At 59.2% G+C, this 115343-nt stretch carries 71 protein-coding genes and 3 pseudogenes (2 of these 74 running past the window's edge); 44 read left to right on the forward strand and 30 right to left on the reverse strand.

Annotated features, from left to right (window positions below; genetic code table 11):
* Positions 1 to 1815: the 5' portion of a transcription-repair coupling factor gene (gene mfd / locus AC54XV_RS09755; RefSeq protein ID WP_016567723.1), read on the reverse strand. It extends 1638 nt beyond the left edge of the window; the window shows 1815 of its 3453 coding nt (coding positions 1-1815); it begins with the start codon at positions 1813 to 1815; the stop codon falls past the left edge of the window.
* 190 nt (positions 1816 to 2005) lie between these two features.
* On the opposite strand from mfd, the gene AC54XV_RS09760 reads away from it, so the two are divergent.
* The gene (locus AC54XV_RS09760; RefSeq protein ID WP_024640601.1) at positions 2006 to 3469 is read left to right on the forward strand and encodes a glyceraldehyde-3-phosphate dehydrogenase; all 1464 of its coding nucleotides are present in this window, start codon (positions 2006 to 2008) and stop codon (positions 3467 to 3469) included.
* Positions 3470 to 3616: 147 nt separating this feature from the next.
* Positions 3617 to 4880 (forward strand): annotated as a pseudogene (locus AC54XV_RS09765) (MFS transporter).
* Between the two features lie 64 nt (positions 4881 to 4944).
* On the opposite strand, the gene AC54XV_RS09770 reads toward AC54XV_RS09765, so the two are convergent.
* Entirely contained in the window at positions 4945 to 6237 is a 1293-nt protein-coding gene (locus tag AC54XV_RS09770) for an MFS transporter (protein ID WP_003405709.1), read from the reverse strand.
* Positions 6238 to 6619: 382 nt separating this feature from the next.
* On the opposite strand from AC54XV_RS09770, the gene AC54XV_RS09775 reads away from it, so the two are divergent.
* Positions 6620 to 7642 (forward strand): FAD:protein FMN transferase, encoded by a 1023-nt coding sequence (locus AC54XV_RS09775; RefSeq protein WP_162496682.1) that lies wholly within the window; start codon positions 6620 to 6622, stop codon positions 7640 to 7642.
* Between the two features lie 165 nt (positions 7643 to 7807).
* The gene (gene sthA, locus AC54XV_RS09780) at positions 7808 to 9202 is read left to right on the forward strand and encodes a Si-specific NAD(P)(+) transhydrogenase (RefSeq protein WP_003436620.1); all 1395 of its coding nucleotides are present in this window, start codon (positions 7808 to 7810) and stop codon (positions 9200 to 9202) included.
* Between the two features lie 42 nt (positions 9203 to 9244).
* Here sthA and AC54XV_RS09785 read toward each other — a convergent pair whose 3' ends face one another.
* Both AC54XV_RS09785 and AC54XV_RS09790 read right to left on the reverse strand, forming a co-directional pair.
* Entirely contained in the window at positions 9245 to 9967 is a 723-nt protein-coding gene (locus AC54XV_RS09785; protein ID WP_003405702.1) for a glycerophosphodiester phosphodiesterase, read from the reverse strand.
* Positions 9968 to 10008: 41 nt separating this feature from the next.
* Complete coding sequence (locus tag AC54XV_RS09790) at positions 10009 to 10596, reverse strand: PilZ domain-containing protein (RefSeq protein ID WP_003405698.1); 588 nt, start codon at positions 10594 to 10596, stop codon at positions 10009 to 10011.
* A gap of 102 nt (positions 10597 to 10698) precedes the next feature.
* On the opposite strand from AC54XV_RS09790, the gene AC54XV_RS09795 reads away from it, so the two are divergent.
* The 4 genes from AC54XV_RS09795 (at position 10699) to queF (ending at position 14921) form a co-directional block, all read left to right on the forward strand.
* Positions 10699 to 11949, forward strand: a complete 1251-nt coding sequence (locus AC54XV_RS09795; RefSeq protein ID WP_003405692.1) for a lipoprotein-releasing ABC transporter permease subunit — start codon at positions 10699 to 10701, stop codon at positions 11947 to 11949.
* A 7-nt stretch (positions 11950 to 11956) separates the two neighbouring features.
* A complete protein-coding gene (gene lolD, locus AC54XV_RS09800; RefSeq protein ID WP_172452211.1) occupies positions 11957 to 12640 on the forward strand; it encodes a lipoprotein-releasing ABC transporter ATP-binding protein LolD in 684 nt (227 codons plus the stop codon).
* A gap of 75 nt (positions 12641 to 12715) precedes the next feature.
* Positions 12716 to 13960, forward strand: a complete 1245-nt coding sequence (locus tag AC54XV_RS09805; RefSeq protein WP_024640597.1) for a lipoprotein-releasing ABC transporter permease subunit — start codon at positions 12716 to 12718, stop codon at positions 13958 to 13960.
* Positions 13961 to 14090: 130 nt separating this feature from the next.
* Complete coding sequence (gene queF / locus AC54XV_RS09810; RefSeq protein WP_011267308.1) at positions 14091 to 14921, forward strand: NADPH-dependent 7-cyano-7-deazaguanine reductase QueF; 831 nt, start codon at positions 14091 to 14093, stop codon at positions 14919 to 14921.
* 250 nt (positions 14922 to 15171) lie between these two features.
* Here the strand turns inward: queF and AC54XV_RS09815 are convergent, their stop codons facing one another.
* Entirely contained in the window at positions 15172 to 15441 is a 270-nt protein-coding gene (locus tag AC54XV_RS09815) for a DUF4404 family protein (RefSeq protein WP_003407026.1), read from the reverse strand.
* 103 nt (positions 15442 to 15544) lie between these two features.
* The gene (gene pcrP / locus AC54XV_RS09820) at positions 15545 to 16153 is read right to left on the reverse strand and encodes an HAD superfamily inactivated hydrolase PcrP (RefSeq protein ID WP_003407024.1); all 609 of its coding nucleotides are present in this window, start codon (positions 16151 to 16153) and stop codon (positions 15545 to 15547) included.
* A 198-nt stretch (positions 16154 to 16351) separates the two neighbouring features.
* Here pcrP and AC54XV_RS09825 point away from each other — a divergent pair, with 198 nt between their 5' ends.
* Positions 16352 to 17053: an MlaA family lipoprotein gene (locus tag AC54XV_RS09825; RefSeq protein WP_003407022.1), complete on the forward strand. Its 702-nt coding sequence runs from the start codon at positions 16352 to 16354 to the stop codon at positions 17051 to 17053.
* A gap of 88 nt (positions 17054 to 17141) precedes the next feature.
* Here AC54XV_RS09825 and AC54XV_RS09830 read toward each other — a convergent pair whose 3' ends face one another.
* Positions 17142 to 17441, reverse strand: a complete 300-nt coding sequence (locus AC54XV_RS09830) for a PilZ domain-containing protein (RefSeq protein ID WP_003407020.1) — start codon at positions 17439 to 17441, stop codon at positions 17142 to 17144.
* Between the two features lie 267 nt (positions 17442 to 17708).
* Here AC54XV_RS09830 and rssB point away from each other — a divergent pair, with 267 nt between their 5' ends.
* The gene (rssB, locus tag AC54XV_RS09835; RefSeq protein WP_003407019.1) at positions 17709 to 18893 is read left to right on the forward strand and encodes a two-component system response regulator RssB; all 1185 of its coding nucleotides are present in this window, start codon (positions 17709 to 17711) and stop codon (positions 18891 to 18893) included.
* Positions 18890 to 19375, forward strand: a complete 486-nt coding sequence (rssC, locus tag AC54XV_RS09840) for an anti-sigma factor antagonist RssC (RefSeq protein ID WP_003315067.1) — start codon at positions 18890 to 18892, stop codon at positions 19373 to 19375. Before rssB ends, rssC begins: the two co-directional genes overlap by 4 nt.
* An 85-nt stretch (positions 19376 to 19460) precedes the next feature.
* Here the strand turns inward: rssC and tal are convergent, their stop codons facing one another.
* Together tal and AC54XV_RS09850 are read right to left on the reverse strand one after the other, a co-directional pair.
* Positions 19461 to 20402, reverse strand: coding sequence for a transaldolase (gene tal / locus AC54XV_RS09845; RefSeq protein ID WP_024642154.1), 942 nt, complete (start codon positions 20400 to 20402; stop codon positions 19461 to 19463).
* A 208-nt stretch (positions 20403 to 20610) separates the two neighbouring features.
* Positions 20611 to 22980 (reverse strand): TonB-dependent siderophore receptor, encoded by a 2370-nt coding sequence (locus AC54XV_RS09850; RefSeq protein ID WP_060409653.1) that lies wholly within the window; start codon positions 22978 to 22980, stop codon positions 20611 to 20613.
* A gap of 239 nt (positions 22981 to 23219) precedes the next feature.
* Here AC54XV_RS09850 and AC54XV_RS09855 point away from each other — a divergent pair, with 239 nt between their 5' ends.
* From AC54XV_RS09855 to AC54XV_RS09870, 4 genes are all read left to right on the forward strand, one after another.
* Positions 23220 to 24482 carry a M20/M25/M40 family metallo-hydrolase gene (locus AC54XV_RS09855; protein WP_054092461.1) on the forward strand — a complete coding sequence of 421 codons (1263 nt, stop codon included), beginning with the start codon at positions 23220 to 23222 and terminating at the stop codon, positions 24480 to 24482.
* 137 nt (positions 24483 to 24619) lie between these two features.
* Positions 24620 to 25063: a S24 family peptidase gene (locus tag AC54XV_RS09860; RefSeq protein WP_496718479.1), complete on the forward strand. Its 444-nt coding sequence runs from the start codon at positions 24620 to 24622 to the stop codon at positions 25061 to 25063.
* A gap of 78 nt (positions 25064 to 25141) precedes the next feature.
* Positions 25142 to 25381 (forward strand): hypothetical protein, encoded by a 240-nt coding sequence (locus AC54XV_RS09865; RefSeq protein ID WP_011267313.1) that lies wholly within the window; start codon positions 25142 to 25144, stop codon positions 25379 to 25381.
* Positions 25382 to 25514: 133 nt separating this feature from the next.
* On the forward strand, positions 25515 to 26642 hold the full coding sequence (locus AC54XV_RS09870; protein ID WP_496718932.1) for an ATP-binding protein: 1128 nt from the start codon (positions 25515 to 25517) through the stop codon (positions 26640 to 26642).
* Between the two features lie 93 nt (positions 26643 to 26735).
* Here AC54XV_RS09870 and AC54XV_RS09875 read toward each other — a convergent pair whose 3' ends face one another.
* Together AC54XV_RS09875 and AC54XV_RS09880 are read right to left on the reverse strand one after the other, a co-directional pair.
* Positions 26736 to 27029, reverse strand: a complete 294-nt coding sequence (locus tag AC54XV_RS09875; protein ID WP_173929320.1) for a hypothetical protein — start codon at positions 27027 to 27029, stop codon at positions 26736 to 26738.
* Between the two features lie 79 nt (positions 27030 to 27108).
* On the reverse strand, positions 27109 to 27924 hold the full coding sequence (locus AC54XV_RS09880; RefSeq protein ID WP_496718481.1) for an isocitrate lyase/PEP mutase family protein: 816 nt from the start codon (positions 27922 to 27924) through the stop codon (positions 27109 to 27111).
* Between the two features lie 143 nt (positions 27925 to 28067).
* Between AC54XV_RS09880 and AC54XV_RS09885 the strand changes: the two genes are divergently transcribed.
* From AC54XV_RS09885 to AC54XV_RS09935, 11 genes are all read left to right on the forward strand, one after another.
* Positions 28068 to 29177, forward strand: coding sequence for an alpha/beta fold hydrolase (locus AC54XV_RS09885; protein WP_011267317.1), 1110 nt, complete (start codon positions 28068 to 28070; stop codon positions 29175 to 29177).
* A 15-nt stretch (positions 29178 to 29192) separates the two neighbouring features.
* On the forward strand, positions 29193 to 30122 hold the full coding sequence (locus AC54XV_RS09890; RefSeq protein ID WP_496718483.1) for a ThiF family adenylyltransferase: 930 nt from the start codon (positions 29193 to 29195) through the stop codon (positions 30120 to 30122).
* A gap of 43 nt (positions 30123 to 30165) precedes the next feature.
* Positions 30166 to 31389, forward strand: a complete 1224-nt coding sequence (locus AC54XV_RS09895) for an MFS transporter (protein ID WP_496718485.1) — start codon at positions 30166 to 30168, stop codon at positions 31387 to 31389.
* Entirely contained in the window at positions 31364 to 32023 is a 660-nt protein-coding gene (locus tag AC54XV_RS09900) for an N-acyl amino acid synthase FeeM domain-containing protein (RefSeq protein ID WP_496718487.1), read from the forward strand. The genes AC54XV_RS09895 and AC54XV_RS09900 overlap by 26 nt, the downstream gene beginning before the upstream one ends.
* Before the next feature lie 29 nt (positions 32024 to 32052).
* On the forward strand, positions 32053 to 33333 hold the full coding sequence (ectB, locus tag AC54XV_RS09905) for a diaminobutyrate--2-oxoglutarate transaminase (protein WP_496718489.1): 1281 nt from the start codon (positions 32053 to 32055) through the stop codon (positions 33331 to 33333).
* On the forward strand, positions 33333 to 34043 hold the full coding sequence (locus AC54XV_RS09910) for an iron-containing redox enzyme family protein (RefSeq protein ID WP_496718491.1): 711 nt from the start codon (positions 33333 to 33335) through the stop codon (positions 34041 to 34043). Before ectB ends, AC54XV_RS09910 begins: the two co-directional genes overlap by 1 nt.
* 7 nt (positions 34044 to 34050) lie before the next feature.
* Positions 34051 to 34497 (forward strand): cupin domain-containing protein, encoded by a 447-nt coding sequence (locus AC54XV_RS09915; RefSeq protein WP_024640593.1) that lies wholly within the window; start codon positions 34051 to 34053, stop codon positions 34495 to 34497.
* 283 nt (positions 34498 to 34780) lie between these two features.
* On the forward strand, positions 34781 to 35704 hold the full coding sequence (locus AC54XV_RS09920) for a LysR family transcriptional regulator (RefSeq protein ID WP_225650718.1): 924 nt from the start codon (positions 34781 to 34783) through the stop codon (positions 35702 to 35704).
* A 664-nt stretch (positions 35705 to 36368) separates the two neighbouring features.
* Positions 36369 to 37688, forward strand: a complete 1320-nt coding sequence (locus AC54XV_RS09925; protein ID WP_158227020.1) for an AAA family ATPase — start codon at positions 36369 to 36371, stop codon at positions 37686 to 37688.
* The gene (locus AC54XV_RS09930) at positions 37685 to 38551 is read left to right on the forward strand and encodes a DUF4435 domain-containing protein (RefSeq protein ID WP_096127142.1); all 867 of its coding nucleotides are present in this window, start codon (positions 37685 to 37687) and stop codon (positions 38549 to 38551) included. The genes AC54XV_RS09925 and AC54XV_RS09930 overlap by 4 nt, the downstream gene beginning before the upstream one ends.
* A gap of 98 nt (positions 38552 to 38649) precedes the next feature.
* Positions 38650 to 39456 carry a hypothetical protein gene (locus tag AC54XV_RS09935; protein ID WP_096127141.1) on the forward strand — a complete coding sequence of 269 codons (807 nt, stop codon included), beginning with the start codon at positions 38650 to 38652 and terminating at the stop codon, positions 39454 to 39456.
* 95 nt (positions 39457 to 39551) lie between these two features.
* On the opposite strand, the pseudogene AC54XV_RS09940 reads toward AC54XV_RS09935, so the two are convergent.
* Positions 39552 to 39695, reverse strand: a pseudogene (locus tag AC54XV_RS09940) (pyocin activator PrtN family protein); the annotation flags it as partial.
* Positions 39696 to 39779: 84 nt separating this feature from the next.
* Between AC54XV_RS09940 and tnpB the strand changes: the two are divergent.
* From tnpB to AC54XV_RS09955, 3 genes are all read left to right on the forward strand, one after another.
* Entirely contained in the window at positions 39780 to 40139 is a 360-nt protein-coding gene (tnpB, locus tag AC54XV_RS09945; RefSeq protein ID WP_234561187.1) for an IS66 family insertion sequence element accessory protein TnpB, read from the forward strand.
* A gap of 18 nt (positions 40140 to 40157) precedes the next feature.
* Positions 40158 to 41669 carry an IS66 family transposase gene (gene tnpC / locus AC54XV_RS09950; RefSeq protein WP_496718934.1) on the forward strand — a complete coding sequence of 504 codons (1512 nt, stop codon included), beginning with the start codon at positions 40158 to 40160 and terminating at the stop codon, positions 41667 to 41669.
* A gap of 217 nt (positions 41670 to 41886) precedes the next feature.
* A complete protein-coding gene (locus AC54XV_RS09955) occupies positions 41887 to 43698 on the forward strand; it encodes an NACHT domain-containing protein (protein ID WP_110392404.1) in 1812 nt (603 codons plus the stop codon).
* Between the two features lie 114 nt (positions 43699 to 43812).
* Here AC54XV_RS09955 and AC54XV_RS09960 read toward each other — a convergent pair.
* Together AC54XV_RS09960 and folC are read right to left on the reverse strand one after the other, a co-directional pair.
* Positions 43813 to 44211: pseudogene (locus AC54XV_RS09960) on the reverse strand (DNA adenine methylase); the annotation flags it as partial.
* 140 nt (positions 44212 to 44351) lie between these two features.
* Positions 44352 to 45611: a bifunctional tetrahydrofolate synthase/dihydrofolate synthase gene (folC, locus tag AC54XV_RS09965; RefSeq protein ID WP_096127138.1), complete on the reverse strand. Its 1260-nt coding sequence runs from the start codon at positions 45609 to 45611 to the stop codon at positions 44352 to 44354.
* 390 nt (positions 45612 to 46001) lie between these two features.
* Between folC and AC54XV_RS09970 the strand changes: the two genes are divergently transcribed.
* Entirely contained in the window at positions 46002 to 46535 is a 534-nt protein-coding gene (locus tag AC54XV_RS09970) for a DUF2165 family protein (protein ID WP_496718496.1), read from the forward strand.
* Between the two features lie 596 nt (positions 46536 to 47131).
* Here the strand turns inward: AC54XV_RS09970 and AC54XV_RS09975 are convergent.
* Entirely contained in the window at positions 47132 to 48259 is a 1128-nt protein-coding gene (locus tag AC54XV_RS09975; RefSeq protein ID WP_096127154.1) for a site-specific integrase, read from the reverse strand.
* A gap of 102 nt (positions 48260 to 48361) precedes the next feature.
* Between AC54XV_RS09975 and dusA the strand changes: the two genes are divergently transcribed.
* Positions 48362 to 49381, forward strand: a complete 1020-nt coding sequence (gene dusA, locus AC54XV_RS09980; RefSeq protein WP_110392405.1) for a tRNA dihydrouridine(20/20a) synthase DusA — start codon at positions 48362 to 48364, stop codon at positions 49379 to 49381.
* 113 nt (positions 49382 to 49494) lie between these two features.
* Positions 49495 to 49926 carry a universal stress protein gene (locus AC54XV_RS09985; protein ID WP_011267332.1) on the forward strand — a complete coding sequence of 144 codons (432 nt, stop codon included), beginning with the start codon at positions 49495 to 49497 and terminating at the stop codon, positions 49924 to 49926.
* On the opposite strand, the gene AC54XV_RS09990 is transcribed toward AC54XV_RS09985, so the two are convergent.
* Genes AC54XV_RS09990 through AC54XV_RS10005 form a run of 4 tightly spaced genes read right to left on the reverse strand, consistent with a single transcriptional unit; the run spans position 49927 to position 54573 of the window.
* On the reverse strand, positions 49927 to 50391 hold the full coding sequence (locus tag AC54XV_RS09990; RefSeq protein WP_003406975.1) for a response regulator: 465 nt from the start codon (positions 50389 to 50391) through the stop codon (positions 49927 to 49929).
* Positions 50388 to 52727: an ATP-binding protein gene (locus AC54XV_RS09995; protein WP_496718499.1), complete on the reverse strand. Its 2340-nt coding sequence runs from the start codon at positions 52725 to 52727 to the stop codon at positions 50388 to 50390. Before AC54XV_RS09995 ends, AC54XV_RS09990 begins: the two co-directional genes overlap by 4 nt.
* Entirely contained in the window at positions 52724 to 53392 is a 669-nt protein-coding gene (locus AC54XV_RS10000) for a response regulator (RefSeq protein ID WP_011267334.1), read from the reverse strand. The genes AC54XV_RS09995 and AC54XV_RS10000 overlap by 4 nt, the downstream gene beginning before the upstream one ends.
* The gene (locus AC54XV_RS10005) at positions 53389 to 54573 is read right to left on the reverse strand and encodes a sensor histidine kinase (protein ID WP_024642134.1); all 1185 of its coding nucleotides are present in this window, start codon (positions 54571 to 54573) and stop codon (positions 53389 to 53391) included. Before AC54XV_RS10005 ends, AC54XV_RS10000 begins: the two co-directional genes overlap by 4 nt.
* A gap of 192 nt (positions 54574 to 54765) precedes the next feature.
* Here AC54XV_RS10005 and AC54XV_RS10010 point away from each other — a divergent pair, with 192 nt between their 5' ends.
* Complete coding sequence (locus AC54XV_RS10010) at positions 54766 to 55290, forward strand: SgcJ/EcaC family oxidoreductase (RefSeq protein ID WP_024642133.1); 525 nt, start codon at positions 54766 to 54768, stop codon at positions 55288 to 55290.
* A gap of 78 nt (positions 55291 to 55368) precedes the next feature.
* Here the strand turns inward: AC54XV_RS10010 and AC54XV_RS10015 are convergent, their stop codons facing one another.
* Positions 55369 to 55905 (reverse strand): RNA polymerase factor sigma-70, encoded by a 537-nt coding sequence (locus tag AC54XV_RS10015; RefSeq protein WP_003319375.1) that lies wholly within the window; start codon positions 55903 to 55905, stop codon positions 55369 to 55371.
* A gap of 316 nt (positions 55906 to 56221) precedes the next feature.
* Here AC54XV_RS10015 and AC54XV_RS10020 point away from each other — a divergent pair, with 316 nt between their 5' ends.
* The 5 genes from AC54XV_RS10020 (at position 56222) to AC54XV_RS10040 (ending at position 73542) form a co-directional block, all read left to right on the forward strand.
* Complete coding sequence (locus AC54XV_RS10020) at positions 56222 to 56980, forward strand: thioesterase II family protein (RefSeq protein WP_060409644.1); 759 nt, start codon at positions 56222 to 56224, stop codon at positions 56978 to 56980.
* A 95-nt stretch (positions 56981 to 57075) separates the two neighbouring features.
* Positions 57076 to 70086 (forward strand): non-ribosomal peptide synthetase, encoded by a 13011-nt coding sequence (locus tag AC54XV_RS10025; protein ID WP_496718500.1) that lies wholly within the window; start codon positions 57076 to 57078, stop codon positions 70084 to 70086.
* Between the two features lie 164 nt (positions 70087 to 70250).
* Positions 70251 to 71663, forward strand: a complete 1413-nt coding sequence (locus AC54XV_RS10030) for an aspartate aminotransferase family protein (protein WP_060409642.1) — start codon at positions 70251 to 70253, stop codon at positions 71661 to 71663.
* 81 nt (positions 71664 to 71744) lie between these two features.
* Positions 71745 to 71963, forward strand: a complete 219-nt coding sequence (locus AC54XV_RS10035; protein ID WP_003304661.1) for an MbtH family protein — start codon at positions 71745 to 71747, stop codon at positions 71961 to 71963.
* A gap of 203 nt (positions 71964 to 72166) precedes the next feature.
* A protein-coding gene (locus AC54XV_RS10040) for an IS3-like element ISPsy9 family transposase (RefSeq protein WP_099081513.1) occupies positions 72167 to 73542 on the forward strand; the annotation gives its coding sequence in 2 pieces (ribosomal slippage) (positions 72167 to 72638 and positions 72638 to 73542; 1377 coding nt in all).
* A gap of 507 nt (positions 73543 to 74049) precedes the next feature.
* On the opposite strand, the gene AC54XV_RS10045 is transcribed toward AC54XV_RS10040, so the two are convergent.
* The 8 genes from AC54XV_RS10045 to AC54XV_RS10080 are packed head-to-tail and all read right to left on the reverse strand — an operon-like array spanning position 74050 to position 80253.
* On the reverse strand, positions 74050 to 74967 hold the full coding sequence (locus tag AC54XV_RS10045; RefSeq protein WP_060409641.1) for a metal ABC transporter substrate-binding protein: 918 nt from the start codon (positions 74965 to 74967) through the stop codon (positions 74050 to 74052).
* Complete coding sequence (locus tag AC54XV_RS10050) at positions 74968 to 75867, reverse strand: metal ABC transporter permease (protein WP_003406943.1); 900 nt, start codon at positions 75865 to 75867, stop codon at positions 74968 to 74970.
* Positions 75867 to 76631 (reverse strand): metal ABC transporter ATP-binding protein, encoded by a 765-nt coding sequence (locus AC54XV_RS10055; protein ID WP_024650816.1) that lies wholly within the window; start codon positions 76629 to 76631, stop codon positions 75867 to 75869. Before AC54XV_RS10055 ends, AC54XV_RS10050 begins: the two co-directional genes overlap by 1 nt.
* Positions 76628 to 77560, reverse strand: a complete 933-nt coding sequence (locus AC54XV_RS10060; RefSeq protein ID WP_054092878.1) for a metal ABC transporter substrate-binding protein — start codon at positions 77558 to 77560, stop codon at positions 76628 to 76630. The genes AC54XV_RS10055 and AC54XV_RS10060 overlap by 4 nt, the downstream gene beginning before the upstream one ends.
* 35 nt (positions 77561 to 77595) lie before the next feature.
* Positions 77596 to 78162, reverse strand: coding sequence for a DUF6162 family protein (locus tag AC54XV_RS10065; RefSeq protein WP_054092877.1), 567 nt, complete (start codon positions 78160 to 78162; stop codon positions 77596 to 77598).
* Positions 78159 to 78491 carry a hypothetical protein gene (locus AC54XV_RS10070; RefSeq protein ID WP_003406932.1) on the reverse strand — a complete coding sequence of 111 codons (333 nt, stop codon included), beginning with the start codon at positions 78489 to 78491 and terminating at the stop codon, positions 78159 to 78161. Before AC54XV_RS10070 ends, AC54XV_RS10065 begins: the two co-directional genes overlap by 4 nt.
* Positions 78488 to 79033 (reverse strand): PA2404 family protein, encoded by a 546-nt coding sequence (locus tag AC54XV_RS10075; protein WP_003406929.1) that lies wholly within the window; start codon positions 79031 to 79033, stop codon positions 78488 to 78490. The genes AC54XV_RS10070 and AC54XV_RS10075 overlap by 4 nt, the downstream gene beginning before the upstream one ends.
* On the reverse strand, positions 79030 to 80253 hold the full coding sequence (locus tag AC54XV_RS10080) for a PepSY-associated TM helix domain-containing protein (RefSeq protein ID WP_060409640.1): 1224 nt from the start codon (positions 80251 to 80253) through the stop codon (positions 79030 to 79032). The genes AC54XV_RS10075 and AC54XV_RS10080 overlap by 4 nt, the downstream gene beginning before the upstream one ends.
* Positions 80254 to 80549: 296 nt before the next feature.
* Here AC54XV_RS10080 and AC54XV_RS10085 point away from each other — a divergent pair, with 296 nt between their 5' ends.
* The 6 genes from AC54XV_RS10085 (at position 80550) to AC54XV_RS10110 (ending at position 110347) form a co-directional block, all read left to right on the forward strand.
* Positions 80550 to 81527: a TauD/TfdA family dioxygenase gene (locus AC54XV_RS10085; RefSeq protein ID WP_011267343.1), complete on the forward strand. Its 978-nt coding sequence runs from the start codon at positions 80550 to 80552 to the stop codon at positions 81525 to 81527.
* 518 nt (positions 81528 to 82045) lie between these two features.
* Complete coding sequence (locus tag AC54XV_RS10090) at positions 82046 to 85456, forward strand: non-ribosomal peptide synthetase (protein ID WP_104653002.1); 3411 nt, start codon at positions 82046 to 82048, stop codon at positions 85454 to 85456.
* Positions 85453 to 93453 (forward strand): non-ribosomal peptide synthetase, encoded by an 8001-nt coding sequence (locus tag AC54XV_RS10095; protein ID WP_060409638.1) that lies wholly within the window; start codon positions 85453 to 85455, stop codon positions 93451 to 93453. Before AC54XV_RS10090 ends, AC54XV_RS10095 begins: the two co-directional genes overlap by 4 nt.
* A 14-nt stretch (positions 93454 to 93467) precedes the next feature.
* Positions 93468 to 99932, forward strand: coding sequence for a non-ribosomal peptide synthetase (locus AC54XV_RS10100; RefSeq protein ID WP_104653004.1), 6465 nt, complete (start codon positions 93468 to 93470; stop codon positions 99930 to 99932).
* Position 99933: 1 nt separating this feature from the next.
* Positions 99934 to 108564: an amino acid adenylation domain-containing protein gene (locus AC54XV_RS10105; protein ID WP_496718507.1), complete on the forward strand. Its 8631-nt coding sequence runs from the start codon at positions 99934 to 99936 to the stop codon at positions 108562 to 108564.
* A gap of 407 nt (positions 108565 to 108971) precedes the next feature.
* Positions 108972 to 110347 (forward strand): IS3-like element ISPsy9 family transposase gene (locus AC54XV_RS10110; RefSeq protein WP_236469710.1). Its coding sequence is split into 2 segments (ribosomal slippage): positions 108972 to 109443 and positions 109443 to 110347, totalling 1377 coding nucleotides; the frame shifts between segments, so codons are not numbered across the junction.
* Positions 110348 to 110457: 110 nt separating this feature from the next.
* Here AC54XV_RS10110 and AC54XV_RS10115 read toward each other — a convergent pair.
* Together AC54XV_RS10115 and AC54XV_RS10120 are read right to left on the reverse strand one after the other, a co-directional pair.
* Positions 110458 to 112869 (reverse strand): TonB-dependent siderophore receptor, encoded by a 2412-nt coding sequence (locus AC54XV_RS10115; protein WP_496718509.1) that lies wholly within the window; start codon positions 112867 to 112869, stop codon positions 110458 to 110460.
* A 250-nt stretch (positions 112870 to 113119) separates the two neighbouring features.
* A protein-coding gene (locus AC54XV_RS10120) for a TonB-dependent siderophore receptor (RefSeq protein ID WP_496718511.1) crosses the window boundary here: on the reverse strand, positions 113120 to 115343 show its 3' portion. 17 nt of this gene lie beyond the right edge of the window; only the last 2224 of its 2241 coding nucleotides appear in the window; the start codon falls outside the window, past its right edge; the stop codon is at positions 113120 to 113122.

Genomic DNA, 115343 nt, shown 5'->3' on the forward strand with positions numbered 1-115343 from the left:
TGTCTCTTCGAACGGGAAGCCTGCGCTGAAGGTCGCGTAATCGGCTTTCGGGTCGGCAAACGCATAGCCTTCGCGGGCCGCGCGACGCGCGTAGATATCCAGCAGTTCGGCCGCCACGTCACGGACTTGCTCGGCAGCCTTGCGTTTGGCTTTCTGCCAGGTTTCCGAACCCAGGCGGTGCAGCGGCGCGGTTTCGTCGTCGCTGCCGGTGTAACGCGCAATCAGGTGCAGGTTGGCGACGGGTACGTACAGCTTGGCGTCTTCGGCGTAGGCCAGCATCAGGAATTCGGCGACCTGGTTTTCGACTTCCAGGGTCGCGAGCCCGAGATAACGACCCACGCCGTGATCGATGTGCACCACCGGCGCGCCTTCGCGCAGCTCGGTGAGGTTCTTGATGACCGCATCGTTGTTGCCGCCGTCGGTGCGCTTTTCGCGGCGACGGCGTTGCATGACGCGCTGGCCGAACAGCGGGCTTTCTGCGATCAGCGCCAGGGCAGGTTGTTCCAGCAGCAGGCCTTCGTCAAGCGGTGCGATGGTGATTGCCAGCCGGTCCTTGCCGTCGACGAAATCCAGCCAGCTGTCGACGGTTTTGGGTCGCAGCTTGAGGCGTTCGAGCAGTTCCAGCAGCACTTCCCGGCGTCCGGCGGACTCGGCGGTGAACAGCACGCGACCGGGGAAGTCATCCAGAAAATTCGACAGGGCCGCCAGTGGTTGAGTGGCCTTGGCTTCGATGGACAGGTCCGGCAGGGACTGCGCCGGGAAGCGCTCGCGTCCGGCACCGGCGTCGACATCCTGCTGGCTGGCAACCACGCGCGGCCAGTTTTTCAGGCGCGCGAAACAGTCTTCTACCGGCAGAAACAATTCTGCGGGCGGCAGCAGCGGCCGGGCAGGGTCGACGCGGCGTTCTTCATAGCGGTTGCGCACGTCGTTCCAGAAGTTCTCGGCAGCCTGTTCGATGCCCGGCAGGGAAAACACCTGGGTGTCCTGCGGCAGGTAATCGAACAGCGTCGAGGTTTCTTCGAAGAACAACGGAATGTAGTACTCGATGCCGGCAGGCGTGATGCCGCTGCTCAAGTCCTGGAAAATCGGGCTGCGCCGGAAGTCCACATCGAAGCGCTCGCGAAAGCGCGCCTTGAAGCGTGTGACTTCTTCTTTCTGCAACGGGAATTCACGGGCAGGCAACAGGCGCACCGACTCGACCTTGTCGATGGAGCGCTGGGTGTCCGGATCGAAGGTGCGCAGCGTTTCGATTTCATCGTCGAACAGGTCGATCCGAAACGGCAGCTTGCTGCCCATCGGGAACAGATCGATCAGTGCCCCGCGCACGGTGAACTCGCCGTGTTCGTAGACCGTATCCACATACCGGTAGCCGCTGGCTTCCAGGCGCGTACGCATGGCTTCCACATCGAGCTTCTGGCCGACATCCAGCACCAGGCTGCTGCCGAGCAGAAATTTGGTCGGCGCCAGTCTGTGTAGGGCGGTGGTAATGGGGACTACCAAAACGCCATGCTCCAGTTCCGGCAGGCGATAGAGGCTGGCAATACGCTGGGAAATGATGTCCTGGTGCGGCGAAAACAGGTCGTAGGGCAGGGTTTCCCAGTCCGGGAAGTGCAGAACCGGCAGCGTAGGTGCAAAAAACTTCAGCTCTTGCTCGAGCCGCTCGGCGCTTTGGCTGTCGGCGGTCAGCAGCAGGGTGAAGCGCTTGGCCGCGCTGGCGGCTTCGGCAATGGCCAGGCTCAGTGTGGCACCGGGAAGATTGCCCCAGTGTTGTTTGCCTGCAGCGGCAGAAAGATGCGGTAGACGCAGAACTGGCACGGGAAGGTCGGGCTCCAGGCGTTGCAACAGGGGCGGCGATTGTAACGGGGGAAGGTGGTGGCTGTCAGTTTTCCGGAGTATTACCGAGTATTTACGGGCGAAAATTATGTAGTGCGCGTCGATATGACAGCCGTGCATTGCTCATAAACAAAGGCGCAGTCATAATGTAGCCCCTTTTTTCAGCCCCTACATGTGGAAGGTTCCCGTGACTCAGAAGCCCGACCAGTGTCTTGGTGAATGGATTGATCGTGAAGCTCTCGCCGAAGCGATGATCCCGCTCATCGGTCAGCTCTACCGCAATAATAATGTGGTGAGCTCGATCTATGGCCGTAGCCTGATCAACCGTTCAGTCATCGCGATTCTCAAAGCTCACCGCTTTGCGCGTCATCGTCAGTCCGATGCGGTTGAGTTGTCCGTACACGAGACGTTCCCGCTGATCAAGGCGATGAGCGAGCTCAAGCTGGGTGCCGCTTCGGTGGACCTGGGCAAGCTGGCGGTGAAGTTCAAGACCGAAGGCAATGGCCGCACGCCAGAGCAGTTCGTCCGTGAAGAACTGGCCAGTGTAGTGGGTCAGCAGGGCGCCAGCCCACGCAAGGGTACCGACGTCGTGCTGTACGGTTTCGGTCGTATCGGTCGCCTGCTGGCGCGGATCCTGATCGAGAAGACCGGTGGTGGCGACGGCCTGCGTCTGCGCGCCATCGTAGTCCGCAAGGGCGCGGAAAACGATCTGGTCAAGCGCGCCAGCCTGCTGCGCCGTGACTCGGTTCACGGTCCGTTCGATGGCACCATCACCATCGACGAAGCCAACAGCACGCTCACCGCCAACGGCAACCTGATTCAGGTGATCTACGCCAAGAACCCGTCCGAGGTGGATTACACCCAGTACGGTATCAAGGACGCTCTACTGGTGGACAACACCGGTGTATGGCGCGATGCCGAAGGTCTGGGTCAGCATCTGGCCTGCCCGGGCATCGACCGCGTGGTCCTGACCGCGCCGGGCAAAGGCAAGCTGAAGAACATCGTGCACGGTATCAACCACGGTGAAATCACTGCGGACGACAAGATCGTCTCGGCGGCATCCTGCACCACCAACGCCATCGTGCCGGTGCTCAAGGCGGTCAACGACAAGTTCGGCATCACCAACGGTCACGTCGAAACGGTTCACTCGTACACCAACGACCAGAACCTGATCGACAACTTCCACAAGGGCGACCGTCGTGGTCGCAGCGCTGCGTTGAACATGGTCATCACCGAAACCGGTGCGGCCACCGCTGCTGCCAAGGCATTGCCCGAGCTGGCCGGCAAGCTGACCGGTAACGCGATCCGCGTTCCGACGCCGAACGTGTCCATGGCCATTCTCAACCTCAACCTCGAGAAGCAGACCACTCGCGAAGAAATGAACGAGTACCTGCGCTACATGGCGCTGCACTCGGACCTGCACAAGCAGATCGACTTCGTGAACTCGCAGGAGGTGGTCTCCACTGACTTCGTCGGCTCGCGTCACGCCGGTGTCGTGGATGCCGAAGCGACCATCGTCAACGACAACCGCGTTGTGCTGTACGTCTGGTACGACAACGAATTCGGTTACAGCCATCAGGTGGTTCGCGTGATGGAAGACATGGCAGACGTCAATCCGCCAGCTTTCCCGCAGTAAACGTTGAACGCTTGAGCTGCCCGGTCTGACCGGGACAGCAGATAAACGGGCCGAACCCTGCGCAGGCAGGCTTCGGCCCGTTTTGTTTTGTGGCTGACCATGAGAATCTGTCACGCGCAGATTTTCTGGACGATGGAGTCACCAAGGATGAGCAGTTCGGCCCTGGACGGTTCGCAACACCCCCTCAAAAGCAGCTTCTTCCTGCTGTTTCTGACGATCTTCATCCCCTTTGGGCTGGGGCATTTCGTTTCCTACCTGTTTCGCACCGTCAACGCAGTGATTTACGTCGACCTGCAAGCCGACCTGAGTTTGCCCGCGAGCAGCCTGGGGTTGTTGACTGGCGTGTATTTTCTGACCTTCGCGGCGGCGCAGATTCCGCTTGGCGTGATGCTGGACCGCTATGGGCCACGCAGCGTGCAGGCGCCGATGCTGCTGTTCGCGGTCGCCGGTTCGGTCATCTTCAGTATTTCCAGCACCGAGACAGGGTTGTTGATCGGGCGAGGGCTGATTGGCCTGGGGGTAGCGGGCTCGCTGATGAGTGCGATCAAGGCGTGCGCCATCTGGTTGCCGGTCGAGCGTTTGCCACTGAGTACTGCCTGCCTGCTGTCGATCGGCGGGCTGGGCGCGATGGCGTCGACCACGCCATTGCATGCGGTGCTGAGCTGGTTGACCTGGCGAGAAGCGTTTCTGGTTCTGGCGCTGCTGACCTTTTGTGTGGTGGTGGTCATACACCTCAGCGTCCCCAAGACCTACGAGAGCAAAAAACACTCGCTACGCCGACATGTTTGCCGCGGTCGGCAAGCTGTACGCGTCGTGGACGTTCTGGCGTCTGGCGTTGTATTCGGTGTTCGCGCATGCCATCTACATGTCGGTGCTGTCATTGTGGATGGGGCCGTGGTTGCGCGATATGGCCGGCCTGAGTGATTCCGCTATGGCCAATGTGCTGTTGTTCGGGGCCATCGCGATGGTGGCAGGGTCTCTGACGTTCGGCGCGATCACCGATTACCTGCGCAGGTTCGGCGTACAGCCGATCATGATCTGTGGCACCGGTATGCTGATCTTTATCGGCTTTCAGGTGCTGATGGCCAGCGGCTTGCCGGTATCGCCTTACCTGATTGCCATGGGCTTCAGCTTCTTTGGCACCTCGACGACCATGAACTACGCCATCGTGGCGCAATCGGTGTCGCCGGAGCTGGCGGGCAGGGTCAGTTCCTCGTTCAATCTGGTGGTGTTCGTGCTGGCGTTTTTCCTGCAGTGGCTGATGGGAGCAGTACTTAATCTGTGGCCAGCGCCCCAGGGTGCCGGTCACCCGCTTGAGGCTTATCAGTGGTCGTTGGGCCTCATGATTACGCTGCAATTGCCTGGCGTGCTGCTCTGGCTCAGCTTTCGGCCCTGGAAACGCAAGGTCTGAAAACGCAAAACCCCGGCCGAGAGACTCTCGAGCCGGGGTTTTCTTGTTGCAATGCCGCGATCAATCAGCTGGCGGAAGCCGCGACAGGCGCTTCAAGCTTCTGCCCACCCTTGCGGAACAGTATCAGCGTCGCAACCAGACCCAGCACCGCTGCGCCGGTCAGCCAGATACCTGGCGCTGCCTTGTTGTCCAGTACGTGAATCAGGTAAGTACAGGCCGCCGGGGTAAAACCACCGAAGGTTGCAGTCGCCAGGCTGTAGGCCAGCGAGAAGCCGGTGGTGCGGACGTCGACCGGCATGATCTCGGTCAGCGCCACAACCATTGCCCCGTTGTAGGAGCCATACAGGAACGACAGCCACAACTCGACCATCAGCAGGTTGCCGAAGCTCGGGTGCGCAACCAGCCACGACAGGGCAGGGTAGGCAGTGGCGATTGCCAGTACAGTCGCCGCAATCAGCAGCGGCTTGCGGCCGATGCGGTCCGAGAACGAGCCCATGATCGGCAGCCAGATGAAGTTGGACACACCAACGCAGACCGTCACCAGCAGGCTTTCAAGGTCTGTCAGGTTCAACTCGTTCTTGCCGAACGTCGGGGTGTAAGCGGTGATCAGGTAGAACGTCACGGTGGTCATGACCACCAGCGCCATGCCGCCCAGCACCAGACCGAAGTTCTGGCCGATAGAGCGCACCACTTCACTCAGCGTCGGGCGATGCGTGCGGGCTTCGAACTCTGGGGACTCTTCCAGCGAGCGACGGATGATGAAGATGGCCGGCACGATCAGGCAGCCGATCAGGAACGGCACGCGCCAGCCCCATTCACCCATCTGCTCCGGGCTCAGCCAGTGGTTGAGACCCACGCCCAGCAAGCCGGCGAAGACCACGGCGGCCTGTTGGCTGGCGGACTGCCAGCTGACGAAGAAGCCTTTGCGACCCGGCGTCGAGATTTCAGCCAGGTACACCGAAACACCACCCAGTTCCACACCTGCCGAGAAACCTTGCAGCAAACGACCGAGCAGCACCAGCAAAGGGGCGATGACGCCCAATGTGGAGTAGCCCGGCACGCAGGCAATCAACAGAGTGCCCATTGCCATCATCGCGAGGGTGATAATCAGCCCTTTGCGACGCCCGTGACGGTCGATGTAGGCACCGAGAAAGATTGCGCCCAGCGGACGCATCAGGAAGCCTGCGCCGAAGGTCGCCAGCGACAGCATCAACGAAGCGAAAGCGCTGTCGGAAGGGAAGAAGGTTTTCGCGATGGCCGTGGCATAGAAGCCGTAGACCATGAAATCGAACATCTCGAGGAAGTTACCGCTGACAACGCGAAAGATCGCTTTGCCCTTACTTGTTGTGGAGGCCATTTAGTTACTCGCTCAGGCTCGTCGGCTTGGAGTCCGTTGTCGTTTTTATCCCGTTCGCATCGCCATTTCGTGTGTGCAACTGGCGATGCGCACTTGTAACAGTATGTGTAACAGGGCTCAAAGACAACCGTTTCGGCGATTTGCTATCAGTTAACTGACGCTTGACAGGTCAAGACAATTGAGAACGTGCGGCGTGTCGTTTTGATGAAACTTGATGAATAGACCGGGCGCGCAGGGAGCATTAATGGCCCTCGACCACTCAATATGAGGGTCGGCCTTGTATCGGGACGGTTCACTGGGTGTCAGAGCAGGTTATGGACGCTTTTCTGGCTTGTTCGCCAATGGCAGCAAGTCACTCTGAAGGTTTTTTATAGTGCGGGGCATGGGTTTGCGTAGGTTTGGCAAGGTTGCAGGGTGCCTCGTGTTGCTGGTGTGCAGTGGTTGTGGTCAGGAACGCAAGCTGGAAAGCTTTGGCGGGCCGACCATGGGCAGTCATTATTCCGTGGTGTATGCGCGCGCTTCCGGGCAGCCGGAGCCTGGGGCTGTGCGTCCCGAGGTCGAAGCGATTCTGGACGAGGTCGATCAGCAGATGTCGCTCTGGCGCGCGGATTCGGATATCGAGCGCTTCAATGCGTTGCCTGCCAATAGCTGCCAGGTGATGCCGGAACCGGTCTTGAAACTGATCGGCGTGGGCGAACAGTTGGCGCAGGAGAGCGACGGAGCCTTCGATCTGACGGTCAAGCCGTTGATGGACCTGTGGGGGTTGGGGCCTCATACGCTGTTCGAGCAGATGCCGCTGGTGCGGCAACTGGCCCGGACTCAGGCGCTGGTCGGTTATCGCAACCTGCGCATCGTCGGCGACCGGTTGTGCAAGAGTGCCGCCGTGCAAGTGGACCTCAACAGCATCGCCGCCGGCTATGCGGTCGATCGGATCAGCGAACGGATGGACGCGCTCGGCTTGCACGATTATCTGGTGCAGGCCACGGGTGAACTGAAAGTCAGCGGGCTCAAGCCCGACGGCTCGCCCTGGCGGGTGACCCTGGACGCGCCGCTCGATGATGGCACTGTCACGCAAAAAGTGTTTCCGCTGAAAGGCTACGCCGTGTCTACGTCGGGCGACTATCGTCGCTACGTCGACCATGCCGGGTGGCGCATTTCCGATACGCTCGATGCCTTGAGCGGTAAGCCGATCAGCCACAGTCTGGCGTCGGTGACGGTCATTCATCCCTCGGCGCTGATGGCTGACGGTCTGTCTTCCCTGCTGTTGATTCTCGGCCCGCAGCGCGGTTGGGATTATGCGCAAGAACATAAAATCCCTGCTTTTTTTGTGATTCGTGCCGATAAGCGCTTTATCATCCGCAGCAACGCGTCGTTTGATCATCTGGTTGTGCAGCAGCCGCGGTAATTCAGCGGGCCGGATCATCCGGTCAGTTGCGCCATGTGCAGACAAAAATTGGCCTTCGACGCGACCAAGGGTTAATGTTCGCCGCCTCGGTGCAGCGCTAGACTGCGCCGCGTGATTTAGCCAGAGATGCCAGAGTGGCGCCTCGGTCTGTTTAAAGGAGTACGCATGGCTGTCTACAACTACGACGTAGTGGTACTGGGTTCCGGCCCTGCCGGAGAAGGCGCGGCAATGAACGCCGCCAAGGCGGGGCGCAAGGTCGCCATGGTCGACAGCCGTCGGCAAGTGGGCGGTAACTGCACCCATTTGGGCACCATTCCGTCCAAGGCCCTGCGTCACTCGGTCAAGCAGATCATTCAGTTCAACACCAACCCGATGTTTCGTGCCATCGGCGAGCCGCGCTGGTTTTCGTTTCCGGATGTGTTGAAAAACGCTGAAATGGTCATCTCCAAGCAAGTGGCCTCGCGCACCAGTTACTACGCCCGCAACCGCGTCGACGTGTTCTTCGGCACCGGCAGTTTTGCCGACGAGACCAGCATCAACGTGGTCTGCACCAACGGTGTGGTGGAAAAGCTGGTGGCCAACCAGATCATCATCGCCACCGGTTCGCGCCCCTATCGGCCGGCCGACATCGATTTCAGTCACAAGCGCATCTACGACAGCGACACCATCCTCAGCCTGGGCCATACCCCGCGCAAGCTGATCATTTATGGCGCCGGTGTGATCGGCTGCGAATACGCCTCGATCTTCAGCGGCCTTGGCGTGCTGGTCGAACTGGTGGATAACCGTGACCAGTTGCTGAGCTTCCTGGATTCGGAAATCTCCCAGGCGCTGAGCTATCACTTCAGCAACAACAACGTGATGGTTCGCCACAACGAAGAATACGAGAAGGTCGAAGGCCTGGATAACGGCGTTATCCTGCACCTCAAGTCCGGCAAGAAGATCAAGGCCGATGCCTTGCTGTGGTGCAACGGCCGTACCGGCAACACCGACAAGCTGGGTCTTGAGAATATTGGTTTGAAGGCCAATGGTCGTGGTCAGATCGAAGTGGACGAGACCTACCGCACCAGCGTTTCCAACGTCTACGGCGCAGGCGATGTGATTGGCTGGCCAAGCCTGGCCAGTGCTGCTTACGACCAGGGTCGTTCGGCCGCGGGCAGCATGGTCGACAATGGCAGCTGGCGTTATGTCAACGATGTGCCGACCGGGATCTACACCATTCCCGAGATCAGCTCGATCGGCAAGAACGAACACGAACTGACGCAGGCCAAGGTGCCTTACGAAGTGGGCAAGGCGTTCTTCAAGGGCATGGCGCGTGCGCAGATTTCCGGTGAGCGGGTCGGGATGCTGAAGATCCTGTTCCACCGCGAGACGCTCGAGGTGCTGGGCGTGCATTGCTTCGGCGACCAGGCGTCCGAGATCGTGCACATCGGTCAGGCAATCATGAGCCAGCCGGGTGAAGCGAACACCATGAAGTACTTCGTCAACACCACGTTCAACTACCCGACCATGGCCGAAGCCTATCGGGTAGCCGCATACGACGGCCTCAACCGGCTTTTTTAAGCGACTCCGGCCGGTGGCCTGAGCCGGCCGGGGAGACCGATTTCAGTGATTCCCGAGCGTGGCGGTGGCCAAACCGGGAAAGTCTGTAATCAGGCTGTCGACGCCGAAATCAGCGAGCCTGCGCATCAGTGCAGGCTCGTTGACTGTCCATACCGACACATGCAGGCCCTGACGCTGTGCTTTCTGCAGGCGCTCCGGGGTACACAGTGTCCAGTTCAATGCCAGAATTTCACAGCCGTAGCTCTGGGCGACCTTCAACGGGTCGAGCCAGGCGTACTCGGCTACCAGCCCGCGCGAGATGTCCGGCGTCAGGTCCAGAGCGGCGCGCAGCACTTCGCGTGAGCTGGAGGTGATCGTCACCTTGTCCAGCAAGCCATGGCGCTGAGCCATTTCACGAATCGCCAGCACGGTATTGGCGGCGCGAGTGCGTGAGGCGCTTTTGACTTCCAGCTGCCAGTGCTCGAAAGCGCATTGTTCGAAGAGTTCTTCCAGGCGTGGAATCGGGCACGGCGAGACCCAGCCGGGGCCACCCTTGCGCGCGTCATAGGTCACCAGGTCGGCGGCCAGGTGTTCATTGACCTTGCCGCGCCGGTCGGTGGTGCGCTTGAGGGTCGGGTCATGAATGACCATCAACTCTCCATCCTTTGAAAGATGCAGGTCCAGTTCACAGCGGCGCACGCCGTGCTTGAGGCATTCCTGAAAGCTGGTCAGGGTATTTTCCGGTGCTTCGCCCTTGGCGCCGCGGTGGCCGTAGATAAGGGTCACGTTTACTCCTGGCTACTGATAGTGATAAAGGGGCCGGGCGTTCAATTTCCGGAGGGCTGGCCTTGTTCCAGCGCCTGACGCCGCTGCTGAGCCTGACGCTGCAACACATGGCGGGCGAGTAACTGGCGCTGCGCATCCGGGAGATTGACGAACTCGGTACTGATATAGAAATTGCCGTCGGCCAGTGTGTCGCATTGCGAAACCCTGGCGCGCAGCATCAGACCCGCGGCCTGGGGCATGAGCACCATCTTGATCGACAGTTGTTCGCCGACGGCAAAAGCCTGTTGCGAATTGAACTGAATCCCGCCTTCAGACAGCTTGACCGGCTGAGGCGCGCCCAGCTTGCCCAGTGCGGTGTGGGCAACCACTTCGCCCAGCAGGTCGATGCGCTTGCTCAGCGACTTGAGAAAACTGTTCAGCACCCGGTCGCGCTCGTCGAGCTGGCGCATCAGATGCTGCGACTCGAACTCGCTGACATGCAGCTCGCTGAGCAGGTCGAACAGCGTCGAGGTGTCCTGCATGGCATCCTGGCTTGCCTGGTCGGCGGCAGACAGGGGGTTAATTTCCAGTGCGACGCTGTCGTCGATACGGTAGTATTCGCGGCGTCCTGCTTCATCTAATGTCGACATGGCGAACCCAAGCTAGCGGCGGTGGTCAGAGAGTTTCGAGTGTAAAGCTGCACGTCAAGGCCCGCCACACGGACGTCCTCATTCCTGCGAACAAATTCCTACATGTTCAGACCTCTTTTTGTATTTATCGGCACGCGCTACACCCGTGCGAAGCGACGCAATCATTTTGTTTCCTTCATCTCCCTGACCTCCATGATCGGCCTCGCCCTGGGCGTTGTGGTCATGATAGTCGTGTTATCGGTGATGAACGGTTTCGATCACGAAATGCGTACCCGCGTGCTCGGCATGGTGCCGCACGCGACCATCGAATCGGCTGACCCGATCACCGACTGGCGCGGTCTGGCCGCGAAGGTTCAGGAAAACCCGCAGGTGCTGGCCGTTGCGCCGTTCACCCAGATGCAGGGCTTGCTGACCCACGACGGCAAGGTCCAGAAAGTGCTGCTCAACGGTATCGACCCGCTTGAAGAGCGCAAGGTCTCGATCATTGACCACTTCATCAAGCAGGGCCAGCTCGACAGTCTGTCGCCCGGCAGCTTCGGCATCATGATCGGCGACAAGGCCGCGGCCAAGCTGGGCGTCGGCATCGGTGACAAGCTGACCTTCGTTGCGCCTGAAGTGACGGTGACGCCAGCCGGGATGTTCCCGCGCATGAAGCGCTTCGAGGTGACCGGCATCTTTCACGTCGGCGCCGGCGAAATCGACGGCTTCCTGGGGCTGACCAACCTTGATGACCTGGGGCGTCTGCACCGCTGGAAGCCCAATCAGGTGCAGGGCCTGCGTCTCAAGTTCGACGACCTGTTCGCGGCGCCGCGCACCTCGTGGGAAATCGCGCAGAAGCTGGGCGAAAACAATTTCTACTCGCGTGACTGGACGCGCACCCACGGCAACCTGTATCAGGCGATCCGCATGGAAAAAGCCATGATCGGTCTGTTGCTGCTGCTGATCGTGGCGGTGGCGGCCTTCAACATCATTTCCACGCTGGTGATGGTGGTCAATGACAAGAAGGGCGACATCGCGATTCTGCGTACCCTGGGCGCTACGCCGCGACAGATCATGGCGATATTCATGGTCCAGGGCACAGTGATCGGCGTGGTCGGCACGCTGATCGGCGCGGCACTGGGTATTCTGGCGGCGCTCAATGTCAGCGCAGCCATTTCCGCACTCGAAGGGCTGATCGGTCACAAGTTTCTCAACGCCGACGTCTACTTCATTGATTACCTGCCTTCGCAACTGATGGCCCAGGACGTGTTCCAGGTCTGTGGTGCAGCGTTGGTCCTGAGTTTCCTCGCCACCCTGTATCCCGCCTGGCGTGCTGCGCGCACCCAGCCGGCGGAGGCGTTACGTTATGAGTGAGTCGGGCATGTCTGATAAAGCAGTATTGAGTTGCCGCAACCTGGGTAAATCCTACGAGGAAGGCCCGGAGTCGGTGGTGGTGTTGTCCGGCCTGCAGCTGGAATTGCACCCCGGCGAGCGTGTCGCGATCGTCGGCAGTTCGGGGTCGGGCAAAAGTACCTTGCTCAACCTGTTGGGCGGTCTGGACACGCCGTCCGAAGGCAGTGTCTGGCTGGCGGGCGAAGAGTTGTCGGCGCTGGGCGAAAAAGCTCGCGGCCTGCTGCGTAACCGGGCGCTGGGCTTCGTCTACCAGTTCCACCACCTGCTGCCCGAATTCACCGCGCTTGAAAACGTCTGCATGCCGTTGTTGATCGGCCGTACGCCGATCCCCGAAGCCCGCAAGCGCTCCACTGCATTGCTGGAGCGTGTCGGCCTCGGTCATCGTCTGGCGCACAAGCCTTCGGAGCTGTCCGGTGGTGAGCGTCAACGTGTGGCGATTGCCCGTGCCCTGATCAATCAGCCGGGTCTGGTGATGCTTGACGAGCCAACCGGCAACCTCGATCACCACACCGCGCAGGGCATTCAGGACCTGATGCGTGAATTGAGCACGTCATCGCGCACGGCGTTTCTGATCGTGACCCACGACATGAGCCTGGCCCGGCAAATGGACCGTGTCCTGCGTCTGGAAGACGGCCGCCTCGTCGAGGCCTGATCGACCCGGCCCGGCGCAATTCATCGCGTCGGGTTCCAGTTTTTATACGGTGTATTTTTCCACGGTGCTTCGCGAATGTTCAGACCGTTACCCATCTTCATCGGCATGCGCTATACCCGCGCCAAACGCCGCAAAAGCTTCATCTCGTTCATTTCGATGACCTCGATGATCGGTCTGGCACTCGGTGTCCTGGCGATGATCGTGGTGCTGTCGGTCATGAACGGTTTCCAGCGGGAAATGAGCTCGCGGATTCTCGGCATGGTGCCGCACGCGGTGATTGCCGGTACCACTCCGGTCGATGACTGGAAACCGCTGGCCGACGCTGCGCTGAAAAACCCTGAAGTGACCGCTGCCGTGCCGTTCACCGACATGGAAGGCATGCTCTCCTACAAGGGCTCGATGCAGCCGATCCAGATCAGCGGCGTAGACCCAGCGCTGGAACATGAAGTGTCGATCGTCACGCAGCACATCACCCGCGGAAACCTCGAAGACCTCAAGCCGGGCGAGTTCGGCGTAGTGCTCGGCGATATCACCGCGCGCCGCTTTCGCCTGAGCATCGGCGACAAGCTGACCCTGATCGTCCCGGAAGTCAGCAGCGCTCCTGGCGGCATCACGCCGCGCATGCAACGCCTGACCGTCGTGGGTATCTTCAAGGTCGGTGCCGAACTGGATGGTTCGATGGGCCTGATCAACATCGCCGATGCGGCGCAGATGCAACGCTGGCAGCCCAATCAGGTTCAGGGCGTGCGACTGGCGCTCAAGGATCTGTACAAGGCGCCCCAGGTGTCCACCGCCATTGCCGCCGGTCTGGGTGAAGGCTATCGCGCCGATGACTGGACCCACACCCAGGGCAGCCTGTTCAGTGCCATGAAGATGGAAAAGACCATGATCGGTCTGTTGCTGCTGATGATCGTCGCTGTGGCTGCGTTCAACATCATTGCCACGCTGATCATGGTGGTCAACGACAAGGGCGCAGACATCGCCATCCTGCGCACCATCGGCGCCACGCCGCGGCAGATCATGGCGATCTTCGTGGTACAGGGCACCGTCATCGGCATCGTCGGTACCTTGATCGGCGGCATCCTGGGGATTATTGCGGCGCTGAACGTCAGCAGCCTGGTGGGCTGGGTCGAGCGGGTCAGCGGTCAGCACATCTTCAGTTCCGATGTGTACTTCATCAGCAACCTGCCTTCCGAACTGCAGGCCGGTGACGTGCTGCTGATCTGCAGTGCCGGGTTTATCCTGAGCTTTCTGGCGACCATCTACCCTGCGTGGCGCGCCGCGCAGATCCAGCCAGCGCACGCACTGCGTTACGAGTGACGGGGCCTGAGTCACCTTCGTCGAGGCCGCAGGGCGGCCTGCGAGGGTGGCGGGGCAGAGCGGATTTTCGCTGAAAGCCCCAGGCAAACGCTATAAACTCGCCGCGTTCATTCATGATCCAGGTATCGCCATGCATCCCGCAGCCGAACACTCGCCGCTGGGCAAGTCCAGTGAGTACATCGCCACCTACACGCCGTCTCTGTTGTTCCCGATCCCGCGTGCCGCCAAATGGGCCGAGCTTGGGCTCACCGCGCAGACGCTGCCTTATCAGGGTGTCGATTTCTGGAACTGCTACGAGCTGTCATGGCTGCTGCCTTCCGGCAAGCCGGTGGTGGCCATTGGCGAGTTCAGTATCCCGGCCGAATCGCCGAACATCATCGAATCGAAGTCATTCAAGCTGTACCTCAATTCGTTGAATCAGACGGCTTTCGCGACCGTCGAACAGCTGCAGACCACCCTCGAACAGGATCTCTCGGCTGCTGCGGGCAAGCCGGTTGGCGTGCGTATTCGCAGCCTGGCGGAAATCGAAGAGGAGGGTGTTGCTGCGTTGCCGGGCGTGTGTATCGACGACCTGGACATCTCGGTCAGCAGCTATGACCGGCCGCAGCCAGAGTTGCTGTGTTGTGATGACTCGCGGGTGGTGGCAGAGAGCGTGCACAGTCATCTGCTCAAATCCAACTGTCCGGTCACCAGCCAGCCTGACTGGGGCAGCGTAGTGGTCGAATATCGCGGCGCAGCGCTGGATCACGCCAGCCTGCTGGCGTATATCGTCAGCTTCCGCCAGCACTCGGATTTTCATGAACAGTGCGTGGAAAGAATCTTCCTCGACCTGCAGCGCCTGCTCAAGCCGGAGAAGCTCACCGTGTATGCGCGCTACGTGCGCCGCGGTGGTCTGGACATCAACCCGTACCGCAGCACTGAAACGCTCGACGTAGACAACCGCAGGCTGGCGCGGCAGTAGTGTCTGAGGCCCGCGGAGCGGACGCAGAGCGTCCGGAGCGACATTCCCACGCGGAGCGTGAGGAACGATAGGTGTGTGGTCATCAGCGCAGGTGCAGCGCGTCGGCGCCCACTGGCTGACGTTTCCAGGTTCAGGATTATCGTGCCGACGCTCCGCGTCGGCATGCATTGGGTGACGCTCTGCGTCACAACTCCGCCTCGCACCGCGCATCAGCGGCCGGGCGCAGAGCGTTCAGAACGGCATTCCCCAATCAGACCCCGATATTGCCCAGCGTCTGCACGATGTTGCGCAAGGTCCCGGCAATGGTCGGATGCTCCAGCTCGAAACGCTCGACGGCCAGATTCACACCATCAGCCAGGCTGCTGTCCTGCTCGTGGGTGGCCTGTTCCAGCTGAATTTTAGTTTCAATTTGTTGCATGAGTTCGCGCAGATTTTCCCGCTCGGACTCTGACATCGGCGGGTTGTGCTCCAGTTGCTCGCGCAGGGTATTGAGTTGTTCTTGCAGTTCGCGGGCAGGCATGAGGTGCTCCTTGATTGATAAGTCTGTCTCATGGACTTCGCCGAAGAGCTAAAGGTCCATGTTCACTCAAGACTAATCCAGTCTGCATCTGGCTGCATGTGTATCAGGGTTTTTCGCCTTTGCTGCGACGCAGTGCGATGTCGGCCAGGCAGGATTCCAGTTCGCCCAGATGGTCGATCACCGAATGCACCCCCAGCGAATAGAGTTTGAGTGTGGCCTGTGCGCGTCGCCGTTCGCGTTCGGCATCGCTGAGTGCCTGCCATTGTGAAGGCGAGAGCCCGCACAGTGGGCCGCAGGATGCCAGGCCAATGGTCCACAGCCCGGCGTTCAGCCCGGACTGCAACAGGCGCGGGTCGCCGCTGATCAGTACGCAGCCATCCAGATGGCTGACTTTCAGGGCCATCAATGCCATCCAGCAGGCATCCGGGGCGGGCCAGCCTGCGGTCGGGCGGGGTGCGGGAATCATCCAGTCACTCACCGGTGCAGCCAGTGCAGCGCTCACGTTTTCAGGCAGTTCATCGAGCCAGGCGCAAGGCATGCTCTGGTCACGCAGGGTCTGCAGAATAGCCTTTGCACCCGGTGTGAGCTGCGTGTGCTCATGGCCGGGTGCGCGCGAGTTTGCGGCCTGCGCACCGAAGTCCACCAGGCAGCCGCTAAGGCCGAACAGCAGGGCAGGGAAGGTTGGCAGGGGCGTGAGGACCGGGGCGAGCATGAGGATCTCTCTGAAATATTGAGAAACGCTACCGATCTTTTGTGACACTTCGATGAAGGTGCGATGACGGAGTTTATCCGGAACCCTTTGCTGACAGACCTGCCTTATTCTCGACAGAAGGCTTTATACTCCCTGTCCTAGCGTGTGGGGCGTAGCACCCGCGTCATTATTTCGATATCTCGATCAGGAGTGTCAGCTATGCCCGTGACCGGTGCAGGCTTTATCAAACGTTTGCTGCAATTGTCCCTGTGTGCCGGCATCGCGCTGGTGCCGGTGGCCGTGCAGGCCGCTGAAGATGATCCGTGGGAAGGCATCAACCGTCCCATTTTCAAATTCAACGATATCCTTGACGCTTACACGCTCAAGCCGTTGGCCAAGGGATATCAGTACATCGCACCGCAATTCGTCGAAGACGGTATCCATAACTTCTTCAGCAACATCGGCGATGTCGGCAATCTGGCGAACAACGTGCTGCAAGCCAAGCCTGAAGCGGCTGGCGTCGACACTGCGCGTCTGATCGTCAACACCACCTTCGGCCTGCTGGGCTTCATCGACGTGGGCACCCGCATGGGCCTGCAACGCAATGATGAGGACTTCGGTCAGACGCTGGGCTACTGGGGCGTGCCGAGCGGCCCGTTCGTGGTCATTCCGTTGCTGGGGCCAAGCACTGTACGTGATGCAATCGCCAAGTACCCGGACACCTACACCTCGCCCTACCGATACATCGATCACGTTCCGACCCGTAACACTGCACTGGGCGTCAACCTGATCGATACGCGTGCCAGCCTGTTGTCTGCCGAGCGCATGGTCAGCGGCGATCGCTACACCTTCATTCGCAATGCCTACCTGCAGAACCGCGAGTTCAAGGTCAAGGACGGCAAGGTTGAAGACGATTTTTAATCGCTACCTTGCATCGGCTTGAATCGATAAAGGCGACCCTGAGTCGCCTTTATTATTTTGTAAAAGTGTGAACCTGTTCCGCCCGTTTTCACTTCATCGAGATGATTGAAAGCCCCAGTTTCTGTCCACCACCTTCTTCATCATTCACCCAGACCACCTCGGTTTCGGCTTCAAGCCCCTTGAGCGCAGGATGGTCGGAGTCAATGCTCACGCTGAGTTTGTCTCCCACCTGGAACGAGCGTGGCGCCTGAACCTGCATGCCCGAGCTGGAAAGGTCAATGCACACGGCGGGAATCACTTGGCCGGCATGGATCAGGTTGACGTCTGCATCGACGCGCATGCGGATGTAATCCCGTTTTTCCTCGTAGTCGCGATCATTTCGACTCATGTACAGTCCTTCGTTTTAGTTGCTGATTTGTGAGTTCTTATAACTCTGGGTGATTTGCGATGTAAAGAGCGCAAAGTGAGGGTAGGAGCATGCTTGAAACACCCGTCGGATGGGAGTACCGTCTGCGCCTTGAAGGGCACCTCTGAAACACGACAGACTTATCAAGTTGTTGCGTGTTATTGCGGAGAGGCTAGAAGCGAATCCAGTAAGCGGGTTCCGGTAATCCCGGGCCGCCTACGCCAACCTGATCTGGCGCCGTTTGCCCCCATGCCAAAAACCAGTGCCAAGCTGCTGATTATCGATGACGACGACGTAGTGCGCGCAAGTCTTGCCGCCTACCTTGAAGACAGTGGCTTCAGCGTTCTGCAAGCGAGTAATGGCTTGCAGGGAATTCAGATATTCGAGCAGGAGAACCCCGATCTGGTGGTCTGCGACTTACGCATGCCACAGATGGGAGGGCTTGAGCTGATCCGTCAGGTGACGGCCATTGCTCCGCAGACGCCTGTCATCGTCGTATCCGGCGCGGGCGTGATGAGCGATGCAGTCGAAGCTTTGCGTCTCGGCGCTGCCGACTACCTGATCAAGCCCCTCGAAGATCTTGCCGTACTCGAGCATTCGGTGCGTCGTGCGCTGGATCGGGCTCGCCTGCTCACTGAAAACCAGGTCTATCGCGAAAAGCTGGAAAAGGCCAATCGCGAACTCGAAGCCAGTCTTCATCTGTTGCAGGAAGACCAGGACGCGGGTCGGCAAGTGCAGATGAACATGCTGCCGATCACGCCGTGGTCGATTGACGCGTTCAAGTTCGCGCACCAGATCATTCCATCGTTGTACCTGTCCGGCGACTTTGTCGATTATTTCAGGGTCGACGAACGGCGCGTCGCCTTCTATCTGGCTGATGTTTCAGGGCATGGTGCGTCATCGGCGTTCATCACCGTGCTGCTGAAGTTCATGACCACTCGGCTGCTGTTCGAGTCCAAGCGTGGCGGCACGCTTCCGGAATTCAAGCCGTCTGATGTGCTGGGGCATATCAACCGTGGCCTCATCAGTTGCAAGCTGGGCAAGCACGTTACGATGGTCGGCGGTGTCATCGACGAAGAGTCAGGTAAACTGACGTACGCAGTGGGCGGACATCTGCCATTGCCTGTGTTGTATTCCGAAGGGCAGGCGCATTATCTGGAAGGTCGTGGACTGCCTGTCGGGTTGTTCAACGAGGCCACCTATCAGGATCACGAAATCGATCTGCCCGAGTCCTTCAGTCTGACCATGTTGTCTGATGGCATACTGGACTTGTTACCCGGTGATACACTCAAAGAGAAAGAAGCCGTCCTTCCCGAATTGGTCAAGGCGGCTGGCGGCAGCCTGGATGGCTTGCAGCGGGTTTTTGAATTGGCAACGCTAGGGGAGATGCCGGATGATATCGCCTTGTTAGTGTTAAGCAGGAATCTTGAATGAGTACCGGTAGAATCCAGTTCGCCGAGCAGGAAGGCACCTTCGTTCTCAAGTTCGTGGGTGAAGTGCGGTTGACGCTGTGTTCGGCCCTGGATGCGACTATCGAGCGCATCTTCACTGCGCTGAATTTCTCTGCGGTGGTCATTGATCTGACCGAGACGCGCAGCATTGACAGCACCACGCTTGGCTTGCTGGCCAAACTGTCGATTCTGTCGCGCCAGAAGGTAGGCCTGTTGCCGACCCTTGTGACCACTCACGAGGACATTACGCGCCTGCTGCAGTCGATGGGCTTCGATCAGGTCTTCAACATCGTTGACCGGCCTCTGCCGCGGCCTGAGTGCCTGACTGATCTGCCTTCACAGGACCAGTGCGAAGAAGTGGTGAAAGCCAAGGTGCTTGAAGCGCACAAGATCCTCATGGGCCTCAACGATTCCAATCGTGAAGCTTTCCATGATCTGGTCAATGCACTGGAAGGTCAGCGCTAGGCATCAGTTGCGTCTGTCTCTCTTATCTCAGAACGGCAGGCAGCAAAAAGGGCGACACCTGCGAAGGTGTCGCCCTTTTTCATGTTCAGGCTTTTTTGGCGGAGAGCAGTGCTTCCAGCTTTTCCTGATCGCGAGCGAACTGGCGAATACCTTCAGCCAGCTTTTCAGTGGCCATGGCATCTTCGTTGGAAGCCCAGCGGAACTGGCTTTCGGTCAAGTTCTTGACCGTACCCAAACGTTTCTCACCTGCATTATCCGGGGTAAGCTTACGCTCCAGGGTGCCGGTATCTTCCGCCAGCTTCTTGAGCAGATCGGTGCTGATGGTCAGGCGATCACAACCAGCCAGCTGTTCGATCTGGTTCAGGTTGCGGAAGCTGGCACCCATGACCACGGTCTTGAAGTCGTTGGCCTTGTAGTAGTTGTAGATGCGCGTTACCGACTGCACGCCCGGGTCTTCTGCGCCGGTGTAATCGGTGCCTGTCGACTTCTTGTACCAGTCGTAGATACGGCCCACGAACGGCGAAATCAGGAACACCCCGGCCTCGGCGCAGGCGACTGCCTGGGCGAAGGAGAACAGCAAGGTCAGGTTGGTCTGGATGCCATCCTTCTCGAGTTTCTCAGCTGCGCGGATACCTTCCCAGGTGGCGGCCAGTTTGATCAGCACCCGATCACGCTTGATGCCTGCGGCGTCGTACAGACCGATCAAACGCTCACTGCGCTCGATTAGCGCGTTGGTGTCGAACGAGAGGCGTGCGTCCACTTCAGTGGATACGCGGCCCGGAACCACCTTGAGAATCTCCTGACCGATGGCGACTGCAAAGCGGTCGCAGGCCAGGCCGATGTCGCCCTTGCTACCGTCGAACGCTTCGCCCAGCATCTTGGCGTTGTTTGCGTCGGAAGCGGCCTTGAGCAGCAGGGAAGGGTTGGTGGTGGCGTCCTCGGGTTCGAGGCTCTTGATTGCGCCGAAGTCGCCGGTGTCAGCAACAACGGTGGTGAATTTCTTGAGTTGATCCAGCTTGGAAGTCATGAGCGTGCTCTGTCCTGTGCGGTTGGATGACATTACCCGAGCGCTGTCGACCACTCAAGGCCGCAGCGTTTACTGCTGCCGATGATAGGCCTTGAGGGACGGCATTGTCGTGAATACCTTTGTCTAGACTGTTTTTGAGCCTCGCACAGACCGCTTGTTCCCTCGATATGAATTTAACCTCTGCCCAGCGGCCTGTGCGCTGCAAGATTCACAGCGACCACTTCAGCGAGACCATCAGGTTGCGCGGGTCGCCGTAAACGCCGCTGCCGGTCGCCAGGGGAATACCTTGCCAGTATTTTTCGTCGAACAGGTTATTGAGGTTGACCCGTGCGTCCCAATGCTCGTCGAACCGGTAGCCTGCCATCAGCCCCACCACCGCATAGGCATCCTGCACGGAGTGACCGTTGCCGACCCGGTTGTAGGTCTCGCTTTGCGCCAGGACATCTGCACCCACGCGCCATTTGTTCAGGTTGCCGGGCAGGTGATAGGACGTTGCTGCCTTGAACAGGTGTTTCGGCTGATTGGGCGCAAACAGGTCGCCCTTGTCATTGGTGCGGTCCTTGACGTACTGGCTCAACACCAGTGTGTAGGAGGCTGAAGCCTGCCAGTCAGGTGTCAGTTGGCCGGTGATTTCTGCGTCGATCCCCCGGCTGCGAACTTCCCCGGCGGCTTCGTAACAGACGCGATTCTGCTGCTGGCAGGTGGCTGGCGGATTGACGATGGCATACGCGCGGTTTTCCTGCGTCATGTCAAAGACGGCCAGCGAGGCATTCAGGCCGCCGTCGAAGTATTCGCCTTTCAGACCGATTTCGTAACTTTCGCCGGTCATCGGGTCAAGCACGCCGCCTCCAACGTCCAGCTGATTCTGCGGCTTGAAGATCTCGGTATAGCTGGCGTAGGCCGAGTAGGTGTCGTTCAGGTCATAGACGACACCGGCGTAGGGCGTGACTTCCCGAATAACCTTGTAGTCGCCATTACTGGCCGAACGGTTCTGGTAGTCATACCAGCTCACCCGGCTGCCGACGATGACGTGCAACGGATCAATCGGGTTGAAACGCGCGGCGGCGTAGACACCTTCCTCGGTGGCGGTGTTCTGGCTGACATAGGCCGTGCGCGTGTCAGGATCCGGCTTTGCAATCACGTTGGGATTGAAGTGGTAGATATCGATTGGCGTGGCGCCGTAGAAGCCGCCTTTCTGATCGAACTTCTCTTCGCGACGACTGACTCCGAGCATCAGCTCATGCTGCCGGCCGAACAGCTGGAACGGGCCGGACAGTGAGCCGTCGAGACTGGTCTGCACATCCGTGGTGTCGTACTGGCCGGCGGCCTGGCCGTAGCCGGTGCCGTTGGCGGTCAAATAGTTGGAGTACATGTCTGACTCCGCCCAGATTCTGGTCGCTGCCAGCTTGCTGCTCCAGCCGTTGTCGAAATGATGGGTCAGGTCAGTGAAAAGGCTGACGTTGTGCCTGTCCCAGTAGGCCCAGTCGTTGCTCAGGAACGTCGAGCGCGGCAGGTCAAGATTCTCGCCGTTCGGACCTGATGGCAGGCTGCCCCAGTCGGAGGTCGCGTCATCGCGCTGCCGCGAGGCGCCGAGGGTCCAGGTGGTCGATTCGCTGAGATCGGCTTCCAGCACGCCATAGAATGTCTGGCGCTCTTTATCGCGCTCATCGACAAAACTGTTGCCCGTTTCATAGGCCGTCACCACCCGGCCGCGCAACGTACCGGAATCGTTGAGCCGGTTCGACGCGTCCACTTCGGTACGGTAACGGTCCCAACTTCCTGCGCTGGCGGTCACGCTGACTTGCGGGGTCGCGGTGGGGCGCTTGCGGATCAGATTCAGCGTCGCCGATGGACTGCCCGCGCCGGTCATCAGCCCAGTCGCCCCGCGCACCACCTCGACGCGGTCGTACAGCGCCAGATCGGCACCGGAAATGGTGTCCAGTGTAAAGGTGCTGACGATTGTCGGCAGACCGTCATACATCAGGTTATCGATGGAAAAGCCGCGCGCCAGAAACTGCTGACGGTCCGAGCCGAACTTGCGCAGCGTCACGCCGGGTGCATATTTGACGACATCATTGAGGTCGTTCATGCCTTGATCTTCAATGCGCTGGCGGGTGATCACGCTCACCGACTGCGGCGTCTCGCGAATCGAGAGAGGCAGCCTGGTCGCGCTGCTCATCGACCCGGTCGTATACGAACCGCTGCCTTGCGTAGTGGCCATTCCAGCGATTCCCGCTTGAGCGCTGATATCCACGTTGCCCAGCGTCATCGGGCCATCGCTGACTGGCTGGAACACCTTCGCGGCATTGCCCTGCACCTGCGCATCGAGGCCGCTGCCCAGCAGCAGTCGGCTCAATGCCTGAGCCGGTTCCAGGCTGCCTCTGACAGCCGGGGCCTGCCTGCTTGCAACCAGGGAATCATCAACCGATATCTGCAGGCCGCTTGCCTGACTCAGTTGCGTCAGTGATTTGGAGAGCGGCTGTGCGGGCAGATCGAGTTGAACGGGGGATGCCTCGGCGGCGGCTGACAGACCGAGTACTACAAGACCGGTCAGCGAAGGGAGATACGAACGAAGCATCAGGGTCATTCCTGCAAGGGCTGAGGACGTGGCGGTACATCTGGCAGATGGCGTGCCTGTCGACAGGAGGTGACAGGCAGTGGCGGGGCGAGACTAACAACTTTTTCACACTTTACTAAACGCTAATCACTATCAGTTACATTCTCATACATATTTGCTGCACAAGCCTCGCCTGTGGCGTCGAGCGGCGCATTGGGGTAAAGATGCTGTTCAACTCGCGATCATCTGAAGGAACCAGCATGCATTCACGACGCTTCCCCATCACTGCCGCAATCGGACTTTACCTGGTGTCCATGGGCGTGTTTTCCATGGTTGCCGACGCCGCCGAGCTGTCACCCGATCAGTTGCTGAAAAAAGCCCAGGCCGAACAACCGGCCTACCTCGACACTGTCCGCCAGCTCGTTGATGTCGATACAGGCACCGGCCAGGCTCCCGGGCTGAAGACCGTCAGCGCAATGCTGGTCGAACGTCTCAAGGCGCTGGGTGCAGAAGTCTCCACCACGCCGGCAGAGCCTTCGGCGGGGGACAATATCGTCGGTACTTTCAAAGGCACCGGCACACGGTCTTTTCTGTTGATGGTTCACTACGACACGGTGTTCGGGCCGGGCACCGCCGCCAAGCGTCCGTTCAGACTCGACAGCGAGCGCGCCTATGGCCCAGGGGTGGCAGACGCCAAGGGCGGCGTGGCGATGATTCTGCATGCGCTGCAGCTGTTGCAGAATGAGCGGTTCAAGGCGTTCGGCACGCTCACTGTGCTCTTCAACCCGGACGAGGAGACCGGCTCCAGCGGCTCGAAAAAAGTCATCGCCGAACTCGCCCGCCAGCATGACTACGTGTTTTCGTTCGAGCCGCCTGACAAGGATGCCGTCACCGTCGCCACCAACGGCATCAATGGCCTGATTCTCGAGGTCAAAGGCAAGTCGTCACACGCAGGCTCTGCTCCCGAGGCCGGACGCAATGCGGCCATCGAGCTGGCGCACCAACTGCTGCAGCTCAAGGACCTCGGCGACCCGGGCAAAGGCACCACTGTCAACTGGACGCTGATCAAGGGCGGGGAGAAGCGCAACATCATTCCATCCAGCGCGTCGGCCGAGGCGGACATGCGCTATTCCGACCTCAGCGAGAGCGATCGCGTATTGGCTGACGGACAAAAGATCGTGAAGAAGACGCTGGTCGATGGCACCGAAGTGACCTTGCGAATGGAAAAAGGCCGGCCGCCGCTGGCCAGAAATCCTGGCTCCGACCAGTTGGCGAAAACCGCGCAGACGCTTTACCAGAAAACCGGTCGCACTCTGGAGCCGATTGCCATGCGTTTCGGTACCGACGCTGGCTATGCCTACGTGCCGGGCAGTGCAAAGCCTGCGGTGCTCGAAACCATGGGCGTGGTCGGTGCCGGCCTGCATGCCGACGATGAATACATCGAATTATCGAGCATCGCACCCAGGCTTTACTTGACCGTGGCGTTGATTACGCAGTTGTCGAAGGGTGATGCAACGCCCTGATGGCCTGTGAGGTGAGCGCTGAAAGGCGTGGTCTTCGGTCCGCGCCATCTGTCGAGGTATCTGGCATTGCGATTGACCTGACCGCCGATAAACGATTAACTGTATATGTATACAGTTAATCAGAAAAGGCTCGCCTCATGAGTGTTACCTTCCTTGGCCCGTTGTCGGCAGGGGGCATCAAACTCCCGTTCATATCGCTGTCGTCCGTTGGCTCCAGATCGCCAGTGGTCGAGAAGCATGTTTCCATCGCCGAGCTTTGTGAGGTCCGTGAGCCGCACGCCTACCTGGCCAGGATCGAAGATCAAGGTATGCAGGGGGGCCGCATGTGCAGCGGGGATATGCTGGTGGTCGACCGCAGCCAGTACGCCGAGCACGGTGACATCGTCGTTGCCTCGCTCAATGCACGGCAGATCTGCCGACGTTTGCACATGCGCGGCGATGTAGTGATTCTGGAATCGCAAAACCCGGATTACCCACCACTGCATGTCACCGACAACGATGACCTGATCATCCTGGGCGTGGTGACCTACAGCCTGAAAAACCTGCTGGAGGGCCGCGCTGCATCATCAGCTCATCGATGAACAGACGCATGTTCTTGCATTGCACGCCGCTGCATGATCTGCTGCCCACTCTTTGGCTTTTAGCGGAATACCGAGCGCATGCAAGAACGACTTGACCAGTTACGGCTCCCCAAGCCTCTACAGGGAGCAATCAGTGATCTGGTAAGGGCGCTCGACGCAACCAGCACTCGCGCCGACGTGGAAGCCGAAGCGGCGTTGCAGATCGAATACATTCACGGTCTGGAGACCAGCAGAAAGCTGCGCCCAGCCGATGCCGAAGCGCTTTACATCATTTTCGACGATGCAGTTCAGGCTCGTTTACAGGCACTTGCCGATTAAATTCGGTATTCCGTTATACCCTTGCCTGTGTGAACTTCACTCCATATTGTATCTGTCCGGCTGATCGGGACGGATACTTGGCTCACCCTACGAATCTGCAGTCTGCCGGGTTCATGTTCAGGTTTGAATGGCTATGCGGTTATCAGGCTTCATCCTCGACAACATCGAGCCTATCGTGCGCGAATGGACCGATTTCGCACGTACCCTGTCCACGCTCGGCGAGCCTCTGGATACCGCAGAGCTAAGGGACCATGCCGAGCGAATGCTGCGGGCCATCGCCACTGATCTGCAAACGGATCAGTCGTCGCAGCAGCAGGTCGACAAGTCGCAAGGGCACGGCGCGTCAGATGAACAGACCGCAGCGAAAAGCCACGCGATCACTCGGTTGATGTCGGGCTTCACCATCGATCAGGTGGTCTCGGAGTTTCGGGCATTACGGGCGAGCGTGATCAAACAGTGGATGTCGCGAGAGGCGCTGGACACTCAACAGCAGATCGAAGACATGATCCGTTTCAACGAGGCGATAGATCAGGCCCTGGCCGAGTCTATCTCCAGCTATACCAGCGCGATCCAGGCGTCACGCAACATCTTTCTGGGCATTCTCGGGCACGACTTGCGCACCCCGCTAAGCGCCATACTGCTGGGTGCCGACGTGTTGTTGCGCACCCATGATCTGGGCGCGCGGCCAACCAAGGTCGCATCGAGGATCTATTCCAGCGTGAAAAGGGCCAACCAGATCGTTGGCGACCTGCTCGACTTCACGCGCTCACAGATCGGTCCCGGCATCCCGCTGAAAAAGACCGAAGTAGACATGCAACCCATCTGCGCGCGGATCGTTGAAGAGTCGAGTACGGTCCACCCTGAGGCAGACATTCGTCTGACTTCAGACGAACCGGTCATTGGCCGCTTCGATGGCGATCGCCTGGAGCAGGTCTTCTCCAACCTCATCGGCAACGCCATACAGCACGGCAATAGCAGCGATCCCGTCGAAGTGACGCTGGCCGTCTCGAAGAACGAGCTCCACTTTACCGTCCACAACACCGGCAGCCCGATTCCCGAAGACGTGCTTCCGTTCATCTTCAACCCGATGGACCGTTACTCACCCGAAAAGATGACCGACAACGGACCTTATTCAAGCCTGGGGCTGGGCCTGTTCATCGTCGACAGGATAGTCGATGCGCACGGTGGGCGTATCGAGGTGACATCGAAAGCGGATCTGGGGACTACGTTTGCGGTGATTATCCCGTTGAGTGCGGGGTGAGGTCGCGTGGCGGCGATAGAGTTGCGAGGCAACTGAAGAGCATCCGGATCAGAGCTGCCTGTCCCTGATAACGCGCCCGTCATGGCCTGAAAGTCAGCGCAGGATAATCACACCCTGACGTGCCACACGGATGAGATGCCTGTAGGTGTCCGATCTGCTGCCGTCGGGGGGAAGACGAATGATCAACAGGTCATACGCATCATCGTCCCATAGACCCATGTCTGCACACCCGTCAAAAAGCCGCATGGCCGGGCTCAGTACTGTCTCCAGGCCTGTCGTTGAAACGGGTAAGTTTTCAACGCTTGCCATCTCAGTTGCCAACTGCTCTGCTTTACCAAACCTCAGCGTCCGCCAGGCCAGACGAAAGGAGCTACGGTTGATCGTCACGCCGTTCTCGAGACCAATAACGGGATTTCGGTTTCTATCGGATATCACATGTATGCTCCATGCAAACACTCGATCCTGGCTAACGCATCACTTCATCGAGCTGATTCAGACTCAGTCCCGATTGTAGAAAATCCAGTCCCTCTGGTTCTTCCAATCCAAGTAAAACAGTGGAGATCTGCCGGTAGGCGTTACGAAACAGCGAGCTGCCCAGGCTGACCCGGCGAACGCCTACTGCCCTGAGTCTGTCAATCGTCATACCGAAAACAGGCAGGACGTTGAGAGGTTTGCTGATCGCTCTCTGAATCGCCTCAAGGTCCTCGATCGACTTCACGCCGGGTGCGAACAGACAATCGGCTCCAGCTTCTTCAAACGCGACCAGCCGTTTAATAACCTCGTTCAACGAATACGCGTGCGCTCCAAGCAGATAGTCGGTCCTGGCGGTGACGATGAAATCGGCATCGAGCGCGTGGGCGGCCTCACTGGCAGCGCGCACCCGATCGCACGCTTCTTCGATGGAGAAATACAGCGGGGTGTCCGGGTCATGATAGTCGGATATATCCTCAATGGACGCACCGGCGCAGCCGACGGTCAGGGCTCTTCTGAAGTGCTCCTCGACCTTGCCCAGTGTTTTCGCCAGACCGTTCTCCAGGTCTGCCGTCACGGGTATGTCCACTGCCCGAACGATGCGCTCAATCGCCGCAAAGCGATCTTCATTGTCCATCGAGGGAGATGAATCGCGGTAGCCCTGTGCATAGGCAATCCCCGCGCTGGTGGTGCCGAGGCTGGCGTAGCCCAACTGCTGAATGAGGCGCGCGCTTCCCTCACACCAAGCATTGGGCATGACGAATAACTCATCGCGTTCATGTAACTTTCTGAATGCCTGGCTGGTGTTCATAGCGCCTCCCTGAATGGCCAAGCATAGTCCTCTTCGCAGCACGCATGATTAAAAAAAAGTGAAGGGGCTTAAAAAAGTTTGAACAGACAACAAGCAGCCCCTGTGGAATGCTTTTATCCACTTTATCGCAAGGACGTCGACTGATGAAAAGGATTGCTTCTGCTGCGTTGTTTATTGCGTCCTGTACCACCGCTTTAATGGTGAGCGCGGCGCCACTGCCTGCCAGTTCAGCCGCAAATATAGACGGTGTGGAAATTCATACCGTCACGCTAAAAACTGACGCGATGAAAATGGCCCTCTGGCGTGATTCGCCGAAAGGGACCCACACTCAAACAATGAAAGAGTCACAAGTTGTTCTGTTTATTCATGGCGCAACCATTTCAGGTAATCTCTCGGCCGGGTACGCCATTGACGGTTATTCCTGGGCCCAAGACGTCGCCAATTCAGGACGCGAGGCCTGGGTGGTGGACCTGCCGGGGTATGGTCGTTCTGATGATTATTCGGAAATGCGCGAGGCCAGTCCACACGCCAACGGTGAATCGGTGGGCAATGCCAAAAGCCTGGTGCCCGTGATTGATGCCGCCGTCGACTATGTATTGAAGTTTACCGGTGCTAAAAAGCTGACGATTATCGCCACGTCCAGGGGCGCGATACCGGTGGGGTATTACCTGAGCGCGCACGGCGAAAAAGTAGACAAGGTCGTGTTCAACTCGCCCATCGTCCGGCGTGATACCACAAGCCCGGAGATTGTCCGAGGCTTGTTCGGCAGTGCCGAAAGACCCGACAAGAGCTTTTATGAGATTCCGGTCGACAAGCGATTGTCCATGATAGAAGAAGACCGTCCGGCGGGCACCGAGACGCAGCTTGAACAAGGGTTTATAAAAAACTGGCCCGGTGATGCAGCGCTGGAAAGAGCGCATCAAAAGAACATGATTAAAGTACCCGGCGGCTTTGCCCAGGATATCTACGATGCCTGGCATGGCGTGTATTGGGACCCTGCCACAATCACGGTGCCTGTGTTAATCACACGCGGTGATTATGATCATGTGCTGACCACCGCGGCGGATATCGACTGGCTGTACACACACCTGAGCAATGCTTCCAGTAAACGGTACGTGCTGATCGATAAAGGCACCCACGCCATGTTATTTGAAAAAAAGCGTTTCGAACTCTATCGCGAAGTACGGGTTTTTCTGGAAGGCTCATATAACCGATTGTCACTGGCCTGTAGTTTTTGCGGTGGCCGCAACTAAAGCAAGGAGCAGATCATGTTGAAGAAAGCACGCATTGTTAAATTTCCAGGCGTTTTCGACGAGCAGGTATACAACGAGCGGGTTTCACGCAGCGGTTGTTTTCTCGGCAACTCGAAACTGGAGCAGATGGCCAATCAGGGTAAGCTTTCCAATGCTGTTGTCGGCGTCGCAGGCGCAGGGGGTATTGGCGGTGCCGTGGCCCTCGGGCTGGCACGGTTGGGTGTAAGGCATATCAAAATTGCCGATCCCGATTCTTTCGAAATCAGCAATATCAACCGACAGTTTGGTGCTTCAGTGGAAACCGTCGGTCGTAACAAGGCGTTGGTGGTTGCCGAGCTGGTTCACCGTTTGGCGGGGGACGTGAGCGTTGATGTGTTTCCGGAGGGTATACAGAAGCACACCGCTGAAGCGTTTGTGGAGGACTGTGATCTGGTGTTGGATCAAATGGACTTCTACAGCATTGGCGAGCGCTATGCACTGCACAGGGCGTACCGTAACTCAGCCAGGTGCAAAGGCTTGCTGGCATCCTCGGTGGTCGGTTGGGGCGCCAACATCTACAAGTTCGACAAGGCAGGCCTGACGCTGGAGGATTTTTACGATATTCCGGAAGAGGCGCAGATGACACCTGAACTGGTCGAAAGGCTGGTCATGCTCCAGGCCTCTTATCAGCCTCGTTTTCCGAGCATTCCCGATATTTTCAGCTGGATGAAAGACACAGGAAACGTGCCTATTCTTTCCGTGGCACCGACGGCCTCGCATTACCTGATTCTCTGTCGCTCAGCGCTGATGCTTTGCGACCTGGAGGGCGCACCGTACAGCACCGAACTTCCCCCCATGCCCAAGTATTACTGGTTCGACGGCTCTACGTTCGACAACGGTATTTATGAGTTCGACGGCACGTGGGCAAACCCCGAGGAGCATCGCAAGCACTTCAATGTCAATTGAACCAGCTGGCCCCGATCGGGGCCAGCCCTTTGAGGAAGGCGCCGTGAACGAAGTGCTCGATACTCAGGAACGGCACAATATTTCCAGGTTCCTCCTGGCCTCCAGTCTGTGGTTCATTTGTGTGGGAATACAAAGCGTATTTCTGCCCTGGGTACTGATCAGCGTCGTTCATGCATCGGCCTTTCAATTTGGCATCGCCCAGATGTGCCTGATGTTGCCGGTGCTGCTGCTGGTGATCTATGGCGGTTATGTTGCCGATCGCAAGCCGGTGCGCAAGTTATTGGTCTGCGTGTACCTGGGTGGCGCGCTGACGGCATTGGTCTTCGCCGTCTGGAGCTACCAGTCCGCAATAACCTACGCCAACGTGCTGGTGTATGCGTTGGCCTTTGGCGTGCTGTCGGCCTTTTGTGCGCCTGCCAGAGAACTTTACTTGAATGTACTGGGCAAGAAACAGTTGCAAAAGATCGTCACTATAAACATCGGGATTGAGTTCGGGATTCAGACGGTGGGTTTCGCCATTGGAGGTTTTGCACCGCAGGTGGGCGTCGGTCTGATGTTCTTGTTGTTGTCGCTTCTGTTCGGGATGTCGTCCCTGGCCGCCTCTTATATTTCGGTGACCACGCCCAGCAAGCCTCATTCCGGCCTGATCGCTGAAACCAGTACCGCGCTGCGGTTTTCCATTCAGCACCCGGTCATCTTCCCGGTACTGTTATTGAACGGCCTGATCGGTGTGTTCTTTCTGGGCTCGTTTTTCGTCATGCTGCCCCTACATATTTCCCGGTTGCCGGGGTACGACGCCTCGTTGTTGGCGCTGTTCAATATCGTGTTTATGGTCGGGTTGATCGCTTCCGTCATTGTCTTGACCGTCAAGGGCGGGATAGAAAATAAATTACGGGCACTGATCAGTTCCTGCCTGCTCGCGTCGTTACTGCTGGCGGTTATCCCGTCCGTGCTCACAGAGTGGATTCTGTTTTTAGGGGTATTGAGTTGGGGGGTTCTGGGCGGTATTGCCCTCAGCATGGGGCAGACGCTGATTCAGGAAAATGCCCCTTCAGGCAATAAAGCTCAGGTGTTAGCGTTACTGATGTTGTTTTTCATGGGGGGCAGTCCGATAGGTTCTTTCCTGCTGGGAACACTTCTCGAGTTCGTTGAAGCGCCCGTCGTAGGTGTCATCAGTGCAGTCGCAATGATTGTTTCAATAATGGCAGTTTCCTATACCTACACGCTATGGAATGCACAACATGAACGGATCGACACTGTCCTTTGACGAAGTCACGTCGAAGGATTTCAAAGGTAACGTGTTACTTGCAAACTCCGATATCGAACTCGCCCTGGTCAAGGCTGTTTGGCAGGAAGTGTACAGCGAGGAGTTAGGTTGGCTGGACGGGGATGACACCGATCCTCGCAATGATCGCTACCATGCCAACTCGGTCTACCTGCTCGCCACTGACGACGAGGGAGCCGCCGTGGGGGTCATGCGCATGATTATCGACGGGGACCAAGGTCTGCCCATCGACAACTTTGCCGATATTTCCGGGATACGGGCAACCGCGCAAGGCGCGCTGATCGAATGTGCGCGACTCATGGTTCCGGCCAGGCACCGCGATCAGATATTTTCGGCTTACCCCTACGGTATTTTTGCTGCCTTGGTAAAAGCGGCTTTGCAGTATTGCCTGAAAGAAAAAAACTACGACGTCCTTGCCAATTGTTTTATCGATACACCGCACACACCGATAAAAGCACTGGCCCACATGGGGTTCCGTGACTTGAACATTCGCTTTCGAGACGAGTTGCATGAAACGTCAGAGTGTACGGTTCTGCATTTGGACATCAAGGACATGCTGTCGATATTTTACGGGCCCGAGAAAAGCCTGGGCCATTACATCATGGCGCGAGCGTAGTTTAATTTTTCTGGGCAAGGGAAGCAGGCATGAACCCGCCAATGGCTATCTACGAGCGTGAATCGAATGTGCGTTCTTATTGTCGCGACTGTGACGTTGTGTTTGCGACGGCGCAAGGGGCAGTGATCGAAGACGTCGAGGGGCGGCAGTTCATCGATTTTTTTGCGGGGGCCGGATCACTGAACTATGGCCACAATAACCCGCGTTTGAAAAAAGAGCTGTTGGACTATATTCAGCAGGACGGCATCACGACCACCCTGGACTTTCACAGCGCTGCGAAGTCTCGGTTTATCGAACAGTTCGAGCGGATTATCCTCACGCCGCGGGGAATGAACTACAAACTGCAGTTCACCGGGCCCACGGGGACCAATGCAATCGAGGCCGCCTTGAAGCTGGCCCGCAAGATCACCGGACGCACTTGCATCGCTGCGTTTACCCATGCATTTCACGGCGTCACGCTGGGCTCGCTGGCGCTGACCGCCAACGCCGATAAAAGAGCCGTCTCTGGCGTAGAGCTGTCAAACGTCGTTCGGCTACCTTATGACGGATTTCTGGGGCGTGACATTGACAGCGCGCATATTATTGAAACGATGTTCTCCTCAGCAGGCGCAGGTTTCGAGCCGCCGGCGGCCATTATTCTGGAAGTTGTGCAGGGCGAGGGCGGTTTGAATTGCGCGCGGCCGCAATGGTTACAGAGAATTCAACAGCTTTGCCGGGCCTCAGGTGCGCTACTGATCATTGACGATATTCAAGCCGGTTGCGGTCGTACGGGCATGTTTTTCAGCTTCGAATCTGCCGATATATCCCCCGACATCATTTGCCTTTCAAAGTCCATCAGCGGTTATGGTCTGCCGATGTCACTGGTGCTGATAAAACCGGAGCACGATCAGTGGGCGCCCGGTGAACACAATGGCACCTTCCGTGGAAACAACACTGCATTCGTGACGGCTGCGGCGGCACTGAGCTATTGGCAAGACAACGCGTTCGAGCGCTCGATAGCGCAACGTTCCGCCGTCCTGCGCCTTGCACTGGAAAAAATAATCGCTCATTCACCCCCCGAGGCTGTCCGCATTGTCGGGAGAGGGCTGTTCATGGGATTGAGATTTGGCAACTCACGGCGCGCGAGCAGACTGTCTGCAGAATGCCTGTCACAAGGTCTGCTTGTGGAAACCTGTGGCCCCTTGAATGAAGTGCTCAAGCTGATGCCTCCGCTGACCATCGATCTGCCTGTACTAGAGCGCGGACTGGACATCTTGAAACGTGCCTACCTTTCTACCTTACACAACGAGTCATCGCGAGGGATTGCCTGATGCATTTAATGGTTGGAGATACCCGTACATTGTCTGCCTGTGCGTTGGGCGATGAGTTCATCCTGCAAGAGCTTGCACAATTAAGAGACGAACTGATCCAGCAGGTTTTCGATCATCCTTTTCTGGTTCAGTGCCGTGCGGCAAGCATGCCGATAGACCGGCTGAAGAACTTTCTCGTGCAACAAGGAAAATACAGCCGTTATTTCACGCGGTACATCTGCCAGTTAATGAGTCATCTTGAGGGTGATGAAGATATTCTGGCAGTGTTCGAAAATCTTTTCGAAGAACTGGGTTTTGGTGAAGTCGCCGAACCCACTCATTCGGCTATCTACCGTGAGATGTTGTGCTCCTTCGACCTGAACCTGGAGGCGCACGCCACGCTTCCTTCCACGCAGCACCTCATCGATACAATGATGAACTTTTGCAAACAGCCCAATGGTATTTATGGACTCTCGGCGTTGTGCCTGGGGGCCGAGGCCATTGTTCCTCATCTGTACAGTGACATTGTCACTGGCTTCTCTGGTCAGGGCGTTGCTGCAGAGAGGCTCAGGTTTTTCACGTTGCATATCGAATGTGACGATGGTCACGCGGACACCCTGTTGGCGATTCTGTCGCGTCTGGTGATGGAAAAACCGACTCGTTTTGAAATAGTCCGGCACGCCGCCGTCATGATGATCAAGGCGCGACTTGAGTTTCTCGATAAACTTTGAGGTGAGCATGAATAACCACACTTTTTCTTCCGGTGATTTCGTGCATGTTCCCGCCAGTCTGGCCGCTGGCGAGGACGTGGGCACGCTGTTACATGAAGGGGTCAGAACAACCACGCTGGACGCGTTCAGCAAAACAAGAAAGCACGAAGTTCATGTTGTCGACCTGCCGTCCAGGTCGATAAGCATGACGTTCGGTGCGCTACAGCCGCTGCAAGGGTCGGGCCTGCATCGGCATAACTATGAAACCATCATCTATATCATTTCAGGCACCGGTTTTTCGATGGTAGGAGAGACGCTCGTTGCCTGGACAGCTGGAGACGCCGTTTATATTCCCGTCTGGCGTTGGCACAAACACGTCAATACATCAGAGGACGCAGAGGTCACGTACATCGCCTGTGAAAATACGCCTCTGCTGCAGGCGCTTGGCGTCGCGTTGCGGGAGGAAGCTTCCTGAAAGAAGCTCGGTATCCGTACCGCGGAGGGGAGTCTGGACGTACCGAAGTTTTCATCTGTAAATGAACGGTCAGAAAGATGATCGGGGTGCAGAAAATCGATTCAGCCCGCCGTTTTTTAACCCTATGTCCTCTGATGCTCAGGAATACTTTGCGAATACCCGCCAAATGGCCTAACTATAGAGGGAAGGAAAGCCGGGGTGCAGTGGAAAAACCCCGGAGCGGGAAAACACCCGGTTAGCAAAGTCGACCATCCGCTTTGCACCGGGTAAACAGGGAAAACGGATGTCTCGAATCTTTGATGTTGATACGCACCTTTGGCGCACGTTCAAATCGGTGAGCGAAACTCGAAGTATCACGCGGTCTGCGGTTGCGCTGTGCAGAACTCCACCAGCCATCAGCATGCAGATAAAAAAGCTGGAAGCACTTCTGGAACTGAAGTTGTTCGTCAGAGGCGACGACGGTTTTCGGCTGACGGTCATTGGCGAAGAAGTATTGGCGGCCGCTGAAAAGATTCTCGCCATGCATGACAATTTGTTCCGCTTGAAGAACAAGAACCCTGATAGCGAATTGCGTCTGGGCATGCCGGATGATTACGCACTCTTTTTCCTTCACGGGATTGTAAAAGCCCTGGCTCGATCAAACCCCGATCTCAAGATAAAGCTGGTCTGCAAGACGTCGTCGTTCTTGATAGACGACGTCGACCAGGGTCTACTGGACATGGCCGTTGTCGCAGTGCCGGAATCTCGGGTCATGGAGCATTCTGAATACATCAGGCGTGAAGAACTGCACTGGATCGGCGATGCCAGGCTGGTCAGGGCAGGGCATCCGATACCGTTGGTGCATTTTCCCGATGGTTGTATATGCCGAGAGGTGTCTGTCCAATCCTTGCAGTTTGCCGGGATGGCGTCCGAGATACGATTCACCTCAGAGTCCAATTTTGCCGTTTTCAATGCCATCAGTGCCGGTGTAGGTATCGGCGTGGGCGAGTTATCACTCATTCCGGGCGATACGCCTATTATCACAAGCTCGCTGCTTCCCGCATTGCCCGCGATACGGATGTCTGTACTCTCTAACGACGATCGCATTTCCAGAGCTGTCCTTTCCAGAATAAGCACCAGCGTTGTGAGGAGCATCAATGCTGTATGCGAGCAGAATATCCTCGGAAAAAAACGCCCGGAAAATGCCTTTGCCGTTGGCGCTTTTTGACACGTTCAGCTCCCGTGCCTGAAATCCGGCTGCGAATCAGCACGTCATCAGGGCTATCGCTTTCCTGATAAACTATCGGCCTTTCCCGATTGATCGCGTCTCTGCGTGCGGGCCACTGTGTGGTCCCACGTATCGCTCGATTCAATTGAGCCATTTTCTCGCTGACCGCCTCTCAATGATGCATGTTGTTGAGGCCAGCCAAGGGATGGCGATAACTCGCCGCGTAAAAGACCAATCCACATGAACATCGAAAACAACGAAGCCTCAGCAAACATTGGCGATCCGCTTGCAACAGTGTCCCGCCGCTTCTCCGTCGCCCCGATGATGGATTGGATAGACTGAGCACGGGAGCCCCGTTTCTACGGAGTTGGGAAAGCGCAAGAGAATGAAATGTAGCAAATTTTTAGCAGCGGCTCCGCTTGTAGATCGCTCAATCCCTAATGGGCCATCTCATAGGATGGCACGCTTGCGTTTGATTTGAGCTTTCGAGCTTGCGCCGGAGGTTGAATCGTCATGCATAGACTGTGCCGTATAACTGTGACTGCTAAGTCGCAAAAGCACCCAGCTTAGAGCGCCTGGAAATTAATGATTTAAAGGGCTGGCGCCTATGTGTGATGCTAATATACCATCACACATAGTATTGTATTTTAGGGAGGGATCTCGAGTGCACATCGTCAAGTCATTCACAATTGAAAAGCTCTGGGGCTCTGCCCCTGCAATCCAAATAGATCTAGATGATCAATTTAACTTTCTCATCGGCCAAAACGGCTCCGGGAAAACTACAGTAATTAACCTTCTCGCTGCTGTGCTTACCGCTGACTTCGAACGTTTAGATCGCATTGATTTTCAGCGAGTTGTCGTAGTGTTCAAAGAGTTGTCAGGCCGTAAAAAAAACCCTTCTATTGAAGTGACTAAAACTAGAAAAGAAGGCCTTCCGTACTTTGATATAAACTATATTTTTCGTGACTCTGTACGGGGTAAGCCTCAGCTATTTGATTTGGATGCTTTAGAGCAAGAGCGTTTCTATCGAGGCTCGCCTTCAAGATTGTACCGCGATCGTATGCTAAAAGAAAAGTTTGCTGATCTTAAAGAAAGTCTGCAGTCTCTTGTGCAAATATCATGGTTGTCCGTGCATCGGAATATAGAGGACGTTAGAGGTGCTGAGGAACGTAAATTTGTTCCGGCTATCGATCAGAAACTCAAAGATTTGAATAACAGCCTAGTGCGCTACTTCTCAAGCTTGGCTAAGGAGTACGACAATCAGACCATCGAATTTCAAAGGAAAATATTTTTGTCGGTGTTGACTCCAGAAAAAGAAGAGTCGATCTTTAGTTTTGCTAAAGATGTAGATTTGGAGGATGAAAAAAATACTCTCGCTGAAATATTTCAAGTTCTAGGCGTTGATCCTAAACATTATAATCATAAGTTTAAAAATCATTTCGATAAACTTAATAGTGCGATTGAAAATACTCGAGCTAATGACAAAACTGTTCGGGCTGAAGACTATACTACGTTGTACGGTGCATGGAAGGTTCATGCTCTAGTGGCAGAGTACGAAAAGTTGCAGTTGGAAAGAATGAGGATATTTAAGCTTAGGGATTCGTTCCTGAGAATTCTTAACAACCTGTTTGAAGGCAAGAAAACAATATCTATTTCTGAAAAAAATGAGATAACTTTTTTGCAGGAGTACCGATATTCTGTATCTGAGGAGTTTAAAAGAAGAGTTATTCTTCCTGAGGAGCTCTCTTCTGGTGAAAAACAGTTGCTCATTATACTTGGTGAAGCGCTTCTTCAGCAGTCGGCTCCTTATGTATATATAGCAGATGAGCCTGAGCTTTCTTTACATGTTTCTTGGCAAGAGCAGCTAACCGGTGCTATATCTCAGCTCAACCGTAATGCTCAAATTATTTTTGCTACGCATTCTCCAGATATCGTTGGAGTGCACTCAGAGAGCATCATTGACATGGAACGTCTTTTATCATGAGCTTTACAAGGACTCGAAGCGGATTGAAGAACTTCAGACGTTTCTTCAATGCTGACTTGACCGTCTACGTAGAAGGGCGGGTTGAAACAAATGTTGCGCTTGAGGATCTGAGCAGGCCTGATAGCAAGTTTTATTCTTCTTTATGCTCATTGTACCTTGATGGTATGACGATCAAAATCAAACTCACCGGAAGTAAAAAGAATGCCTTGGATTATCATTCCAAGATTATCGAGCAAGAGATACCAAATTCCCTAGTGATAGTTGATAGGGACTATGATGGTCTTTTATACCACAGGTTTGCAGTTCCACGTTTGATCCTGACGCGAGGGTATAGTTGGGAGAACGATTTTTGGACTTATAACCTAATAGTGGAGACTTTAGAAACTGCAACTGCTACTACAAACGTAGCTGGTGTAGCACAGATCATGCGAAGACTAAGTAGAGGTCTTGCAAGAATCAGTTGTGTCAATGCTGCAGCACACTGCAATGGGAAGTCTTTTTTTGACTCTAAAGGGAACTCGAAAGGCATACGCATTGATCCCTATTCCAAATTTCCGGTATCAAGGTCTGAGTTTTCAAGATTAGTGGAAAAGTTTATGGCCCATGAGTTTTGTGAGTCGATGGCGAATGTTTATAAGTCTGCCAAAATGCTGCCTGCAATGAATGTCACTCAAGGCCATCTGTGGGAGTACGCGGCTCTTTTGGTGATTTCAAAGCTATATAACTCTATAACATCTACTGCACTAAAAAATAATCAGATTTTAATGAATATTGCATTAACCGCTTTTGCGCGTAATCCGCGTGATTTTCTGGATGAAGCTACGATTAGCTACTATCGTGATGAGTTTCGTCGCGCCGTCTAGTAGTTTGAAGTAATCTGATAAGGGTTGTTGTTGCGGATTCTGCGCTTTCGACTAATCTACGTACTCCTTATCCCATCCATATCTTAAGGTATTTACTAATGGTCATAAGTAATTTGAAAAAATATTCTACAGATTTGGATGAGCTTTTAGCTAAGTCTGGGATGGTGAATATATCTTTAAACTATGAGGCTTTTGGGCATGCAAAATTCCACAAAGCCTATGCAGATAAATTTTCTGCGGAAAAAGCAGATGATTTGATCAAAGAGATCAAACCATTTCGCGAGGTTTATCAGCACTGGTACTCTGAGGCGTTGCCATTAGTTAGACAATTATTACCTGATCGATTCAGTGATTTTGTTAGGCTATACGAAAAGCCTAAGTCGCGTAAGCAAATCGATTTTGAAAGTTATCGTTTGGAGGATGCTTGTCAAGGTCTTCGCACATCTCAAGGTGGGACCGTCAAGGCGGATGCGTCATCGGCGATCCCTCTTCTAGCTCAGCAGATAGCAATCGTTGAAGCAATAAAACGTAGGTTTGTCAGCTCTTTATTTGACATTAAACAGCTGGTGCAGGCAGATTTATTCGATTCTGAGCTGGCCGGTGCTAAGGAGCTTCTGAAGAATAAATTCTCCCGTGCGGCTGGGGCGATAGCAGGAGTAGTACTTGAAGGGCATTTAAAAGTAGTTTGCGATAACCACCAGTTGCCCAAGAAATCAGGAACTATATCTGTACTTAATGACGCGCTCAAAGCTGCAGGTGTCATTGAGTTGGTGCAGTATCGGCATATACAGTTTTTGGGAGATGTCAGAAACAAATGTAGTCATAAAAATCTAGATGAGCCAAGTTTTGGTGATGTTGAAGATCTAATCCAAGGTGTTGACAAAGTCATCAAGACAATTTTTTAATGATTGTGTATTGCCGTTTCCACTGTTTACTGGAAAGCTGAAGAATTGCTCTTTAGAGGGTTGAGTGCCTGCCATAAAATCGGCGGGCACTCATTTTAAGCCGCTCTTCCCATCAACTGGTCTTGTTCTCTAGTTGCTTTATCGCGTTGACGATCAATGTAATCCGCTAGTTCTTTAAGATGCACGCCAAGTGCGGCTTTTTGGCTATTCGCTCCAAGACGCACAACGGGAATATCGATTGTAAGCGCTCCATGAACCCCACATTCCAAGTGCTTACATGATGCTCGATGCTGTGCTCCCGATTTCTCAGGAGCCCGTTCGCCATGATGCGACCCGATGCAAAAGTCGAAAAAGTCTATCTCTACCCCAAGCCCGTCGACTTCCGAAAATCCATCGACGGCCTCGCTGCCCTGGTCGAGTTGGACATCAAGGTCGCCGTCTTCGACCCCGTGCTTTTTGTTTTCCTCAACAAGCCGCGCAACCGCGTGAAGATCCTGTACTGGGAGCGCAACGGCTTCTGCCTTTGGCTCAAGCGCCTGGAGTCTGAGCGTTTCAAAACATCGCCCGATGTGACCGACGAAGCGATTGTCCTGACTGTCCAGGAACTCAACTGGTTGCTCGACGGTTTTGACCTCTGGCGTAACCGTCCCCATCAAGTTTTGACGCCGCGATTCGTGGCTTGATTCGGTATAATCCAGGGCATAAATTCCGTGCCCGAAAACCTTCCCGACGATCTTCAACTTCTCAAGCAAATGCTTGCGAAGGTGCAGTCGCGGGTCGGTTTTCTTGAAGAGGAAAACGCGCTGCTGCGTCAGCGCTTGTTCGGACGCAAGTCCGAGCAGACGGCTGATCCTGCCACGCCTCAGCTAGCCCTTTTCAATGAAGCAGAAAGCATCGCCGACGTTGCCGACGAATACACGGAAGAAGAGGTCGTCGCACCCGCCAAGCGCCGTGGCAAACGCAAGCCGCTACCTGCTGATCTGCCGCGTATCGAGGTCATCCACGAACTGCCAGAGCACGAACTGACCTGTGTCTGCGGTTGCCGCAAGCATGTTATCAGCGAAGAAACCAGCGAGCAGCTTGAAATCGTGCCGATGCAGATCCGCGTGATCAAACACATCCGCAAAGTCTACGGTTGCCGCGACTGTGAGACCGCACCGGTCACTGCGGACAAACCCGCTCAGCTGACTGAAAAAAGCATGGCCAGTCCGAGCGTTCTGGCGATGCTGCTGACCACCAAATATGTAGACGGTTTGCCGCTTCACCGCTTTGAAAAAGTACTGAGCCGCCACGGTATCGATATCCCTCACCAGACCTTGGCACGCTGGGTTATCCAGTGCGGCGAGCACTTCCAGCCGCTGCTGAATTTAATGCGCGACAGCCTGCTATCCAGTCGCGTCATCCACTGCGATGAAACGCGGGTGCAGGTGCTAAAAGAACCTGACCGCCAGCCAAGTAGCCAGTCGTGGATGTGGGTGCAAACCGGCGGCCCGCCGGACAGACCAGTAATCCTTTTTGACTACTCCACCAGCCGAGTGCAGGAAGTGCCTACACGCCTGCTCGATGGCTATCGTGGCTACGTCATGACCGATGATTATGCCGGTTACAATGCACTGGGCGCCCAAGCTGGAGTTGAGCGTTTAGGGTGCTGGGCCCATGCGCGTCGCAAGTTCGTTGAAGCACAGAAAGTGCAGCCCAAAGGTAAAACGGGGCGCGCGGATATCGCGCTGAATCTGATCAACAAGCTTTACGGCATCGAACGCGACCTAAAGGCTTGCGGCGACGCTGAACGTAAGATCGGTCGTCACGAACAAAGCCTGCCAATACTGGCTCAGTTGAAAAGTTGGATCGAAAAGACGCTGCCACAGGTCACGGCTCAGAACGCCTTGGGCAAAGCCATCAGTTACCTCGCCAGTAACTGGAGCAAGCCGGAGCGATACGTCGAGGAAGGCTACCTGCCAATAGACAACAATGCCGCTGAACGCGCGATCCGCCCCTTCGTGATCGGGAGAAAAAACTGGCTGTTTAGCGACACGCCCAAGGGCGCGAAGGCCAGTGCACAACTTTACAGCCTGGTCGAAACTGCCAAAGCCAACGGCCAAGAGCCCTATGCGTGGCTGCGCCACGCACTGGAAGGCCTGCCAACGGCGACATCGGTTGAAGATTACGAAGCCTTGCTGCCGTGGAACTGCTTCCCCGTATCGCCTAGCTGAGCGCGCCAGCCATATTAAGACCGGTGGGGTTTATGGAGCGCTTACGATAAATTTGAGTGGTACAAGGTTGAAAGAGCAGTGGGCAATAGTCGGAATCAAGGTCCCGACCTCCTACTGCCTATGGGATCCAAGCTAGACTGATCAGTAAAAACGTCTAGAATCATTAAACACTAAAGATAAAAATCGATCTTTACATATCAATCAAAAGGAGCCAAAAATGGCAAGCGCAGCATTTACCGCACTGCCGCTAAGCAAGCTATTGACACCAGTTATAAGTGATCTTTATAAAGAAGCCAAAGGAAAGGTTAAAGAAGAGCTATCCAAATGGAACACCAGCAAAAACATAAAAGATATAGCGACAACACTAATAAAAATTGACAACGTTAAAACCATATGGGCACCAGAAGCAGACACACCTCTTGAAAAATTCTACTACCCTTCAAAAATAACCTTACCCAACAAAACGCTAACCATCAACAGTTACGAGGATTTACCAAGCGGAAACATAGTTATTGAAGGAATAGTCGGCCAAGGCAAATCAATATTTATGCGACATCTAGCCGCATCTTTTATAAAACCGAACCTGCCAACCATAATCCCTATATTTATAGAATTAAGACATATCACCTCAAAAAGAACACTCACCGAACTAATAAATATATTTTTAAACTCAATCAATGTAAAGTACTCTCCTGAAACACTTTACTATTTAACTTCATCGGGAAAAGTCTCACTAATTTTGGATGGGTTCGATGAAATACCCAGTGAATGTATCTCTGACACTATCCTAGAGCTACAAACCCTGCAAACATGCCACCCCAACATGAAGATAATAGTATCGAGCAGACCCAAAAGCCACATCCAGAACGCAATAGGCTTTAAAGTAATTCCACTGGCACCGCTCACTTCCGCAGACTACCACCCTTTTATTTCCAAGTTAATTTCACACGAAATTAGACGTCAAGAAATCCTGACAGCCATTCGGGAGTGTCCGACCAATATAAAAGGACTTATAACAACTCCACTTATGCTAACACTAGTACTCATAGTATATGAAACAGAACAAGTAATACCTTCTACGCTTTCGGATTTTTTCGACCGGCTTTTTGGAATCGTATTTGCTAGACATGACAGGTTGAAAGCTGGATTTAATCGCCAACATCATAGTGGCCTGCCGGAGTCAAAGCTAAAGAAATTGTTTGACACATTCTGCTTTATGGTTATTCAAAGCGGGCAAGGTAGAACGATAAGTCAGTCGGCGTTCAATCGAGCCTTTGAAGACGCTGTGGAATACGACCCGCAATACAAATGCGAAAGTGAAGACTTCAAAAAAGATATAATTAATGTCGCTTGCCTTATGATAGAAGAAGGCTTCAACAAGATAACATTCCTACACAAAAGCATTCTAGATTATCACGCAGCAGCATTCATTAGAGACCAGCCCGACAACTTAGCCCAAAAATTCTATGAGGCAGCTTATACACATGCAAATCGATGGGAGCATGTGATAGATTTCTTGAAATCCATAGACTCGTATCGCCACGCAAAAGATTACGTTCTGGGAAACTTTCCAGAAGATCTTCGTGAACTACAATACATAATTGAAAGCGATGAAGAAAAACCGTTACTAGCATATCTAGATAAAATAGCACCTAACGCAGTAATGCGAATCTTAACCGATAGCAGGACAGAGTTCACGAGCACAGGAACAATATTGTCAGGAGCAACTGCAGCTAGCGCAGAGCATCTCCCAAGTGCTTTCTTCAGGCTGATAAGAAGTGCATCGCCCGATGAGATAAAAAGAATAGTTATCCTTAGCGGCTCAGATGACACAGATGAACCACCTCTACTAACAACAAAAGCAGTCATAAGCGTTTTAGGAAGTGACGCAATAAAACAGTACCTTAAAGAGAGAGAGTTTTCGTTGAAAACCGAGTACGAACGTTCACAAGCTCATGTAGAGCAAGATAAAGTAAGGAGCGACCGATTTATCGGAATACTATCCAGGAACCGCAACGCCCTAGACTAACGAATATCAAGACGAAAAACGGCCTGTAGCTTAACTATGCTATAGCACACGCAACAGGCCAAAATCACAAAAAACAAGAGCGCTCAAGTTGCGGCACGTCTAGAATCACAGCACTTAAAACATTCTATTAAGATCTTGCGGCTCCCAGTTCATTACGACCATCTCACTAGAGACAGTACCTTTGCCTTGCTTTTTGTTAGAAATACTGTAGCAAACATTTAGCACCTCGAAGTAAAAACCATTGAAAACTTGCCGAATGTCTGGATGGTCATTAATACTGACCATTACCTTTCCTTTGCACCGCCGCATGAAGTCGGCCATCCGTTCATAATTCTCAAACGGAAAATCCACCCCGTACCCAGCCGTCTGCCAATAAGGCGGGTCCATGTAGTGGAAGGTGTGGGGCCGGTCGTAGCGCTCGGCACAATCCAGCCACGGCAGGTTCTCCAAATACGTACCGGACAAACGCTGCCAGGCCGCAGAAAGATTTTTTGATTTTCGGCCGCAGTTTAGTCAAATAATAGAACGCATGTTTAACTGGCTGAATGAGAATCGTCGCATCGTCATGCTTCGACAAGCTCGCAACATATTACGACGATGGTCTCATTGGCCTGCGTTATGCGGTACTTGTGACACTACTTTTTGTATAGAGCCTAGCTTTCCAAATGAAGGGTCAGCTCTTTCAATATAGGTGCAACAGACATAAATGAACCGCAAATAACAATAACATCCTCCTCCTCTGCATCTTCGCGAGCAGCATTCCATCCAGCCGTGATATTTGAGTATACGCCAGCGACATCAAGATATTTTGAAATGTCGTTAGCTGAGGAGCTTCTTGGGCCGGCAGAAGTACCACAGCAAAACCATTTGCTGGCTACCGATTTTAATTCGCGAATAATACCGGCGATGTCTTTGTCAATAAGCACGCCAATCACAATAAGAAATCTTCCTTTGACTTTAAGGCCTTTTAGACGTTGGGCCAAGTACGCAGCTGCATGAGGATTATGCGCTGCATCAAGAATTACAACGGGCTTACCTTGAATAATCTGAAACCTTCCTGGCAGATTATCCGTCGCTAGCATTTTTTTCACAGCATCCGGATCAAAATGTAATCCGGATGCGCGCAGCGCTGACAGTGCTGTAGCCATATTTGAAATAGGCATTAGCGGCAATGGGAGCTCGTTTATTACGCCCTGTTCGTCTTGGTAAGACCATGTGTTTTCAAATGCCTGCCAATCCCAGTCCACACCTAGCTTTAGTGGGATCGAGCCGATCTGGGTAGCCCATTTTTTTAAGGTTTCAGGTGGGTAAAGCTCTCCAATGATGGCAGGTTTGTCGGATCGGAATATACCCGCCTTAATCAATCCGATACTTTCCTTATCTTTTCCAAGCCACATCTCGTGATCGAGCGCCACATTTGTTACAACGGAAATGTCAGCATCGACGATGTTAGTAGCGTCATCCCGTCCTCCCATGCCAACTTCGATTATCGCTACGTCGACTTTTTCGCATTTCATTATATGAAGCGCGGCAAGCGTATTGAATTCAAAAGGCGTTAAAGTTGTCTCCAGTCTGGCTTTATTTATCGTATGGAAGGCACTGGCGAAGCTACTTTCAGGAACGCTATTTCCTTGTATTCTGACCGTTTCCTTGTAGTCATGCAGATGAGGTGAGCTGAATGTGCCAACTGTGTAGCCGGAGTAAATAAGGATTTTTTCAATGGCATGACACGTCGTGCCTTTGCCGTTGGTCCCACCTATCAAAAACGTGAATTTGGCCGGCTTTTTAATATGCATTTTATCGGCTACTGATTCAACTCTACTGAGGCTCATATCAATAACTTGTGAGTGTAGACTGTCTATATAAGAAAGCCAGTCAGCCAAACTAGACGATTCAGTGCAGATTTGGGTCATGATAGGTCCTGTGATGTCAAGATCGCATGAGTACATGGTGCATGTGGCGAAGAGATAACAAAGCTTCGCACCGCTGGCAAATATCGGGATTTTTAAATTATAGTATTTAAAGTGACATCCAATAGTGCGGGCAGGAAGTGCACTGGTGGCATAATGGTACCTAGCCGTTGTCTAGGTTTTTCCTAGCCTTGGGGCGCATTAGGTGCTAGACAACAACGACCTGTCTGGTGAATACTAAATCACACATGAACGCTCGGCGTGACTGGAGCTGGGGGAGGGCGCAGAAAATGAATATCATAAGGTATAGTGCCTACACTCTAGAGGCTAGCATCGCTGCGATCTTGGCTAAAGGTCGCTTGATTGAATTTTATTTATACTCTGGATGATGCAATGACTGCTTTACGATTCTCGCAGGCTACTCTCGTGGTGTTTATATTTTTTTACTTGCTATTGGTTGGCTATAATAACATGGTTGACTATGGGTCGAATTTTGCTTTCGTACAGCATGTCTTGTTGATGGACATCATTTTCCCCAGCAACCCACTTGCCTCTCGATCAATAACGAATTCAACTCTCCATCATGTAGTCTACTGGATTATTATATCTGGAGAGATAGCATCGGGCGTATTGTGTTTTTTGGGTGGGTTGAGACTTTTTCGAAATATTCGCAGCGAAAACTCAATTTTTACAAAGAAGAAAAACTTGGCTATAGCTGGTTTAATTATAGGTATTGTTCTTTGGTTTTTTGGGTTCATGACAATTGCTGGAGAATGGTTTCTAATGTGGCAGTCTCAAAAATGGAATGGGCAGCAGGCTGCGTTTAGGCTTATTGTTTGCATGGGTGTTGTTTTGATTTACCTGATACAAAATGAACCCGGCTCCGTCAATTCATGTGGTTCAGAACCAAAAGAACCACGTTCGTGAGAAATCGACACGCGCCGACTCCTCATCTGGCGTATTCAACCAACAGAGATCCTTTAAGTAGCGAGCTGTGAACTTCGGATTTGATTTAGAACCGACATCAGTTTATGTCATGGATGAAGCCCGTAAAACCTAGCTTCGCATTAAGGTGAGTGCATGAGTGACTGATCTGCTATGTCTATAGGCTAGTCTATCAGACACTGGCTGCATACAACAAAATCTACTATGAGTCACCATCGCCCATCCCAACCAATTTGTTGCTCATTCAGAAGGCTACTCCTGTTCACTGTTATGCGGCGTTCACTCGTTCTCTGGTTCATAAACTATCCTTATCAAACGGTGGCGGCGTCAATGCGCCAGATATCAGGGTAGTCGAGAGACGTGCGCGCTATGCGAAAATGGGAGCAAAACGTACCGAGAGAGATGTTTTTGTTGTGGCATCCACCCTTGATAGCAGGCCCTATACCGCATTCGTCTGAGTTCCATGCTTTTCTCGGTTATGCAAAAAATATGCTAGGCGAAAAAAGACTATTAGATTCGGGGGCTTTCTTAGAGTCTGTGTCGCTCCGGATAAGCACAGTGTGAAGTTAATTGTTGCATCATCGTTGGGTCGTGCGTGCGCCAAGGTCAACCTTCGCGTCCAAAATTCGCTTGAGCCATCCCCAGCCCTGATATGGGTCACCACGCCCTCGCAGGTGTGTGTAACGTCGCAAAGAATTCCAGTCACGGTGCCCCGACACGCTCGATACCCTGGGGATGTCCCTGTCCATCTCGAAAAGTCTGCTTATGCCGTCGTGTCGCATGTCATGAAAGCGCAGATCTTTCAGCTCTAGATACTTACAAGCTCGTGTGAATGCGGCAGAGATCGAATCTGAGTTATAGGGAAAAATCTCTGCGCATCCTTTAGGCATGCTCTGCAGGATCGCCCAAGCTTCGTCAGGAAGGTGGCACCAGACGTCATTCCCGATCTTCTGTCCGGGATTTTTCATGTCTCTCACCAAGACTGCCTGGCGTTTTTCATCCAGATCGTCCCAGCGAATGCGGGTGATTTCTTCCTGCCTACGCGTGGAAAATATTGCGAACCCCAGCACTTTGGGCATATTGGTCGAAGTCGGCTTACGTATTTGCATCTCAAAAAAGTGGGCAAAAAGGGCATCGAGCTCATCGTTAGTGGGTCTCCGAGTTCGCTCCTTGCTTTTGCTGACCATGCCTAACTTACGCAGGACGATCCGCGCATCCGACGTTGCGTGAGGGGCGACGTCATATCCCCATGCTGGCTTTGCTACGGACAGCACCGCTCCGAGATGCGACAGATCATTGCCTACGGTTTGCGCCTGGACTCCGCCGCCTTCCTTGCCCATTCGCCATTGCGCGTACTCAACCAGTTTCTGACTGGTCAATGCTGAATCTGCCACCTCTCCCAGCCAGCTTTCACTGATTGCATTGAGGGTTGCCCGCTTTGTCTTGCCCAGAGGGCGAACCTTCTCGTACTCATCAAGGTATCGATCAATCATCTGTTTGACGCTGACAGTCTTGCGGTTCATGCGCTCAATCGCACCTGGTACGGCCAGCTCGGCCTCACGTCGTTTCATCCACGCGTGAGCCACCCACTTGCGGTCGAAGGTTCGGGTTTCCTGATAAACTGGCTGGCCGTTTCGATTGATCCGTATCTGCGCGTAGTCAGCAGTCATGTCGTCTTCGCGCTTGAAGGGTCTGATCGTTCCTATTTTGAGTGGGTACATTTTTGATTTGGGTTGGTACACATTACCAACGCGCTACAAAATCCAAGCAAAGATGCCCATAAACCGCTGTATAAAAGATCAGTATCGATGAGCATCGAAGAAGTAAAACAACCCGTAAACGCTGGTGAATCGGCCCCAGTACTATCCCGCCGCTTCTCCGTCGCCCCGATGATGGACTGGACCGACCACCACTGCCGCTACTTCATGCGCAAGCTCTCAAAGCATGCCTTGCTCTATACCGAGATGGTCACCACCGGTGCCTTGTTGCATGGCGACCGCGAGCGGTTCCTGCGCCATGATGAAACCGAGCATCCGCTGGCATTGCAGTTGGGTGGCAGTACGGCGGCGGATCTGGCTGCGTGTTCGCATCTGGCGCAAGAGGCGGGGTATGACGAGGTCAATCTGAACGTCGGTTGCCCGAGTGACCGGGTGCAGAACAACATGATCGGCGCGTGCCTGATGGCGCATCCTGAGCTGGTGGCGGATTGCGTGAAGGCGATGCGCGATGCGGCCGGTATTCCGGTCACGGTCAAGCACCGCATCGGTATCAACGGCCGTGACAGCTACGCTGAGTTGTGTGATTTCGTCGGCAAGGTTCAGGAGGCGGGTTGCCAGAGTTTCACGGTTCATGCGCGTATCGCGATTCTCGAAGGGCTGTCTCCCAAGGAAAATCGCGATATTCCGCCACTGCGTTATGACGTGGTCGCGCAGTTGAAGTCTGACTTTCCCGGCCTGGAGATTGTGCTCAATGGCGGCATCAAGACGCTGGAGCAGTGCAGTGAGCATTTGCAGACGTTCGATGGGGTGATGCTGGGGCGTGAGGCTTATCACAACCCGTATCTGTTAGCGCATGTCGATCAGCAGTTGTTCGGCAGCACTGCGCCGGTCATCAGTCGTTACGATGCGTTGGAGTCGATGCGGCCGTACATTGCGGCGCACATTGCCAGCGGCGGCAACATGCACCACGTCACCCGGCATATGCTCGGTCTTGGCCTGGGTTTCCCCGGCGCGCGACGCTTCCGGCAGTTGCTGTCGGTTGACATACACAAGGCCGAAAACCCCATGCTGTTGCTGGATCAGGCCGCGGCGTTTCTTCAGGGGCATTGATCGCATGTGCGGTGCGTTGATCTGAGCTGAATCAAAGGAACCGCTTATTCCAGTAGCGGCGGTATCGGGCTGCGGTTATGTTGAGCGCACAACCCAACAAGGAAAAAACGCCCATGCACAAAGTCCTGGTTCCTTTCGACGGCTCCAAGCACGCCATGCGTGCCCTGGGCTATGTCATCGAGCTGTCTGGCGAGCTCAACAAGCCGCTTGAAGTGCATGTGCTCAACGTGCAGGCCAGCCCCATCGACTACAGCCTTTATCTGGCGCCCGACATGATTGATGGCGTCAAGGCCGGCCTGACCAATGAAGGCAAGCGGGTGCTGGCTGATGCGGTTGCGTTGTTGACTGCTGCTGGTGTGCCGTTTCTGGCCCACGTCGATCTGGGTAATGTGGCCGAACAGGTCGAGGCCGCAGTTCAGCGACTCGACTGCGACGCCGTGGTCATGGGCACCCGCGGGCTGGGCAACATTGGTGGCCTGCTGCTGGGCTCGGTGGCCACGGGGGTGATCCACGAAGCATCGGTGCCGGTGACGCTGATCAAATAATCACTGCTGCGCCAGCGTGCGCGGCTGGCGCAGCAGTTCGATATTTTCCGCAGGCACCAGCTCGCGCAGCGATTTATACAGTGCGCGGGTTTCCAGCAGGTTCCAGATGCGCAGCATGGTTTCCAGGGCATCCAGCGGCTTGCTGATGAAATCCCGTGCGCCCAGTGCCAGCGCGCGCAGGCGGGTATCGCGCGTCGCGTCGGCGGTCAGCACCATGATCGGCAGGTAGTCATTGGCTGGTATGCGCCGGTTGAGCTGCTCCAGCACCGCGAAGCCATCGAATTCGGGCATGTGCAGATCGAGCACAACAAGGTCGGGCTCGAAGCTGTTGAACAGGTCCAGCGTGCGCAACGGCTCGGTGCTGCTCAGGACATTGGTCAGCCCCTCGCGGGCAAGCAGTTGCTCCATCAGATCAAGGTTGGGCCGCTGGTCGTCGATGATCAGAATGCGAAAGTCGCCGGTCATGTGGGCTCCGGTAAATACTGGTCCAGGAGGGCAAGAAACACCGGCACCTGGATGGGTTTGATCACAATGGCCGTAGCGCCGGCCTGTTTCAGTTCGCGATGGGCTTGATCACTGGTATCGGCAGTGATCATCAGCACCGGCGTCTGGGCGGTAGCCGGCAGTTGGCGCAGACGTTGCAACACTTCAAGCCCCTTGATGTCCGGCAGGCTGAGGTCGAGCAGAATCAGCTGTGGCGCATGCTGGCGTGCCAGGTCGAGCCCCAGTTGGCCCTGCATGCTCGACAGCAACTGGATACCCGGTCTGCGTTGCAGCAGCGTTTCAATCAAGGCCATGCTCGACAGGTTGTCTTCGATGCACAGCAGCTTGCCATGATAGACCGGGCGGGCAGGTGAGCGTGCATCAGGCGTTATCTCGAGGCGAGTGTCAGCTTGACGCGGCAGAGTGGCGGCAGGCGGCTGCACCCGCACAAGCGGCAGCGCCAGTATGAACCGGCAGCCTTCGTCCGGCGTGTTCTGTACGGAAAGCGTGCCGTGCATCATCTCCAGCATGCTTTTGCTCAGCGCCAGTCCCAGCCCGGTTCCTTCGACGCTCGGGTTGGCATCCAGGCGTTCGAACGGCTTGAACAGCTGCCCGATACGCTCCGGCGCAATCCCGTAACCGGTGTCCACTACGCTGACCGTCACCTGCTCGGCGGTCTGCTCGATTTCAATCCGCACCTGGCCAGCGGGCCGGTTGTATTTGATCGCGTTGGACAGCAGGTTCAGCAACACCTGAATCAAGCGCTGACGATCCGCCACTACGCCGATCTCGTCAGGCAGGTTCGGCAAGGGCTTCAACTCTATATTGGCGTCGGCGGCCATTGGCGAGACCAGCACCAGGGCTTCTTCAAGCACGTTCGACAGGGATACCGGCTCGAGGATCAGGGACACATGCCCGGCTTCGATTCTGGCGATGTCGAGCACTTCATTGATCAGCTTCAGCAGATGCTGGCCCGCCCGCAGAATATGACCGATTTGCGGGCGCTGGCTGGCGGGGGAGTCCATGTCCAGCAACTGGGCAAAGCCCAGAATCGAGTTCAGCGGCGTGCGCAGCTCATGGCTCATGCGCGACAGGAATTCACTTTTGGCCCGGCTGGCGCGTTCGGCTTCCTCGCGCGCAGTACCCAGGGCAATTTCGGCAACGCGACGATCACTGATGTCACGGGTGATCTTGGAGAAACCGCGCAGTTCGTCATTGCTGTCGTACTGTGCGGTGATCACCACACTGGCCCAGAAACGGCTGCCATCCTTGCGTTGGCGCCAGCCTTCTTCGGTATAACGGCCGTTGACGGTGGCTTCATGCAGCGCCATGTCGGGGTGTTGCGGACACTCCTGTTGCAGATAGAACACCGAAAAGTGCTGGCCGATGATCTCCTGCTCCGTGTACCCCTTGATACGTTCGGCCCCTGCGTTCCAGGTGGTGATGTAGCCGTTGCGGTCCAGCGCGAAGATGCCGTAGTCCTTGACGCCTTCGATGATCAGCCGCAAACGCTCTTCGTTGTCGCGCAGTGCGCGTTCGCGTTCGGCCAGCAACTGCCCGGCTTCGACCAGCCGGGTGCCGAGCTGGCCGATTTCGTCCTTTTCAGGCGGCTGGGGCAGCAGCGGATGCCCGAGCGCCAGACGCTGGGCGTTGCGTTGCACCTGATGCACCCTGGCGACGATGCCTTTGGACAGCATCAGCACGGCAAGAATGGCCCCGAAGATTCCGCAGGCCGCTGCCAGCAGGGTGGACAGCAGCAGGCGCTCGCGGGTGGCTGCGGCAGCCTCGGTGCGTTCGGCAAGCAGCGCGTCTTCACGCTCGCGCATGATGCCGATGCGTTCGCGCAACTGGTCGAGTACGTACTTGTTTTCGATCAGGATACGGGCGACGGTTTCCCGGTCCTCCCGATTCATCGAGCGCAGTTTTTCCAGGCCTTCGACCTTGGTGTTGATCAGCGGCTCGATGGCTTTCAGGTGTTCGCGCATCTGCCCGTCACGCACATTGGTGTTGAGCCGGGTCAGCGCCGCCTCGATCAGCGGTTGCGCGTTGAGATAGCCGGGCAGGAAGTCTTCCTGGTGGGTCAGCAGGTAGCCACGCACGCTGGCCGCACCTTCTGCGATCTGGGTGTGAAGGGTCTGGATATCGCCTTGCACAAGCAGCACACGCCGTACGTCTTCCTCTGCCCGAGCGGTCTGGCGCTCGGCGATATAAATCAGCACCAGCGAGAACATCAGAATCGCCAGTGGCAGCGAAATGGCCACCAGTGCCTTGCCGCGTAGCGGAAGGTCTTCCCAGCGACTGCTGGCGTGTGCCGTCATTGCCAGTCGCTCGTCGATTGGCTCACCAGCCCCAGTGCCACACCGCGTACCGCCGCCTGAGTGCGGTCCGAGGCGCCGAGCTTGCCGATGACCTTTTCCACGTGGGCCTTGGCCGTGCCGGTGGTGATGCCGAGTTTTTCGCCGATTTCCCGGTTGCTGAAGCCGCCCGCCACCAGCCCGAGTACCTGGCGTTCGCGCGGGGTGAGGGTTTCCGGCAGGGCTGCACCACTGGTGTTGCGTTCGGTCATGCGCCGCAGCAGGCGCGCGCTGACGGCGCTGTTCAGTGCTTCTTCACCACGCGCCACGCGTTGCAGGCCGTCGATCACTTCGTCGCGGCTGGCATCCTTGAGCAGGTAGCCCACCGCACCGGCGCTCATGGCGGCCTCCAGGTGATCGGTGCTGTCGTCCATGGTGAAAATCACCACTTTCAGCCCCGGCATGCGCTGCTGGAGAATTCGTGCAGCGCCCAGCCCGTTGAGCACCGGCATGCGAATGTCGAGGATGGCGATGTCCGGTTGCAGTTCCTGGCACAGATCGATGGCTTGCTGGCCGTCGGCTGCCTGACCGACCACTTCGAACTCCGGATGCCCCGCCAATAGCGAGACGAACCCGGTACGCGTCACTTCATGATCATCCGCCAAAACCAGTCGCACAGTGTCAGTCATGTTATTGCCTTGTCTGCGGTAAAAGGAACGATGGCGCGCAGTCGGGTGCCGTGCCCGGGCCGACTGACGCAGGTCAGACGGCCGCCGAGCAGGCTGGCGCGCTCTTGCATGGCCACCAGGCCCAGTTTCTGGACGCCTTTGCCATTAAACGGTTTCTGGGTGATGAAACCACTGCCGTTGTCTTCCAGCAGCAGTGAAATGTGCTCTTCACTCAGTTCCAGGGCCAATTCTACGCGGCCTGCACTGGCGTGTTTGAGCACATTGTTGATGCCTTCCTGGGCAATACGGAACAGGGCGATTTCCAGATGGCTGGGCAGGCGGGTCAGGGAGCGCGAGCGCCAGTGCACCGCGACTCCGGCTTCGCGCAACCGGTCGGCGTCCTTGTCGACTGCCTGCAGCAGGCCGAAATCGTCGAGCACGCTAGGACGCAGGCCACTGATCAGCTGTCGACCTTCACCCACGCAGTGCTGCGCCAGCTTGAGAATGGCCTGCAGATCGGCGTCCAGCGGCTCGGGCAGGTCCGGACAGCGACCGGCAAAGCCCTGCAATCGCTGGTGCAGACCGGCCAGTGTCTGAGCCAGACCATCATGCAGGTCGTAGGCCATGCGCTTGCGTTCGTCTTCCTGAGCAGTGAACAACTGGCGAACCAGTTCGGACATGGTCTGCTCTCTGACCACCAGCGCGTCAAGCAGCCGATTGTTTTCCAGGTGTGCCGCCAGCAACGTTGCCAGCAATTGCAGCGACTCGATGTCCTCGTTGTCCGGCGCATTGATGCCCACGCTGTTGGCCAGCAGCAGGGTGCCAAAAGAGCCTTCATCGGCGCCACGCAACGGTAACAGCAGCATGCACGGCAGATCGGCAGCGGGCCGCTCCAGCCATTGCGGGCCGATGGCCAGCGGGTCGGCAGCGGTTTCAAGCGTGGCGAGGCGTTCTGCACTGCCATGGCTGGCGGTGGTCTGCACACCGTTGTCGGCGCTCCATTCCAGCAGCAGGCCATGGTCCATCGCCACGAATGCGCACGCGCGTTGCAGCACCCGCTGGCGCATGGCTTGAGGTGGCAGATGGGTCAGCTCCTGACCGGTATCGACCAGCAGACGAAGACGTGCGGCGCGGCTTTGCGACTGGCGATACTGGTTGCGGATGGCCAGTGCGCTTGCCGGGTCATGGGGAGGACTTTGCATGGGGTGCTCCAGCGAGGGTTGATGCCCGCGCGGGCATAACAGAAGTAAGGCTATTAGAACTGTATCAGGAGGTGAAGCCCATCTGCCGATCGGCATACACAGATAACCCCGGTTGGCCGATGGCGAGCCGTGGCGGGAAGGGCAAAGTGGCACTCACTGAATCCCTGAACAGATCCCCGTAGGAGAGTAGCGATGAAAACGAAATTGACCGCCCTGGCCCTGTTGCTGGCTGTAAGTGCACCGATGGTTCACGCTGCTGCCGAGCCGCCCGGCTATACCTACCGCATGGTGGCCGAGACGCCAAGCAATGTGAACGACAAGGAGATCGCCGGTCTGTTTGATCGCTGGAACAAAGCCCTGCAAACCGGAAACTCCACTACCGTCGCATCGTTGTACGCGCCGGACGCTGTCCTGCAGCCTACGGTCTCCAACAAAGTGCGTGCCACTCCGGCAGAGATCAAGGACTACTTCGACAAGTTCCTGGCGCTCAAGCCGATTGGCGAGATCAACTACCGGGAGATTCGTCGCCTGGGGCCTGATGCCGCAGCGGACAACGGTGTCTACACCTTCACGTTGACGGCGCCGGACGGCAAGAAGACCAAGGTGCAGGCACGTTATTCGTTCCTCTACCACCGCGTCGGCAACGAGTGGAAGATTCTCAACCACCACTCCTCGGCGATGCCGGAAGTGCAGCCCGAGTATCAGGTCAGCCGCTGATCTGTCGCCTGCCAGGCTGAAAACAAAAATCCGGAGCCAGTGCTCCGGATTTTTTTTGCCTGTCTGAACCGCCCGCAATCAAGCTTCGGCCTGGGCGCCATTGACCTTGCGGCAATGAATCAGCGCATCGCGGATCATGAAGTTGACCAGCGTCGGCGACACACCCAGTTCCTTGGCGATGTCCTTTTGCGGCACACCGTGCAGGCGGTACATCTCGAACGCATAACGGGTGCGGGGCGGCAGCTCGGTCAGGGCGTCGGCAATTTTCTCCAGGCTGGAGAAATTGATATGCGAGATTTCCGGCGATGCACCCTGAATCACCACATTCAGCCCCTCGGCCTCCGGGCCGGTGTATTTCTGTTCCAGCGCCTGTTTGCGGTAATGATCGATGGCCAGGTTGCGCACGATCTGAAACAGGTAACTGAGCTGTGCCTTGAAGGTCAACGTGGCCTGCGGTGCCGAGCGCAGTCTGAAAAAGGCATCCTGCACGACGTCTTCGGCGCGCGAGCGGCAACCCACGATGCGGGCCGCGATCTTGACCAGCAGCAAGTAGTTATCGACGAATGCCTGGAGTAAGGGTGAGTCGCACTTACTTGTGATTACGTGTTCCGTCATGGAATTCACCTTGCTGCTTTAACAATGGAGGGGAGGGCCGCATGAAAGGAGCAGCGCCATCACATGGGGCGACAAATTAGCCTTAATGATAATTATTGTCAAATGCGAAAGCCAATCAGCGCACTTTAAAAGAGCGCTTTTGTCCTGCATGTCTTCACCGCGTGCATCCGCCTAATTATTTGCAGACGCCATCCGTTCTCATTGGTGACAGGCCCGACCAAGGTTGCGGCCAGGGAATACCTCAGGAGAACCCCATGCGTTCCGATCACGCGCATCGCCGCTGTTACATCCGCGCCCACAGCCGGACGCTTTCGATATGAGCACGCCGGTGAGCCTGACGCTGTTCTGTCTGCCTTATTCCGGGGCCAGCGCGATGTTCTACAGCCCCTGGCGGCGCAAATTGCCGGAGTGGCTGAACGTGCGCCCGCTGGAGCTTCCCGGTCGTGGCATGCGCATGGACGAGCCCTTGCAGACCGACATCGTGCAACTGGCCAAACATCTGGCCGACGAGATCTGTGCCGATCTGGACACGCCCTATGCGCTATTTGGCCACAGTCTGGGCGGGCTGCTGGCCTTTGAGCTGGCGCACGCCTTGCGCGAGCGCGGTCTGCCTGCACCGCTGGCGCTGTTCGCGTCGTCGACTGCCGGTCCGGTGCGCCGCGATGTCAGTGAATACGCCGTCGCCAAGACCGATGCGCAACTGCTCGAGCGACTGCGCAAACTCAAGGGCACCAGCGAAAACGTCATCGCCAACCAGGAACTCATGCAACTGATGCTGCCGATCCTGCGTGCCGATTTTCTGCTCTGCGGCAGCTTTGTGTACGGCAAGCGCGAGCCGCTCAGCGTGCCGATCCATGTATTTGGCGGCAAGCAGGACAGCATCAGCGTCGAGCAGCTGCTCGACTGGCAGGAAGAGACCTGCACCGGTTTCTCCCTGGACATGTTCGAGGGCCATCACTTTTATCTGGTCGACGAGCAAACGCAGCTGCTCCGTCTGCTGCGACGCTATTGCGAACAGCACCTGACCCGCTGGCGCAACAGCGCATCACGGCAAATGAACCGGGCCGCCGGTTGACCCTGTTTGCCCCACGCGCGGCCTCCTTGCAGGGCGCGCGTCTTTTTTGAAATTCAGATTTTATCTGGCACGCCGAATCTAGCAGGAACCCCATCATGGATGCGTTTGAACTCCCCGACACTCTGGCTCAGGCTCTTCAGCGTCGCGCCTTGCATACGCCGGATCGGCTGGCGCTGCGTTTTCTCACCGATGAGAACGACCAGGGCCTGGTGTTGACCTACCGTGACCTGGACCTGCGCGCGCGGACCATCGCTGCTGCGCTGCAACGTCAGGCCGTGCCGGGTGATCGGGCGATTCTGCTGTTTCATAGCGGGCCGGACTATGTCGCGGCGTTCTTCGGCTGCCTGTATGCAGGGGTCATTGCCGTGCCGGCTTATCCGCCGGAATCCAACCGTCGCCATCATCAGGAGCGACTGCTGTCGATCATCGCCGATGCCGAGCCGCGTCTGCTGCTGACCGGCGCCGATTTGCAGCCTGCCTTGCTGCAGATGGACGAGCTGGCCGCTGCCGATGCACCGCCATTGCTCTGTGTCGACACGTTGCCTGCTGCCCCGGCACAAGACTGGCAGGGCCCGCAGCTGCAGGCCGACGACATCGCGTTCCTGCAATACACCTCGGGCTCGACCGCACTGCCCAAGGGCGTGCAGGTCACGCATGGCAATCTGGTCGCCAACGAGTCATTGATCCGCCAAGGCTTCGGCATCGACGCCAACCCGGACGACGTGATTGTCAGCTGGCTGCCGCTGTACCACGACATGGGCCTGATCGGCGGCTTGTTGCAGCCGATTTTCAGCGGCGTCCCGTGCATCCTGATGGCCCCAGCGTACTTCCTCGCCCGGCCATTGCGCTGGCTGGAAGCCATCAGTGAATACGGCGGCACCATCAGCGGCGGGCCTGACTTTGCCTACCAGCTGTGCAGCGCACGGGTTAGCGATTCGGCGCTGGAGCGTCTGGACCTGAGTCGCTGGCGCGTGGCGTATTCGGGCTCCGAGCCGATTCGCGAAGACAGCCTGAGAGCATTTGCCGATAAATTCGCCAGTTGCGGCTTCACGCCTGACAGCTTCATGGCGTCCTATGGCCTGGCCGAAGCGACGCTGTATGTGGCTGGTGGCAAGCGCGGCAAGGGTATTCCATCGCTGCGCCTGAATGCGCAGGCGCTGGCGCGCAATGTCGTAGAACCGGGCGACGGTCAGCCAGTCATGAGCTGCGGCACGGGCCAGCCAGGGCATGGCGTGCTGATCGCCGACCCGGTCAGCCTGCAGGTGCTTGGCGAAAATCAGGTTGGCGAAGTCTGGGCCAGCGGGCCGAGCATTGCCCACGGTTACTGGCGCAACCCCGAAGCCACCGCCAGGGCGTTCGTGCAGCATGCCGGGCAGACCTGGCTGCGCACCGGCGACCTGGGGTTTCAGCGTCACGGCGAGCTGTACATCACCGGCCGCTTGAAGGACATGCTGATTGTCCGTGGCCACAACCTGTATCCGCAGGACATCGAAAAGCTCATCGAGAGTGAAGTGGATGTCGTGCGCAAAGGCCGGGTGGCGGCGTTTGCCGTCACTCAGGACGGTAGCGAAGGTATCGGCATTGCTGCTGAAATCAGTCGCAGCGTGCAGAAAATCCTCACGCCCGAAGCGTTGATTAAAATCATCCGGCAGACCGTGGCTGAGGCGTTTCAGGAGGCGCCGAGTGTCGTGGTGCTGCTCAATCCGGGCGCGCTGCCCAAGACCTCCAGCGGTAAGTTGCAGCGCTCAGCCTGCCGCACGCGTCTGGTCGATGGCAGCCTGGACAGCTACGCGGTGTTTCCCGCGAGCGATTCCACTCTTGCAGGCTGTGCCCCAAGCAGCGGCTCGGACCTGCAAGCGCAGATCGCCACGGTCTGGTGCGAGCAGTTGCAGTGCGAGCAGGTCAGTGCCGACGACCATTTCTTCCTGCTGGGCGGCAACTCGATCATCGCGACCCAGGTCGTGGCCCGCCTGCGCGAAACGCTGGGGATCGACCTGAACCTGCGGCTGCTCTTTGAGGCGCCGACGCTGGCGGCCTTTGCGGCACAGGTCGGAACGCTGCAGACCGCCGCATCGCAAGGCGACAGCCAGACGCAGAGCGCCAGCGCCCGACTGCCCGGCAACGAGCATCTGCCACAGTCCATGGCCCAGAACCGCCTGTGGTTCCTCTGGCAGCTCGACCCGCATAGCAGCGCCTACAACGTTCCCGGCGGGCTCCACCTGCGTGGCGAACTGGACAGCACTGCGTTGCGCTCCAGCTTCCAGCGCCTGATCGAGCGCCATGAATCGTTGCGCACGCGCTTCTACGAGCAGGACGGCGTGGCCTTGCAACGTATCGATGCGCCGAGTGAATTCCACCTCGATACCCTTGATATCAGCGACCTGCCCGGCGCCGAGCGTCAGGCACGTGCCGTGGCGATTCGCGAACAGCAGGCGCGCCTGCCGTTCGATCTGCAACACGGCCCGTTGCTGCGCGTGACCCTGCTGCGACTGGACGAAGAAGAGCATCAACTGCTGGTCACGCTGCACCACATCATTGCCGATGGCTGGTCGCTGAATGTGCTGATCGACGAGTTCTCGCGCCTCTATGCCTCGGCTGTTCAGGGCCAGACTCTGGAACTGGCACCGTTGCCGCTGCGTTACGCCGATTACGGCCAATGGCAGCGCGAATGGCTGACGAACGGCGAGGCCGAGCGCCAGTTGACTTACTGGCAGCAGCAACTGGGTGGCGAGCAGCCGGTCCTGACGCTGAACACCGACCATCCGCGTTCGGCCCGCCAGCAGCACAGTGCCTCACGCTACAGCCTGCGCCTGAGTGCAGAGCTGAGCGCCGCCGTACGCAACACCGCGCAAGCCTGGCAATCGACGTCGTTCATGTTCCTGCTGGCGGGGTTCCAGACCTTGTTGCATCGTTACAGCGGGCAAGCCGACATTCGCGTCGGTGTGCCCGGCGCCAATCGGCCACGCCATGAAACCCAGGGCCTGATCGGCTTCTTCATCAATACGCTGGTGCTGCGCGCACAGTTGGACCCGCGTCTGCCATTCTCGACGCTGCTGGCCCAGACCCGGCAGGCGGCGCTTGAAGCCCAGGCCCATCAGGACGTGCCGTTCGAGCAACTGGTCGAAGCGTTTCCGCAGGCGCGCGAGCACGGTCTGTTCCAGGTCATGTTCAACCACCAGCAACGCGACCTTGGCGCCTTGCGTCGTCTGCCGGGGTTGCTGGCCGAAGAACTGCCGTGGCACAGCCGCGAGGCCAAGTTCGATCTGCAACTGCACAGCGAGGAGGACCGCAATGGGCGCCTGACGCTGTGCTTCGATTACGCCGACGAACTGTTCGAGCACCACACCATCGTGGCCATGGCTCAGCACTATGTACGCCTGCTGACGCAGGTCAGTCAGCAGGCCCAGCTCGCGCTGGGTGACGTGCAACTGCTCAGCGCCGAGGAGCAGGAGCAACAGGCGCAATGGAGCGCCGCGCCTTGCGCACCGGCCACGTTGTGGTTGCCGGAACTGCTGAATCACCAGGCGCGGCAGACCCCGGAACGTATCGCGCTGGTGTGGGAGGGCGGCAGCCTCGACTTCGCCAGCCTGCACACGCAGGCCAACCGCCTGGCGCATTACCTGCGCGACAAGGGCGTTGGTCCGGACATCAAGGTGGCGATCGCCGCCGAGCGCTCGCCGCAGCTGTTGATCGGGCTGCTGGCGATCCTCAAGGCGGGCGGGGCTTACGTGCCGCTGGACCCGGACTATCCAATGGATCGACTCGCCTACATGCTGCAGGACAGCGGGGTCGAACTGCTGTTGACCCAGAGCCATCTGCTGGGCGACCTGCCGAGCGCCGAAGGCGTGTGCACGGTCGCCATGGACACGCTGCACCTGGACAACTGGCCGGTCAGTGCGCCGCGCCTGAACCTGCACGGCGACAACCTGGCGTACGTGATTTACACCTCCGGCTCGACCGGTCAGCCCAAAGGCGTCGGCAATACCCACGCGGCCCTGGCCGAGCGCCTGCAATGGATGCAGGACACCTACGCACTGGATGAAAGCGACGTGCTGATGCAGAAGGCTCCGATCAGCTTCGACGTCTCGGTGTGGGAGTGCTTCTGGCCGCTGATCACTGGCTGCCGCCTGCTGCTGGCAGGCCTTGGCGAACACCGCGATCCACAGCGCATCGCGCAGCTGATCAACGCGTATTCGGTGACCACGCTGCACTTCGTGCCGCCGCTGCTGCAACTGTTCATCGATGAGCCGCTGGCGCAGCAGTGCAATAGCCTGCGTCGCCTGTTCTCTGGCGGCGAAGCGTTGCCCGGCGAGCTGCGCAACCGGGTGCTCGAGCAACTGCCCGGTGTACAACTGCACAACCGTTATGGTCCGACCGAAACCGCGATCAACGTTACCCACTGGCAGTGCCGGATCAGCGATGGCCTGCGCTCGCCGATCGGCCGCCCGCTGGGCAACGTGCTGTGCCGGGTGCTGGACAGCGAACTGAATCCGCTGCCACGCGGGGTGGCCGGGGAGCTGTGCATCGGCGGTATTGGTCTGGCGCGTGGCTATCTGCGGCGTCCCGGGTTGACTGCCGAGCGCTTTGTCGCCGATCCGCTGGGGCAAGCGGGTGAGCGCCTGTATCGCACCGGGGACCTGGTGCGCTGGGCCGCAGATGGCGCGCTGGAATACCTCGGTCGTCTGGATCAGCAGGTCAAACTGCGCGGTTTCCGCGTCGAACCACAAGAGATCGAAGCACGCCTGCTGGCCCAGCCAGGCGTAGGCCAGGCAGCCGTGCTGCTGCGTGAAACCGTTGCCGGGCCGCAACTGATCGGTTACTACACCGCCGAAGCCGGGCAGAACGTCGAGGCTGAGCGGATCAAGTCGGCGCTGGCTCTTGAGCTGCCGGATTATATGGTCCCGGCGCAGCTGGTGCGCCTCGACAGCATGCCCCTGAGCCCGAGCGGCAAGCTGGATCGTCGCGCCTTGCCCGAGCCGCAATGGCAGACCCGCGAGCACGTCGAGCCGCAGACGGATCTGCAAAAACAGATCGCCGCTGTCTGGCGACAGGTGCTGGGTGTGCCGCGTGTCGGCTTGCGCGATGATTTCTTCGAACTGGGCGGGCACTCGTTGCTGGCCACGCAGATCATTTCCCGCGTGCGCCAGGCCTGCGACATCGATTTGCCGTTGCGGGCGCTGTTCGAAGCCAGCGAACTGGGCGCGTTTGCCGCACAGGTTGAGGCCATTCAGCAGTCCGGCGCACGCAGCAGCCTGCAACCGATTGCCCGTGTCGACCGCAGCCAGCCAGTGCCGTTGTCCTATTCCCAGCAGCGCATGTGGTTCCTCTGGCAGATGGAACCGGACAGCCCGGCCTACAACGTCGGCGGCATGGCGCGCCTGAAAGGCGTGTTGAACATCGAGTGCTTCGAGGCAGCGCTGCAAGCCTTGATCCTGCGCCACGAAACCCTGCGCACCACGTTCCCGAGCATCAACGGCGTAGCGTGCCAGAAGGTCAGCGAGCAGTCCGACCTGCGCGTGCAGTGGCAGGATTATTCTGCGTTGCCCGTCGAGGCTCGTCAGCAACGCACTCAGGCGCTGGCCGACAGCGAGGCGCACCAGCCCTTCGATCTGGAAACCGGGCCGTTGTTGCGCGCCTGTCTGGTCAAGGCGAGCGACCTTGAGCATTACTTCGTCCTGACCCTGCACCACATCGTCACTGAAGGCTGGGCGATGGACATTTTCGCCCGCGAACTGGGGCAGCTTTACGAAGCCTTCCTTGAAGGACGACCATCGCCGCTGGAGCCGCTGGCGGTGCACTACCTGGATTACAGCGTCTGGCAGCGGCAGTGGATGGAAGCCGGCGAGCGCCAGCGCCAGCTCGATTACTGGACCGCGCAGCTGGGCAACGAGCATCCATTGCTGGAGCTGCCTGCGGACCGGCCGCGTCCGCCGGTGCAAAGCCATAAAGGCGAGCTGTACCGCTTCGACCTGAACGCCGACCTGGCCGCCAAAGTGCGCACCTTCAATGCCCGCAACGGCCTGACCCTGTTCATGACCATGACCGCCACCCTGGCGGTATTGCTGTACCGCTACAGCGGCCAGAACGACCTGCGCATTGGCGCACCGGTGGCCAACCGCATTCGTCCGGAAAGCGAAGGGCTGATCGGCGCGTTCCTCAATACCCAGGTGCTGCGCGTGCAGCTTGACGGGCAGATGAGCGTCGCCCAACTGTTCGAACAGGTTCGCCACACGGTGATCGAAGGCCAGTCGCATCAGGACCTGCCGTTCGATCATCTGGTCGAAGCCCTGCAACCGCCACGCAGCGCAGCCTACAACCCGCTGTTTCAGGTGATGTGCAACGTGCAGCGCTGGGAATTCCAGCAAAGCCGCGAACTGGCGGGCATGACCGTCGAGTACCTGGTCAACGATGCGCGAGCCACCAAGTTCGACCTCAATCTGGAAGTCACCGAACTGGACCACCGTCTGGGTTGCTGCCTGACCTACAGCACCGATCTGTTCGACGAACCGCGCATCGCACAGATGGCCGAACACTGGCTGAACCTGTTGCAGGCGCTGCTCGCTGATCCACAACAACGCCTGAGTGAATTGCCGCTGTTGCAGGAGACAGAGCGCCAGCAACTGCTCGACAGCCTCGGCGTCGAAGCAGGTGAGCAGCGGCTCGACCAATGCATTCACAGCCTGTTCGCCGAACAGGCACACCGGCGTGCAGACGCGCCGGCGCTGACGTTCGCCGGGCAAACCCTCAGCTATGCCGAGCTGGACGCCAAGGCCAACCAACTGGCCTGGATGCTCCGCGAGCGCGGCGTCGGCCCGCAGATTCGCGTCGGTCTGGCGTTGCCGCGTTCGCTGGACATGGTCGTCGGCCTGCTGGCGATCCTCAAGGCCGGTGGTGCGTATGTGCCACTGGACCCGGAATATCCGCTGGAACGCCTGCACTACATGATCGAAGACAGCGGCGTTGGCCTGCTGTTGAGCGACCGTGCGCTGTTTGCCGCACTGGGCGAGTTGCCTGCCGGTGTTGCCCGTTGGTGCCTGGAAGACGATCAGCCGTCGCTGGCGTCTTTCTCGTCCGATGAGCTGCCGTTCATCAGCTTGCCGCAGCATCAGGCGTACCTGATCTACACCTCCGGTTCGACCGGCAAACCCAAGGGCGTGGTGGTGTCCCATGGTGAAATCGCCATGCATTGCCAGGCGGTGATCCGGCGCTTCGACATGCGCCCTGACGATTGCGAGCTGCATTTCTATTCGATCAATTTCGATGCCGCCACCGAGCGCCTGCTGGTGCCCTTGCTCAGCGGCGCCCGTGTGGTGCTGCGTGCTCAGGGGCAGTGGGACGCCGAAGAAATCTGCACGCTGATTCGCCAGCAGCAGGTCAATATTCTCGGTTTCACGCCCAGCTACGGCAGCCAGTTGGCGCAGTGGCTGGCGACCCAGGGCCAGACCCTGCCGGTGCGCATGTGCATCACCGGCGGCGAAGCGCTGACCGGCGAACACCTGCAACGCATCCGTGCGGTGTTCCAGCCCGAGCTGTTATTCAATGCCTATGGCCCGACCGAAACTGTGGTCATGCCGCTGGCCAGCCTGGCCCCGCAACAATTGGAGGAGGGCGAAGCCAGCGTGCCGATCGGGCGCGTGGTCGGCGCACGGGTGGCGTACATTCTTGACGCCGATCTGGCGCTGGTGCCCCAGGGCGCGAGCGGCGAGCTGTACATTGGCGGAGCGGGTCTGGCGCAGGGCTATCACCAGCGCCCCGGCATGACTGCCGAACGCTTCGTGGCCGATCCATTTGCCAGCAATGGCGGGCGTCTGTACCGCACCGGCGATCTGGTGCGCCAGCGCGCCGACGGCTTGGTGGAATACCTGGGGCGTATCGACCATCAGGTGAAGATTCGCGGCTTCCGCATCGAACTGGGTGAAATCGAAACCCGCTTGCTGGAGCACGCAACCGTTCGCGAAGCCATCGTGCTGGCGCTGGACACGCCATCAGGCAAGCAACTGGCGGGCTATCTGGTCAGCGATGTAGCCGGGCAGGGCGACGAGCAGCAGGCGCAATGGCGTGAATCGCTCAAGTCGCACCTCAAGGCGCAACTGCCGGACTACATGGTGCCGACCCACCTGATCCTGCTCGACAGCATGCCGCTGACCGCCAACGGCAAACTCGACCGCCGTGCCTTGCCTGCACCGGACCCGGAACTCAATCGTCAACACTACGTAGCGCCCGCCAGTGAGCTGGAGCAGCAGCTGGCGGCAATCTGGTGTGCGGTGCTGAACGTGGAAAAAGTCGGCCTCAACGATAACTTCTTCGAACTGGGCGGCGACTCGATCCTGTCGATTCAGGTGGTCAGCCGGGCGCGTCAGTTGGGTATCCATTTCAGCCCGCGTGATCTGTTCCAGCACCAGACCGTGCAGACCCTGGCCGCCGTGGCGACCACCCGCGAGCTGATTCAGGCCGAGCAGGGGCTGCTCGACGGTAATTCTGGTTTGACGCCGATTCAGCACTGGTTTTTCGACACGCCGATCCCCGAGCGTCAGCACTGGAATCAGTCGTTGCTGCTGGAGCCGCTCAGCGCGCTGGACCCGAACCTGCTGGCGCAGGCGTTGCGTACGCTACTCGAACAACACGACGCCCTGCGCCTGAGTTTCACCGAGCATGAGGGTGCGTGGCAGGCAGAACACCGCGCAGTGACAGCCGACACCCTGTTGATTCAGGCGCAGGTCAGCGACATGGCTGAATGCGCAGCCCTGTACGCCGACACCCAGCGCAGCCTCGACCTGCACAACGGTCCGCTGCTGCGCGCCTTGCTGGTCGACGGTCCGCAGGGCCAGCAACGGTTGCTGATGGTCATTCATCACCTGGTGGTCGACGGCGTGTCGTGGCGTGTGCTGCTCGACGATCTGCAAAACGCTTATCGTCAACTGCGCGACGCGACGCCGGTGCGCTTTGCGGCGAAGACCAGCGCTTTCCGCGACTGGGCCGCGCGTCTGCAGGCCTACGCCGGCAATGAGTCGTTACGTGAAGAACTGCATGTGTGGCAGCGCCAGCTGGGCGGTTCTGCGACGAGTCTGCCGTGCCATAACCCGCAGGGTGGTCGGCAGAATCGTCATGCGCAGACGGTCAGCGTGCGCCTCGATGCCGAACGTACCCGGCAACTGCTGCAACAGGCGCCGAGTGCCTACCGAACCCAGGTCAACGACCTGCTGCTGACCGCGCTGGCCCAGGTGGTCTGCCGCTGGAGCGGGCAGCCGTCGACACTGATTCAGCTTGAAGGTCACGGCCGTGAAAATCTGTTCGACGACATCGACCTGACCCGCACGGTGGGCTGGTTCACCAGCGCCTATCCGCTGCGACTGACGCCAGCGCCGGCTGCCGATTCGGCACCGGGCGACTCGATCAAGGCGATCAAGGAGCAACTGCGGCAGGTGCCGCACAAGGGGCTGGGCTATGGCGTGCTGCGTTACCTGGCCGATAGCGCCAGCCAGGCCGCCATGCAGGCACTGCCGGTGGCGCCGATCACCTTCAACTACCTTGGCCAGTTCGATCAGAGCTTCGCTGACGATGCGCTGTTCCGTCCGCTGCAAGAGTCGCCAGGCGCGGCCCACGATCCGCAGGCGCCGCTGCCCAACGAACTGAGCATCGACAGTCAGGTGTATGGCGGCGAGTTGTTGCTGCGCTGGACCTTCAGTGCCGAGCGCTACGAACCCGCTGCCATCGAAGCGCTGGCGCAGGATTACCTGAGTCAGTTGCAGGCGCTGATTGCCCATTGCCTGGCCGATGGCAGCGGCGGCCTGACGCCGTCGGAGTTCCCGCTGGCTGCCCTGGATCAGGCGCAGCTCGACGCGCTGCCGGTTCCGCCAAGCCAGATCGAAGACGTCTACCCACTGACCCCGATGCAGGAGGGCATGCTGCTGCACACCCTGCTGGAGCCGGGCACCGGGCTGTATTACATGCAGGACCGCTACCGCATCGACAGCGCGCTGGACCCGCAGCGTTTCGCCCAGGCCTGGCAAGCGGTGATCGCCCGTCACGAAGCGCTGCGTGCCTCGTTCTGCTGGAACATCGGCGAGACCATGCTGCAGGTCATTCATAAACCGGGCAGCACGCCGATTGATTATCTGGACTGGCGTGACGTGCCGGCGGAGCAGCAGGAGCCGCACTTGCAGGCCCTGCTCAAGTCCGAGCGCGAGGCCGGTTTCGCGCTGCTCGATCAACCGCCGTTCCACCTGCGCCTGATCCGCGTCGACGAGGCGCGCTACTGGTTCATGATGAGCAACCACCACATCCTGATCGATGCCTGGTGCCGCTCGCTGCTGATGAACGACTTCTTCGACATTTACACCGCGCTGGGCGAAGGCCGCGATGCGCAACTGGCCCCCGCACCGCGCTATCGGGACTACATCGGCTGGCTGCAACGCCGAGGCCTGACGCAGGCACGTGACTGGTGGCGAGATAACCTGCGCGGCTTCGAGCGGTCCACACCGATCCCCAGCGACCGGCCGTTCCTGCGTGAACATGCGGGCGACAGCGGTGGCATGGTGGTGGGCGACTGCTACACCCGTCTCGATGAACGCGACGGCGCACAGCTGCGCGAACTGGCGCAGCAGCATCAACTGACCGTCAACACCTTCGCCCAGGCGGCGTGGGCGCTGACCCTGCGGCGCATGAGCGGTGATCGCGACGTGGTGTTCGGCGTTACCGTCGCCGGGCGGCCGGTGGAACTGCCGCAGATGCAGCGCACGGTCGGCTTGTTCATCAACACCATCGCCCTGCGTGTCGGCATGCCGGCTGACGACCAGCGTTGCAGCGTTCGCCAGTGGCTCGGCCAGTTGCTGGACAGCAACATGCAACTGCGCGAGTACGAATACCTGCCGCTGGTGACCATTCAGGAAAACAGCGAGCTGCCCAAGGGTCAGCCACTGTTCGACAGCCTGTTCGTGTTCGAGAACGCGCCGGTCGAGGTCTCTGTGCTGGACCGTGCGCAAAGCCTGAATGCCACCTCAGATTCCGGTCGCACCCACACCAACTACCCGCTGACTGCAGTCTGCTATCCCGGCGACGACCTGGGCCTGCACCTGTCCTACGACCAGCGCTATTTCGACGAATCCACCGTGCAGGGCATGCTCGGTGAGTTCAAGCGCCTGCTGCTGGCGCTGGTCGAAGGCTTTCATGGCGACATGGCCGAGCTGGCGCTGGTCAGTGAGCAGGAGCGGGCTTTCCTGATCGACGGCTGCAATCAGAGCGACCATGCTTACCCGCTGGATAAAAGCTATGTAGAACTGTTTGAAGCGCAGGTCGCGGCGCATCCGGAGCGTATTGCGGTCAGTTGCCTGGATCGTCAGCTCAGCTATGCCGCGCTGAATATCGCCAGCAACCGTCTGGGCCATGCCCTGATCGAGGCCGGTGTCGGTTTCGATCAGCCGGTTGCCGTGCTCGCCGAGCGTGGCGTTGAACTGCCGGGCATGATCATCGGCAGCTTCAAGGCCGGTGCCGGCTACCTGCCGCTGGACCCGGCGCTGCCGAACTCCCGCCTGAGCGACATCATCGGCCAGAGCGCCACGCCGCTGCTGGTGTGCAGCGCTGAGTGTCTGGAACAGGGCAGGGCGCTGCTTGATGCGCTGCCCGAAGCGAGTCGACCGCAGTTGCGGGTCTGGGAAGACCTGCAGCAGAGCGATTCCGCGCAGCACAACCCTGGTCGCTACAGCGCGCCGGACAACCTCGCTTATGTGATCTTCACCTCAGGCTCCACCGGGCTGCCGAAGGGTGTGATGGTCGAGCAGCGCGGCATGCTCAATAACCAGTTGAGCAAAGTGCCTTACCTGAGCCTGAGCGACCGCGATGTGATCGCCCAGACCGCCTCGCAGAGTTTCGACATTTCGGTCTGGCAGTTCCTTGCCGCGCCGCTGTTTGGCGCTCGGGTGGATATCGTGCCGAACGACATCGCCCGTGATCCGCAGGCGCTGTTGGCGCATGTTCAGGCGCAGCGCATCAGCGTGCTGGAAAGCGTGCCGTCGCTGATCACCGGCCTGCTCGCCGAACCGCAGGCAGCGCTCAACAGCCTGCGCTGGATGCTGCCGACCGGTGAAGCCATGCCGCCGGAACTGGCCAGCCAGTGGCTGCAACGTTACCCGCAGATCGGCCTGGTGAATGCCTATGGTCCGGCCGAGTGCTCCGACGATGTGGCGTTTTTCCGGGTCGATGCGCAGTCCACTCGCAGCGCTTATCTGCCGATCGGATCGCCGACCGACAACAATCGCCTGTACCTGCTCGACGATGCGCTGGACCTCGTGCCGCTGGGTGCCGTCGGTGAGCTGTGCGTGGCAGGGGCCGGCGTCGGTCGCGGTTATGTCGCTGATCCGCGGCGCACCGTGCCGGTGTTCGTGCCGCATCCGTTCGGTGCGCCGGGCGAGCGTCTGTACCGCACCGGTGACCTGGCGCGGCGACGCAAGGACGGCGTGCTGGAGTACGTCGGCCGGGTCGATCATCAGGTAAAGATTCGTGGCTATCGCATCGAGCTGGGCGAAATCGAAACCCGTCTGCTGGAGCATCCGGCCATCCGCGAGTCGGTGGTGCTGGACGTCGCTGGCCCATTGGGCAAGGTGCTGGCGGCCTACCTGGTGCCGCGCTCCACGACGCAGGATCACGAGGCCTTGCGTGACGAGGTGAGAAACCACCTCAAGGCCAGCCTGCCGGACTACATGGTGCCGACGCATCTGGTGCTGCTGGAAGCCATGCCGCTGACCCCGAACGGCAAGCTGGACCGCAAGGCCCTGCCGGCGCCGGACGTCAGCCTGGTGCAGCAGGATTATCAGGCACCACAGACGGAAATGGAGCAGCAGCTGGCGACGATCTGGGCCGATGTGCTCAAGGTCGAGCGCGTGGGTATTACCGACAACTTCTTCGAGCTGGGCGGGCACTCGCTGCTCGCGACCCAGGTGGTGACCCGTGCGCAGAAGCGCTTGCAACGTAACGTGCCGTTGCGGGCAATGTTCGAGTTCAACACCGTTCAGGCGTTGGCGCAGCACCTGGAAAGCCTTGGTGGAGCACAGGTCGACGAGCAGAAATTCGATCGTCTGGCGGACTTGATGGCGGAGCTGGAAGGGCTCTGATCAGCCTCTCGTCGGGACGCCGGGGCTGCGGATAAAAAACTCGTTACCGGGTGTAAATCCGCAGCTCGCTGGCGCGTTTTCCAAGGAACGAACACACACCTGAAGCGGCATGCGCCAACGCTTATGTTTCAGGTCATTCAAGCCGCGTATTGAGGGTTGCACAGATGTCAGTCGCTACCAGGTTTATCGATGATCAGCCGACACGGGTTGCCCCGGCTGCGGCTGAGATGCTCTACCAGTTCGACGAATCGCCACTGCTGGCCCGACAGAGTCGCCAGGAGTCCAACGCACGCAGCTACCCGCGGCGCATACCGCTGGCGCTCAAACGCGCCAAGGGGATTCACGTCGAGGACGTCGAAGGGCGGCGCTTCATCGATTGCCTGGCAGGCGCGGGCACCCTGGCGTTGGGGCATAACCATGCGGTGATTATCGAAGCGATCCAGCAAGTGATCGCCGACGAGTTGCCGCTGCACACGCTGGACCTCACCACGCCGGTCAAGGACCAGTTCGTTCAGGACCTGTTCGGCCTGCTGCCGCCAGCGCTGGCCGATGACGCGAAGATTCAGTTTTGCGGCCCGACCGGCACCGATGCAGTGGAAGCCGCGTTGAAGCTGGTACGCACCGCTACCGGGCGCAGCACGGTCCTGTCATTTCAGGGCGGTTATCACGGCATGAGCCAGGGCGCATTGAGCCTGATGGGCAGCCTGGGGCCGAAAAAGCCGCTGGGTGCGTTGCTCGGCACCGGCGTGCAGTTTCTGCCGTACCCCTATGATTACCGCTGCCCGTTCGGGCTTGGCGGCGAACAGGGCGTGCGCGCCAACCTGCATTATCTGGAAAACCTGCTCAATGACCCGGAAGCCGGCGTGCAATTGCCCGCAGCGGTCATTCTTGAAGTGGTGCAGGGCGAGGGTGGAGTGATCCCCGCTGATCTGGACTGGCTGCGCGGCGTGCGACGCATCACCGAAAAGGCCGGCGTGGCGCTGATCGTCGATGAAATCCAGAGCGGTTTCGCACGCACCGGCAAGATGTTTGCCTTCGAGCATGCCGGGATCATCCCGGACGTGGTGGTCATGTCCAAAGCCATTGGCGGCAGCTTGCCACTGGCGGTGGTGGTCTATCGTTCCTGGCTGGACACCTGGCTGCCGGGCGCACACGCCGGGACGTTTCGCGGCAATCAGATGGCCATGGCTACCGGTTCTGCCGTAATGCGCTATCTTCAGGAACACTCTATTTGCGAACACGCGACAGCCATGGGCGCGCGTCTGTCCGGGCATTTGCGTGCCTTGCAACGTGACTTCCCGCAGTTGGGCGATATTCGCGGGCGCGGGCTGATGCTCGGTGTCGAGCTGGTCGACCCGTCCGGTGCGCGCGATGCACAGGGTCATCCGCCGGTATTTGCGCGTCTGGCCCCGCTGATCCAGCGTGAATGCCTCAAGCGCGGGCTGATTCTGGAACTGGGCGGTCGACATGCCAGCGTGGTACGTTTTCTGCCACCGCTGATCATCACTGCCGAACAGATCGACGAAGTGGCAGAGATCTTCGGCCGTGCGCTGAACGCCGCTGTCGCCCAGGTTTAATTTTTCGACGTAGTGATACGTTCAATCCCTATAGCTGCCATGAATTGGCGCGGCAGCCCTGAACACACATGGAGAGCAGCAATGACTTCAGTATTCGATCGGGAAGACATCGTCTTTCAAGTTGTAGTCAACCACGAAGAACAGTATTCCATCTGGCCCGACTACAAGGCGATCCCCAACGGCTGGCGCACGGTGGGCAAAAGCGGCTTCAAGAAAGAATGCCTGGCCTACATCGAAGAAGTCTGGACCGACATGCGCCCCCTGAGCCTGCGCCAGAAAATGGAAGCGCAGACGGCCTGATTGACGGTCTGCACGGATACTTCGATTATCGTGCGACGCTCCGCGTCGGTCTGCACGGACAATCCGATTATCGTGCGACGCTCTGCGTCGTCATGCCGTTCCGGACGCTCCGCGTCCTCTTTGCGACGCAGAGCGTCGAGAACTGCATTCCCACGCTGGAGTGGTGTGACCCCCGAAGGTTGGATGCAACCTTTGGAGGCGTCATGGGTAAATATACAGAGCAGGCAAAACTCGCAGCCGTGAAAGAGTATTGTGCCGGCAAGGCAGGTTTGAGGGATGTTGCGCGTCGCCACGATGTGGACTTTTCCTGCCTTCGTCAGTGGGTCGCGGCTTATCAGATCCACGGCCCAGCCGCTCTTAAAGAGAAAAGGCGGCAGCGTTACAGTGACGAATTCAAGCTAGCTGTTTTGAAGCGCATGCATGATGAGCGATTATCACTGCGCCAGACAGCGGCCTTGTTCGATATCCGTCAGTTCGGCATCATCAATCTATGGCAGCGCCTTTTTGACGAAGGTGCTCTTAACGCATCCTCAAAGCCCCCTAAGAAAGTTGGACGCCCAAGAAAGATGACGACGCCCCTTCCCCCTGTGAACTCCGCTCCGATCAACGATGAATCGCGCTCGCGTGACGAGTTGCTTGCCGAGGTGAAGCAACTGCGGATGGAGGTCGATTATCTAAAAAAGCTCGATGCCTTGGTTCAGAAGAAGCAACGAATAGCGCAGCAGAAAAAGCGCAAATCGTGATGGAACTGAGGCCTTTACATTCTCTGGACGGCCTGCTGAAGTTTGCCGGTCTGGCACGCAGCACTTTTTACTATCAACAAAAGGTACTGCTGGCAGATGACAAATACGCCGGGCTGAAAGACCTGATTCAGGCAACTTTCTACGAGCACAAGGGCCGGTATGGCTATCGTCGCATCACGGCAGCGTTGCGCAGGGCGGGCCATCTTGTGAACCACAAGACGGTGCAGAAACTAATGGGGCAGCTAGGCCTGAAGAGCCTGATACGCGTGAAGAAATACCGTTCCTACAAAGGCGAAACAGGCAAGGCCGCGCCTAACCTGCTAAAGCGTGATTTCAAAGCGCAATACCCTAACCAGAAATGGGCCACCGACGTGACCGAATTCAAAGTAGGAGGCCAGAAACTTTATCTGTCGCCGATCATGGATCTGTACAGCGGCGAAATCATTTCCTATGCGATTGCCAGGCGCCCGCTGTACTCCATGGTCGACGAAATGCTTGAAGGAGCATTTAAGCGGCTTGGACCGCATGAAAAGCCGATTTTGCATTCCGACCAGGGCTGGCAATATCGGATGCCTATTTACCAGCGACTGCTCAATGAGAATTCGATCGCAGCCAGCATGTCGCGCAAGGGTAACTGCTACGACAACGCGGCTATTGAGAGCTTTTTTAGCACGCTGAAATCCGAATTTTTCTACCTGAACAAATTTAACGATCTGGATGAGCTTCAAGCGGGTATCGAAGAGTACATTGAGTATTACAATCACTCACGCATAAAACTGAAGCTTAACGGCCTGAGTCCTGTGGAATACAGAATGCAGGCCGCCAAGGCAGCGTAGGTGGATAATTGTCCAACCTTCGGGGGTCACACCAGAGCGTGAGGAACGATAATCTCAACTTCGTGCCGAAGCCCTGCGTCGGTCTGCACGGACAATCCGATTATCGTGCGACGCTCCGCGTCGTCATGCCGTTCCGGACGCTCCGCGTCCTCTTGCGACGCAGAGCATCGCGAACTGCATTTCCACGCTGGAGCGTGAGGAACGATAATCTCAACTCCGTGCTGAAGCGCTGCGTCGGGCAACTCAACTATCGTGCGACGCAGAGCGTCGTCATGCCGTTCTGGACGCTCCGCGTCCTCTTTGCGACGCAGAGCGTCGAGAACTGCATTCCCACGCTGGAGCGTGCGGAACGATAATCTCAACTTCGTGCCGAAGCCCTGCGTCGGGCAACTCAACTATCGTGCGACGCTCTGCGTCGTCATGCCGTTCCGGACGCTCCGCGTCCTCTTTGCGACGCAGAGCATCGCGAACTGCAATTTCCACGCTGGAGCGTAGGGAACGATAATCTCACTCCTTGCCAGCCAGCACCCCGATAATCCCCTGAATATCACCCTGTAACTCCGCCAGCGGGTCAGCGCCGTCAATCCCCAGCACCAACAGCTTGCTGCCAGCCGCCTCGATGGCGGCCTTGACCGGCGCGGGTGGCTGGCGGTGATCGAGCACCAAGGCCACGTCGTTATCCTTCAGGGTCGCGCTCAGTTTGCTCAAGGCTTCTGGCGTCCATTGCTCGTCCGTCAGCGCCTGAGTGTCGATCAGTTCCAGATTCAGCCCGCTGATCAAATAGCCGAAGCGATCCGACAAACTCACCACGCTCAAATTATCGGCACCGGCCAGCGCGGCTTCGCTGCTGGCGCTGAGCTTGAGTAGCTGCTGTTTGAACGCCGCCAGATTGGCCTCGATTTTCGGTTTGGCGGCCGGTGCCAGGCGCACCAGGTCCGCTGCCAGCACATCCGCCATACGCCCCATGTTATTGCTCGCCAGCCACGGCTGACTGTTCAATCCGTCAGTGCCCTGACCCGGCTGTACGGCGATGCCCGGCAGACTGCCGTCCACCGGACGTGCGGCATCGATCTCGACGATACGAATATTGCTGCGCCGTGCATTGGGGTAGAGCGGGTCATCGGCCCAGATCGAGCGTAAGCCGATCACCGCATCGGCGTTGTTCGCCAGCCCGCGCAAGGCATCGGCACCACGCCCGGTGAAATACGCGGTCTGACGCGAGCCCGGCAGGTTGGCCGCGGCAGCGCGCTCCAGCACCACACCGCTGTCTTTGAGCAGTATTTCGCCCAGGCCATAAGTGATCGGCAGGCTGGCCAGCACTCGCACCGGTTGCGGTTTATCGGTTTTGCTGTCGGCCGCCTGCAGGCTGTTGCTGAACAGGCCGGTGATGAGCAGCGCCAGACTCAAGGTACGTAACGTGGGCATTTATCCAATATTCCCTTTCAGGCTCGGCAGCGTGCCGCGAGCGATGGCGGCCAGGGCGAAAGCAATGCCCGCCACCAGAATGATTGCCGCGCCGGACGGCACCGGCAGGTCGAAGACGATGGGCAGCAGGATGCCGCACAGGGTGCTGATGGTCGCAATGGCCACTGAAATCCAGAAAAAGCCCTTGAGCGACTGACTCAACAAGCGTGCCGCCGCCGCTGGAATCACCAGCAACGCACCGACCAGGATCGCGCCGATGACTTTCACCGCCGCGACCGTGATCAGCGTCACCAGAATCACGAACAGGTAATCCAGCGTCTTTACCGCCACGCCGCGCACCGCAGCCAGCTGCGGATTGAAGCTGGCCAGCATGATGCGGTTGTACAGCGGCAGGCTCAGGCCCATGACCAGCGAACCGACGATCAGCAGCACCAGCAGGTCGTTACCGTTGACGGTCAGCACCGAGCCGAACAGCACGTTTTCCAGAATGTGCACGTTGATCTTGCCGGCCAGCACCAGCAGCAGGCTCGCGCCCAGTGCCAGAGATACCGACAGGAACACGCCGATCAGCGTGTCAGGTGCCAGCCCGGTGCGGTTGCGCAGGTAATTGAGGACGATGCCGAACAGCAGGCAATAGCCGAACAGGGCACCATAGGGGCCGGTGTAGGGTTCGCCGAGCAGAATGCCGATCGCCACCCCGGTCAGTGCCGCATGGCCCACGGCTTCGGAGAAAAACGCAAAGCGCTTGACCACCACCAGCGTGCCCAGACCGCCCAGCACCGGGCCGATCAACAGCCCGGCGAGCAGGGCGTTGACCACGAAACCGTAGGCCAGCGCCTCGGGCAGGTAACCGGACGAGGCGAGGCCCTGAATGAACAGGCGAAAGGTTTCGTAATCCATTACACGATCCTCCCGGCGCTGCTATCCATCGTGCGCGGGTGCGCGGAAAACAGGGTCAGCAGCCGTTCCGGGGTCAGCGCGGTGGCGGCCGGCTCATCGAACAGGATGCGTCGGTTGAGCCCCGTGACCTGATCGGCCAGACGCCTGACGGCATCCAGATCATGCTCGATCCACAGGACCGTGACCCCGCTTCGGCGCCAGTCACCCAACAACCGCTCAAACACCTGAATACCCGCCTCATCCAGCGCCGACATCGGCTCATCCAGCACCAGCAATTGCGGCGCAGGAATCAGCCCCTGCGCCAGCAGCACGCGCTGCCGCTCGCCACCGGACAGCGCGCCCATGCGCCGTTTGCGCTTGTCCTGCATGCCGACCCGCTCCAGCGCTTCTCCAATCGCTGCCGCGTAGTGCTTCGACACACCCAGAAACGCCGGGCGTCGCTGACACATGGCCGCCATGAAATCGTCCACGGTCATCGGCAGGCCACGGTCGAACTCCAGCGCCTGCGGAACATAGCCGATCAGCCCCGGAGCGGCAGGCCACAGCAGGCTCAACTGGCCTTGATGCGGTGTCTGCCCGAGCAGGGTCTTGATCAGCGAGCTTTTGCCACCGCCGTTCGGTCCGACCAGTGCGTGTACGCTGCCGGCGCGCACATTGAAGTGAACCTGATCGAGAATCGTGGTGCGCCCGAGGGTCAGGCTGACCTGACTGAATTCGATGCCCGGCCCCTGGCTAATGATGTCGAGGTGCTGTGCAGCCGTCATGCGCCCGACTCCTGAATGGCCCGTACCACCGTGTCGAGGTTGCCGGCCATTTCCTTTTCGTACTTGTCGGCGGTGTACTCGCCATAGGAAATGTGCGACAGCGGGTACAGCCGAACTCCGGATTCACGCTGAATGGTCTCGACGTAGGTGGACGGGAAGTCCATCTCCGAGAAGATCACTTTCACATCCAGCTCACGCAGTTGGTCGATGGTTTTTTTCAACTGACTCGGGCTGGGCTCGATGCCATGCGCCGGTTCAACCACGGCGGTGACTTCCAGGCCGAATTCGCGCAGCAGGTAGTCGTAGGCGGCATGCACCGTGGCCACGCGCAGGTCGGCATTGGGTGCCTTGGTCAGTTTGGCGAGCGCGTCGGCGCGCATCTGGCGCAGGCGCTTGCCGTAGGCGCGGGCGTTGGCGGTGTAGGTTTTGGCATTGTCCGGGTCCAGCTTGCCCAGCTCGCGGGCGATATTGTTGACCTGCGCAATGGACGCACTGATCGACAGGAAGGTGTGCGGGTTGACCACTTTGCCGGCACCTCGCGCCGCCACCCCGGTGGCCGCCAGCAACGGCACATCGGCGTTGGCCTCGATGGTCTTGATGTTCGGCGTTTCACTGGTGGCGATCATGCGGTCGGCAAAGTCGTCATGGCCGACGCCGTTGAGCACGATCACATCCAGCGAACCGATGCGCTTGATGTCCTCGGCGCGCGGCTCATAGGCATGCGGGTTGAAGCCCGCCGGGATCAGCGGCACGACGTCGGCCTTGTCGCCGACGATATTGCTCACGTAGCTGTAGTAAGGGTGCAGGGTAATGCCGATGCGCAGGCGTTTGGCCGGTTCGGCGGCGAAGCTGGACGGCGCCAGCAGGGCGACCATCAGCCCCGTCAGCAGGACGCGCAGCAAGGGACGGCGTTTGAGTGAAATAGGCATGGGCAAGCGGTCTTCTTTCAAAGGAATGCGGAGTTTCAGTGCGGGTGCTGACGGGTCACGCCAGCATCGAATTGCGCGACGACCTGTTTCCAGCCTGAATCGATCAGGGCCTGGTCACCGAGGTCGCTGACCGCCGCCGGCGAGGCGTTGCGGTTGATCCAGATGTCCGGCTGCTCGCCGGAATCGACACGCATCAGAAACGAACCGGCCACGCTCGGCGTCCGGCTCAGCCCCAGATAGGACTGCTCGATCATCTGCCAGGCGTGATCGCCACGGCTTGCCGAACTGGCATCCCTGGCGAACGGCGCAAAGCCTTCATCGGCCAGTTGCTCTGGGGTGATCGGTGTCTGCTGCTCGGTGGCCAGCAGGCGGATTTCATCGAGGGTCACGCGCAGGTCGGCGTAAATGCCTTGTTCCGCAGCGCTCAGGTCGCGTCGTGCGTCCAGTTGATGGCTGGAGACGCTGTGCGTTTCCTGAGTATCACGGTGCAGGCTGATCACGCCGGCAGCGCTGCCAAGGATCAGCAGGCACAGCAACAGGACGTACAGGGTTTCATGCCCGGCGCCTGCCGGACGGACGATATGTCGGGTCGGTGCGCTCATGGGGCCTGGATATCCGCCTGATCGATTTCCACCACGTGACCGGGGCCGGCGTCGAACAGCACGTAGAACTCGGAGGCGGGGCGTTTGAAGGTCACGGTCGAGTCTTCGCCGAGCTTGCCGGGCACCAGAATGGTTTCGTCGTAGCCGATCACGTCCAGGGTCACACCCGGTGCACCACTGCCGTCGGAAAAACCGCCGGTGCAGCGGATCTGCTCGGTGTCGATCTGTTTGCATTCGCACATCGGGTTATGCGCCAGGGCGTTGCTGCTCAGGCCAAGCAGGCACAGGGCACTGGCCGTCAGCCAGCGCAGGGAAGGGCGGGCACTCATGGTTGGGCTCCTTGTTTTTTCAGCCACGCCACGGTGCTGGGCGAAGCCTGTTGCAGGGGGATGGAGGTCTGATGCACGGCGCCGTCCCAGCCTTCCATGGTGATCCACAGCTCGGCGTCGGGATCGGTGTTTTGCGCAATCTGCATGAAGGCGCTCATGCGGTAGCCACCACCGAAGAAAATCACCCCGGCGGTGCGCAGGCTGCGCGGTTTGCCGATGCGCAGGTAAGTGGCCTTGACCCGGTCGATGCAGGCGTTGCACAGCGCGGCGTTGAAACTTTTCATGTAGCCCGAAGGACCGGAAAGGCGCGGCGCTTCGTTGCGGTCTTCTGCCAGGCGCAGGCTCCACGGGCCGACCTGAATCTCGCCGATCTCGCGCTGGCCAAGGCCCTGATCACCGCGATCCAGCGCGTTATCGGAAAAGTACTTGGGCATGAAACCCAGCGGGATCAGCACCAGCAGCACGTTGATATGGAAGCGCCATTTGTGCCAGAAACGACTCAATGACGATGCAGGTTGTGCAACAGTGGCGGCCTTGCTCACAGGCTGTTCTCCGGGGTGCGGGTCGCCAGCGGCGAGGGCGTGGTGTTTCGTGGGGGTGCGGCGGCCGTTGCCGGACGGGCTCGGGTTTCACGCTTGAGGGCGTTGAGCGTCGCCAGTGCAGTACGCTTGCTCCAGATCAACAGGCCGCTGAGCACCATCATGCTCAGCAGCAGGCCGAAGAACGCCCAGATCAGCTTGATCCAGATGCCGCCGAAATCACCGGTGTGCAGCGGGCGCATGGACTCGGTGACGAACTCCAGTTTGTTGCGGTCCGACAGCAAGTGCGAGGCGGCAATCTCGCCGCTGTACGGGTTGATTTCGGCAGTCTGGAACATCAATGGATACCAGCTGCGCCCACCCACCTGCAGGTTGCTGTAGGCATTGAACGGCGGCGTGATGAAACTGGCTTCCAGGCCCGGAATCCGCTCCCTGGCGATTTCCACGGCGCGCTCCAGGCTGATGGTCGGCGCTGGCCTGCCGTCGGCAGTCAGTGGTACGGCGCTGTGCGGGATGATCGACGCGACCTGGGATTTGCTGGAAATACTGATCTGGTTGTCGCCCAGAATCGCCTGGATCAGAAACCACGTGCCGGTAATGGAAATCACCGCAATGAACCAGATCGACCAGACGCCGCTGAGGCGATGCAGGTCGCCCCAGAAAATCCGCGGGCCTTGGCTGAAACGCACGGGCTTGAAAAAGCCGCGCCAGAATTTCTTGTAGACCACCAGCCCGGTCACCAGTGAGGCCAGCAACGGCAGGCCGAGAATCGACACCAGATACCAGCCCCACGAATAACCGTTGGTAAACGGCACCAGCCACCAGCCGTGCAGCGCGCGGGTGAAGCGGCGGAAGTCGAACGACGGGGTAATGCCCTGAATCACCCCGGTGTAAGGGTTGACGTAAGCCGGCACCGAACGCCCGTCGGGGTAGGTGATGAACACGCTCAAGGCGAAGTAGTCGCCGTCCGGCTGCATGATGGTGCCGACGATCAGGTCCGGTTGGTTGCGTTCGATGGTGGCGCGAATCTGTTCGAAGTTCAGGCGCCGGGCATCATCGGAAGGGCGGTTGTCACGCATCTCCGGGTTGGCCAGCCACATGATTTCCTTGCTGACCACGGCCAGCGTGCCGGTTACACAGACGATCAGCACGAAGAACCAGATCGGCAGGGCCAGCCAGCTGTGGACGAGAAACCAGATTTTTGAACGGGACTTCTTCGACATGGATAAACAATCTCGATTCACGATGTGGAGCGGCCGCAGGGCGGTCCCCTCTGTCTGTACGCGCGGGCGATATAAAAGCGTCACATTAAGTCAAAGACGAATGAGAACTGAATTCCTATAGGAATTTTTTGCGTTTAAATGCAAAAAATTGTTTCAGGACGGCCGAACACCTCCGCATGCCGCATGAATAGGGCGGTACGGTTAATTTTTCAGCGACGCAGTACGTTCAATCTGGACATTGGTGTTGCGCCAGGCCGCAGGGGCTCGGGCGCTTTTGCCATCAAGGGAGAGACATCATGAGTCATGCGTTGAGTTTGGATATCCGGCCATTGCTGGCAGGGGCGGGCAGCTTGCCGATGCTGGTGCAGGCACCCGAGCCCGGTCTGGACTTGATGGAAGCGCTGGGCGAACTCAAGCCGCTGGTCGCCGGGCACCTGTACAGCGCCGGCGGGATTCTGTTTCGCGGTTTCGAAGTGGGCGGTGCAGAAGCGTTTCGCGAGTTCGCCGCCGGTTTCGGCGATCCGCTGCTCAACTACGAATTCGGTTCTACGCCGCGCAGCAACGTCACCAAAGGTGTGTACACCTCGACCGAGTACCCGGCACACCAGAGCATCCCGCTGCACAACGAGCAAGCGTACACGCTGGAATGGCCGATGAAGATCTGGTTTTACAGCATGATCGCGGCGCAGACGGGTGGCGAAACACCAATCGCCGACAGCCGCGAAATCTACCGACGCATCCCGGCGCGCATTCGCGAACGCTTTGTCGAAAAGAAACTGATGTACGTGCGTAACTACGGCAACGGGCTCGATGTGGAATGGAGTCAGGTGTTCAACACCGAAGATGAGTCCGTGGTCGAAGCCTACTGCCGGGCGCACAACATCGAATGCGAATGGAAAGACGACGGCGAACTGCGCACCCGGCAGATTTGCCAGGCAGTATCGCGCCACCCGGTGACCCACGACAGCGTCTGGTTCAACCAGGCGCACCTGTTCCACATCTCCAACCTGCAACCGGAAGTGCGCGAAACCCTGCTCGACGTAGTGGACGAAGAAGACCTGCCGCGCAACGTCTACTACGGCGACGGCTCGCCCCTCGAAGAAACCCTGCTGGACGAAATCCGCGGCGTGCTCGACGAGTGCACCGTCAGCTTCCCATGGCTGGAAAACGACGTCCTGATGCTCGACAACATGCTCACCGCCCACTCCCGCGCACCGTTCACCGGCAAACGCAAAGTGGTGGTCGCCATGGCACAGGGGCATTCGGATCAGTGACAGGGCGAAGGAACCCGACGAAGTCGGGCCGGAAACAGGAGCGAGGGGGGTTGCCTACTTTGGCCCCATCAAAGTAGGTCGCCGAGGGGCGAACAGGTGACCTGAGTCGAACCCCAATCCACCTGACATCACAGAACAGCCGTGTGACGCAGAGCGTCACGAACTGCATTCCCACGCGGAGCATGGGAACGATAGTCAACCGTCCAACTTTTTGGGGTCAGCTCACGGAGCTTAGGGATGAGAGCCACAGAGGGCGCACTGGCCTCTTCGCGAGCAAGCTCGCTTCCACTAGCAGGTGGTCCACTTTGAGCGAGTGGAACTATAAGTGTCCTGCTCTGATTATCGTGCCTGCGCTCCGCGTAGGCATGCAGTTCTGGACGCTCTGCGTCCTCTCTTGAGTGCGCAGTGCAATGCAGAGCCTCACCCCCCGAGAAACCTTTCTAAATATTTCCTCGCCAATTCGTTCTTGTTGATACGACCCCGCCCGACGGTCAGCCCCACTCAGCAAGGATCGACCCATGAACCCCGAACACGCCCAGAAACTCGCCCGCCGTTTTGTCGAGTTACCCCTTGAAAAACGCCGCCTGTTCCTCGACGGCATGCGCAAGGAGAACATGGATTTCTCGCTGTTCCCGATCCCTTCCTGTGCCGGCCTGGCCGAGCGTGATGGCCTGTCCTATGCCCAGCAACGCATGTGGTTTCTCTGGCAACTGGACCCGCACAGCGCGGCCTACAACCTGCCGATGTCGGTGTGCCTGAACGGTCCGCTGGAGCTGCCGCTGCTGGAACGGGCCTTCAGTGCGCTGGTCGAGCGACATGAAAGCCTGCGCACCACTTTCGGCCAGGAGGGCGACCGGGCGTTTCAGCGTGTTGCGCCGCCAGCGCCAGTGAGCATCCGCCTGACCGATCTGAGCGCCTTGCCGCCCGAACAGCGCTGGACCAGTGCGCGGCAGGCCATGGCCGAACAGGGCGCACAAACCTTCGATCTGCAGCGTGGGCCGCTGTTCACCGTGCAGGTGCTGCGTCTGGCCGAACAGGAGCACCTGCTGCTGCTCAACCTGCACCACATGATCACCGATGGCTGGTCGATGAACGTGCTGATCGACGAATGGCTGCGCGGCTACGACGCGCTGCTGGCCGGCAAACCGCTGCCTTTTCAGCCGCTGCTCGTGCAGTACCGCGATTATGCGGTCTGGCAACGCAGCTGGCTGGAAGCCGGTGAGCAGGAGCGTCAGCTGGACTACTGGCGCAGCCACCTGGGCGAAGAGCATCCGCTGTTGGAGCTACCCACCGACCGTCCGTATCCGGCCTTGCCCAGCCACGACGGCGCGCGCCTGGAGCTGGCACTGGAGCCCGAGCTGCTGCGCCACCTGAAAAGCCTCGCGCAACGCCAGGGCGTCACCCTGTTCGTGGTGCTGCTGGCGGCCTTCAAAAGCCTGCTGCATCGCTACAGCGGGCAGACCGATATTCGTGTCGGCGGCCTGATCGCCAACCGCACCCGCAGCGAAACCGAAGGGCTGATCGGCTGCTTCATCAATACTCAGGTACTGCGCAGTGAAGTGACGGCGCAGACCCGCTTCGTCGATCTGTTGAACATCGTGCGCGACGCCTCGACCGGTGCCCAGGCGCATCAGGAGTTGCCATTCGATGCGATCATCGACGCCCTGCAGCCGGAGCGCAGCCAGAGCCATAACCCTTTATTTCAGGTGATGTTCAATCACCAGCCGGTGGTGGCCGACCTGCTCGACAAACAGTTGAGCGGCGGCCTGCGCGTGGCCAATCTGCCTGCCGGGCAACAGGCATTGGCGCAACGCTCGCACGCTGCCGCCAGCGACCTGATGCTGGCCACCAGCGGTGAAGGCGAGCAACTGCACGCCGCCTTCACTTACGCCACTGACATTTTTGACGAGTCGACCATCGCTCGTCTGGCCGGGCACTGGCGCAACCTGTTGGCGTCGGTGTGTGCCGACCCGCTGCAGACCATCGCCGAGCTGTCGATGCTCTCGGCCGACGAGCGCACGCAACTGCTGAATGTCGACAATGCCACCAAAGCCGACACCACAACTCCTGCGCATCGCCAGTTCGAGGCACAAGTACAGCGCACGCCGCAGGCCCCGGCACTGATCCTCGCCCGTGAAGGTCAATCGCCGAGCCTGAGCTACACCGAACTGAACCAGCGCAGTAACCGTCTGGCCTGGCAGCTGCGCGAGCAGGGTGTCGGTGCGGACGTGCTGGTCGGCGTGGCGCTGGGGCGTTCGCTGGACATGCCCGTGGCGCTGCTCGCCGTGCTCAAGGCGGGCGGCGCCTATGTGCCACTGGACCTGAACGCGCCGAGCGAACGCTTGCGTCATGTAGTCGAGGACAGTGGCGTGAAACTGCTGCTGACCCACAGCGATCAGCTGACCAGGCTGCCCGAACGGGCTGACATGCAATGCCTGTGCATCGATCGGATGCACAGCGAAACCGCCAGCGTGCAAAACCTCGACGGCCCGATCGATCCGGCCAGTCTGGCCTACGTGATCTACACCTCGGGTTCGACCGGGCGGCCCAAAGGCGTGGCGATCAGTCATGCGGCGCTGGCCGAATTCGTCACCCTGGGTGCTGACTACAGTGACCTGCACGAAGGCGACCGGGTCCTGCAATTCGCCACCCACAGCTTCGACGGCTTCGTCGAGCAGTTCTACCCACCGTTGTGTCGCGGTGCGGCCGTTGTGCTGCGTGACGAACGCCTGTGGGACAGCGCCACCTTCCATCAGGCCATCGTCGAGCACGGCGTGACCCTCGCCGACTTGCCCGCGGCCTATTGGCTGACGCTGGTTCAGGACTTCGCCGCCAGCCCGCCCGTGCATTACGGCGCGCTACGCCAGGTGCATGTTGGCGGCGAAGCCATGGCCGTCGAGGGGCTGCGCCTGTGGCACAAGGCCGGGCTCGGGCATGTACGCCTGCTCAATACCTATGGCCCGACCGAAGCCACCGTGGTGTCGAGCATCCATGATTGCAGCACGCTGACCCCACAGCAGGTGTCCTGGCGCGGCGTGCCGATTGGCCATGCGCTGGCAGGACGACGCCTGTACGTTCTCGACGATCAAATGAACCTGCTGCCGCAAGGTGCGGTGGGCGAGTTGTACATCGGTGGTCCTGGCCTGGCGCGGGGTTATCACGCCCAGCCGGGTCTGAGTGCCGAACGTTTCGTCGCCGATCCGTTTGGCAGCGGTGAGCGCCTGTATCGCAGCGGCGACCGCGCCCGACTGCGTGCCGATGGCGCTGTCGAGTACATCGGCCGGGTCGATCATCAAGTGAAAATTCGCGGTTTCCGCCTTGAACTGGGCGAGATCGAATCGCGCCTGCAGCAATGCACGGGCGTGCGCGAGGCCGTGGTGCTGGCCGTCGAACTGGCGGGCAGCACGCAGCTGGTCGCCTACGCGGTGCCGGACGTTGCCGCCTCCACAGAGGCCGAACAGTTGGCCCTGCGCCAGAGCATCCGCAGCCAGTTGCAAGCCAGCCTGCCGGATTACATGGTGCCGACGCACATGCTGCTGTTGCCAGAGCTGCCCCTGACGCCCAGCGGCAAGCTGGACCGCAAGGCATTGCCGACCCCCGACGCAAGCCAGTTGCAGGCGCGTTATCGGGCGCCGCGCAGCGAGGTGGAAATCTGCCTGGCGGCCATCTGGCAGGACGTCCTGCACGCACCCCAGGTGGGCCTGGACGATCACTTCTTCGAACTGGGCGGGCATTCGCTGCTCGCCGCGCAAGTCATCGCCCGGATCAAGACGCAACTGGGCATCAGCCTGCCGCTGCGCACCCTGTTTGAAAAACCGCTGCTCAGTGAGCTCGCCGTCGAAGTGGCAGCGCTGACCGACAACAGCACGGACAACGACTGGAGCGACATGGACCAGTTCATGGATTCACTGGAGGAATTCGGCGCATGACCGGGACCACTGCTGCACGCATCGCGAAACGTTTTGTCGGCCTGTCGCTGGAGCAACGCCAGCAGTTCCTCGCCCGGTTGCGCCAGGAAGGCAAGGATTTCAACCTGTTGCCGGTGCCGGTCAGTCGGCATGATGTCAGCGCCATTCCGCTGTCCTTCGCTCAGCAACGCCTGCTGTTCCTCTGGCAGCTCGATCCGTCGAGCGACGCGTACAAGATGACCACCGGCCTGCGTCTGCGCGGCACGTTGAACGAGTCGGCGTTGCGCCGCGCATTCGATCATCTGATCGAACGCCACGAGGTGCTGCGCACGGTGTTTCACACCGATGGCGATCAGGCGCAGCAGGTGCTGCTGCACGACCAGACGGTCGCATTGGAAAGCATTGATTTGGCCGGTCTGGCCGATGTCGAACTGCGCGATGCCGAGCTGGCGCTGCAAGTGGCCACAGTCACCGGCCAGCCGTTTGATCTGCGCACCGGGCCGCTGCTGCGCGCGCACCTGTTCCGCCTGGCGGGCGATGAGCATGTGCTGATCGTGAGCATGCACCACATCGTCTCCGACGGCTGGTCGATGGACGTGATGATTCAGGAGTTCGTGCACTGCTATCAGGCGTACTGCGAAGGTCGCGAGCCCGCACTGCCGGAACTGCCGCTGCAATACGCCGACTATGCGATCTGGCAGCGCAGCTGGCTGGAGGCAGGCGAGGGCGCACGTCAGCTGGACTACTGGCGTAACCAGTTGGGCGAAGAGCAACCGTTGCTGGACGCCGCACCGGATTTCCCGCGTCCGGCCACGCAGAGCTATCAGGGCGAGCACCTGCGCTTCGATTTCGGTGTTGACCTGTCGCGGCGGCTCAACGCCTTTGCGCGCACGCAGGGCATGACCCTGTTCATGCTGGTGCTGGCTGGCTTTTCGTTGTTTCTGTCGCGCAAGGCAGGGCAGCGTGATATCCGCATCGGCGTGCCGAATGCCAACCGCGGTCGCGCGGAAACCGAAGGGTTGATCGGCTTCTTCATCAATACTCAGGTCTTGCGCTGCCAGGTGGACGAACGCCTGAGCTACCTTGACCTGCTGGCGCAGATTCGCGACACCTCGTTCGGTGCGCAGGCGCATCAGGACGTGCCCTTCGAGCAACTGGTCGATCAACTGGCGCCCGAGCGCAGCCTGGGCCACAACCCGCTGTTCCAGGCCAAGTTCAACCAGAACGTGGTCCTCAAGCAGAAAACCGCGCTCAGACTGGCCGGGCTGGAAGTCAGCGAATATGCCTTCGACAAACAGGGTGCGCATTTCGATCTGGCGCTGGACATCACGGATGACGGCACACTGATCCACGGCGACATGGCCTACGCCAGCGACCTGTATCGACGCACCACCGTCGAAGGTTTCATCCCGGAACTGCTCGCACTGTTCGAAACCCTGCTCGACGCCCCGCAGGCACCGCTGTTCAGCCTGGGAGCACTGGCGATCGAGCCGAGGCGCGAAGCTCGCGAACCCGCGCCGCACATGCTGCAACTGTGGGACCAGCAGGTCGAACGGCGACCTAATGCCCAGGCAGCCCGCTGCCTGGAGCGCACGTTGACCACGCTGCAACTGGAGCAGGCCGCCAATCAGTTGGCCCATCACCTGATCCGCATGGGCATCAGCGAGGGCCAGCCGGTCGCAGTATTGATGGAGCGTTCGCTAGACTGGCTGACCGCCGTGCTGGCAATTTTCAAGGCCGGCGGCGTGTACATGCCGCTGGACGTCAAAGCCCCCGATGCGCGACTGCAACAGATGCTGATCAATGCGCAGGCGAGGGTGCTGCTGTGTGCTGAGGGTGATGTGCGGCAGACGTCATTGGGTGTTGCCGGTTGTCAGGGCCTGACCTGGACGCCTGCGCTGTGGCAGGACCTGCCTGTCAGTCGCCCTGACACCCGGCCTTCAGCCGATTCGGCCGCCTACGTGATTCATACCTCCGGCTCGACCGGGCAGCCCAAGGGCGTACTGGTCAGCCAGGGTGCGCTGGCCAGTTACCTGCGCGGCTTGCTGGAACAACTGCATCTGGCGCCAGAGGCAAGCATGGCGCTGGTCTCGACCATCGCCGCCGACCTCGGCCATACCGTGCTGTTCGGCGCGCTGTGTTCGGGGCGCACGCTGCACGTGCTGACCGAGGCGTTGGGTTTCGACCCGGATGCCTTTGCGGCCTACATGACCGAGCATCAGGTGGGCGTGCTGAAAATCGTCCCCGGTCATCTGGCCGCGCTGTTGCAGGCCGGCCAGCCAGCCGACGTATTGCCGCAACATGCACTGATCGTCGGCGGCGAAGCCTGCTCGCCGGCGCTGGTCGAGCAGTTGCGTCAGCTCAAGCCGGGTTGCCGGGTGATCAACCACTACGGGCCGAGCGAAACCACTGTTGGTGTGCTGACTTATGAGGTGCCAGCTTCATCATGCCTTGATCAAAAATTGAAAGCGGACTCGAATCCCTGTGGGAGCGAGCTTGCTCGCGAAAGCGATAGTCCGGCTTTCCCATCTCGCAAGAATGTACAAACCTCTTCGCGAGCAAGCGAAGCGTCGCCCAGCTCGCTCCCACAGCTCCCATGTTTCCCACAGAGCACTGCACACTCTGGCGACCCTCTGCGCAGCGTGCCGGTCGGCACGCCGTTGCCAGGGGCCAGCGCCTACGTGCTGGATGACGTGCTGAACCCGGTCGGCACTCAGGTCGCCGGCGAGCTGTACATCGGCGGTGACAGCGTGGCGCTGGGCTATATCGGCCAGCCTGCGCTGACCGCCGAGCGCTTCGTACCGGACCCGTTCGCGCAGGACGGCACGCGCGCCTACCGCAGCGGTGATCGCATGCGCCGCAATCATCAGGGCCTGCTGGAATTCATCGGCCGGGCCGACGATCAGGTCAAAGTGCGCGGTTATCGTGTCGAGCCGGCAGAGGTCGCGCGGGTGTTGCTGGGCCTGGCTTCGGTGGCGCAGGTCAGCGTACTGGCGTTGCCCATCGATGACGATCAGACCCGCCTGCAACTGGTGGCCTATTGCGTGGCGGCAGGCGGGGCGGACCTGAGTATCGACAGCCTGCGCGAGCAACTGACTGCGCGCTTGCCGGACTACATGGTGCCCGCGCAGATCATGCTGCTGGACAGTCTGCCGCTGACCGCCAACGGCAAGCTCGACAAGCGCGCCTTGCCCAGGCCCGGCGTGGTCAAACAGCGCTATACCGCGCCGGTCGGCGAGGTCGAGGAAAAGCTCGCCGCCGTGTGGGCGGACGTGCTGAAACTGGAACAGGTCGGCAGCACCGACAACTTCTTCGAACTGGGCGGCGATTCGATCCTCAGCCTGCAGATCATCGCCCGCGCCAAGCGCCAGGGCATCAAGCTCAGCCCCAAGCAATTATTCGAAAAACAGACCATCGGCCAACTGGCTTCGGTGGCAAAACTGATTCAGAAAAAGCCCGTCGCTGTGGCAGAGCAGATCAGCGGTTCGTTGCCGTTGCTGCCGATTCAGGCACGTTTCTTCGAACTGGACATCCCCGAGCGTCAGCACTGGAATCAGGCGCTGATGCTCAAGCCGTTGCAAACGCTGGAGGCCGCTCATCTTCAGTCGGCATTGACTGCGTTGGTCGAACAGCACGACGCACTGCGTCTGGGTTTCACCCGGCAGAACGGCCAATGGCAGGCCACCTTCGGCGCGCTGAACACTCGCGAGCTGCTCTGGGCCCATGAGCTGGACAGCATCGAGCGCTTGCCTGAGCTGGCCGATGAGGCGCAACGCAGCCTGGACCTGAAAAACGGACTGCTATTGCGTGCCGTGCTGATCCACCTGCCGCAAGGCGAACAGCGCCTGCTGCTGGTGATTCATCATCTGCTGGTGGACGGCGTGTCATGGCGGGTGTTGCTGGAAGACCTGCAACAGGCGTACCTCGCCCTGGCGCAAGGCCAGCCGGTAGCACTCGCGGCAAAAACCACGTCGCTCCAGCGTTGGGCCGAGCAATTGCAACAATACGCGACCGGCCAGACGCTGAAGGCCGAGCGCGATTACTGGCTGCAGGCCTTGCAGGGCGCGGACCAGCCGCTGCCTCGCGACAAGCCCGAAGGCACGATGCGCAATCGCGATGCGGCCCATGCGTCGTCATGGCTGAGCAGGGACCTGACCCACAAGCTGCTGAAAGTCGCGCCTGCCGCGTACCGCACGCACGTCAACGACCTGCTGCTGACGGCGCTGGCCCAGGTCCTCTGCGAATGGAGCCAGCAGCCCTCGGTGCTGATCCAGCTGGAAGGGCATGGCCGTGAAGACCTGTTCGACGAGACTGATCTGAGCCGCACCGTCGGCTGGTTCAGTAGCCTGTTTCCAGTGCGCCTCACGCCGCAGATCGCGCCGGGTGCAAGCCTGGCTGGCATCAAGGAGCAAGTGCGTGCGGTGCCCGACAAGGGCATTGGTTACGGCGTGTTGCGCTATATGGGCGAGGCGTCTTTCGCGCAGCAACTGGCCGCCTTGCCGCAGGCGCGGGTCACGTTCAATTACCTGGGCCAGTTCGACGGCAGCTTCAACGAACATCAAGGCGCGCTGTTCGTACCGAGTGCCGACAGTGCAGGCACTGCGCTGTGCGAGGACGGGCCGCTGGGCAACTGGCTGAGCCTCAACGGTCAGGTGTTCGACGGCCAGTTGCAACTGGACTGGAGCTTCAGCCGCGAGGTGTATCACGCCTCGACCATCGACACCCTGGCGCGTCGCTACGAGCAGGCGCTGACCACCCTGATCGAACATTGCACGGCCGGGCATCAAGGCGTCACGCCGTCGGACTTCCAGCTGGCGCGCCTCACCCAGGCGCAGCTTGACGGTCTGCCGATTGCGGCGGGCCAGATCGACGATATCTACCCGCTGTCGCCGATGCAGCAGGGCATGCTGTTTCATTCGCTGTTCGATGAAGGCGCGGGCAACTACATCAATCAGTTGCGGGTGAACATCCGTGGGCTGGATGTGCCGCGTTTCCGCAGCGCATGGCAGGCCGCGGTAGACCATCACGACGTGCTGCGCAGCTGTTTTGTCAGTCAGCGCGAACAGTCGCTGCAAGTGGTGCAGCGCCAGGTGACGTTGCCCTTTGTCGAACTGGATGCGCGCGGCCAGCCGGAAAGCTGGCTGGACGACTGGGCGCAGGCCGACCGTCAGCAGGGTTTTGATCTGGCGCAAGGGCCATTGTTGCGCCTGGCCGTGTTGCGTACCGCCGCCGACGCGTGGCATCTGGTGTATACCAGCCACCACATCCTCATGGATGGCTGGAGCAGCTCGCGCCTGCTCGGTGAAGTGCTGCAACGCTACAGCGGCCAGATGCCAGCGAAACAGGCAGGCCGCTATCGTGATTACATTCAGTGGCTGCAGCATCAGGACGCCGCCCTCAGCGAGCGTTTCTGGACTGCGCAGCTGGCGGAACTGGACGAGCCGACCCGTTTGCTGCAAGCGTTCAAGTCTTCGGCGCAGGGAGGGGGCTACGGCGATTACATCCAGTTGATCGATGCCGATGGCACCCGACGCCTGAACGCGTTTGCCCGCGAGCAGCGCGTCACCCTCAATACGCTGCTGCAATCGGCCTGGCTGTTGTTGCTGCAACGCTACACCGGCCAGTCCAGTGTGACCTTTGGCGCGACCGTGGCCGGGCGTCCGGCCGAGTTGCCGGGTGTCGAAGAACAACTGGGGCTGTTCATCAACACCTTGCCGGTCATCGCCAGCCCGCGAGCCGAGCAGACGGTGGCCGACTGGGTGCAGCAAGTGCAGGCGAAGAACCTTGCGCTGCGCGAGCATGAGCACACGCCGCTGTATGACATCCAGCGCTGGGCGCGCAACAGTGGCGAGGCGTTGTTCGACAACATTCTGGTGTTCGAAAACTACCCGGTGTCCGAAGCCCTGCAGCGTGCGCCGGACGGTCTGGCCTTCAGCGACCTGCGCAATCAGGAGCAGGCGCATTACCCGCTGACCCTGGTGGTCGAGGCCAATGAGGTGCTGTCGGTGCGTTTCAGTTACGACCGCCAGCACTTCAGCGCTGAAGGCATTCTGCAACTGGCGGCGCATTTCGATCACCTGCTGCAGAGCCTTTGCGCATCGGCAACCACGCGACTCAGCGAACTGGCATTGCCGACCGCCTGGACACAAAGCGTGCAGCGCTACCCGAGCGAGCACTGCGCGCATCAACGCATCGAAGCCCAGGTCGAGCGTAACCCGCAGGCCATCGCCCTGAGTTTTGGCGATCAGCAACTGAGTTACCGGCAGCTCAACCAGCGCGCCAACCAGATGGCGCACAAACTGCGCGAGCAGGGCGTCGGCCCGGATGTGCGCGTCGGGCTGGCTGCCGAGCGCGGTGTGGAAATGATTGTCGGTCTGCTGGCCATCCTCAAGGCCGGCGGCGCTTACGTGCCGCTGGACCCGGATTATCCGCAGGATCGCCTGAGCTTTCTGATGCACGACAGCGGTATCGAACTGTTGCTGACTCAGGCGCCGTTGCTAGAAAAACTGCCTATCCCAGCCCAAGTGCAGACGCTCGATCTGGCTGATGCACTGGACGGTTACAGCACGGAAAATCCCATCAATAAAACCGCGCCGGACAACCTGGCCTACGTGATCTACACCTCGGGCTCGACTGGCAAACCGAAAGGCACCTTGCTCGCCCATCACAACCTGATGCGCCTGTTCGCCGCGACGGATGAGTGGTTCGAATTCGGCGAAAAGGATGTGTGGACGCTGTTCCATTCCTTCGCTTTCGACTTTTCGGTATGGGAGATTTTCGGCGCGCTGCTGCATGGCGGCCGACTGGTCATCGTGCCCCGCGAAGTGAGCCGCTCGCCGGAAGAATTCCATGCGTTGCTGATCGAACAACAGGTCACGGTGCTCAACCAGACGCCGTCGGCGTTCAAGCAACTGATGCGTGTGGCCTGTGATTCATCGGTGCCGCTATCGCTGCAGAAAGTCATTTTCGGCGGCGAAGCGCTGGACGTCGCCAGCCTGAAGCCTTGGTTCGAACGCTTCGGCGATCAGACGCCACAACTGGTCAACATGTACGGCATTACCGAAACCACCGTGCATGTCACCTACAGACCAATAGCCGAGGCCGACACGCAGAACCCGGCCAGCCCGATTGGCGAGGCGATTCCGGACCTGTCGTGGTACGTGCTGGACGCCGATTTCAACCCGGTCGCCCAAGGTTGCAGCGGCGAGCTGCACATCGGCCATGCCGGTCTGGCGCGGGGTTACCACAACCGCGCCGCGTTGACTGCCGAGCGCTTCGTGCCGGATCCGTTTTCCAGCGAGGGTGGCCGCCTGTACCGCACCGGCGACCTCGCGCGTTATCGCGCTGCTGGAACTATCGAATACGCCGGGCGCATCGACCACCAAGTGAAGATTCGTGGCTTCCGCATCGAACTGGGTGAAATCGAAGCGCGGCTGCAGGCGCACCCGGCTGTGCGCGAAGTCAGCGTGCTGGCGCTCGACGGGCAATTAGCAGCGTACCTGGTGCCTACTGAGCCTGATCAGGATCAGACAACCCTGCGTGAAGCGCTGAAAAGCCAACTCCGGGCGCACCTGCCGGATTACATGGTGCCTACCCATTTCATCGTCCTCGACAGCATGCCGCTGACCGCCAACGGCAAGCTGGACCGCAAAGCGCTGCCTGCGCCGGACGCCAGCCAGTTGCAGGCTACCTACAGCGCTCCGCAAGGCGAGCTGGAGCAGCAACTGGCAGCGATCTGGGCCGATCTGTTGCAGGTCGAGCAGGTCGGGCGCAACGACAACTTTTTCGAGCTCGGCGGCCATTCGCTGCTGGCGGTGCAGATGCTCGTGCGGGTGCGCGAACAGTTGCAGCACGAGGTCAGCCTCAAGGATGTCTTCGAGCAACCGCTGCTGGCGGACTTCTGCGCCACGCTGCAGGAAAAAAATGGCGAAAGTGACCACGCGCAGGACGAATTGACTAAATCACTAGAGGCACTCAAACGTTTATCAGCGGAGGAAATTGATAATTTGATTGCTTAGCAGGAGAGACCCCAGTGCAACAGTTGCTTGACTCCGTTAAATCGCTGTCCGCCCGTGAACGCAAGGCGCTGGCGGTGCTGCTCAAGCGTCAAGGGGTGAATCTCTACGGGGTCACGCCGATTGCCGTGAGGGAGACGCAGGCACCGTCCGCGCTCTCTTACGCGCAGCAGCGGCAATGGATCATCTGGCAACTGGAGCCGCACAGCGCGGCCTACAACATTCCGCTGGCGCTGCGCCTGCACGGTGCGCTGAATGTCGAGGCATTGCGACGCAGCGTGGAGCAACTGATCGAGCGTCACGAAACCCTGCGCACGACGTTCGAACAGCAGGGCGATGAAGCACTGCAGGTGGTGCATCCGGCGTCGCCGTTTGCGCTCGGTGTCGAGCAACTGGCGGCTGGCGAAACGGTCGAGCGTTATGTGGATCAGGAAGTACAACGGCCTTTCGATCTGCAACACGGACCGCTGTTGCGCGTCAGGCTGCTCAGGCTGAGCGCGCAGGAGCATGTACTGGTATTGACCCAGCACCACATCGTCTCCGATGGCTGGTCGATGCCGATCATGGTCGACGAACTGATGCAGTGCTATCAGGCCGCCACGCTGGGCCGCGAGATCAAACTGGCGCCGTTGCCGATCCAGTACGCCGACTACGCCCTCTGGCAGCGCAACTGGCTGGAAATGGGCGAGCAGGAACGCCAGCTGGCGTACTGGAAGCAGCAACTGGGCGAGCAACAGCCGATTCTGGAATTGCCCACTGATCGGCCGCGTCCGGCACTGCGCAATTACGAAGGTGCGCGACTCAATGTCAAACTGGATGTCGCGCTGTTGAATAACCTCAAGACCCTGGCGCGCCAACAGGGCATCACCCTGTTCATGCTGTTGCTGGCCTCGTTTCAGACCCTGCTGCATCGCTACAGCGGTCAGGCCGATATACGCGTAGGCGTGCCGGTCGCCAACCGTACCCGCAGCGAAACCCAGGGGCTGATCGGCTTCTTCGTCAACACCCAGGTGCTCAAGGCCGAATTCACCACGCAGACCACCGTGGCCGGGCTGTTGCAGCAGGTCAGACACACCGCTGTGCAGGCGCAGGCCCATCAGGACCTGCCGTTCGAACAACTGGTCGAAGCCTTGCAACCGCAGCGCGACCTGAGCCGCAGCCCGCTGTTTCAGGTGGCCTGCAACCACCAGAGCGAAGGCCACAACCAGAGCCGTGAGCTGGCAGGGCTGCGTCTGGAATATCAGGTGTCCGACAAGCACACCGCGCAGTTCGACCTGACCCTCGACACCTGCGAACGCCCGGACGGCCTGACAGCCGCACTGACCTACGCCACCGACCTGTTCGACGCATCGACCATCGAGCGCATGGCCAGCCACTGGCGCAACCTGCTCAACGGCATGTGCCACGACGTCAATCAGCGTATCGCTGACCTGCCATTGCTGTGCGCCGAGGAACGCCAGTACACCCTGCGTGACTGGAACCGCGATCTTGCGGTCTACCCAAGCGAGCACTGCGCGCATCAACGCATCGAGGCCCAGGTCGAGGGTAACCCGCAGGCCATCGCCCTGAGTTTTGGCGATGAGCAACTGAGTTACCGGCGGCTCAACCAGCGAGCCAACCAGATGGCGCACAAACTGCGCGAGCAGGGCGTCGGCCCGGATGTGCGCGTCGGGCTGGCTGCCGAGCGCGGTCTGGAGATGATTGTCGGACTGCTGGCCATCCTCAAGGCCGGTGGCGCTTACGTGCCGCTCGACCCGGATTATCCGCAGGATCGTTTGAGCTTCCTGATGCAGGACAGCGGTATCGAGCTGTTGCTGACCCAGGCGCATCTGCTTGGCAAACTGCCGATCCCCGAACAGGTGCAGACGCTCGATCTGGCTGACGCACTGGACGGCTACAGCACGGAAAACCCGCACAATCAGACTACGCCGGACAACCTGGCCTATGTGATCTACACCTCGGGCTCGACCGGCAAACCCAAAGGCACCTTGCTCGCCCATCACAACCTGATGCGCCTGTTCGCGGCCACGGATGAGTGGTTCGAATTCAGCGAAAAGGACGTGTGGACACTGTTCCATTCCTTCGCGTTCGACTTCTCGGTGTGGGAGATTTTCGGCGCGCTGCTGCATGGCGGCCGACTGGTCATCGTGCCCCGCGAAGTGACCCGTTCGCCGGAAGAGTTTCATGCGCTGCTGGTCGAGCAGCAGGTTACGGTGCTCAACCAGACGCCGTCGGCGTTCAAGCAACTGATGCGCGTGGCCTGCGATTCATCGTTACCGCTGTCGCTGCAGACAGTCATCTTTGGCGGCGAGGCGCTGGACGTGGCGAGCCTGAAGCCTTGGTTCGCGCGTTTCGGCGATCAATCACCGCAACTGATCAACATGTACGGCATCACCGAAACCACCGTGCACGTGAGCTATCGACCGATCACGCTGGCTGACACGCAGAACCCCGCCAGCCCGATTGGCGAGGCGATTCCCGACCTGTCGTGGTACGTGCTGGACGCCGATTTCAACCCGGTCGCCCAAGGTTGCAGCGGCGAGCTGCACATCGGCCATGCCGGTCTGGCGCGGGGTTACCACAACCGCGCCGCGCTGACTGCCGAACGCTTCGTGCCGGACCCGTTCTCCAACGAGGGCGGCCGTCTGTACCGCACCGGCGACCTGGCGCGTTATCGCGCTGCCGGAACCATCGAATACGCCGGGCGCATCGACCACCAAGTGAAGATTCGTGGCTTCCGTATCGAACTGGGCGAAATCGAAGCGCGGCTGCAAGCGCACCCGGCGGTGCGTGAAGTGCACGTGCTGGCGCTGGACGGGCAGTTGGCGGCGTACCTGGTGCCTGCTGAGCCTGATCAGGACCAGCCAACCCTGCGTGAAATGCTTAAAAACCAACTCAGGGCGCACCTGCCGGATTACATGGTGCCCACCCATTTCATCGTCCTCGACAGCATGCCGCTGACTGCCAACGGCAAGCTGGACCGCAAGGCGCTGCCTGCGCCGGACGCCAGTCAGTTACAGGCCACCTACAGCGCCCCGCAGGGCGAGCTGGAGCAGCAACTGGCGGCGATCTGGGCCGATGTTTTGCAGATCGAGCGGGTCGGGCGCAGCGACAACTTTTTCGAGCTGGGCGGGCATTCGCTGCTGGCCACTCAGGTGATTTCGCGCATTCGTCAGCAGCTGGATGTCGAGCTGTCGTTACGCGACCTGTTCGAAGCGCATGATCTGGCGGCCTTCGCGCTGGCAGCGGGCGCAGGGCAGGGCAACGGTGCGCCGCGCTTCATCAAGGCCGACCGCACGCAGCCGCTGGGGCTTTCCTATGCGCAACAGCGGCAGTGGTTCCTCTGGCAGCTTGACCCGGAGAACACGGCATACGTTATTCCCGCAGCCCTGCGCCTGCGCGGTTCGCTGGACATCGCGGCACTGGAGCACAGTTTCAGCGCGCTGATCGCACGTCATGAAACCCTGCGCACGACCTTCCGCCAGCAGGGCGAGCATGCCGTACAGGTCATTCATGCGCCACGCGCCTTGACCCTGCCGGTCGAGTCGGTGCCCAGCGACCAGACCCTTGAAGCCTGCGTGCAGCAGGAAATGCAGCGCCCGTTCGATCTGGAGCAAGGGCCGCTGTTGCGAGTCCGTTTGCTGAACCTGCACACCGACGAGCATGTGCTGATTCTGACCCAGCATCACATTGTCTCCGATGGTTGGTCGATGCCGATCATGGTCGATGAACTGGTGCGCCTTTACGAGGGCTACAGTCAGGGCCGTGAGGTGAGCTTGACCGCGCTGGACCTGCAATACGCGGACTACGCGCTGTGGCAGCGGACCTGGATGGAGGCCGGCGAGCAGGCCCGGCAGCTGGATTACTGGAAGCAGCAACTGGGCGATCAGCAGCCGATTCTGGAACTGCCCGCCGATTACCCGCGGCCAGTGGTGCAAAGCCATGCCGGTGCGCGGCTGGCGGTAGAACTGGAACCCGCGCTGATCGATGGCTTGAAGCAGGTCGCGCGGCAACAGGGCGTGACCCTGTTCATGCTGTTGCTGGCGTCATTCCAGAGCCTGCTGCACCGTCATAGCGGTCAGTCGGACATTCGTGTCGGCGTGCCGATTGCCAACCGCAACCGCGCTGAAACCGAAGGCCTGATCGGCTTCTTCGTCAACACGCAGGTGCTGCGTGCCGAGTTTGACGTGCACAAGACGTTCAACGAGTTGCTGCAGCAGGTCAAACACACCGCCCTGCAAGCCCAGGCGCATCAGGAGCTGCCCTTCGAGCAACTGGTCGAAGCCCTGCAGCCCCAACGCAGCCTCAGCCACAGCCCGCTGTTTCAGGTGATGTTCAATCACCAGAGCCAGGCCAGCGCCGATGTCCGCGCGCTGCCCGGTCTGCAGGTCGAGGCACTGCTGCCGGACAGTTACCCGGCGCAGTTCGACCTGACCCTGAACACGGCTGAACATGACGGTGGCCTGAGCGCTGGCCTGACCTACGCGACAGCGTTGTTCGACCCGCGCACCATCGAGCGCATGGCCGGGCACTGGCTGGCCTTGTTGCAGGCCATCTGCGCCAATGCCGCACAGCGGATCGCCGAAGTGCCGATGCTCGACAGGGCTGAACGGCAGCAGATTCTCCACGGCTGGAACACCACAGTCGCAGACTTCCCCAGCGAGGACTGCCTGCACAGCCTGATCGAAGCTCAGGTGCGCGCCACGCCGGAGGCGCCGGCGCTGATTTTCGCCGCCGAGCAACTGAGCTACGCACACCTCAACGCCCGCGCCAATCAGCTTGCGCATCGCCTGCGTGAGTCGGGCGTCGGCCCGGACGTATTGGTGGGTATCTGCGTCGAGCGCAGTCTGCAACTGGTCATCGGTCTGCTGGCGATCATTAAAGCGGGTGGCGCTTATGTACCGCTGGACCCGGATTATCCCGAAGATCGGCTGGCTTACATGATGCAGGACAGCGGGATTGGCTTGCTGCTGACCCAGACGGCATTATTGGAACGTTTGCCGGTTCCGCCCCAGGTGCAGAGCCTGTGCCTGGATCAGGACGGCGACTGGCTGGAGAGTTACAGCATTGCAAATCCAGTCAGCTTCAGCCATCCACTGAATCTGGCTTACGTGATTTACACCTCGGGTTCGACCGGCAAACCCAAGGGCGCGGGTAACAGCCATCGTGCTTTGGTCAACCGCTTGCACTGGATGCAGAAGGCCTACGGGCTGAACGAATCCGACACCGTTTTGCAGAAAACGCCGTTCAGTTTCGACGTGTCGATCTGGGAATTCTTCTGGCCGCTGATGACCGGCGCACGCCTGGCCGTGGCGCTGCCGGGTGAGCACCGCGACCCCGAGCGGCTGGTGCAGACCATCCGCGAGCATCAGGTCACGACGCTGCATTTCGTGCCGTCGATGCTGCAGGCGTTCCTGACCCATCCTCAGGTGGAAAGCTGTAACACGCTGCGCCGAGTGGTATGCAGCGGTGAAGCACTGTCTGCCGAGCTGGCCGCCCAGGTGCTCAAGCGTCTGCCGCTGGCCGGTTTGTACAACCTGTATGGCCCCACCGAAGCCGCTATCGATGTGACGCATTGGACGTGCAGCACGGATGACATCCTCAGCGTGCCGATCGGGCGGCCGATCGACAACCTGAAAACCCACATCCTTGACGACGGCCTGCTGCCTGCCGCACAGGGCGTGGCGGCGGAGTTGTATCTGGGTGGCGTCGGTCTGGCACGCGGTTATCACAACCGTGCCGCACTGACGGCTGAGCGTTTCGTGCCCGACCCGTTCGACGAGCAGGGCGGCGGCAGGCTGTACCGCACCGGTGATCTGGCGCGTTATCGCGACGCGGGCGTTATCGACTACGCCGGGCGTATCGACCATCAGGTGAAGATTCGCGGCTTGCGCATCGAACTGGGCGAAATCGAAGCCAGCCTGCTGGAGCACGACAGCATTCATGAGGCGGTGGTGATCGACGTTGACGGCCCGTCCGGCAAGCAGCTGGCGGCGTATCTGGTGGTCGAGCACCACGACGATCAGTTGCGTGATGCGCTCAAGGCCTTCCTCAAGGAATCGCTGCCGGATTACATGGTGCCCACGCATTTCATCCTCCTCGACAGGATGCCGCTGAGCGCCAACGGCAAGCTCGATCGCAAGGCCCTGCCGAAACCGGACGCCAGCCAGTTGCAGCGCCAGTACGTCGCACCGTCCACAGAGCAGGAACAGCAGATGGCGGCGATCTGGGCCGAGGTGCTGAAGGTCGAGCGTGTCGGCCTGAGCGACGATTTCTTCGAGCTTGGTGGCCACTCGCTGCTGGCGACGCAGCTGATTTCCAGAATCCACAGCGGCCTGGGAATCGACATTCCGCTGCGCCTGATCTTCGAGAAACCGCAATTGAACGAATTTATTCAGGCCTTCGCCGGCAGTGGCCTGTCGCTGACCGAGGACGGCTTGTCCGATATTGAAAAAATGATGAATGAAATGGCGGGTATCTGACATGGACAAGTCTGCAGCAGAACGTATCGCCCAGCGTTTCGTCGGCTTGCCCGTCGAACAGCGCCGGCAGATCCTCGCCAAGATGCACGAGACCGGACAGAGCTTCAAACTGCTGCCCATCGCCGTGACCCGGCATGCCGCAGCGCTTATTCCGCTGTCTTACGCGCAGCAGCGCATGCTGTTCCTCTGGCAGATGGAACCGGGCAACGCGGCCTACAACGTGCCCATGGCGGTGCGTCTGAATGGCGCATTGGACCGGCAGGCCCTGAGCGCGGCGCTGGACCGGCTGGTGCAACGCCATGAAACCCTGCGCACCCGCTTCGTGTCAGAGGACGGCGTGTTCTACCAGGAGATTCTTGAACAGGCCAAGGTCGCCCTCGAGTTCGCGTCGGCGGCGCCCGCAGAGATCGAGCAGCAGGTGCGCGCCGAGTTGCAACAGCCCTTCGATCTGCTGAGCGGTACGCTGCTGCGGGTCAAGCTGTTCCAGTTGAGTGAAAGCGAACACGTACTGACCGTGTGCATGCATCACGTGGTGTCCGATGGCTGGTCCGGCGAAGTGCTGATTCGCGAGTTCGTGCAGCTTTATCAGGCGCAGGTATCCGGACAGCCAGCTCCGTTACCCGAGCTGGCGGTTCAGTACGCCGACTACGCGATCTGGCAACGCGCCTGGCTGGAGGCCGGGGAGGGCGAGCGGCAACTGGACTACTGGAAACAGCAACTGGGCAGCGAACATCCGCTGCTGAGCCTGCCACTGGATCATCCGCGTCCGCTGCAACCCAGCCATCGCGGTGCAATGGTGCGCGTCGACCTGCCGCAGCAACTCTCCGTGCAACTGAAAAGCCTGGCGCGCAACAACGGCCAGACCCTGTTCATGGTGACGCTGGCGGCGCTGTCGGTGGTGCTGTCGCGCTTCAGCGGGCAGTCCGATATCCGCATCGGCGCACCCAATGCCGGGCGCACACGCAGCGAGCTGGAAGGGCTGATCGGCTTTTTCATCAACACTCAGGTGCTGCGTGTGCAGGTGGACGAGCGGCAGAGCTTTGCCGAGCTGCTGGATCAGGTCAAACAGGTGGTGACGGGCGCGCAGTCGCATCAGGAACTGCCGTTCGAGCATCTGGTGGATGCCTTGGCACCGGAGCGCAATCCGGGCCACAACCCGCTGTTCCAGTTCAAGATCAATCAGCACGTGCTGGCGGCCGATGGCAGCGGGCAGCGCGTGTCGGGCCTGACGGTCGATGAGTTCCCGATAGGCAGCAGCGATGCGCGTTTCGACCTGGCCTTCGACTTCACCGACACGCCCGACGGGATACGCGGTTATTTCACCTACGCCACCGACCTGTTCGAAGCGCAGAGCATCGAGCGCATTGCCGACGCGCTGCGCAGCGGGCTGCAAGCACTGGTTTCGGACACCGACCGGCGTCTGGCCGATCATCCTCACGCGATATCGTCACCGGTCGCCGAGCAAACCCAGGACTTTGCCTGCCCCGATTTCCTCAGCCTCTGGCAACAGGGCCTGCGTGCCGGGCGTGGCAAGACTGCGTTGCGTGTGGGCCAGCAGGTGTTGAGCTTTGACGAGCTTGAGACACACAGTAATCAATTCGCCCGCTACCTGCACGCCCAGGACATCAAACCGGGCATGACCGTCGCGCTGTGCCTGGACCGCTCCGTGGAATGGGTGGTCAGCCTGCTGGCGGTGCTGAAGCTGGGCGCGGTGTACCTGCCGCTGGACAGCGCGCAACCGGCCGAGCGCCTGCAGCAACTGGTCCGTGACAGCGGCGCGGTGCTGCTGGTGCATGCGCCCGATGACGACAAGGCCGCGCGGTTGGGCGTGTGCCCGGTGCTGGCGTTCGATGCTGCGCTGTGGGCCGCTGTCGACAGCCAGGCGCTGGACGTTCGGGTGCTGCCCGGGCAAGTGGCGTACATCATCTACACCTCCGGCTCCACTGGGCAGCCCAAGGGCGTGGTGATCAGCCACGGCGCGCTGGCCAACTACGTGCAGGGCGTGCTTGAGCGCCTGGCGTTGAGCGACGGGGCGAGCATGGCGATAGTGTCGACGGTCGCTGCCGACTTGGGGCACACGCTGCTGTTCGGTGCGCTGGCCTCTGGCCGGGCGCTGCACCTGCTGTCTCACGAACAGGCGTTCGACCCTGACGGTTTTGCGCGTTACATGGTCGAGCATCAGGTTGACGTACTGAAAATCGTGCCCAGCCATTTGCAGGGCCTGCTGCAGGCCGCCAACCCGGCGGACGTGCTGCCTGGGCAAGTGCTGATTCTGGGCGGCGAGGCCAGCGCCTGGGCGTTGATCGAGCAGGTGCGTGCGCTCAAGCCGGGCTGCCGGATCATCAACCACTACGGCCCGACCGAAACCACGGTCGGCATCCTGACCCACGAAGTGGCCGGGCCTCTCAGCGCCTGCCGCAGTGTGCCGGTCGGTCAGCCGCTGGCCAACGGTAAGGCGCGGGTACTGGACGCTTACCTCAATCCGGTGGCCGAACGGGTGGCCGGTGAACTGTATCTGGGCGGGCGCGGGCTGGCGCAGGGTTATCTGGGCCGTGCGACAATGACCGCCGAACGCTTTGTGCCGGACCCGGACGCCAATGGTCAGCGCCTGTACCGGGCGGGCGACCGTGCGCGGTGGGTGGACGGCGTGCTGGAATACCTGGGCCGTGCTGACGATCAGGTGAAAATCCGCGGCTACCGGGTCGAACCGGGCGAGGTCGGCCAGCTTCTGCAAACCCTGGACAACGTGGCTGATGCCGTGGTGCTGGCCCAGCCGCTGGAAAGCGATGAGACACGTCTGCAACTGGTGGCCTATTGCGTCGCGGCAGCCGGTGCGAGCCTGAATATTGAAAGCCTGCGTGGGCAACTGGCGGCGCGCTTGCCCGAGTATCTGGTGCCCGCGCAGATCATGCTCCTGGAGCGTCTGCCAGTGACCGCCAACGGCAAGCTCGACAAGCGCGCCTTGCCCATGCCCGGCGTGGTCAAACAGCGCTACACCGCGCCGGTCGGCGAGATCGAGGAAAAGCTCGCCGCCGTGTGGGCGGACGTGCTGAAACTGGAACAGGTCGGCAGCACCGACAACTTCTTCGAACTGGGCGGCGATTCGATCCTCAGTCTGCAGATCATCGCCCGCGCCAAGCGCCAGGGCATCAAGCTCAGCCCCAAGCAATTGTTCGAAAAACAGACCATCGGCCAACTGGCTTCGGTGGCAAAACTGATTCAGAAAAAGCCCGTCGCTGCGGCAGAGCAGATCAGCGGTTCGTTGCCGTTGCTGCCGATTCAGGCACGTTTCTTCGAACTGGACATCCCCGAGCGCCAGCACTGGAATCAGGCGCTGATGCTCAAGCCGTTGCAAACGCTGGAGGCCGCTCATCTACAGTCGGCATTGACTGCGTTGGTCGAACAGCACGATGCGTTGCGTCTGGGTTTCACCCGGCAGAGCGGCCAATGGCAGGCCACCTTCGGCGCGCCGAACACTCGCGAGCTGCTCTGGGCCCATGAGCTGGACAGCATCGAGCGCTTGCCTGAGCTGGCCGCTGAGGCGCAACGCAGCCTGGACCTGAAAAACGGCCCGTTGCTGCGTGCCGTGCTGATCAACCTGCCGCAAGGCGAACAGCGCTTGTTGCTGGTGATTCACCATCTTGTGGTGGACGGCGTGTCATGGCGGGTGTTGCTGGAAGACCTGCAACAGGCGTACATCGCCCTCGCAGCAGGTCAGCCAGCGCTGCTGCCCGCAAAAACCAGCTCGCTGCAAGCCTGGGCCGAGCATCTGCAGGCCTACGCGCAAAGTCCGGCGCTGGAGCAGGAACTGAGCTACTGGCAGACGCAATTGCAGGACGTCAGCGATGCCTTGCCGTGTGATCATCCGCATGGCGGCCAGCAACAGCAGCATGCGCTGTCGGTGGTCACCCAACTGAACAGCGAACTGACCCGGCAACTGCTGCAGGACGCCCCGGCGGCCTACCGCACGCAGATCAATGACCTGCTGCTGACCGCGCTGGCGCGGGTGGTCAGCCGCTGGACCGCGCAACCGCATGCGTTGATTCGTCTTGAAGGCCACGGCCGCGAAGACCTGTTCGACGCATTGGACCTGAGCCGCACGGTGGGTTGGTTCAGCAATGTGTACCCGGTCAGGCTCACCCCGCAGGCCTCGCTGGCCGACTCGATCATGACCATCAAGGAGCAACTGCGCGGAGTGCCCGACAAGGGCATCGGTTACGGCGCGTTGCGCTACCTGGGCCGCGAATCGGCTCGGCAGACCCTGCAAGCCCTGCCGCTGGGCAGCATCGTGTTCAATTACCTGGGGCAGTTCGACGGCAGCTTCGACGCACCAGAGGCACTGTTCACACCCTCGGCCGACAGCAGCGGTGCCTCACAGAGTGCTGATGCGCCGCTGGCTGCGCCGATCAGCATCAACGGTCAGGTCTATGCCGGTGAGCTGCGCCTGAGCTGGACCTTCAGTGGCGCGGTGTTCGAGCGCGAGACCGTGCAGCGTCTGGCCGATGAGTACGCCGCCGAATTGCAACAATTGATTGCCCATTGCACCACCGAAGGCGTGGCCGGGGCGACTCCGTCGGACTTCCCACTGGCGCGCCTGAGCCAGTCACAGTTGAGCAGTTTGCCGATAGCTGCCGGGCAGATCGAAGACCTCTACCCGCTGGCACCGATGCAGCAGGGCATGCTGTTCCACACCTTGTTCGAGCAGCAAGCGGGTCATTACATCAACCAGATGCGCATCGACGTCAGCGGTCTGGACGTGCCGCGTTTCTGCGCCGCCTGGCAGGCTACGCTGGATGCTCATGAGGTGCTGCGCAGCGCTTTCATCAGCCATCTGCAGCCAGCGCTGCAAGTGGTCTTGCGTGATGTGCGCATGCCTTTTGTCGAGCTGGATGCGCGGGGGCAGTCGTCTGACTGGATCGACCAATGGGCCGATGCCGACCGCCAGCAGGGTTTCGATCTGGCCCAGGGGCCGTTGCTGCGCCTGGCTGTAGTGCGCACCGGCGAGCAGAGCCATCAACTGATCTATACCAGCCATCACATCCTCATGGACGGCTGGAGCAGCTCGCGTTTGTTAGGTGAAGTGCTGCAGCGTTATAGCGGCCAGACACTGCCTAGGCAGGTCAGCCGCTATCGCGACTACATCGAATGGTTGCAGCGCCAGGATGCCGGGCTCAGCGAGCGTTTCTGGACCGGTCAGCTGGCCAGACTCGATGAGCCAACGCGTCTGGTGCAGGCCTTCAAGGCGCCTGATAGCGGGCAGGGACATGGTGATTACCTGCACTTGATCGACGCCGAGAACACCCGTCAACTGAGTGAGTTTGCCCGTGAGCAGCGCGTGACCCTCAACACGCTGGTGCAATCGGCCTGGCTGCTGGTGCTGCAACGCTATACGGGGCAGTCCAGCGTCACCTTCGGCGCAACCGTGGCCGGGCGTCCGGCGGACCTGCCGGGTGTCGAGGAGCAGCTCGGGCTGTTCATCAATACCCTGCCGGTGATCGCCAGCCCGCGTGCCGAGCAGCGTGTGGCGGAGTGGGTGCAACAGGTGCAGGCGCAGAACATCGCCTTGCGAGAGCACGAACACACGCCGCTGTACGAGATTCAGCGTTGGGCACGCAGCGCTGGCGAGGCGCTGTTCGACACTATTCTGGTGTTCGAAAACTACCCGGTTTCCGAAGCCTTGCAACAGGCTGCGCCGCCCGGACTGGTATTCGGCGGCCTGCACACGCAGGAGCAGACGCATTACCCACTGACGCTGGTGGTCAATCTCGGTGAAACCCTGTCGTTGCGCTTCAGTTACGCCCGTGAGGCGTTCAGCGAGCAACACATGGCGCAGTTGTCGGCGCATTTTCAGCAGGTCCTGCAGGCGCTGACGCATGACGCGCAGGCGGCGCTTGGCGAACTGGCGCTGTTGAGCGACCGCGAGCAGCAGCATGTGCTGCGCGAGTGGAACGCCACAGCCGCAGACTTCCCCAGCGAGCAGTGCCTGCACAATCTGATCGAAGCCCAGGTGCGTGCGACACCGGACGCTCCGGCACTGATCTTCGCCGCCGAGCAGATGAGCTACGCGCAACTCAACGCCCGCGCCAATCAGCTTGCGCATCGCCTGCGTGAGTCGGGCGTCGGCCCGGACGTATTGGTGGGTATCTGCGTCGAGCGCAGCCTGGAACTGGTGATCGGTCTGCTGGCGATCATCAAGGCCGGTGGCGCTTACGTGCCGCTGGACCCGGATTACCCCGAGGATCGGCTGGTTTACATGATGCAGGACAGCGGTATCGGTCTGCTGCTGACTCAGGCGGCGCTATTGGAGCGTTTGCCGATTCCGCCCCAGGTGCAGAGCCTGTGCCTGGATCAGCACGGCGACTGGCTGGAAGGTTACAGCACTGCCAACCCGGTCAACCTGAGTCATCCATTGAATCTGGCTTACGTGATTTATACCTCGGGTTCGACCGGCAAACCCAAGGGCGCGGGCAACAGCCATCGTGCGCTGGTCAACCGTCTGCACTGGATGCAGAAGGCCTACGCGCTGGATGGCAGCGATACGGTTCTGCAAAAGACGCCGTTCAGTTTCGACGTGTCGGTCTGGGAGTTCTTCTGGCCGCTCATGACTGGCGCACGTCTGGCCGTGGCGCTGCCGGGCGATCACCGCGACCCCGAGCGGCTGGTGCAGACCATCCGTGAGCATAAGGTCACGACTTTGCATTTCGTGCCGTCGATGCTGCAGGCGTTCATGACTCATCCGCAGGTGGAAAGCTGTAACACGCTGCGTCGGGTGGTATGCAGCGGTGAAGCACTGCCTGCCGAACTGGCCGCCCAGGTGCTCAAGCGTCTGCCGCTGGCCGGTCTGTACAACCTGTATGGCCCGACCGAAGCGGCCATCGACGTGACCCATTGGACGTGCAGCACGGATGACATCCTCAGCGTGCCGATCGGACGGCCGATCGACAACCTGAAAACCCACATCCTCGACCACGGCCTGCTGCCTGCCGCACAGGGCGTGGCGGCGGAGTTGTATCTGGGTGGCGTCGGTCTGGCACGTGGTTATCACAACCGTGCAGCCTTGACGGCTGAGCGTTTCGTGCCGGACCCGTTCGACGAGCAGGGCGGCGGCAGGCTGTACCGCACCGGCGATCTGGCGCGTTATCGCGACGCAGGTGTCATCGACTACGCCGGGCGTATCGACCACCAGGTGAAGATTCGCGGTCTGCGTATCGAACTGGGTGAAATCGAAGCGCGTCTGCATGAGCATGCCGCTGTGCGCGAAGCCACGGTGATCGACATCGACGGGCCGTCCGGCAAGCAACTGGTGGCTTATCTGGTGCCAACCGATGCCGCTGAGGCGCCGGACGTTCTGCGCGAGCGTCTGCAGGCCCACCTCAAGGCTCACGTGCCGGATTACATGGTGCCGGGCTACTTTGTCTTTATCGATTCGATGCCGCTGACCGCCAATGGCAAGCTGGATCGCAGAGCACTGCCGAAACCGGACGTGGCCCGCTCACAGCAGGGTTACGTGGCGCCGCGTACGGCATTCGAGCAACGTCTTGCTGCGTTGTGGGAGCAGGTGTTGCACGTCGAACGGGTCGGGCTCAACGACAACTTCTTCGCGCTGGGCGGGCACTCGTTGCTGGCGGTTTCACTGGTGGGCAGGATTCGCGAGACGTTCGATATCTCCATCAAACTGCATGACTTGCTGTTGCTGCAGACCCTGGGTGAACTCGCCGATTTCATGCGTGCCGATGAGGCTCGGGTCAAATCGGCGGTCATCGCCATGAACGCCAATGGCTCGACGCATGCGCCACTGTTCTGCCTGCCACCGGGCGGTGGTGGCACCTATTCGTATTACCCGCTGGCGGGCAGGTTGAGCGACAGCCGACGGGTTTACGGGTTGGTCAACAAGGCCTACGTGGTGCCGGGCTGGTTCGATACGTCGTGGCAGGACATGGTCGACTACTACGTCGAACAGATCCGCATGACCCAGCCGCACGGGCCTTACAACCTGCTGGGCTGGTCGATGGGCGGCGCGCTGGCCGTCGAGGTCGCGCATGTGCTGGAGCGCGCTGGCGAGGTGGTGAGCTTTCTCGGGCTGGTCGACACCCAGCTACCGGCATCGGTGGGCATGCAATGGGTCGAAGAGGATCCGCAAGTCACCACGCAGCAGCAGGGCGAAAACTACTACCGCAGCCTGATCAAAAGCCTGCAGGCCTTTGTGCCGGGCTTGCAGGAGCAAACCATTGTCGACCTGATCGAAAAGGCCCGGCAGTCGGTGAGCGGGGAGAGTGAAGTGATTGACCAGGTAATCGAGCAGATCGCATTGCAACATGCGATGAACGTCGACAGCCTGCGCAGCATGTTCCAGGACATCGCGGTGCAGGACGAAATCGAAACCGGTTACAAGTTACTGGAAGCCAACGCAAAACTCAGCCAGGCGTTTACCTTGAAAACCCTCAATGTGCAGGTCGATTGCTGGTGGGCAGGGCAGAGCCGTAAACCGGGGCAGATTGCCAAGGCCGAAGCGGTGCTGCTGGAACAGTGCTCGGTCAACGGACTGCGCAGCTCGACAACGATCGATCAACGGCACGACAACCTGGTGATCGCGGAAGCGTTTCTGCAGGGGCTTGCCGAGCGTTTGGTGTGACGCAGAGCGTCACGAACGGCATTCCCACGCTGGAGCGTGAGGAACGATGGGTGTCTGGACTGGGATGTGATGGATGATAAGCGTCCTGAAGAACACTATCGTGCCCATGCTCCGCGTGGGCATGCCTTTCTGGACGCTCTGCGTCCTCTCTTGAGTGCGTGGTGCGGCGTAGCTGGTGTGACGCAGAGCGTCACGAACGGCATTCCCACGCTGAAGCGTGAGGAACGATAAGCGTCCTGAAGAACACCATCGTGCCCATGCTCCGCGTGGGCATGCCTTTCTGGACGCTCTGCGTCCTCTCTTGAGTGCGTGGCGCGGCGTAGCTGGTGTGACAGAGCGTCACGAACGGCATTCCCACGCTGGAGTGGTGTGACCCCCGAAGGTTGGATGCAACCTTTGGAGGCGTCATGGGTAAATATACAGAGCAGGCAAAACTCGCAGCCGTGAAAGAGTATTGTGCCGGCAAGGCAGGTTTGAGGGATGTTGCGCGTCGCCACGATGTGGACTTTTCCTGCCTTCGTCAGTGGGTCGCGGCTTATCAGATCCACGGCCCAGCCGCTCTTAAAGAGAAAAGGCGGCAGCGTTACAGTGACGAATTCAAGCTAGCTGTTTTGAAGCGCATGCATGATGAGCGATTATCACTGCGCCAGACAGCGGCCTTGTTCGATATCCGTCAGTTCGGCATCATCAATCTATGGCAGCGCCTTTTTGACGAAGGTGCTCTTAACGCATCCTCAAAGCCCCCTAAGAAAGCTGGACGCCCAAGAAAGATGACGACGCCCCTTCCCCCTGTGAACTCCGCTCCGATCAACGATGAATCGCGCTCGCGTGACGAGTTGCTTGCCGAGGTGAAGCAACTGCGGATGGAGGTCGATTATCTAAAAAAGCTCGATGCCTTGGTTCAGAAGAAGCAACGAATAGCGCAGCAGAAAAAGCGCAAATCGTGATGGAACTGAGGCCTTTACATTCTCTGGACGGCCTGCTGAAGTTTGCCGGTCTGGCACGCAGCACTTTTTACTATCAACAAAAGGTACTGCTGGCAGATGACAAATACGCCGGGCTGAAAGACCTGATTCAGGCAACTTTCTACGAGCACAAGGGCCGGTATGGCTATCGTCGCATCACGGCAGCTTTGCGCAGGGCGGGCCATCTTGTGAACCACAAGACGGTGCAGAAACTAATGGGGCAGCTAGGCCTGAAGAGCCTGATACGCGTGAAGAAATACCGTTCCTACAAAGGCGAAACAGGCAAGGCCGCGCCTAACCTGCTAAAGCGTGATTTCAAAGCGCAATACCTTAACCAGAAATGGGCCACCGACGTGACCGAATTCAAAGTAGGAGGCCAGAAACTCTATCTGTCGCCGATCATGGATCTGTACAGCGGCGAAATCATTTCCTATGCGATTGCCAGGCGCCCGCTGTACTCCATGGTCGACGAAATGCTTGAAGGAGCATTTAAGCGGCTTGGACCGCATGAAAAGCCGATTTTGCATTCCGACCAGGGCTGGCAATATCGGATGCCTATTTACCAGCGACTGCTCAATGAGAATTCGATCGCAGCCAGCATGTCGCGCAAGGGTAACTGCTACGACAACGCGGCTATTGAGAGCTTTTTTAGCACGCTGAAATCCGAATTTTTCTACCTGAACAAATTTAACGATCTGGATGAGCTTCAAGCGGGTATCGAAGAGTACATTGAGTATTACAATCACTCACGCATAAAACTGAAGCTTAACGGCCTGAGTCCTGTGGAATACAGAATGCAGGCCGCCAAGGCAGCGTAGGTGGATAATTGTCCAACCTTCGGGGGTCACACCAGAGCGTGAGGAACGACAGGTATCTGGGCTGGAGCGTGCCTTTCTGGACGCTGTTGATCACGAGGGGCGAGCGTCGCTTAAAAATCACCGCGCAGGGTCAGGACGTAGTTGCGTGGGTCGCCGTAGTAGTTGCCGCGGTCGATGTCGCCGGTGGCCTTGTAGTATTTGCGATCCAGCAGGTTGTTACCGTTGAGCGCCACCGTCCAGTGTTCGTCGATTTTCCACGCAACCCGCGCATCCCAGATGGCCCGGCCAGCGTTATCGATGGGTTGGGTCGACTCGTGTTCCAAGTAGCCGCTCTGCGCCGAGACCCCGCCGCCGATGGTCAAGCGACGCCAGGCGCCGGGCAGGGTGTAGCTGCTGGTCAGGCGCAGCATGTGCCGGGGTGTTTCCGCTGAAATCGATTGCCCGTCACTGCCGCGGGTGATGTTGAACGTGTAGCCGGCCAAGGTCTGCAATCCCGGTAACGGCTCGCCGCTGATTTCCATGTCGATGCCCTTGCTGCGCCGGATATCACCGTTCAGGTAGCAGGTCCCATAGGCATCATTGCTAACGCACTGACCAGCATTGGCATCATCCTCGACGGCCACATCCTTCTGCTTCACATAGAACAGCGCCAGTGACACATTCAGACGTTTGTCGAACAGCTCGCCCTTGATTCCGGTTTCATGGCTGGCGCCGATGGCCGGATCAAGCAGCGTGCCTGATGCGGTTCGATAGGCGCTTTGCGGCAGAAAAATATCCGTGTAACTGGCGTACCACGACCAGTCCCGGTTGAGGTCGTAGATGACCCCCGCAAACGGGGTGACCTGATTGTCCTCCTGGGCGCGACGGGTCACGCCTGCAGACGTGGTCTGATAGTCATAGCTGCTGACCCGGCCACCCATCACCAGGCTCAACGACTCTGTCAGGCTCAGGCGCAGGTTGCTGTAGACGCCATAGCGCTTGTCGCTGTAGTCCGTGCTGCTCCAGGCCGGACGCGGAGGTTCGGCAATCGCGTCGTGGTCGGGGCTGAAGATAGCCAGCGGTTGATTGGCGTTGACCGTGGCATAGCGCGACTCGCGTTTCTGTTCGGACCCGTTGCCGCCGACGGTCAACTGGTGACTCAGGCCAAAGGCGTCGAACCGGCCATCCAGGTGCGCGTCGATGCCATTGCTATGAATATCGTCCGAGCGGAACAGGGTTCTGACCAGCCGGGAACCGCTCTGCGTCGCTGGATCAATAGCGCCCTGTGCATAGGCGACCTTCTGATCGAAAGCGCCATCGGAGTGAGTGGCAGACAGTGTGCCGCTCCAGTTGTCGTCAAAGCGGGTTTCCAGTTCGCTGAACACTTCGTCGGTGCGGGTCTGGTGGCGGTTCCAGTCCTGGGCCAGCGACGTCGAACGCGGCAGGTCGATGGCCTTGCCGTTGCTGTAGCGAGGCAGACCGAAGATCGAAAAGCCCTGGGTGTCGGCGTTCTGATGGCGTACGCCCAGGGTCAGGGTGGTGTCTTCGCTCAGGTCGGTTTCCAGGATGCCGTAGAGCAACGGTGCGGTTTTCTGCAGACCATCGGTGAAATAGCCGCGGTCTTCATAGGACGTTACAAAACGCCCGCGGATGCTGCCTGAATCGTTGAGTTTGCTGCTGCCATCCAGATCGACCCGGTAGCTGTCCCAACTGCCTGCGCGAGTGGTGATCGACAACTGCGGCAGGGCGGTCGGGCGCTTGCGGACCAGATTGACCGCGCCACCGGGGTTGCCCGCGCCGATCAGCAAGCCGGCCGCGCCGCGCAGCACTTCGACGCGGTCGTAGATTTCCATGTCCGGGGTCATCCAGCCGGTCACGCTGTAACCCTGGCCAGCCACGCCATCGATGATGTAACTCTCGTCCTCCAGCGCGAAGCCCCGCGAACTGAAGACATGAGAGCCGAAATTGCGTTGGGAAAAGGTGATGCCGGGCGTCTGTGCCATCACCTCGTCGAGGCCGGTGAGGTTTTTGTCGTCCATCACCTGGCGGGTCATGACGGTAACCGACTGCGGCGTTTCGCGCAGCGACTGAGCGGTCTTGTTGATACTCACGCCAGTGGCCGCATACGAGCCGCTGCCCTCGGTGGTGATGCCGAACGAGTCGCCCTTTATCGCCACCGGCCCCAGGTTCATGGTGTGTGCGGAGGCAGCAGCGCCAAGGGTCAGGGTGTTGTCTTCAAGACTGTGCGCTACGTTGGCTTTTTTCAGCAGGTCGGCGACGGCCTGTTCGGGCGTCAGCCTGCCATGCACCGGGCTGCTGAGCTTGCCGTTCAGGTCGTCGGGGTTGTAGAGGATTTGCAGATCGCACTGGCGGCCCAATTCTTTCAGGGCACTGCTCAGCGTCTGCGCCGGAATATCGAATTCGAACTCCTCCGCCAGCGCCTGTCCTTGGACACTCAACGCCAGCACCAGCCCCACGCCGCCCAGACGCAGGCCGAGCGTTTTCACGCGGCCGGTGCGCAGACGGCTGGAGGATGATTGCATGGCAGGGATGGCTCGTTGAGATCAATGGCGAAGGATAATGCATTTGCGGCAGCCTGGTCGCGTGCACAGCGCTGTATCACGAACCGAAACCGCTCCGCGCGGAGCATGGGCACGATGGTGCCGCGCCACGCGATCAACGCTTCGCTTGCTCGCGAAGATGCCTGTCCAGCCCCGGAAATCAGGGCATCTGAACCATTGCCTTCGCGAGCAAGCTCGCTCCCACAGGGATTTCTATAACGCTGAGCTTAGATCAGAAATCCCCCCGCAAGGTCAGGACGTAGCTGCGCGGTTCGCCGTAGACGTTGGAGCGGTCGGTGGCGATCGAGGTGGTGTAGTACTTGCGGTCGAACAGGTTTTCGGCGTTGAGCGACACCTTCCAGTTTTCGTCCAGTTTCCATGACGCCCTGGCATCCCAGATGGCCCGACCGGCTACGCCGAGTGCTTTGTCGTAGGGCACTTCGTAACCCGAATCCGCCGACACTCCAGCGCCCAGGGTCAGGCGGTTCCAGGCACCCGGCAGGTTGTAGCTGGTGTTGAGGCGCAGCATGTGTTTCGGCGTTTCGTAAGCCACATCCGAATCACCGTTGTTGCGCAGCATGTTGTAGGTGTAACCGCCGAACACTTGCAGCCCCGGCAGTACCTCGCCGCTGGCCTCGACGTCGACGCCCTTGCTGCGGCTGATGCCGTCCTGCAGGTAGCAGGAGCCGTCGGAGCTGGTAGGGCACGTTGTAAGGTTATCCTGGGCCGCGATATCGACAGCAGCCACATCTTTCTGCTTGATATAGAACAGCGCCATCGACAGGTTCATGCGCTTGTCGAACAGCTCGCCCTTGAAGCCGGTTTCGTAGTTGGAGCCGATGGCCGGGTCCAGTGGCGAGCCGCCAGCGGTGACGTAGTTGGCCTGTGGCGTGAAGATGTCGGCATAGCTGGCGTACCACGACCAGCTGTCGTTGATGTCATAGATAACACCCGCGAAGGGCGTGAATTCCTGAGTCTGTTTGGACTCGTAATCCTTCGCCAAGCCGGTTTTGACGTCGTACTTGTAGTCATACCAGCTGAGGCGCGTGCCCAGCACCACGCTCAACGGTTCGCTCAGGTGAATACGCGTGTTGGCGTACAGACCCGCGCGTTCTTCGGTGGTGTCGATGTCGGTTTGCCAGGCCGGACGGGCTGGTTTGGCGAATGCGTTCTGGTCGACATCGAAGATGTTGATCGCGGTCCGTCTCGTCAACGTAACTTGATGCGTGTTGGCCTCCTGCTTCGACCAGTCGGCACCCAGGGTCACCTGATGTTCGAGGCCGAACGCGTTGAAGTTGCCTTCCAGCTGGCTGTTCAGACCGACGCTGTCGACCTCGTCCTTGCGGAACAGCGTGCCCTGAAAGTTGGAGCCCGCCAGCGTCACGGGATTCACTGCGCCCCGTGCAAAGGCAATGTTCTGATCGAAGCCACCCTGGGAATAGGTCAATGACGTCCGGCTGGTCCAGTCTTCATTGAAGCGATGCGCGACTTCGGTGAACACCTCGGTCATGTCGCTTTCATGGCGGTTCCACTTCTGCGCCAGGTTGGTCGAGCGCGACAGGCCCAGCGACTGGCCGTTGCTGTAGCGCGGCAGGCCATAGATCGAGTAGCCGTTGATGACCTGTTCCTGACGACGCAGGCTCATGGTCAGGGTGGTGTCATCGCTCAGGTCGGCTTCGACGATGCCGTACAGCAGCGGCGTGCGGCTGTCGCGACCGTCCAGGTAGGAGCCGCTGTCATCGTAGGCCGCGACCATGCGCCCGCGCAGGGTGCCGGAATCGTTGAGCTTGCCGCTGCCATCCAGGTCGACCCGGTACTGGTCCCATGAGCCGGCGCGGGTGGTGATCGAGAATTTGTTATCGGCAGTCGGGCGTTTGCGCACCAGATTGACCGCGCCGCCGGGCTGCCCGGCACCGACCAACAGCCCTGACGCGCCGCGCAGCACTTCCACACGGTCGTAGATGGCCACGTCCGGCTGCATCCAGCCGGTGATCTGATAGCCCTGACCGCCAATGCCGTCGACCAGGAAGCTTTCCGCCAGCAGCGAGAAGCCACGCGAGGTGTACACGTGACCGCCGAAGTTGCGGTACTGGAAAGTGATACCCGGGGTGTCTTCCAGCACGTCGCTGAGGCTGGTGAGGTTGTTGTCATCCATGACTTGCCGAGTCACCACGCTCACCGATTGCGGTGTTTCGCGCAGCGATTGCGGTGCACCCTTGCCGATACTCACTGCGCCGGTGGTGTAGGAACCGGTGCCGTCGGTGGTGGTGCCCAGGTAATGCGAGTCGATTGCAGTCGGGGCCAGATTGACTGTGCCCGTGGTGTTCGAATCGTCTGCGACGGTTTCCTGTGCCTGACCGGCGACCGGCATGCACAGCGCAAGACCCATGGCCGCCATGGATGGCCGGGAGCGGAACATCTGACTGAGCATCAACGCTTTGCTGAGCGGGGTGAGT

The sequence above is a fragment of the Pseudomonas fragariae (ex Marin et al. 2024) genome (assembly GCF_059621105.1).

What these genes read in the sequence shown, in the direction of transcription:
- AC54XV_RS09760 (WP_024640601.1), top strand. Translation starts at nt 2,006, where the DNA reads ATGTGGAAGGTTCCCGTGACTCAGAAGCCCGACCAGTGTCTTGGTGAA.
- AC54XV_RS09770 (WP_003405709.1), bottom strand. Translation starts at nt 6,237, where the DNA reads ATGGCCTCCACAACAAGTAAGGGCAAAGCGATCTTTCGCGTTGTCAGC.
- AC54XV_RS09775 (WP_162496682.1), top strand. Translation starts at nt 6,620, where the DNA reads ATGGGTTTGCGTAGGTTTGGCAAGGTTGCAGGGTGCCTCGTGTTGCTG.
- sthA (WP_003436620.1), top strand. Translation starts at nt 7,808, where the DNA reads ATGGCTGTCTACAACTACGACGTAGTGGTACTGGGTTCCGGCCCTGCC.
- AC54XV_RS09790 (WP_003405698.1), bottom strand. Translation starts at nt 10,596, where the DNA reads ATGTCGACATTAGATGAAGCAGGACGCCGCGAATACTACCGTATCGAC.
- AC54XV_RS09795 (WP_003405692.1), top strand. Translation starts at nt 10,699, where the DNA reads ATGTTCAGACCTCTTTTTGTATTTATCGGCACGCGCTACACCCGTGCG.
- lolD (WP_172452211.1), top strand. Translation starts at nt 11,957, where the DNA reads ATGTCTGATAAAGCAGTATTGAGTTGCCGCAACCTGGGTAAATCCTAC.
- AC54XV_RS09805 (WP_024640597.1), top strand. Translation starts at nt 12,716, where the DNA reads ATGTTCAGACCGTTACCCATCTTCATCGGCATGCGCTATACCCGCGCC.
- queF (WP_011267308.1), top strand. Translation starts at nt 14,091, where the DNA reads ATGCATCCCGCAGCCGAACACTCGCCGCTGGGCAAGTCCAGTGAGTAC.
- AC54XV_RS09815 (WP_003407026.1), bottom strand. Translation starts at nt 15,441, where the DNA reads ATGCCTGCCCGCGAACTGCAAGAACAACTCAATACCCTGCGCGAGCAA.
- pcrP (WP_003407024.1), bottom strand. Translation starts at nt 16,153, where the DNA reads ATGCTCGCCCCGGTCCTCACGCCCCTGCCAACCTTCCCTGCCCTGCTG.
- AC54XV_RS09825 (WP_003407022.1), top strand. Translation starts at nt 16,352, where the DNA reads ATGCCCGTGACCGGTGCAGGCTTTATCAAACGTTTGCTGCAATTGTCC.
- AC54XV_RS09830 (WP_003407020.1), bottom strand. Translation starts at nt 17,441, where the DNA reads ATGAGTCGAAATGATCGCGACTACGAGGAAAAACGGGATTACATCCGC.
- rssB (WP_003407019.1), top strand. Translation starts at nt 17,709, where the DNA reads ATGCCAAAAACCAGTGCCAAGCTGCTGATTATCGATGACGACGACGTA.
- rssC (WP_003315067.1), top strand. Translation starts at nt 18,890, where the DNA reads ATGAGTACCGGTAGAATCCAGTTCGCCGAGCAGGAAGGCACCTTCGTT.
- tal (WP_024642154.1), bottom strand. Translation starts at nt 20,402, where the DNA reads ATGACTTCCAAGCTGGATCAACTCAAGAAATTCACCACCGTTGTTGCT.
- AC54XV_RS09850 (WP_060409653.1), bottom strand. Translation starts at nt 22,980, where the DNA reads ATGCTTCGTTCGTATCTCCCTTCGCTGACCGGTCTTGTAGTACTCGGT.
- AC54XV_RS09855 (WP_054092461.1), top strand. Translation starts at nt 23,220, where the DNA reads ATGCATTCACGACGCTTCCCCATCACTGCCGCAATCGGACTTTACCTG.
- AC54XV_RS09860 (WP_496718479.1), top strand. Translation starts at nt 24,620, where the DNA reads ATGAGTGTTACCTTCCTTGGCCCGTTGTCGGCAGGGGGCATCAAACTC.
- AC54XV_RS09865 (WP_011267313.1), top strand. Translation starts at nt 25,142, where the DNA reads ATGCAAGAACGACTTGACCAGTTACGGCTCCCCAAGCCTCTACAGGGA.
- AC54XV_RS09870 (WP_496718932.1), top strand. Translation starts at nt 25,515, where the DNA reads ATGCGGTTATCAGGCTTCATCCTCGACAACATCGAGCCTATCGTGCGC.
- AC54XV_RS09880 (WP_496718481.1), bottom strand. Translation starts at nt 27,924, where the DNA reads ATGAACACCAGCCAGGCATTCAGAAAGTTACATGAACGCGATGAGTTA.
- AC54XV_RS09885 (WP_011267317.1), top strand. Translation starts at nt 28,068, where the DNA reads ATGAAAAGGATTGCTTCTGCTGCGTTGTTTATTGCGTCCTGTACCACC.
- AC54XV_RS09890 (WP_496718483.1), top strand. Translation starts at nt 29,193, where the DNA reads ATGTTGAAGAAAGCACGCATTGTTAAATTTCCAGGCGTTTTCGACGAG.
- AC54XV_RS09900 (WP_496718487.1), top strand. Translation starts at nt 31,364, where the DNA reads ATGAACGGATCGACACTGTCCTTTGACGAAGTCACGTCGAAGGATTTC.
- ectB (WP_496718489.1), top strand. Translation starts at nt 32,053, where the DNA reads ATGAACCCGCCAATGGCTATCTACGAGCGTGAATCGAATGTGCGTTCT.
- AC54XV_RS09910 (WP_496718491.1), top strand. Translation starts at nt 33,333, where the DNA reads ATGCATTTAATGGTTGGAGATACCCGTACATTGTCTGCCTGTGCGTTG.
- AC54XV_RS09915 (WP_024640593.1), top strand. Translation starts at nt 34,051, where the DNA reads ATGAATAACCACACTTTTTCTTCCGGTGATTTCGTGCATGTTCCCGCC.
- AC54XV_RS09920 (WP_225650718.1), top strand. Translation starts at nt 34,781, where the DNA reads ATGTCTCGAATCTTTGATGTTGATACGCACCTTTGGCGCACGTTCAAA.
- AC54XV_RS09930 (WP_096127142.1), top strand. Translation starts at nt 37,685, where the DNA reads ATGAGCTTTACAAGGACTCGAAGCGGATTGAAGAACTTCAGACGTTTC.
- AC54XV_RS09935 (WP_096127141.1), top strand. Translation starts at nt 38,650, where the DNA reads ATGGTCATAAGTAATTTGAAAAAATATTCTACAGATTTGGATGAGCTT.
- tnpB (WP_234561187.1), top strand. Translation starts at nt 39,780, where the DNA reads ATGATGCGACCCGATGCAAAAGTCGAAAAAGTCTATCTCTACCCCAAG.
- AC54XV_RS09955 (WP_110392404.1), top strand. Translation starts at nt 41,887, where the DNA reads ATGGCAAGCGCAGCATTTACCGCACTGCCGCTAAGCAAGCTATTGACA.
- folC (WP_096127138.1), bottom strand. Translation starts at nt 45,611, where the DNA reads ATGACCCAAATCTGCACTGAATCGTCTAGTTTGGCTGACTGGCTTTCT.
- AC54XV_RS09970 (WP_496718496.1), top strand. Translation starts at nt 46,002, where the DNA reads ATGACTGCTTTACGATTCTCGCAGGCTACTCTCGTGGTGTTTATATTT.
- dusA (WP_110392405.1), top strand. Translation starts at nt 48,362, where the DNA reads ATGAGCATCGAAGAAGTAAAACAACCCGTAAACGCTGGTGAATCGGCC.
- AC54XV_RS09985 (WP_011267332.1), top strand. Translation starts at nt 49,495, where the DNA reads ATGCACAAAGTCCTGGTTCCTTTCGACGGCTCCAAGCACGCCATGCGT.
- AC54XV_RS09990 (WP_003406975.1), bottom strand. Translation starts at nt 50,391, where the DNA reads ATGACCGGCGACTTTCGCATTCTGATCATCGACGACCAGCGGCCCAAC.
- AC54XV_RS09995 (WP_496718499.1), bottom strand. Translation starts at nt 52,727, where the DNA reads ATGACGGCACACGCCAGCAGTCGCTGGGAAGACCTTCCGCTACGCGGC.
- AC54XV_RS10000 (WP_011267334.1), bottom strand. Translation starts at nt 53,392, where the DNA reads ATGACTGACACTGTGCGACTGGTTTTGGCGGATGATCATGAAGTGACG.
- AC54XV_RS10005 (WP_024642134.1), bottom strand. Translation starts at nt 54,573, where the DNA reads ATGCAAAGTCCTCCCCATGACCCGGCAAGCGCACTGGCCATCCGCAAC.
- AC54XV_RS10010 (WP_024642133.1), top strand. Translation starts at nt 54,766, where the DNA reads ATGAAAACGAAATTGACCGCCCTGGCCCTGTTGCTGGCTGTAAGTGCA.
- AC54XV_RS10015 (WP_003319375.1), bottom strand. Translation starts at nt 55,905, where the DNA reads ATGACGGAACACGTAATCACAAGTAAGTGCGACTCACCCTTACTCCAG.
- AC54XV_RS10020 (WP_060409644.1), top strand. Translation starts at nt 56,222, where the DNA reads ATGAGCACGCCGGTGAGCCTGACGCTGTTCTGTCTGCCTTATTCCGGG.
- AC54XV_RS10025 (WP_496718500.1), top strand. Translation starts at nt 57,076, where the DNA reads ATGGATGCGTTTGAACTCCCCGACACTCTGGCTCAGGCTCTTCAGCGT.
- AC54XV_RS10030 (WP_060409642.1), top strand. Translation starts at nt 70,251, where the DNA reads ATGTCAGTCGCTACCAGGTTTATCGATGATCAGCCGACACGGGTTGCC.
- AC54XV_RS10035 (WP_003304661.1), top strand. Translation starts at nt 71,745, where the DNA reads ATGACTTCAGTATTCGATCGGGAAGACATCGTCTTTCAAGTTGTAGTC.
- AC54XV_RS10045 (WP_060409641.1), bottom strand. Translation starts at nt 74,967, where the DNA reads ATGCCCACGTTACGTACCTTGAGTCTGGCGCTGCTCATCACCGGCCTG.
- AC54XV_RS10050 (WP_003406943.1), bottom strand. Translation starts at nt 75,867, where the DNA reads ATGGATTACGAAACCTTTCGCCTGTTCATTCAGGGCCTCGCCTCGTCC.
- AC54XV_RS10055 (WP_024650816.1), bottom strand. Translation starts at nt 76,631, where the DNA reads ATGACGGCTGCACAGCACCTCGACATCATTAGCCAGGGGCCGGGCATC.
- AC54XV_RS10060 (WP_054092878.1), bottom strand. Translation starts at nt 77,560, where the DNA reads ATGCCTATTTCACTCAAACGCCGTCCCTTGCTGCGCGTCCTGCTGACG.
- AC54XV_RS10065 (WP_054092877.1), bottom strand. Translation starts at nt 78,162, where the DNA reads ATGAGCGCACCGACCCGACATATCGTCCGTCCGGCAGGCGCCGGGCAT.
- AC54XV_RS10070 (WP_003406932.1), bottom strand. Translation starts at nt 78,491, where the DNA reads ATGAGTGCCCGCCCTTCCCTGCGCTGGCTGACGGCCAGTGCCCTGTGC.
- AC54XV_RS10080 (WP_060409640.1), bottom strand. Translation starts at nt 80,253, where the DNA reads ATGTCGAAGAAGTCCCGTTCAAAAATCTGGTTTCTCGTCCACAGCTGG.
- AC54XV_RS10085 (WP_011267343.1), top strand. Translation starts at nt 80,550, where the DNA reads ATGAGTCATGCGTTGAGTTTGGATATCCGGCCATTGCTGGCAGGGGCG.
- AC54XV_RS10090 (WP_104653002.1), top strand. Translation starts at nt 82,046, where the DNA reads ATGAACCCCGAACACGCCCAGAAACTCGCCCGCCGTTTTGTCGAGTTA.
- AC54XV_RS10095 (WP_060409638.1), top strand. Translation starts at nt 85,453, where the DNA reads ATGACCGGGACCACTGCTGCACGCATCGCGAAACGTTTTGTCGGCCTG.
- AC54XV_RS10105 (WP_496718507.1), top strand. Translation starts at nt 99,934, where the DNA reads ATGGACAAGTCTGCAGCAGAACGTATCGCCCAGCGTTTCGTCGGCTTG.
- AC54XV_RS10115 (WP_496718509.1), bottom strand. Translation starts at nt 112,869, where the DNA reads ATGCAATCATCCTCCAGCCGTCTGCGCACCGGCCGCGTGAAAACGCTC.